This window comes from Streptomyces sp. NPDC040410 (assembly GCF_055595715.1).
Genome location: NZ_JBVIVK010000015.1, coordinates 17,134 through 127,980 on the forward strand (window position 1 = coordinate 17,134; position 110,847 = coordinate 127,980).

The window sequence follows — 110,847 nt, forward strand, 5'->3', positions numbered from 1 at the left end:
CGGACCGCAGTGGAACAGGGCCCCACGCCGGAGCCTCCGGACCATACGACGCCGCGGAGTCCGGACCGCACCGAAGCGACCCCCAGCCGTACCGGGGTGAAGCGCTGCCGTACCGCAGCGAAGCCGGACCGGACCGCAGTGGAACAGGGCCCCACGCCGGAGCCTCCGGACCATACGACGCCGCGGAGTCCGGACCGCACCGAAGCGACCCCCAGCCGTACCGGGGTGAGGCCGGCCCGTACACGCCCGGGGCGCCGTACCGGCCGCCGAATCCGGCCACGAATCCCTATCTGCGGGTGCCGGACGAGCTGCGCGAACCGGAGGACGCCCGGCCGGACGGCGCGGGGGGTGCCCGGCCGGGGGGCGAGGGGTCGCGGTCGCACGGTGCCGCGCCGCCTCCCGATGGCACCTCGCCGGCCGGCGAGGTGCGGCGACCCGGCGGTTCGCCGCCGCCCCCCGACGTGTACGGCGCGCCCACGGTGGCCCGGCCGATAGGGCCGCCTCCTCGCTCGCCGCAGGAGCCTCCCCGTTCGCGGCCCGGAAACCGGCGGTCGCCCTCGTCCGACGAGGGGCCTCCGCCACCGCCGCCCCCTCCTCCGGCGCCGCCGCGGAGGCCGAAGGGGCCACGGTGATCCACTCGGGGGCGTACATGCGCGGAAGACCCCGCCCGCGGCCCGCCCCATGACCTGTCGGTAAGGATCCGGACACCGCCCGGACACCCGGTGTTCCGTGTCCGTCAGGCGGACCGCAGGAGCGGCGGCACTGCGTGCCGGATACGGTGGGTACACCATGAGCGCTTCGCAGACCTCCGACATCCCCACTCTGCTGGTCAAGATCTTCGGCAAGGACAGGCCGGGCATCACAGCCGGTCTCTTCGACACCCTCGCCGCCTACTCTGTCGACGTCGTCGACATCGAGCAGGTCGTCACCCGTGGCCGCATGGTGCTGTGCGCGCTCGTGACCGAGCCGCCCGCCGGGCTCGAGGGGGATCTGCGGTCGACCGTCCACAGCTGGGCGGAGTCGATGAAGATGCAGGCGGAGATCATCTCCGGCCTGGGCGACAACCGGCCGCGGGGTCTCGGCCGCTCCCTGGTCACCGTGCTGGGCCACCCGCTCACCGCGGAGGCGACTGCCGCGATCGCCGCCAGGATCACCAAGGCCGGCGGCAACATCGACCGTATCTTCCGCCTCGCCAAGTACCCCGTGACGGCGGTCGAGTTCGCGGTGTCCGGCGTGGAGACCGAGCCGCTGCGCACCGCCCTGGTGACCGACGCGGCGGCACTCGGGGTCGACGTGGCGGTCGTCGCGGCGGGTCTGCACCGGCGCGCGCAGCGTCTGGTCGTCATGGACGTGGACTCCACGCTCATCCAGGACGAGGTGATCGAGCTCTTCGCCGCTCACGCAGGCTGCGAGGACGAGGTCGCCCAGGTGACGGCGGCCGCGATGCGCGGGGAGCTGGACTTCGAGCAGTCGCTGCACGCGCGCGTGGCGCTGCTGGAGGGACTGGACGTCTCGGTGGTGGACAAGGTGCGCAGCGAGGTGCGGCTGACGCCGGGCGCGCGCACGCTCATCCGTACGCTCAAGCGCCTCGGCTTCCAAGTGGGCGTCGTCTCGGGCGGTTTCACCCAGGTCACGGACGATCTGAAGGAGCGGCTCGGACTGGACTTCGCCCAGGCCAACACGCTGGAGATCGTCAACGGGAAGCTGACGGGCAAGGTCACGGGCGAGATCGTGGACCGGGCGGGCAAGGCGCGGCTGCTGCGCCGGTTCGCCGCCGAGGCGGGTGTGCCGCTGTCCCAGACGGTGGCGATCGGCGACGGCGCCAACGACCTGGACATGCTCAACGCGGCCGGCCTCGGGGTCGCCTTCAACGCCAAGCCGGTGGTGCGGGAGGCGGCGCACACCGCGGTGAACGTGCCCTTCCTGGACACGGTCCTGTATTTGCTGGGCGTCACCCGCGAAGAGGTCGAGGCGGCGGACGCACACGAGGAGGACTGAGCCTCACGGCGCACCGCGAGGGGCCCGCACCGTGGCGGTGCGGGCCCCTCGCGGTCCGCGGGGTTCGGGTCGGTCGGACTCAGTCGGACGGCGCCCAGTAGTCGGTCAGCGTGGTGACGCCCGGTTCCAGGCTCTTCCAGGAGCCGTCGAAGGTCAGGACGACGAAGGCCGCCGCCGGGAAGCCGCGGCGGCTCATCCGCTCGCGGGCGTCGCCGTCGGCCGAGCCGGCGAGGATGTCGGCGAGGCCCTGGACGCCCGGGTTGTGGCCGATCAGGATGACGTTCTGCGCGTCGTCGGGAGTTTCGTTGAGCAACGCGATCAGCTCGCCGGGCGAGGCCTCGTAGATCCGCTCCTCGTAGACGGTTTTCGGCCGGTGCGGGAACTCGTGGACGGCGAGCTTCCAGGTCTCACGGGTCCGGGTCGCGGTGGAGCACAGGGCCAGATCGAAGGGGATGCCGGTGTCGGCCAGCTTGCGCCCGGCGACTGCGGCGTCCTTGCGGCCCCGCTCAGCGAGCGGCCGCTCGTGGTCGGTCACCTGTGGCCAGTCGGCTTTCGCATGCCGGAAGAGGACAATCCTGCGGGGTTCTGCGACGCTCATGGAACCCAGCTTCGCATGAAACACGCCATGCGGCGCAGGGAGTTGACGGCCGCCTCACCGGGTGTTTTCAGTGGCCTTTCAGCTGGTGCAGCCGCTCGAACAGCTGGGTGATCGCGGGGCCACAGGCCGCCGCGTGCGCGTCCGTCGGGTTCAGCACCAGGACCAGGAGCACGACGAAGGCGAGAACGGGCAGGGCCAGGGCCCACCAGGGCAGCCGGATGTCGACGCCGCCCGTGGTCGCCGGGCGGGGCCGGGTGCGCGTAGGAGCCGGCATACGTGCCTCCGCAGGTCTTCGAACGGTGCATGGTCCGCGCCCTGCGGCCACATCTCGAAGCTACGGACATCGCGGACTCCAACCCATCCGGAGATCCACCCACTTGACCCTGACACTCACCCCCTAGGGGGTGGGGGGCTAACCCCACCATGGGCCCGCGGTCACGGCGACGCGATCGACGCGATGACGGCGATGATCACGAAGATGGCGAGGAACGCGCCGAAGACGAGCAGCATCTTCTTCTGGCCGTTCTGCGGGTTCGGGTCGAGCACGGGCATACGGCAAGTGTCGCATCCGCGGGCCCCGGCGGCTCGCCCGGGGTGACATCAGCGGACCGTCTCGTCCTCCACCGTACGGTTGCGTCCCGCAAGGACACCGACGGCCATCTGCGGGATCATCAGGCCGGTCATGAGCGCGATCGGCAGGCCCCAGCCGCCGCCGTGCTGGTAGAGCACGCCCACCAGGAACGGGCCCGGGACGGAGATCAGGTAGCCGGTGCTCTGCGCGAAGGCCGACAACCGGACGACGCCCGCGCCGGTCCTGGCCCGCATCCCGACCATGGTGAGGGCGAGCGGGAAGGAACAGTTGGAGATGCCGAGCAGCAGGGCCCAGGCCCAGGCGCCGCCGGCCGGCGCGACGTACAGGCCGGCGTACCCGGCGAGGCCGCAGACGCCGAGCGCCAGCACGATCGGGCCCTGGTGGGGCAGCCGCGAGGCGACGCGCGGGATGACGAAGGCCAGGGGCACGCCCATCACCATCGTGGCCGCGAGCAGCAGCCCGGCCGTGCCGGCGGCGACGCCGGCGTCCCTGAAGATCTGGGCCATCCAGCCCATGGTGATGTAGGCGGCGGTGGCCTGGAGACCGAAGTAGAGGGCGAGCGCCCAGGCGGTACGGCTCCGGGTGATCCGTACCGCGGGCTGCTCCTGGCGCGCGGGTGCCCGCCGCGCGGCCGACTGCTCGGCGGGCGCCGTGCCCCGGTCGCGTACGAACGGAATCCACGGCAGTACGGCCGCTGCCGCCAGGCCCGCCCACACGGCGAGTCCGTACTGCCAACTGCCGCCCAGCGCCCCTGCCATGGGTACGGTCACCGCGGCGGCGGACGCGGTGCCGAGGGCGAGCGACATCGAGTACAGGCCGGTCATGGAGCCGACCCGGTCGGGGAACCACTGCTTGACGATGGCCGGCATCAGCACGTTGCTGACCGCGATGCCCATGAGCGCGAGGGCGGTGGCGGCCAGGAAGCCGGCCGTACCTCCGATGTACGGCCGTGTGATCAGGCCCGCGGTGATGGCGGCCATTCCGGCGCAGACCACGGCGCCCGCCCCGAAGCGGCGGGCCAGCCGCGGGGCCATGACGCCGAAGACGGCGAAACACAGCGGGGGCACGGAGGTGAGGAGCCCGGCCACGCTGCCGCTCATGCCGAGGCCGTCGCGGACCTCTTCGAGGAGGGCGCCGAGGCTGGTGATGGCGGGGCGGAGGTTGACCGCGGAAAGCACGATGGCGACGACGAGCAGCCGCGTCGTCCACGCGTGCGTGGACGCTTCCGGGGACCTGTTCGCCGCCGAGGCGGACTTGGGCGTGGACGTCGTCGTGCCGGTTTCCTCACTGATCATGCCGCCCATCATAGAATCATGGGATGATTGGTTGTCCATCCCCGGGCCGCTCGTTCCGGCCCCGCCCGTGCGAAGGTGTGCCATGCCTCTGAGCCATCCGCGCCGGTCGGCGCTGTCCGAGCAGGTCATCGCGGCACTTCGCCACCAGATCACCTCGGGCGAGTGGCCGGTCGGCTCCCGGATCCCCACGGAGCCCGAGCTGGTCGATCAGCTCGGAGTCGCCCGCAACACGGTCCGCGAGGCCGTCCGCGCCCTCGCACACAACGGTCTGCTGGACATCCGCCAGGGCTCCGGCACCTACGTCGTGGCGACCAGCGAGCTGGCCGGTGTGATGCACCGCCGCTTCGCCGACGCGGACCCGCGGCACATCGCCGAGCTGCGTTCCACCCTGGAGTCGGCCGCCGCGCGGCTGGCCGCCGAGCGGCGCACGGAGAAGGACCTCAAGCAGCTCGACGCGCTGCTCGTACGGCGTGAGGAGGCCTGGGAGTCGGGTGACGCGGAGGCCTTCGTGACGGCGGACGCGACCTTCCACATGGCCGTGGTGGCCGCCTCCCACAACGAGGTGATGACCGCGATGTACGCGGACCTGGGCGAGGCGCTGCGGGACTGGCTGCGCGCGGACGTCGGCGAGGAGCTGACGCCTCAGGCGCGCATGGACCACGGACGGCTCGTCGACGCGATCCGCGATGGTGACGCCGAGGCGGCCGCGGCGGAGGCGGCCGGCTACCCGTTCCTGTGCCGTCCGGGCCGGCTCAGCCCGCCTTCTGGTGGCTGACCCACGCCGAGCCGACGTCCTTCCAGCACCTGCCGGTGAGCCGTACGGTCATCGCGGCCCCGGCGTCGACCGGGTCGCCGTCGGTGTCGAGGTCCCACCAACGGGCGCACTCGATGTGCAGGCGCACGCGATCGGTGTCGACATAGGGGTTGTGGCAGTAGGCCACGACATGGGAGCCGCGGACGGTGGTACGGCACTCCGCTCCGAACAGCGGCTCCGGTCTCCCGTCCGTGACGCGCGCGTGCGGCGCCGCCTCGGACGGCAGGGAGAGCACGAGGGCGACGGCCACGGTCGCTGAGGCCAGGCTGCGGGACAGGCGCACAAGGGAACCTCCTCGGCAGTGCTGGGGAGGGAATCGCGCAGTGAACGCGTTACTTCAGGGTGCGCTGTCGCGGCACGTGTGCGCCCGGCCGGTGAGCCGAACGGGTGATGCCCGCACGGACCGAGGCCCGCACCCGGAGGGGGTGCGGGCCTCGGTGGTCGGCCGGGCCTCGGCGGCGGCGATCAGGCACCGACGGCGTGCAGGCCGCCGTCCACGTGGATGATCTCGCCCGTGGTCTTCGGGAACCAGTCGCTCAGCAGCGCGACGACGCCGCGGCCGGCCGGCTCCGGGTCCTTGAGGTCCCACTCCAGGGGCGCGCGGGAGTCCCACACGGAGGCCAGCTCGGCGAAGCCCGGGATGGACTTGGCGGCCATCGAGCCGATGGGGCCGGCCGAGATGAGGTTGCAGCGGATGTTCTGCTTGCCGAGGTCGCGCGCCATGTAGCGGCTGGTGGCCTCGAGGGCGGCCTTCGCCGGGCCCATCCAGTCGTACTGGGGCCAGGCGTACTGGGCGTCGAAGGTGAGGCCGACGACGGAGCCGCCGTTCTGCATCAGCGGCAGGCAGGCCATGGTCAGCGACTTCAGGGAGTACGCCGAGACGTGCATGGCCGTGGCGACCGACTCGAAGGGCGTGTTGAGGAAGTTGCCGCCGAGCGCGTCCTGCGGCGCGAAGCCGATGGAGTGGACGACGCCGTCGAGGCCGCCGAGCTCCTCGCCGACGATGTCGGCAAGACGCCCGAGGTGCTCGTCGCTGGTCACGTCGAGCTCGATGACCTTGGTGGGCTTCGGGAGCTTCCTGGCGATGCGCTCGGTCAGCGTGGGCCGCGGGAACGCGGTCAGGATGATCTCCGCGCCCTGCTCCTGGGCCAGCTTCGCGGTGTGGAAGGCGATGGAGGACTCCATCAGCACACCGGTGATCAGGACACGCTTGCCCTCGAGAATTCCACTCATGGTGATCAGTGACCCATTCCCAGTCCGCCGTCAACGGGGATGACGGCTCCAGTGATGTACGAGGCGTCGTCCGAAGCGAGGAACCGCACGGCCGCGGCCACCTCCTCCGGCTGCGCATAGCGGCCGAGCGGGACCTGCGACACGATGGTCGCGCGCTGCTCGTCGGTGAGCACTTTGGTCATGTCGGTGTCGACGAAGCCGGGCGCGACGACGTTGAAGGTGATGTTGCGGGAGCCCAGCTCACGGGCGAGCGAGCGGGCGAAGCCGACGAGGGCGGCCTTGGAGGCGGCGTAGTTCGCCTGGCCGGGACCGCCGTACAGTCCGACGACCGACGAGATGAGGACGACCCGGCCCTTCTTGGCGCGCAGCATGCCGCGGTTGGCGCGCTTGACGACGCGGAAGGTGCCGGTGAGGTTGGTGTCGACGACCGAGGTGAAGTCCTCCTCGGACATACGCATCAGGAGCTGGTCCTTGGTGATGCCGGCGTTGGCGATCAGGACCTCGACCGGACCGTGCTGGGCCTCGATCTCCTTGTAGGCCTGCTCCACCTGCTCGGTGTCGGTGATGTCGCACTTGACGGCCAGGAAACCGGCGGGCGGCTCACCCGAGCGGTATGTGATCGCGACCTTGTCGCCGGCGTCGGCGAATGCGCGGGCGATGGCGAGGCCGATGCCCCGGTTGCCTCCGGTGACGAGAACCGAGCGGCTCAACGGATCACCCTTTCGATAGCGGTCTGAGTCACCCGCCCGAACACCTGGATGACAGGCGGCTTCCTCGAAAACCTATCGGTCCGGAAGCGCCGACGGACAATCGGGCACCGACAGTGGCCAGGGAGACTCACTGTCGGGTCCCTACAGAATGTCGCGCACGTCGGTAGGAAAGTTGTGGTCCGTAGGGCGGATGGGGGACATGATCTGAAGAACCACAGACCACAGCGACCAACGTCACCCCCACAGAAAGAGACGCAGGTGCCTCATACCATCGACGAAGCCTTCACGGCACTTCCTCTACGCGCCCTGGCCGACGCCGCGCTGGCACGCGCGCGTGCCCTGGGCGCGGAGCACGCGGACTTCCGGTTCGAGCGGGTGCGCAGTGCGTCCTGGCGGCTCAGGGACGCCAAGCTCGCCGGCTCGTCGGACACCACCGACCTCGGGTACGCGGTCCGGGTCGTGCACGGCGGTACCTGGGGCTTCGCGTCCGGGGTGGATCTGAGCCTCGACGCCGCGGCCAAGGTCGCCTCGCAGGCGGTGGCGATGGCGAAGCTGTCCGCCCAGGTGATCAGGGCGGCCGGGTCGGATGAGCGCGTCGAGCTGGCCGACGAGCCCGTGCACAGCGACCGGACCTGGATCTCGTCGTACGAGATCGATCCGTTCTCCGTGCCCGACGAGGAGAAGTCGGTGCTGCTCGCGGAGTGGAGCGCGCGGTTGCTGGCGGCGAACGGGGTCAACCACGTCGACGCCTCGCTGCTCACCGTGCACGAGAACAAGTTCTACGCCGACACCGCGGGGACCGTGACCACCCAGCAGCGGGTGCGACTGCATCCGCAGCTGACCGCCGTGTCGGTCGACGAGTCGAGCGGCGAGTTCGACTCCATGCGGACCGTCGCGCCGCCTGCCGGACGGGGCTGGGAGTACCTCACGGGCACCGGCTGGGACTGGGAGTCCGAGCTCGCGCAGATCCCGGAGCTGCTGGCCGAGAAGATGCGGGCGCCGAGCGTCCAGGCGGGCCTGTACGACCTCGTCGTCGACCCCTCCAACCTGTGGCTGACCATCCACGAGTCCATCGGCCACGCCACCGAGCTGGACCGCGCGCTCGGCTACGAGGCGGCCTACGCCGGCACCTCCTTCGCCACGTTCGACCAGATCGGCAGGCTGCGGTACGGCTCCGAGCTGATGAACGTCACCGGCGACCGCACCGCCGAGCACGGCCTGGCGACCATCGGCTACGACGACGAGGGCGTCGAGGGCCAGTCCTGGGACCTGGTGAAGGACGGCACACTCGTCGGCTACCAGCTGGACCGGCGGATCGCGAGGCTGACCGGGTTCGAGCGCTCCAACGGGTGCGCGTTCGCCGACTCCCCCGCGCACGTGCCCGTACAGCGCATGGCCAACGTGTCGTTGCGGCCGGATCCGGCCGGGATGTCGACCGAGGACCTGATCGGGAGCGTGGACCGCGGCATCTATGTCGTCGGGGACCGGTCGTGGTCGATCGACATGCAGCGCTACAACTTCCAGTTTACGGGTCAGAGGGCATACATGATCCGGAACGGCCGCCTTGCTGGGCAAGTCCGGGACTTTGCATACCAGGGGGTCACCCCTCAGTTCTGGGGCTCCATGGAGGGCGTCGGAGGCCCCCAGACTTACGTGCTAGGAGGGGCCTTCAACTGCGGAAAGGCTCAACCGGGGCAGGTCGCTGCCGTGTCTCACGGGTGCCCCTCCGCACTGTTTCGGAGTGTGAACATCCTGAACACCTCGAACGAGTCCGGCCGTACCTGAGGGGTCGGCCGAACCGGCCCGAAGTCTGCACCAGGTCCGCACGTCGCCACAGCGAACCTCCTACGCCACGTCGTCCCAGTCCTCGATGTCGTCCTCCGCGGGCGTCAGCGAGGGCGGGACGATCAGGCCCTTGAAGGGCTCCAGCTTGAGCCCCAGGCGGTTGTGCATGGTGCGGGCGCCCCGGTCCATGGCCCGGCGGACCAGGTGGCCGTAGACCAGTTCCGTCGTCCTGGTGGTTCGGTGCCCGACCCATGCCGCGACCTCGAAGAGTGGGATCTGAGCGTGGATGGCCTCGGAGACGAAGAAGTGCCGGAAGCTCTTCGGGGTGTACTGCGGGGTGCCGGCCAGCTTCGCCGCCGCCTTGAACTGGTCCAGGAACCAGTCGTACGACGGGTGGCGGTCGTTCAGCCTGGGCGATTCGAAGAACCAGCCCCGATCCCCCCATGTCTCGAAGGTGTCGATGTGATCGTTGAAGATCTCGTTGATTGATTCGGGCACCGGCGTCTTCCGCGCCTGCTCGAAGGCGCGATGCTTCGTACCCCTCTTCACACCACGCCGATAGCCGGAGATTTCCTGGCACCCGTAGGCGGATACCTGGTGATCCACAGCGAGGACGCTGCGCTCCCAGTCCATGGACTCGTCCGACAGCGCCAAGGACTCTCCCGGGCGCATCCCGCAGCCCGCCATGGCCCAGAATCCGGCACGGATGAGCTTCGGGGCTTCCGCGATGATCCCCAGCACCTCTTCCATGGTCGGGATGTCGTCGTCGGTCACCGGCGTGATCTGCTGCCCTGAGCGCCTACGAGGGTTCGCCTTCTTGCACGGATTTCGGCCGATGATCTCGGCGGCTACCGCGTAGTTGAAAACAGACGACAGGACGTTCTTACGTCCGTTGATTCCGTTTTCCTTGTATCCGCGCTCCTTCTGGTCCGCCTCCCATTCCTGGATGATCGTCGGCGTGATGCTGCCGATGGGCTTGTTCCCGAAGAACGGCCCGTAATGGTTGTCGTAGACGCTTTGATAGTTCCTCTTCGAGGACTCTTCGAGCGTTCCCGCCTCGACCCATTCACGCCAGACCTGTTGGAAGGTTCGCTGTCCCGCCTTGGGGTTGATGTACGTCCCCAGGTCCTTGTCCCGCTCGACCTTGACCGCGAAGGCTTCCGCGTCTTCGAGCTTCTTGAACGACACCTGCCGCGGCTTGCCCGCCCTGCCGCCCGGTTCCCGGTACGACACCCGGTACGGCTTGTGCGGGCACGTCGGTTTCTTGCGCCGGGGGCACGAACAGTCTTCCTTCTTGATGGTCGCCACTCTTGTTGAACCTCAGCATGTTGATTGGTTAGTGACAGATCATCAGGCTAGCTGTGCCGCATCCGCGCCTCAACCCAGTTGTGAAGATCTCTCGTTCGGAACCGGACATGCTTGCCGACCTTCAGGTACGGGATGCCCCAGCGCCGGTAGGAGTCCATGAGGACCCGCTTCGTCACGCCGAGTTGCGTCGCGGCCTCGTCCGGCGTCATGAGCAGGTTGCTGCCACCCCTCACAGCGCCCACCCCCGCGCCTCGTCTTCCGCGGCTTCACGGGCAAGCTGACGGCTCATGACCAGGTCTTCGGCGATTCCGGCGGCGAGTCTGGCAGCGCCGGGGGTGTAGCCGGAACCGACGTAGCGCCAGCTCGACTCAGTGATCAAGGTCGGGTCGTCGGTCGGCTCTGTGTCGCTGCGACGGTACGCGGCTCGTTCATCACGCAACGCCGCGTACGTCGTCGAGTAGCGGCGGGTCTTGGTGAGGACGTGACCGCGGTATCCGAGGCTGTGAGCCCATGACCGCAGCCTGAGGTGTTCCAGATCGGGCAGACCGCCCAAGCGCCAGCAAGTGGCCATCAGAGCCCGTACGTGGGGCGCGACGACCGCGGCAGCGATGTCGTCCGGACCTGATACGCGGTAGTCCAGTCCGGCGCCGGTTTCGGCGGTGCCCTTGGAGACGTACTTGGCCACGTAGGCGGCGACAGCTTCATCGGTCGGCCCCTCACCGCCCTCGAAGGCCCGGATCGGCCGCGCGTCCAGCTGCTTCCCCCAGACGAGGAGCGCGTCCCCGTAGGCGCACGATTCCGCGGCCCGTACGTTCGCCGACGCGGCAGCCGTGCGTACGGCTTCGGTCAGCAGCTCGGTCGTGGCCCAGCGCGGGGGTGGTGTGCCGGGGCCGGCAGGACCGTCGAGGCGGACCACGGCATGGAAGTGGATGGCGGCCCGCTTCTGGTACTCGGCCACCTTCGCGAAGGACACCACCAGGTGGTCACGGAGACATGAGCGCGGTATCCCTGCGGCGGAGGCCAGGTGACGCCGTGCGGCGGTGGTGAACCGATCCCACAGTCTCCCTGCGTGCGCGTGCCACAGCACATGGCCCACGTAGTCGTAGCAGTCCGCGCACAGCGGGCGACCCAGCGCGGGGTCATCCTCGGTGTGGACCAGGCCGCAGCCGACGGGACGCCCGTGCTCGCATACGCCGCCGTCCCTGCGCGGTCGACACCGCTTGCCATCGCGGGAGCGGTGGACGGACCCGAACGAGGGGGCCGTCAGGGTGACGAACAGGCGAGGCTGGTCCCGAACACTTTCGGGGACGTTCTTGCCGCCGGACAGGCCCGCGCGGATCAGTTGATAGGTGTCGCCCGCGTGCAGGTAGGCGCACGGCGCGCAGACCGAGGCGCGGCGGTTGCGACAGCGGACGGCCAGCCGCTCGCCCGGTTCTCCGGCCGTCGAGTAGGACGAGATCACCTCACCCGTCAGGGCGTCGGAGGTAATGATGGAGCCGGACAGGTGGACCGGATGGGCACAACCCCCGATGGCTTTGATCTGCCCCAGCAAGCGCGGAAACAGGGGATCGTGCGCAAGGCGGATGACGTCCCGATCGGCATCGGACAACAGCCGCAGACGCTTCTCACGCTCCAGCTCAGCGGAGCGGAAAGTCGGTGAAGTCACCTCATGTGAGGCGTTGAGCACAGGGCACCTCCAGAACAGACGGACAGGGAGGAGCGCGAGCCAGGGCGCAGGTGTGAGTCATGTGTGATGTCCTTTGAAAGCGAGATGATGGAGTGTCAGATTCAAGGAACACGTCGAGGCAGCGTGGATGAGAGCGAAGACAGAGAAGGCAGAAGAAGAGTGTGATGTCTGCTGAAGAAGTCTGTGTCTATGTCTGTTTTTGAGAATCACCGAGGAAGGCTCGTCGCTCGAACCCGAACGATCGCACGGGCTCTCGCAGATGCGCGAGTGAATTACCGTCACTGACACCGCAGTTGAAGCGGAAGTGCGGGGCGTGTCGGAATCTGTCTTCACTTCCTCCAGGCGGCCCGCCTTCGGCGGACCGCGCGCGCTGGCGGCCGGGGCCGCCGCCGCTCCCTGTCTCCGCCACCGCTGCGGCGACCCCGCCACTCAGCGCGCAGTACCGAAACATGCAGTCAGCAGAAACACCCGCCACATCCATGCCCTGCGCCGGGCGGCTTGCGCTCCCCTGCCCGGCGTGCGGCCTTCGGCCGGTCCGGTCCGGGGTGCCGCCGCCCAGCGCGCAGCAGACGAGCCGAGACATCAGCCGCATCTTCACTGTTACTGCCAGGCGTGTTCACCCTCATGGCCCGCGAACAGGCCGCACACGACGTTGTCCAGCCGCTCCGCCTCCCCGAAGCGGCGCGCCATGCACGGATCGCGCACGTCCACGCCCGATCGCCACCCACCCAGGTCATGCGCCCAGAGGGGTCCTGAGCCTCCACGATCCCTGCCGCATGATCCTGCCCTTCGTGCGCCCCCAGCTCGCACCGCAGCACGAGTGCGGGATCAACATCCAGTTGCACCCCCGCCACCCGGCATGCCTCAGTCTGCATCTCTGGAGGGGGCGCGAACTGATCTTCGCAGTGCTTCATGCACACCTCACTCGTCACCGAACGAACAGGCCGCTACGCGGCGCACACCCTCTTGGGCTGGGGCCGACGGCCTACGAGGCTTTAGACAGCCACCATGGGGCGAGCCTCTAAGAACAGGGGTCCGATCGAGCTATTGCGGGCAGGTCCCAAGGACTGCCCGATCCGCTGGCGAGCGTAAGGCCCCCTGTTCACTCGCCCCATGGCAGCTCCCGTCCAAAGCCTCTACGGCCGGCGGCGTGCCACACCGCGCCGCTACCGGGCGGATCAGGTGTCTCGCCATGTACGCCATGCGCGGGTGATGATCTCGCGGAAGGTGTGATGCGACGGGTTTTTGCCGCAATGCTCCAGCACCCAGCTCTGCGGTTCTGCGAAGTCCTCACTGGCGTCCGAGGACTGGCCGCACACCGTGCACGTCATCGCGTACGTGATCGGCTCCGCGTCCGGCTCACGGTCCGGCGCGAGTGTCCACTTCTCGTGACGAATCACCGAACGCACGCTCACGGCCGCACCGCCCGCGCATTGGCCGCCCTGACGCCCGCCCTGAGCCGCTCCTCGGGGCTGGCTGGACGGATCCGATCCGGGTCCGCCTCCCACTCACGGCCACCGCCGACCGGACGCAGCATGGCGTAGGGGCCCGCTCTGTCCTGGTATTCGCCGACCTTGGACGTCCGAGGGTCGTACATCAGGTCTCCACGCTCAGGGACGGTCGTCTCTGATGCTCTGCCTTGAGTCACCATGGCAATGACGCTACGTAGCCACGGGAGCACACCTCAATGGCACTTTGGCGAGGGGTCGGCCGGAAGTGCCACACCGAGTCACATGGGCATCCCGATCGCATCGGCGAGCTCCCTCATCTCAGACGTGAGTGTCCGCCGACGTGCGACGACCCGGCCGAAGATGTCCCGCGCGTACCGCTGATTCGGCAGCCACTGAGGCACGTCCGCGCGAATACCCTGCAAGATCTCGACAGTCCGCGCGTAGTCGCGCGAGCGGGCATGCGCCTCTGCCACGTCGAGGAGGTGGCGGTTGCGATTGTTGGAGGTGGGCCGCATGCCCCCCGTTGGGATGCGCGCCGAGAGCTTGAGAACCAGGTCCGGCTTGTCGACGATCATGGCATTCTCAGCGCGCTTCAAGGCCACTGTGACCGGGCCGAACGCCTGCAAGAAGTCGTTGCGCGGGGCGTACTCGCGCCCCATCGCGACCGCCGCCGAGTTCGCGTAGCGCAAGGTCTCCTCAGCCTCACCAGGCCGGTTGTCCCGGATCGCCGCCGCGGACGACCGCAGCAGCAGCCAGCCCCACGCGCTCAGCTCAGCCGGAGTCGCGCGCGAGATACGCGGCTCTACCTCATCCGCCCAGCGCGCCGCCAGTTCCCGCGCCTCAGCCAGCCGGCCACGCCGCAGCAGCAGCCAGCACTGTGTGCTCACCGTCGCCGCTGCCTCAAGCCGGTCCGAGGACTCCTCCAGGGAGCGAGAAAGGGCGATGTCGGCAGCCTCGAACTGCCGAGTCTGAGTGAGCAGCCACCCTGTCAGCTGCGAGAGCCGGACCCGCACGGCCGTGCCCTCAGCCCCGGACTCCGCTACGAGATCAGCGTCCCGCAGCAGAGGCGGAAGGATCATGCTCAGCTCCGCGAAACGATCACTGGAGAAGAGGGGAAGAGACGCTTGCAGGGCTTCCCGCACCCCGTCCACCGTCGGTTCCTCGGCGGGGCCGTCCTGCCGGACCGGAGCGACGAGGGCCCGCCTGACGGCCTCCCAACGATCATCGGCCCCCGGAGCCGCCGCCCGCTCGTCCTCATGATCCGCGATGAGGTTCGTCGTCGGCGCCCTCAGGGCCTGAGCCAGTCGGCGCGCGGTCTCCAAGCGCGTATCCGCCCGCTCCCCCTGCTCCAGCTTCCGGATCAGGGACAGAGACACACCTGACTCACTCGCCAGCTGAAGCTGTGTCATACCGCGCCGCTTGCGTACTTCCTTGAGCCGCTCGCCAATGTCGGCATTCATGATTCGAGCGTACGGCGACTGAACGCAGTTCGTAGTGCCTCTGTCTCGCTGCTTCACAGCGACATCAGGCGTCGCAGCAGTGGATCAGCCTCACGTCCTAGCTGCGTTGAGGGCGCAGCCTTCCATGAGCGCGTCTAGCCAAACATCCCGTCGACGCACCGGCCAACTGCCGCGCCCAGCTCAGGAAAAGCTCAGATCAATCATGTGGTTCCGGTGCCGGTCAACGGGCCCCCCGTGACATACTTCGTACGCGCTCCGCCTCCTCCGGAAGCTTCACTGAAAAATCGTCAGTGAGGCTCCTGGAGGAGCGAGGAGGAGTGAGTGAGTGGTCAAAGCGATGTGAAGCCTCGCAAGGCAAAGTGGACCAACGCCGAAAGGTGGCAGGTCTATCTAGCCGCAGCAGGGTTGATCGTGGCGATCATCGCCACTGTGGGGCAGTTCGCACGCTAGCAACCCCACGCACGAGACGGTCACGACCAGGGCTACAACACGCAAAGCCCGGTCGGCAGGTAGGCGACCGGGCTCGTGAACTGCGCTAAAGGGCTCGATTCGGGGTGCCACCCGAGGCGGGCCCTTCGGTCTTGCACGCGTGCAAGTCAGCTTGCTTCCGTGCAAGACAAAGCTACCGCACTTCCATCACTCCGGAGCCGGTTCCAACGGACAACTTCCACATAGCTTCGGAGTGACTGCGCTCCTCGAACGACCTGGCCAGACGGGAACGACGGACCCAAGGATGGCGGCAACTGACCCGCCCGCGCACATGCTCTCTGGGTACCCTCTGCATTGATCCACAGCCTGGCATCCTGAGCATGGTTCGATCATCCCCCTGGGGGTCTCCCAGAGGTCGACACCAAGTCATCACCAGACCCCGAACAGTCCGGTTTCAACCCGTATGAACAGGGATTGAGGGCAGACCTTGAATAGCCGCCTGACCTGCACAAACGCCGTTCAGAGACGTATGCCCCCTGACCCTGCGGTGAACTTCCAGTTCACCGGCCAGCGCTTCTTCAGGATCGAGAACGGGCGGATCGCCGGGCAGCTGCGGGATGTCGCCTACCAGGCGACGACCACCGACTTCTGGGGCTCCATGGCCGCGGTGGGCGGCCCGCAGACCTACGTCCTGGGCGGCGCCTTCAACTGCGGCAAGGCCCAGCCGGGCCAGGTCGCGGCGGTCTCGCACGGCTGCCCGTCGGCTCTCTTCAAGGGCGTCAACATTCTGAACACCACGCAGGAGGCCGGTCGATGAGCGCGGGTACGAACAGGGCACACAAGCCGTACGAGGTCGTCGAGCGCGCCCTTGAGCTGTCCCGGGCCGACGGCTGCGTCGTGATCGCCGACGAGCACTCGACGGCCAACCTGCGCTGGGCGGGCAACGCGCTGACCACCAACGGCGTCACGCGCGGGCGCACGATCACCGTCGTCGCGACCGTCGACGGCAAAGAGGGCACGGCCTCCGGTGTCGTCTCCCGCTCGGCCGTGACCGCGGACGAGCTGGAGCCCCTCGTCCGGGCCGCCGAGGCCGCGGCGCGCGCCGCCGGGCCCGCCGAGGACGCCCAGCCGCTGGTCACGGGCGTGCCGGAGGCACCCGACTTCACGGACGCGCCCGCGGAGACCACCTCCGCCGTGTTCGCCGACTTCGCTCCGGCCCTCGGTGAGGCGTTCGCACGCGCGCGTGCGGGCGGCCGGGAGCTGTACGGCTTCGCCAACCACGAGCTGGTGTCCAGCTACCTCGGTACGTCGACCGGGCTGCGGCTGCGCCATGACCAGCCCAACGGGACGCTGGAGCTGAACGCGAAGTCGCCGGACCGTACACGTTCGGCGTGGGCGGGGCGGTCGACGCGGGACTTCAAGGACGTCGACCCGGCGGCGCTCGACGCGGAGCTGGCCGTGCGGCTGGGCTGGGCCGAGCGGCGCATCGAACTGCCCGCGGGGCGCTACGAGACGCTGCTGCCGCCGACCGCCGTCGCGGACCTGCTGATCTACCAGATGTGGTCGGCGTCGGGCCGTGACGCGGCCGAGGGCCGCACGGTCTTCTCCAAGCCCGGCGGCGGCACGCGCATCGGCGAGAAGCTCACCGAACTGCCGCTGACACTGCGCAGCGACCCGAACGAGCCGGGCCTTGAGTCCGCCCCCTTCGTGCTCGCCCACTCCTCCGGGGGCGACCAGTCGGTGTTCGACAACGGGCTGCCGCTCTCGGCGACCGACTGGTTGCGCGACGGTGAGCTGGCGCATCTGATGACCAGCCGGCACAGCGCGGGTCTGACCGGACTTCCGGTGGCTCCCGCGATCGACAACCTGATCCTGAGCGGGGGCGAGGACCGTTCTCTGGACGAGATGGTCGCGAACACCGAACGCGGGCTGCTGCTGACCTGCCTCTGGTACATCCGCGAGGTGGATCCGGCGACACTGCTGCTCACCGGCCTGACCCGGGACGGCGTCTACCTCGTCGAGAACGGTGAGGTGAGCGGCGAGGTGAACAACTTCCGGTTCAACGAGTCGCCGGTGGACCTGCTCGGCCGGGCGACGGAGGCGGGCCGGACCGAGAAGACGCTGCCGCGGGAGTGGAGTGACTGGTTCACCAGGACCGCGATGCCGGCGCTGCGGGTCCCCGATTTCAATATGAGCTCTGTCAGCCAGGGCGTATAACCTCGTAGCCGGTGGTCACTCGACTGCCCGAAGATCATCCAAGGAGATACGAGAACCGTGACGGACATCGTCGACGAGCTGAAGTGGCGCGGCCTGTGGGCCCTGTCCACTGACGAGGACGCTTTGCGCAAGGCGCTCGCGGACGGTCCCGTCACGTTCTATTGCGGCTTCGACCCGACGGCGGCCAGTCTGCACGTCGGTCACCTGGTGCAGGTCCTCACCATGCGCCGCCTCCAGCAGGCGGGCCTGCGTCCGCTGGCCCTGGTGGGCGGGGCGACCGGCCAGATCGGCGACCCGCGCCCCACGGCGGAGCGCACGCTGAACGACCCGGAGACGGTCGCGAACTGGGTGACCCGGCTGCGCGCGCAGATCGAGCCGTTCCTGTCCTTCGAGGGCGAGAACGCCGCGGTGATGGTCAACAACCTGGACTGGACGGCCGGCCTGTCGGCCATCGAGTTCCTCCGGGACATCGGCAAGCACTTCCGCGTCAACAAGATGCTGACGAAGGACTCGGTCGCCCGGCGCCTGCAGTCCGACCAGGGCATCAGCTACACGGAGTTCAGCTACCAGCTGCTCCAGGGCATGGACTTCCTGGAGCTGTACCGGAGGCACGGCTGCACGCTCCAGCAGGGCGGCAGCGACCAGTGGGGCAACCTCACGGCGGGCCTGGACCTGATCCACAAGCTGGAGCCGCATGCCAACGTGCACGCCCTGGCGACGCCGCTGATGACCAAGGCGGACGGCACCAAGTTCGGCAAGACCGAGGGCGGCGCGGTCTGGCTCGACCCGGAGATGACGACGCCGTACGCGTTCTACCAGTTCTGGCTGAACGTGGACGACCGTGACATCTCGACATACATGCGCATCCTGTCCTTCAGGTCCCGTGGAGAGCTCGAAGAGCTGGAGAAGCAGACCGAGGAGCGCCCGCAGGCCCGGGCCGCTCAGCGTGCGCTGGCCGAGGAGCTGACGACGCTGGTGCACGGCGCCGACCAGACGGCCGCCGTGATCGCGGCGTCCAAGGCGCTCTTCGGCCAGGGCGAGCTGGCGGAGCTCGACGAGAGGACACTGGCGGCGGCCCTCTCCGAGGTGCCGCACGTCCAGGTCGCCGAGCTTCCCCCGGTGGTCGACCTGTTCGCCGAGGTCGGCCTCGTGGCCAGCAAGTCGGCCGCGCGCCGCACGGTCAAGGAGGGCGGCGCCTACGTGAACAACGCGAAGGTCCCCGCCGAGGACGCGGTCCCCGCCAGGGAGGACCTGCTGCACGGGCGCTGGTTGGTACTGCGCCGGGGCAAGAAGAACCTGGCGGCGGTCGAGGTCACGTCCGCCTAGAGGCCGGGTCGTCACACACTCGTCGTCCGGTGAGCACGGCGAAGGGGGCGGACTCCCGTGCGGTGGTCCGCCCCCTTCGCCGGGCGTTGCTCAGGCCCGGCGCTGCATCTTTCTGTTGCCCCACATCGCCATGTACAGGGCGTCGCCCGCCGCGACGATGACGATCGCGGCGATGAGCTGGAAGATGTGCCGGCTCCAGTCGATGCCGGCGGTCTCCTCGACGCCGAACCCCCGGGCCATCGCGTTGCCGGCGATGGCGCCCAGCATGCCGAAGATGGTCACCAGCCAGAGCGGGCTGTGCTGCTTGCCGGGAATGATCGCCTTCGCGATCAGACCCAGCACGAATCCCACGATGATCGCCCAGAACCAGCCCATGGCTGCCTCCTCATACGGCTCGACGTGAGCACTACGCCCAGTCTCGGCCCGTCCGCCGTACGGCGCATGTCGGAGTACGGCAGCCCGGCACACGGCTCTGCACAGCATGGCGCAGGCCGTTCGGCCGGGCGGGATGCGCCCCGGTCTCGTAGGCGGCGCAGGCGCGGCGTAACGTGGGACCTGTCCGGGCCCGGTTCCCCTGCCGGGGCGGTGCGGGTACGGGCCGGGGAGAGTCCGATGCGGGCGGATGGTGGAATGTGATGCGGAAGCAGCATGGCGGCGGCCACGTCCAGGTGTTCCGGATCACCGGTGCCCGGGCGGGGCTCCAGGAAGACGTGCGCGGGCGCCAGCGCCGGTATGTCATCTCGATGTCGATCCGTACGGCGTCGGTGATCCTCGCGGCCACCCTCTGGAACGTCGAACGGCACGTCGCGATGGTGGCGTTGGTGCTCGGACTGGTTCTCCCCTATATCGCCGTGGTGATCGCGAACGCGGGGCGGGAGAACGCGCCGTCCCTCCCGTCGACGTTCGTCGCCGCTCCGATGCGGCCGATGATCACACCGCCGTCGTCGGAGGACAGTGCCGCTGAACCCTTCCCGGAAGACGCGGCGGCCGATCCCGCGGCGGGTGCGCGGAACGATCCGCGCGAGCGGACGTGACGTTGTCTGATCCCCTGCGGGTTGCCGCAAACGGAAGTCGTCTTCGCGCCAAGCTCGAGAAAAGCATCAGATCAATCATGTTGTTCCGGTGCCGGGCGACGGGTGACCCATGACATACTTCGTAGGCGCTCCGCATCCCCCGTCGGAGCGACGGACCGACGCCGGGCAGCTCCCCCCGTGGCTGCTCGGCGTCGCCTTGTTTGCGCAACTGTGAGACGAACCTGTGAGTGACGAGACCCCGATCTGTTCCGCCAAGGGCTGCCGTGCCGACGCCGTGTGGGTCCTCGCGTGGAACAACCCGAAGATTCATACGCCGGAGCGCCGCAAGACATGGCTCGCGTGCGAGGAACACCGGGAGCACTTGTCGCAGTTCCTCGGTGTGAGGGGGTTCTTGAAGGATGTCGTCCTGCTGAGCGAGTGGGAGTCCCCGGGGACTTCCTAACCGCCGATGGCCGACATCGGCCGGTCCGGCTGGACGAACGACGGGTCGTCCAGGCCTGCGCCCGCCTTCTTGCCCCACATCGCCAGGCGCCAGATGCGGGCGATCTCCTCGTCGGGGGCGCCGGAGCGCAGGGCGGCGCGCAGGTCGGTCTCCTCGGTGGCGAACAGGCATGTGCGTATCTGGCCGTCGGCCGTGAGGCGGGTGCGGTCGCAGGCCGAGCAGAACGGGCGGGTGACGGAGGCGATGACGCCGACGCGGTGCGGGCCGCCGTCGACGATCCAGCGTTCGGCGGGAGCCGAGCCGCGCTCCTCGGAGCCCTCGGGCGTCAGCTCGAAGCGGGTGCGCAGGGAGGCCAGGATGTCGCCGGCGGTGATCATGCCGTCGCGCTTCCAGCCGTGCTGGGCGTCCAGCGGCATCTGCTCGATGAAGCGCAGTTCGTAGTCGTGCTCGACCGCCCAGGACAGCAGGTCCGGAGCCTCGTCGCCGTTCAGCCCGGGCATCAGGACCGTGTTGACCTTGACCGGGGTCAGACCCGCGTCGCGGGCGGCGTGCAGCCCCTCGATGACGTCCTTGTGGCGGTCTCGGCGGGTGAGGGCCTTGAAGACGTCGGGGCGCAGCGTGTCCAGCGAGACGTTGACCCGGTCCAGGCCCGCCGCCTTCAGGGCCGCCGCCGTGCGCTTGAGGCCGATGCCGTTCGTGGTGAGGGACATCTGGGGGCGTGGAGCCAAGCCGGCGACCCGCTCGACGATGCCTACCAGGCCGGGGCGCAGCAGGGGCTCACCGCCCGTGAAGCGGACCTCCTTGATGCCGAGAGAGGTGACGGCGATGTCGATCAGCCGGACGATCTCGTCGTCCGTGAGCAGGTCGGGCTTCGCCAGCCACTGCAGGCCTTCCTCGGGCATGCAGTAGGTACAGCGCAGGTTGCACCGGTCGGTCAGCGAGACCCTCAGGTCGGTGGCCACCCGGCCGTAGGTGTCGATGAGCACGTGGGCCCCCTCCCTCGTAGCGGATCGCATTTCTCTTCCGTCACCTGCGAGCCTACGTGACAGCACCGACGACGACAGGGCCCCATCCCACGACGTAGGACGCGGCCGCGTTGTAGATCTCTACGACGCGGCCTCGTCCGAGGCGGCTCAGTGGGCGCCGGTGCCGGTCAGGGACCGTACCTCAAGCTCCGCGTACTTGCCGGTGTCCGGCTCCTCCTTGGACAGCAGGGTGCCGATGACGCCCAGCAGGAAGCCGACCGGGATCGAGACGATGCCCGGGTTCTCCAGCGGGAACCAGTGGAAGTCGACGTCCGGGAACATCGACGTGGGCTTGCCCGAGACCACCGGCGAGAACAGCACCAGGCCGACCGCCGTGACCAGGCCGCCGTAGATGGACCACAGGGCGCCGCTGGTGGTGAACCGCTTCCAGAAGAGGCTGTAGAGGATGGTCGGCAGGTTGGCGGAGGCGGCGACCGCGAACGCGAGGGCCACCAGGCCCGCGACGTTCAGGTCGCGGGCGAGGGCGCCCAGCAGGATGGAGACGGCGCCGATACCGACGGTCGCCCAGCGTGCCGCGCCCACTTCCTGCTTCTCGGTCGCCTGCCCCCGCTTGATGACGTTCGCGTAGATGTCGTGGGCGAACGAGGAGGACGAGGCCAGGGTCAGGCCGGCGACGACGGCGAGGATCGTGGCGAAGGCGACCGCCGAGATGGTGGCGAGCAGGATGGCGCCCCAGTCGGAGTCGGCCCCGCCCAGATGGAGCGCCAGCAGGGGTGCCGCTGTGTTGCCCGCCTTGTTGGAGGCGATGATCTCGGCCGGCTTGATGAGCGCGGCGGCGCCGAAGCCGAGTGCGAGTGTCATCAGGTAGAAGGCGCCGATGAGGCCGATGGCCCAGATGACCGACTTACGGGCGGCCTTGGCAGTGGGCACCGTGTAGAAGCGGATCAGGATGTGCGGCAGGCCGGCGGTGCCGAGGACCAGGGCGATGCCCAGCGAGATGAAGTCCAGCTTGGTGGTGCCGGTGGCGCCGTACTTCAGTCCCGGCTCCAGGAAGGCGGCGCCCTTGGCGCTGTTGTCGGCGGCCGAGCCGAGCAGGCCGGAGACGTTGAAGTCGAACTTCAGCAGGACCAGGAAGGTGAGCAGCAGGGCGCCGGCGATCAGCAGCACGGCCTTGACCATCTGCACCCAGGTGGTGCCCTTCATGCCGCCGATGGTGACGTACACGATCATCAGGACACCGACCAGCGCCACGATGCCGATCTTGCCGCCGTCGCTGGTGATGCCGAGCAGCAGCGAGACCAGGACGCCCGCGCCCGCCATCTGCGCCAGCAGGTAGAAGATCGACACGACGATGGTGGACGTGCCGGCCGCCGTACGGACGGGACGCTGGCGCATCCGGTACGCGAGCACGTCGCCCATGGTGTAGCGGCCGGAGTTTCGCAGCGGCTCCGCGACCAGGAGCAGGGCGACCAGCCAGGCGACCAGGAAGCCGATGGAGTAGAGGAAGCCGTCGTAGCCGAAGAGGGCGATGGCGCCCGCGATGCCGAGGAAGGACGCGGCGGACATGTAGTCGCCGGAGACGGCCAGGCCGTTCTGGAAGCCGGTGAACTGGCGGCCGCCCGCGTAGAAGTCGGCGGCGTCCTTGGTCTGCCGGCCGGCCCAGACGGTGATGACGAGGGTCGCGACGACGAACACCGAGAACAGGGTGATGATCAGACCGCGGTGCTCGCCGGCCGCGCCACCCGCCGCCAATGTGATCGCGGAGCTCATGCGCCGCCCTCCATCCGGGACTTGATGGCTTCGGCCTTGGGGTCGAGCTTCGTGGCGGCGTGCCGCGCGTACCACCAGGCGATGAGGAACGTGGTGAGGAACTGGGCGAGGCCGAAGGCCAGAGCCACGTTGATGTTGCCGAACAGCCTGGTGCCCATGAAGTCGCCCGCGTAGTTCGACAGCAGCACGTACAGCAGGTACCAGGCGATGAAGGCGACGGTCAGCGGAAAGGCGAACGAGCGGTAGGAGCGGCGCAGTTCAGCGAAGTCCGCGCTCTCCTGCACCTCGGCGAACTCCTCGGTCGAGGGTAGGTGGTGCTGCTCTTTCGAGGGGGGTGGTGCGTCGGTGGCCACGGAGTCTCCTCGCGTTGCGGGTGCTGGACGTCGATGAAAGGCGGCGAGTGTCCTCGCGCTCCCTGTTCAACGTCACGGCGGCGCGTTGGGACCGGTTCAACTCGCCTGGCTTCTTTCCGAAGTCACCTCGGGCAGGTCATTGCTGGCCAGCGACTTCGGGAGATAGCTTCGGCCTGCACAACCCGTCATGTACCTGCCCGAGCACCACCGCCGCCTCGGGCGGTTTTCGTTTCCGGATGATGTGGAGATCCCATGGCTCATCTGCGTTCCAGACGCCGCCTCGCCCTCGCCGTGCCGGTCGTGCTGTCGCTCACGGCCTCGCTCGGCTTCCTGCCGGCGGCGGCGTCGGCCGCCCCGCGCGTGGAGAGCGCTGTGCAGGCCGCGGACGCGCCCAGCCTCGCGTATGTCGTCAACACGAGGCTGGACCACCACACGATCGAGTCGGTGAAGAAGGCGGTTGTCGCGGCCGGCGGCACGATCGTGGTGACGTACGAGAAGATCGGTGTGATCGTCGTCCACTCGGCGAACCCGGACTTCGGCGAGCAGATACGCGCGGTGCGCGGGGTCCAGTCGGCGGGTGCCACGCGCACCGCTCCGCTGACCGCCGCCGGTACGACCGACGAGGGCTCGGCGCAGATCCTGTCGAAGGAGCAGGCCGAGAAGGTCGCGAGCGCCTCCGCCGCCGCGGGAGAGAGCGAGCCCCTCGAGGCCGACCAGTGGGACCTGCGGGCGATAGGCGCCGACAAGGCGGCGCAGATCAACCCGGGCAGCGGCAAGGTGACCGTCGCCGTGATCGACACCGGCGTCGACGACACCCACCCGGATCTCACCGCGAACTTCTCCGCCGCGCAGTCCGCGAACTGCGTCGGCGGCGTCCCGGACACCAGCGCTGGCGCCTGGCGTCCGTACACCGCGGAGGACTACCACGGCACCCATGTGGCCGGTGAGATCGCCGCGGCCCGCAACGGCATAGGCGTCGCGGGCGTGGCCCCTGGCGTGAAGGTCTCCGGCATCAAGGTGAGCGACCCGGACAACGGGCTGTTCTACCCCGAGAGCGTGGTCTGCGCCTTCGTGTTCGCCGCCGACCACGGCGTCGAGATCACGAACAACAGCTACTACGTCGACCCGTGGCTGTACAACTGCATGGACGACCCCGACCAGAAGGCGATCGTCGACGCGGTCAACCGGGCCCAGCTGTACGCCCGGCACAAGGGCACTCTGAACCTGGCGTCGGCGGGCAACTCCAACCACGACCTGGACTCCGACGCGATCGTCGACGCCAGCAGCCCCGACGACGGCACGCCGTACGAGCGGACGATCGACCCGCACGAGTGCTTCGACGTGCCGACGCAGCTGCCGGGCGTCGTCACGGTCAGCGCGACGGGCGTGAACAACCTCAAGTCGTACTACTCCTCGTACGGCAAGGGTGTCGTCGACGTGGCGGCGCCGGGCGGCGACCGGCTCTACCAGATCCCGGACACGCCGTCGAAGAACGGCCGCATCCTGTCCACCATGCCGAACGGCGAGTACGGCTTCCTGCAGGGCACGTCGATGGCCTCCCCGCACGCCGCGGGCGTCGCCGCGCTGCTGAAGTCGACGCACCGGTGGGCGACCCCGGCCCAGCTGGAGCTGCTGCTCAAGGCCCAGGCGGACAACCCGGGTTGCCCGGAGTCGTACGACCAGAACGGCGACGGCACACAGGACGCGGTGTGCGAGGGGGGCAAGCGCGTCAACGGGTTCTACGGGTTCGGCATCGTCAACGCGCTGGACGCGGTGACCGAGTAGGCCCACATATTGATTCAGTCAATACTGCATAGTGCAGTCATGACTGATATCGGGTTCGCGTGGTCCTCGTTGGGCGGCGATGCCGCCCTGCTCGCGCGGGTGTCGACCGTGGTGCGGGAGGGCGCTCTCCAAGGGCGCCTTCCCGTACGGGAGTTGGCGCGGGCATGCGTGGGCGCGTGCGCGCTGGCCGCGGCCGAGCTGGGGGCGCGGCGGGCCGGGCTCGCCGAGGTGCCCCGGGTACGCGTGGACGACGGGGCGGTGGCCACGGCGTTCGTCAGCGAGCGGCATCTACTGGTCGACGGGCGGGCGCCGGTCACCTTCGCGCCGCTGTCCCGGTTCTGGCGGACGGCGGACGGATGGGTGCGTACACACGCCAACTATCCGCATCACCGAACGGGGTTGCTGTCCGCGCTGGGACTGACGGAGGACCACGCGGACTCGGTAGAGCCGGTACTCGCCGAGCGGACGTCGCTGGAGGCCGAGGAGGCCGTGTACACGGCCGGGGGTCTCGCCGTCGCGCTGCGGACGCCCGACGAGTGGGCCGCGCACGAGCAGGCCGTCGCGGTGGCCGGTCGGCCACTGGTCGAGCGACGGCGGCTGGACCGCGCCCACGCGCGCGTACTCACGCCCGTGCAGAGTGCCCCGCTGCTGCCGGCGGCCGGACTACGGGTCCTGGACCTGACCCGGGTCATCGCGGGCCCCGTCGCCACCCGTACGCTCGCCCTGCTGGGCGCGGACGTGCTGCGGTTGGACACCTGGGATCTGCCCGAACTCCCCGACCAGCACGCCGACACGGGATTCGGGAAACGGTCGGCGACGCTGGATCTGATGGCCGACCGGCACGCCTTCGAGGAACTGCTCGCGGCGGCGGACGTGGTCGTCACCGGCTACCGGCCGGGCGCCCTCGACCGGTTCGGGCTCTCGCCACAGGCGCTGGCCGAGCGGCGGCCCGGCGTGGTCGTCGCGCAGTTGTCGGCCTGGGGCGCCTACGGGCCCTGGGGCGAGCGGCGCGGATTCGACAGCCTGGTGCAGGCGGCCACCGGTGTCGCCGCGACGGAGGGATCGTTGGAGCGGCCCGGCGCGCTGCCCGCGCAGGCCCTCGACCATGGGACGGGATACCTGCTGGCGGCGGCGGTGCTGCGGGCGTTGACCGAGCAGTCGTACGAGGGTGGCAGCCGGCTCGTCCGGCTGGCGCTGGCGCGGACGGCGCAGTGGCTGATGAACGGGACCGGTGCCGGGTCCGGGACGGGTGAGGCGGAGAACGCCACGTACGACGGTCCCGCCTCCTGGCTGTCCGAGTCGGACAGTGCGCTCGGCCGGCTGCGGTACGCCCTGCCGCCGGTCTCCTTCGAAGGCGGTCCGGTCGACTGGACGCGGCCGCCGGTGCCGTGGGGGACGGACACCGCCCGGTGGGTCTGAATCACCGCACGTGGACGGAGCGATGGTCACCACTCAGGGCGTGGTCGGGCGAACCTCGCCGTACGCCGTCGTCGGCGCCCGTCGCCCGCCGAGGGTGCCCCGGGTCGGGAGCCGCCGCGCGGCGATGGACGTGAGCATGATCCAGAAGCCGGGGGTCGGCAGCTGCGGCCGGTCCGCGACGCCGGTCGCGATGAGGTTGTCGGACAGCCGCAAGAGCGGGCCGCCGGCCCCGGCGACGAGGCCTGCACGGGTGGCGGCGGCGTGGACCACGGCCGTGACGCGCGTGGCGGGCGCCCAGGCATCGGGGGCCGGCCCGCGCGCGCGGTGTGTCGGCGTCGAAGTCATGACCGAGTGCACCAGTGCGCGTCGGCCAAGGTTCGCCCGTCAAGGAGCGGTGTCGGGTGCGTGCTCTCGGCGTGCCGGCCGGAAGTCCTCGTACTAGGACGTACTCGGGCTTTCGGCCGGTGCGGCGAGTGGGGGCACCTCCCACGCCCTTGAGGCAGTGGGGAGGGTGCCGGGCGTCGCGACGGGGCGAACCTTGGCCGACGCGGCGCTAGACGCCCGCCGCCCCGAGCAGCGTCCCGGCCGCGTAGGTGATCCCCATGGCCAGCGCGCCGCCCGCGACGTTGCGCAGCACCGCCCGGCGCGGGTCCGCCGCTCCCAGCCGTGCGCTGGTCCAGCCCGTGATGACGAGCGCGGCGAGGACGGAGACCACGGTGACGACCAGCCGCCATTCGGCCGGCGGCAGCACGACGGCCAGCAGGGGCAAAAGGGCTCCGACCGTGAACGCCAGGAAGCTCGCCCACGCCGCGTGCCACGGGTCGGCGAGCTCGTCGGGGTCGATACCGAGCTCCACGCGCGCGTGCGCTCTGAGCGCGTCGCGTTCCGTCAGCTGGACCGCGGCCTCCCTGGCCACGCCCCGGGACAGTCCCCGTTCCGCCAGCAGCTCGGTCAGCTCCTCCAGCTCGGCCTCCGGCTGCTCGCGCAACTCCCGCTTCTCCAGGGCCAGGGCGGCCTTCTCCGAGTCGCGCTGGGTGGAGACGGACACGTACTCCCCCGCGGCCATCGACATGGACCCCGCGAGCAGTCCGGCCAGGCCGGCCGTCAGCAGGGAGGAGCGGTCGTGCGTCGCGCCCGCCACGCCGACGACCAGACCAGCGGTGGACACGATGCCGTCGTTCGCCCCGAGGACCGCAGCCCGCAGCCAGTTGAGGCGCGTGCCGAGCCCGCCGCCGTGAGCCTCGCTGTGCACTGGTTCCGTCACACCCGGAGGATCGCACCCCGGGCACCACCGGACCGGGACCGACGCCCCGTACCGGCGCCCCGCACGGCCGCCTCCCGCGCGTCACCGGACCCGCGGTGACGCTCCCCGCACGAACACCGGACTCGTAGCGTCCGCCGGCGGTTCCCCGAGGAGCTCGGCCAGTTCGGCCACCGTCGGGCCGAACATCGCCGCGACCTCGTCCCGGGGCCCGCCCGCGTACGCGTACCGCAGACCCTCACGGAACGTCGCCGGTGACCCGCTCCGGTCCGCGCACCCGCTCCTTGCGCGGTCAGTACACAAGCACCGGATCGCAGTCGAAGCCCGAACCGTCCACCGTGGGAAGGAACTTGAAGGAGAAGTCGGTCTTCCGGCCCCGGCGGCGGGCTCCGGCAGAGGCAGTTCGTGTCGACGGCGCCGTGCGCCTCCACGACGGCGATGCCGTGCCGGGCCGGCAAGGCAGAGGCCGGCCCGTGGGCTTGAGCGGCGGCGGAAAGACCGCGGCGACCGCGTACGGGGCACCCTTCGTGAGGCCGTCACCTGGCGGGCGGGCAGCACGGTCGCACCGGGCGCGCAAAGGCCCACAGCCGCGCGCACGGACATTCGGAACACTCGAACAGGCGGGCGCCGCAGGGCACCTGAGGGAGAGGACTGTCAGTCGCAGCCCGTATCCTCAGGGACCATGCTCGAAGACCTCACGACGGCGGCGTCCTCCGCAACAGCGTGGCCGGCCGCGTATCCCAGGGGATACGCGGTCGTTGACGTGGAGACCACCGGCCTGGCCCGCGACGACCGGATAATCTCCGCGGCCGTCTACCGGCTGGACGCGCGCGGTGAGGTCGAGGACCACTGGTACACGCTCGTCAACCCGGAGCGGGATCCGGGCCCGGTGTGGATCCACGGCCTGACGAGCGAGGCACTCGAAGGCGCCCCCCTCTTCCCGGACATCGCCGAGGAGTTCGCGGCCCGGCTCGCGAACCGGGTGCTCGTCGCGCACAACGCCGTCTTCGACTGGCAGATGATCGCGCGGGAGTACGCGCGCGCCCGGCGCGAGGCACCGGTGCGGCAGCGGCTGTGCACCATCGCGCTCTCCAAGGAGCTGGGTCTGCCCCTGCCCAACCACAAGCTGGAGTCGCTGGCGGCGCACTTCGGCGTGGTACAGCGGCAGGCGCACCACGCGCTCGACGACGCGCGTGTGCTGGCGGAGGCGTTCCGGCCGAGCCTGCGGGCCGCGGCCGCGGGCGGCGTACGGCTGCCGCTGCACGAGTGCCGGCCGCTGACCGAGTGGAGGGACCGGGCCGCCACGCCCCGGATCGGGCAGCAGTCGGGCGGCTACGACGGTTATCGGCCGGGCAGTTGGCGCCCCTCCCGTAAAAGGCCCGCATGCCCCCATCCCAATCCAGGGCGTTACGAAGAGGGCAAGCCGCTCAAGCAGGGCATGCGGGTCGCCTTCTCCGGGGACACCTCGGTCGAGCGGGAGCTGCTGGAGGACCGTGCGGCCGAGGCCGGGCTCCATGTCGCGACGAGCCTGTCCCGGCTGACCAGCCTGCTCGTGACCAACGACCCCGACTCGGGCACGTCGAAGGTGGTCAAGGCGCGGCAGTTCGGGACGCCCGTCGTGGACGAGGCGGCGTTCGGGCAGCTGCTCAGGGATGTGGAACCGGCGTCGGAACTGTGACCTCGCGGCGGTGACCGTACGGACGGGTGATTGCCGTGCGACTCGCCCGGCGGCGTCTCGCCCGCGCGGCGCGGACGGCTCACCCTGTGGCCCATGGCGACCTGCGAAGTATGTGGCAACAACTACGGAATGACCTTCGAGGTGCACGCGCAGGGCGCGGTGCACGTCTTCGACTGCTTCTCCTGTGCGATCCACCGCATGGCACCCCTCTGCGAGCACTGTCGTGTGCAGATCATCGGTCAGGGCGTCGAGGTCGAGGGCCACTGGTACTGCGGCGCACACTGCGCCCGCTCGGAAGGCAAGGTGGGGATTGTCGACAAGGTGTGAGCCGTCCCCGGAAGGCACCCTTCCGGTACCCCACTGAACACACCCCACGACCGAGTTGTACGGTCGTGGGGTGTACCGCTTCCTGTTGTCCCGGCAGTGGGTGATCCTCACGCTGGTCGCCCTCGTCCTGATCCCCACGATGGTCAGGCTGGGCTTCTGGCAGATGCATCGCTACGACGAGCGCACCGCCCGGAACCAGCTGGTCTCCGACGCGCTCGACGCCGAGCCGGTACCCGTGGAGAAGCTGACCTCGCCCGGACACACCGTCACCCGGGACGAGCGGTACCGCAGCGTGACCGCGAAGGGCACCTTCGACACCGAGCGGGAAGTCGTCGTCAGGCGCCGCGTCAACGCCGACGAAACGGTCGGCGTCCACGTCCTCACCCCGCTGGTCCTGACGGACGGCAAGGTGCTGCTGGTCGACCGCGGCTGGATCCCCTCGGCCCCGTCGCAGTCCGCCTTCCCGGAGATCCCGGCACCGCCCCGCGGCCAGATCACCGTCACGGGGCGGCTGATGCCCGACGAGACAACCGCGGCGAGCGGCATCAAGGACCTGTCGGGGCTGCCGGACCGGCAGATCATGCTGATCAGCAGCGAGCAGGAGGCGCGGCGCCTCGGCGCCGAGGTGCTCGGCGGCTACATCACGCAGACTGCGCCCGAGCCGAAGGGCAGCACTCCTGAGCTGGTCGGCGAGCCCGGTGACGAGCCGGCCGCGCTGAATTACGCGTACGCCATCCAGTGGTGGCTGTTCTCCGCGGGCGTCCCGGTCGGCTGGGTGGTCCTGGTCCGGCGGGAGGCCCGGGACAGGAACGCCGCGGCCGCCGAGAGGGGAACGCCGGACACGCAACCGGCGTCCGTGTAGCGGACGCCCGGGCGCGCCGGGCGGTTCAGCGGCCACTCCAGTAGCGGAAGGTGCGTTCCGGCTGGGGCAGGAGGTCCCAGGGGTGGGGGGTCATGTGGCGCCCTATGCGCTTGAGGACCCGCCTGACGTCGTCCGGCCGGTACGCCTGGACCAGGGCGAAGGCGAGGACGTTGAGGTCGATCAGCGACTCGGCGTGCGAGGTGGCACCGGCGTCGAACCACTTGTTCAGGGCGATGTCGATCTCCTCCGCGACCTGCGGTTCGTTCCAGTCGCGGCCCGCACCGAAGGCCGACTGCCGCAGCCGGTGGGCGACTACTTCCACGCGGGCCGCCACGGGCAGCAGTGCGACCGGGGATCCGTACGGTGCCCGGGCGGCGCTCAGCCGTGCGAAGTCCAGCATGTCGGCGACGCTTCCGTGTCCGCGCGGGGACAGGTACCGCAGCAGGTCGTGGTAGGCCGTCCGGTGCCACGGGGCACGGTTGACGGCCTCGGTCCAGACGGGAACGGCGTCGTGAACGGGGACGGCGAAGGAGCGCATCAGGGCCAGCAGAGCCAGCCAAGGCGTCGGGTCCCCGGGGCAGGCGTCGGCTGCGCGCAGGCACGACTGCTCGGCCGACCGGGCGGCGTCCCGCCCCCCGTCCGCGGCCCTGGTGACCTGCATGAAGGCGCGCAGGGTCAGGGCGTCCCCGTCGCCGGGCCGGTCGGCGGCCCATCGTTCGCAGACCACGGCGGGCAGGCTCCGCGCCAGTACGGAGATCCGGTGCGTCCGGCGGTCCCAGTCGTGCCCCGTCGCGCGCAGCAGTTCGGCGACCGGCTCCCAGGCGGGGTGCGAGGAGCCCGCGCCGAGACCGTGGAGCTGCTGTTCGGGGCGTAGTTCGGTCAGGGTCTGGTGGAGGGCCTGATCGTCGAGTGCGGGGCGGACCAGCAGGGCGGGGCGACGTCTGAACATCTCGGTCCCGGTCGAATAGGCAAAAAAAGGGGTGTACGGGGCGGGCGTGCCGTCAGGGCTGAAGGCATGCCCGCCCCGTGTTCAGGGCGCTGTGGTGGGGGAGGTCAGCAGCAGCGGCCCGGGGACTCGCACTCGCTCTGCATGGTGCGCATCCGGTCGTACTCGGCGCGGGTGGGCACCGGGGCATCCGGGTGGTTGCGACGGTGCCGCTCGCAGTAGCGGTCGTACTCCGTCTCGCCGGTCAGTTCCCGCGCGTACCAGATCACGCTGTCCAGTACCTTCTTCACGGCGCTCATGAGTCCGCCCCGACCAGCGCGTCGTCGTTGCTGCGCTGCTGCGGCACGTCGATGCGGGACTCGACGTACGGTGCCTCGGACGTCGGCAGCGGTTCGGCGGCCCTAACGGCGCGGACGCACACCACCGCGCAGTTGACCAGGACGATGAGGACCAGCAGCAGGAAGACCGCCATGATCACGCCGTCGACGGTGTTGTTGAGGACGATGGTGTGCATGTCGTCCATGTTGGTGGCGCCGGGCAGGAGTTTGCCGGCGTCGATGGCGTCGGCGTAGGCGTCACGCTGGGCGAAGAAGCCGATCTTCGGGTTGTCGGAGAAGATCTTCTGCCAGCCGGCGGTGAAGGTGACGGCCGTGTCCCAGACGAGCGGGATGCCGGTGACCCAGGCCCAGCGCAGTTTGCCGGCCTTGATGAGCATGGTCGTGGTGACGGCCAGGGCGACCGCGGCCAGCAGCTGGTTGGCGATGCCGAACAGCGGGAACAGCTGCTTGATGCCGCCCAGCGGGTCGGTGACGCCGGCGTAGAGGAAGTAGCCCCAGGCGCCGACGACCAGGGCGCTGGTGATCCAGATGCCCGGCTTCCAGGTGACCCGGCCGATCGGCTTCCACACGTTGCCGAGCATGTCCTGCAGCATGAAGCGGCCCACCCGGGTGCCGGCGTCCACCGTGGTGAGGATGAACAGCGCCTCGAACATGATGGCGAAGTGGTACCAGAACGCCTTGAGGCCGCTGCCGAACACGCTGGAGAAGATCTCCGACATGCCCACCGCCAGCGTGGGCGCGCCGCCGGAGCGGCCGACCAGCGTCTGTTCCTCGACGGCCTTGGCGGCCGCGGCCAGCTGGTCCGGGGTGATGGTGAAGCCGAGGTTCTTCACCGCTTCGGCGGCGGTGTCCGCGGTCGGGCCGAGCAGTGCGGCCGGGGCGTTCATGGCGTAGAACAGGCCGGGTTCCAGGACGCAGGCGGCGATCAGGGCCATGACGGCGACGAAGGACTCGGTGAGCATGGAGCCGTAGCCGATCAGCCGGACCTGGGACTCCTTCTGGATCAGCTTCGGGGTGGTGCCGGAGGAGACCAGGGCGTGGAAGCCGGACAGGGCGCCGCAGGCGATGGTGATGAACAGGAAGGGGAACAGCGACCCGGCGAACACCGGCCCGGCACCGGTGTGGGCGAACTCGGTGACGTCGGGGGCCTTCAGGGTGGGGGCGGCGATCACGACGCCGATGGCCATCAGGGCGATGGTGCCGACCTTCATGAAGGTCGACAGGTAGTCGCGGGGGGCCAGCAGCATCCACACCGGCAGCACGGAGGCGACGAAGCCGTAGCCGACCAGGCAGAAGACCAGGGTCTCCGGGCTCCAGATGAAGAACTCGGCGAGTGAGGAGTTCTGGATCCAGCCGCCGCCGACGATGGCGAGCAGCAGCAGCGCGACGCCGATGACGCTGGTCTCCACGACCCGGCCGGGCCGCAGGTAGCGCAGGTAGAAGCCCATGAAGAGGGCGATGGGGATGGTCATGGTGACCGAGAAGGTGCCCCAGGCGGACTCCGCGAGCGCGTTGACGACGACCATCGCCAGCACCGCGAGCAGGATGATCATGATGGCCAGGACGCCGATCAGCGCGGCGGCACCGCCCACCTTGCCGATCTCGTCCCGGGCCATCTGCCCCAGGCTCTTGCCGTCCCGGCGCATGGAGAGGAACAGCACGATCATGTCCTGCACCGCACCACCGAAGATCACACCGGCGATGATCCACACGGTGCCCGGCAGGTAACCCATCTGGGCCGCCAGGACCGGGCCCACCAGCGGACCGGCGCCGGCGATGGCCGCGAAGTGGTGGCCGAACAGCACCCGCTTGTCCGTCGGGTGGTAGTCGACACCGTCCTCCAGCCGCTCGGCCGGGGTGGCGCGGGTGTCGTCCACCTCAAGGACCCGGCGGGCGATGAAGCGGGAGTAGAAGCGGTAGCCGATGGCGTACGAGCCGAGCGCGGCCATCACCAGCCAGACGGCGGAGATCTCCTCCCCGCGGGCCAGCGCGAGGACTCCCCAGCCGACCGCGCCGACCAGCGAGACGGCGGTCCAGATCACAATAGACCGCATTCGTGATTTTTCCGGCGCAGTGCGGCCGGATTCGGGCAGGGCTGATGTGGGCATGGCGGCTCCTCACCTCAACGGGTGCGTAAACAAGAAGGACGAAGGAAGTGCGGATCAGCGATGTCGGTCCGTCAGTGCATACGCGGCGAGCAGGCAGAGGCCGCATCCCGGCACCCAGGCGAGCTGGTACCAGTAGAAGAACGGCGTCCCGGCGAGCCGCGGGCTCGCACCGGCGAAGAAGGGGACCCACAGCAGGCCTGCGGCGGGCGCGAGGAGCAGTACGGCGATCGCGATGCGCCGTAGCCGGTGATGACCGTTCCGTGCCATGACCTGTGCTCCTCTCCCGCTCGCTGTCGGTCTGTGCAAGAGTTGCCCATCTGCCGAGACCGGTTGACAGCGAATTTCAGAAAGATTTTCCGCCTGTTTCCTGTCATCCGAATCGGCCGTCCGCGCAACCATCTCCTGAGGGCACAGGCACACCAAGGACGGTGACCCATGGCCGACGGCGCCATGACCGCGACGTTTCTCGCCGTGATCGGCGGAGCGTCGCTGCTCGCCGTCACCGCGCGGCGGGTGCACCCGCACGACAGGTTGCCCTCGCTGGAGGGCTGGGCGCTCGCCGACCGCAGCCTCGGCCCGGTGTGGACCTGGCTGCTTCTCGGCGGCACGATCTTCACCGCCTACACCTTCACCGCCGTACCCGGGCTCGCCTACGGCAACGGCGCCGCCGCCTTCTTCGCGGTGCCGTACACAGTCATCGTCTGCCCGCTCGCCTTCGTCCTGCTGAGCCGCCTGTGGACCGTGGCCCACCGGCACGGCTACGTCACCGTCGCCGACTTCGTGCGGGGCCGGTACGGGTCGGCGCCGCTGGCCCTGGTGGTCGCGCTGACAGGGATCCTGGCGACCATGCCGTATCTGGCGCTGCAGCTGCTCGGCATACGCGCCGTGCTGACGGCCGGGGGCGTGTACCCGCGGGGAGCAGCCGGGGACCTGGTGATGGTGGGTCTGTTCGCTGGGCTCGCGGTGGCCACGTACCGGCACGGGCTGCGCGCGCCCACCGTCATCTCCGCGCTGAAGGCGGTGGCGGTCTTCGTCTCCCTCACCGCCGTGTGCTGGATGGTCCTGGAGCGGCTCGGCGGGCCCGGTGCCGTGTTCGAGGGCGCGGCCCGGCGGCTCGGCGGCACGGACGTGGCCCACTCCCCCTTGCTCCTGTCCCCTCAGCAGCAGCCCGCGTACGCGACGCTCGCCCTCGGCTCCGCGCTGGCCCTGCTGATGTACCCGCATGTGCTCACCGCCGGTTTCGCCGCCGACGGCCCCCGCACCCTGCGCAAGGTGTGCGTGGCGCTGCCCGCGTGGACGGGACTCCTCGCACTCTTCGGCTTCCTCGGCATCGCGGCTCTCGCGGCGGGCGTGCAGGCGCCCCGGGGCGGCGCGGAGTCCGCGGTGCCGATGCTGGTCGACCGGCTGATGCCGGGGCCGCTGGCCGGACTGGTGTTCGGCGCGATCACCGTGGGGGCGCTCGTCCCGGCGGCCGTGATGTCGATCGCGGCCGCCACCAGCTTCGTACGCAATGTGTACGTCGAGTACGTCCATCCCACGGCCACGCCCAAGCGGCAGGTGCGCATCGCCAAGGCCGTGTCGCTCACCGCCAAGGTGGGCGCGGTGGCGTTCGTGTTCGGCCTGCGCGACCAGGACGCCGTCAACCTCCAGCTCCTGGGCGGGGTCTGGATCCTGCAGATCTTCCCGGCGGTGGCCCTCGGGCTGTTCACCGGGCGGCTCCATCCCCGGGCACTGCTCGCCGGGTGGGGCGTGGGCATGGTGGCCGGGACCTTCATGGTCGTGCGCGAGGGGTTCTCCTCCGTCGTACCGCTGGGCTTCGGGCCGGAGATCTACGCGGGGCTTGCGGCCCTGCTGCTCAATCTGACCGTCGCAGTGGCCGGGACCGCTGCCCTCGAACGTCTCGGCGTCGCGCGCGGCGCCGACCTGACCGACCTGCCGTCGCGCCTGACCGTGAGGTGGCGCCCGGAGACGGGAGCGAACAACCCGTGAGACGCAGACACACCACGCCCGTACACGAGCCGTCCGTCGGGCAGCCGGCCGAGCCGCTCTCGCCCGCGCCGGCCGACCCGGCCGACCTGGAACGCGAGGCCGGTCTCGCCCAGCTCTTCGAGCTGCACTACTCCTCGATGCTGCGCCTCGCCGTCCTGCTCGGCGCGGACGACCCGGAGAACGTGGTGGCCGAGGCCTACTACCAGATCTACCGCAAGTGGCGGCGCCTGCGGGACGTCGAGGCGGCGGCGGCCTATCTGCGCTCCACCGTGTGCAATCTGACCCGGATGCGGATACGCCACCTCCAGGTCGCCCGCAAGCACGTGGAGACCCCGCCGGACGAGTCCGTCGCCTCCGCCGAGAGCACGGCGCTGCTGCGCGACGACCAGCGGGTGCTGATCGACGCGCTCCAGCAACTGCCGCCGCGCCAGCGCGAGGCGCTCGTGCTGCGGCACTGGCTCGGCCTGAAGGAGAGCGAGATAGCTGCCGCGATGGGCATTTCCAGCGGTTCGGTGAAGACACACACGTCACGCGGCACCACCGCGCTGACCCAGGCGATGGAGGCCCGGCGATGAACAACACCAGTCCGGACCGCACGGAGCGGGAGCTGCGCGAGGCCCTGCAGGCGCTGGCCGGCGGGGTGCAGGCCGCTCCCGACGCCTATCGCACCGCACGTGGCGAGTGGCTGCGCCGCGAACGCCGGCGGCGGCTCGTCCTCGCGGTGCTGATCGCCGTCGTCTTCGCCGTGGCCACTCTGATCGGCCTGTGGGTCCTCAACCAGGCCCCGTCCGACCCGAGCGTGATCTTCTCCGGCGCCGACGTCCGGCTCGGGCACGCGTCACTCTCCCGGCCCCACCCCTGATTGTCCCGCCGCCCCGCCGGGAACCCGCACCCCGTGCACCCCCGCATCGAGGACTACGCCGTCGTCGGCGACGAACAGACCGCGGCCCTGGTCGGCAACGACGGTTCCGTCGACTGGCTCTGCCTGCCCCGCTTCGACTCGGCCGCCTGCTTCGCCAGACTGCTCGGCGACGAGGAGAACGGCCACTGGCGCATCGCACCCAAGGCCGCCAAGGGCCCCTGCACGCGCCGCGCCTACCGCCCGGGCACGCTCGTGCTCGACACCGAGTGGGAGACCGACGAGGGCACGGTGCGCGTCACCGACCTGATGCCGCAGCGCGACCGCGCCCCCGACCTCGTACGCATCGTCGAAGGCATCAGCGGCCGGGTCACCATGCGCGGCACGCTGCGGCTGCGCTTCGACTACGGCTCGGTCGTGCCGTGGATGCGCCGCGCCGACGGCCATCGGATCGCCGTCGCGGGTCCGGACTCCGTGTGGCTGCGCAGCGAACCCGCGGTGCACACCTGGGGCGAGAACTTCGGCACGCACTCGGAGTTCACCGTCGAGGAGGGCGAGAAGGTCGCGTTCGTCCTCACCTGGCACCCCTCGCACGAGCCCCGCCCCCCGCTCGTCGACCCGCACGACGCGCTGCGCGCCAGCGTCGCGGACTGGCAGGCGTGGTCGGACCGCTGCCGTTACCGGGGCCCGCACCGGGACGTCGTCGTACGCTCTCTGATCACCCTCAAGGCCCTCACCTACGCGCCGACCGGCGGCATCGTGGCCGCCCTCACCACCTCGCTGCCCGAGGAGTTGGGCGGTGTACGCAACTGGGACTATCGCTACTGCTGGCTGCGCGACTCCACCCTCACCCTGAACGCCCTGCTCGCGGTCGGCTACCACGAGGAGGCCGGGGCCTGGCGCGACTGGCTGCTGCGCGCGGTCGCGGGCGACCCGGCGGACCTGCAGATCATGTACGGCCTGGCCGGCGAGCGGCGGCTGCCCGAGTTCGAGCTGCCGTGGCTCGCCGGTTACGCCGGCTCGGCGCCCGTACGGATCGGCAACGAGGCCGTGAACCAGCTCCAGCTGGACGTGTACGGCGAGGTCATGGACTCGCTGTGGCTGGCCCGGAGTTCGGGCCTGTCCGTCAAACCGCACATGTGGGCCATGCAGTGCGCCCTGATGGACTTCCTGCGGACGGCATGGCAGCAGCCGGACGAGGGGCTGTGGGAGGTGCGCGGCGGCCGGCGCCCCTTCGTCCACTCGAAGGTGATGGTGTGGGTGGCCGCCGACCGGGCCGTGCGCACCCTGGAAAAGCACCCCGAGCTGCCCGGCGACCTGGACGGCTGGCGCGCGGTGCGCGACGACGTGCACCGCGAGGTGTGCGAGAAGGGCTACGACCCCGAGCGGAACACCTTCACGCAGTACTACGGCTCGCGCGAGCTCGACGCCTCCCTGCTCCTGATCCCGCGCGTCGGCTTCCTGCCGCCCGACGACCCCCGCGTGATCGGCACCATCGACGCCATCCGCGACGAGCTGGGCCACGGCGGCTTCGTACGCCGCTACAGCACCGAGGAGACCGCCGTCGACGGGCTGCCGGGCGGCGAGGGCACCTTCCTGGTGTGCTCGTTCTGGTTGGCGGACGCCTTGCACATGACGGGCCGTACGAAGGAGGCCCGGCAGCTGTTCGAACGCGTGGCGGGCCTCGCCAACGACGTGGGCCTGCTGTCCGAGGAGTACGACCCGGTGGCCGGCCGGCTGCTGGGCAACTTTCCGCAGGCGTTCAGCCACATCGGCCTGGTGAACACGGCCCTCGCCCTGTTCGGGGGCGAAGAGGCAGGATAGGGGCCATGGATCTTGGACTGAAGGACCGGGTGTACGTCGTCACCGGGGCCACCCGCGGACTGGGCAACGCCGCCGCGCGCGAGCTCGTGGCCGACGGGGCGAAGGTGGTCGTCACGGGGCGGGACGAGAAGCGCGTCGCCGACGCGGCGGCCGAGCTGGGCGCGAACGCGGTCGGGCTGGCCGTGGACAACGGCGACCCCGACGCGCCCGCACGGCTGATCGCGGCCGCGCGCGAGCGGTGCGGCGGCTTCGACGGCATCCTCGTCAGCGTCGGCGGGCCGCCGCCGGGGTTTGTCGCCGACAACACGGACGAGCAGTGGCAGGCGGCGTTCGAGTCGGTGTTCCTGGGGGCGGTGCGGCTCGCTCGCGCGGCGGCTGCCGAGTTGGAGGCGGGCGGGGTCATCGGGTTCGTGCTGTCAGGGTCGGTGCACGAACCGATTCCGGGGCTGACCATTTCCAACGGACTGCGGCCCGGCCTGGCCGGGTTCGCCAAGTCGCTCTCGGACGAGTTGGGGCCGCGGGGCATTCGTGTGGTGGGGCTGCTGCCTTCACGCATCGACACGGACCGCGTGCGCGAGCTGGACGGGTTGTCTGCCGATCCTGAGGCCACGCGTGCCGCCAACGAGTCGCGCATTCCGCTGCGCCGGTACGGGACGCCGGAGGAGTTCGGGCGGACGGCCGCGTTCTTGCTGTCTCCGGCGGCTTCCTATCTGACGGGGATCATGCTGCCTGTGGACGGCGGGATGCGGCACGGGTTCTGAGCTGAGCTCGGCTGCGGGGCGTGGGGGTCGCTCGCGCCACGCGGCGCAGCCGCACATCGACACAGCCCCGCGCCCCTGGGTTCGCCGCCCCTGGGTGGGTGTCAACTCACCCTTTCCGCGCCGTGCTTGACACCCTTCAGGCGCACCTCAGCAGGCAGTGTGGCCAGGCCCGCCGAATCGCGGGCGTGTGCCAGCGCCCCGGTCGTGAGATCGTGCAGGGCCTCCCCCGGATCCACGTGGGGTTCCAGCAGGAGTCGTACGCGGGTCACCGGGGCGTCGCGGCGGCCGGTCAGCAGGACGTGGGCACGGGCGACGCCGTCCGGGTTTCCGGCGTCCGCTGCGAGTACGCCCTCCAGCGCCCGCCCCCGCAGCAGCGCACCGGCACCGTCGCCGGTGTCGACGAGCACCTCGGTGAGCCGGCGGCGGCGCAGGACCGCGGTCAGCCACCACAGGGCGAGCAGCACCAGGACGGCGAGCACGGCGATGACGGTCGGCCACCACCAGGTGTCGTCCCGCCAGCGGGTCCGCTCGGCCTCGCTGAGCAGCACGTCGTGCGGCCCGTCGTGGATCCACCAGGTGGGGGGATCCACCCCCAGTCCGACGGCGAGCACGGAGCCTCCGAGGACGACGAGCAGCAGGCCGACGAGCCCGAGCAGTACACGGTTGACGGTCCTGAGCACCGTACTCACCCCTTCTTGCCGGACCGCGCCACGTGCACCGACAGGGCGAACGGCCGGGCCAGCCCGAGTCCCCTGATCGCGTCGGTCAGCACGGCGTTCAAGTCGGCATGCACCTCGTCCAGTTCGCGGAAGTGCGAGACCGCGCGGACCCGGGCCTTCTTCCGCCTTGTGCGCACCCGTACCGACTGCACGCCCGCGACCTCCATGGCCCGGTCGCGCAACACCATGGCGGCCGCGTTCCGGTGCAGTCCGGCGCGTACGTCCGCGTGGACCCGCCGCATCGGCAGCACCGGCCGCAGGCCGGGCGTGGCGGCCAGCACGATCAGCCACAGGCCCGCGGCCGCCGCGACGCCCGCGCCGACGAGCACCCAGATGTCGTCGAGGGGCCGCTCGGCGAGCTGCCGGGCCAGCTCACGGCGCCAGCGCATCGCGGGCCGGCCGGCACGCACGGCGGCGATGTCGTAGAGGAAGGCGCCCGCGACGACGAGGATCAGCAGCGCAACGATGCCCGCCGGGACGCGGCGCGCGGACCAGAAGCGGCGGGTGCGGCCGGGCTCGCTCTCCGTGTCGTCGAGCGGAGGCGGTGGCTCGTACTCTCCCGCCGTGCCGGACGTCTTCTCGAGGACCGGCAGTCGCCGAGTGGTGCCCTCGGAGTTCTGGGGCTCGCTCATCGCGTCCTCCCCTGTGCAGCGCCGTGCGCCGGAACCAGGTACAGCCGCTCCACCTGGACGGTGACCTCCGGCACCTTTATGCCCACCAAGGCACCTACCCGCTCTGTGACATGACGACGCACCCGCCGGCACCGGGCGCCGATCTCGCCGGGGTAGCCGAGTTCGAGATGGACGCGGATCCGGGCGGTGTCGTGGTGCACGACGACGGCGGCGTGCGGGGGCGCGGCCTGCTCGGGCAGCGCGCCCAGCGCCTCCCGTGCCGCCTGCGCGGCGATCTTCGCGACGACCCGGTCCGCGATCCGGGTCGCGCCGCGCTCGCCGGGCGGGACGACCGTCAGAGGTCCGCGGAGCCCACCGGCCCCCTCGCTCACAGGCGTCCCCGCCTCCGGCTGTCACGGGGACGGAAGAAGTCGCCCAGCTCCAGGTCCCCCTCCAGGAACCGGCCGACGATGAAACCGACGGCGCCCAGGGCCGCCACCAGCACGAAGGCCCCGAACCCGCCGAAATACCCGGCGAAGCCCAGTGCCATGCCGGCGATCATGCCGACCACGGCCATGCTCATGGTGCGCTCCTCCGCTCGTCAGACCATCGGCTTCCCGGCCGCCGGCGCGTCACTGGATCCGGGGCTCCGGTTCCTCTTCTTCTTCCTCCGGCAGCTTCACGTCACTCACCGCGATGTTGACCTCGACGACCTCGAGGCCGGTCATCCGTTCCACCGCCGCGACGACGTTCTCGCGCACGGCCCGGGCCACGTCGGAGATCGACACGCCGTAGTCGACCACGATCTCCAGGTCGAGCGCGGTCTGCACCTCGCCGACCTCGGCCTTCACTCCCCGCGCCACGGATTTCGACCCGCCGGGGACGCGGTCCCGCACGGCCCCGAAGGTCCGCGACAGCCCACTGCCCATGGCGTGCACGCCGAGCACGTCCCGGGCCGCCATTCCCGCGATCTTCTCCACGACACCGTCGGCGATGGTGGTCCGCCCACGGGTGGCCGGGTCGCCGCCACCGCGTCCGGGGGCCTTATGCGTCTGCACCGGCTCCGGTTCGCCCTCTGGGGTCCTCGTCCGGTTCTGGTCCGTCATGTCGGTCACCGCCGCACGTCCCTTCCGGTGGTCGTCCTGAGACCACGGTAAGCGGGGTTACGCGATTGCGCGCCGGGGATGGGGCAGGCTGGAGGAATGACGGCGGACCAGTGGACGACGGCGGTACGGCATCAGCTGGGGCTGGGCAGGATCCTGCCCCTGGGCGGCCCCCGCGACGGCGCGTGGATCTCAGAGGCCGCGGCCGGCGCGGCGCTCCGGCGCGCGGCGGACGGCCTGCGCGGCGTACGGGTGACCGCGCTCCGGATCGGGCTCGCCGATCCGGAGGACACGCATGAACCCGCCGTACCGCCCCCGCCGAGCGCCCTGCCGCCCGGTCAGCTCCGGGTGACGGCGGAGTTCGCGGCGACCGCGTCGGAGCCCTTGCCGGCGGCGGCGGCGCGTCTGCGCACGGCTCTGGCGGACGCGGCGACGGGGCGGCTCGGCCTGGCGGTGACGGAGGTGGACCTGCGGGTGACGGCCCTGCTGGACGAGGAACCGGAGCACGCCGCCGCACAGCAGCCGGAGCCGGCCGCGCCGGCCGGGGACTCCGAGGCTGCGAGGGCGGCGCTGACGGTCCCGGGTGTGGCCCGGGTGACACACACCCACGTCGAGGAGCAGCGGGAGGAGGCCGCGCTGCCGCGCCGCCACGTCCGGCTGGAACTGGCGGTGGGCGCGGACCACCGGGCCCTGGACGTGGCCCGGGAGGTCCGCGCGAGGGTGGGAGAGGCTCTGCCGGACCACCCGACGGTGGCGGTGCTGGTGACAGCGGTCAGCTGACCTCGGGGCTCATTCGCCGACGCCGGCCAGGTCCCGCAGCCGCCGGGCCTGCGCGGCACGCTCCGCGGTGCGCTGCTCCTCGTACGACCGGCCCTGGACCCCGCTCAGCAGGGCCTTGGTCTCGATCACGGCATCCCGGGGTGCCGCCAGCACCGCTGCCGCCAGATCCCGTACCGCGCCGTCCAGTTGGTCCGGCGGGACAGCCAGGTTCGCGAGCCCCGTGCTCACGGCCTCCTCGGCCGTCACGAATCGCCCGGTCGCGCAGATCTCCAGCGCCCGGGCGTATCCGACGAGCCCCACCAGCGGATGTGTACCGGTCAGGTCGGGTACGAGTCCGAGGCTGGTCTCGCGCATGGCGAACTGCACGTCGTCCGCGACGACGCGCAGGTCACAGGCGAGGGCCAGCTGGAAGCCCGCCCCGATGGCGTGCCCCTGCACCGCGGCGAGGGACACGATGTCGCTCCGCCGCCACCAGGTGAAACCCTCCTGGTATTCGGCGATGGTCGCGTCCAGCTCGGCGTCACTGCCGCGCGCGAGGTCGATGAACGACGGCTCGCCGTCAAAACCCTCGGGCGTGAACGCCTGCCGGTCGAGTCCGGCGGAGAAGGACTTGCCCTCGGCGCGCAGCACAACGACACGCACGGTGCCCGGCAGCAGCCGGCCGGCCTCCGCCAACGCCCGCCACAGAGCGGGGTTTTGGGCGTTGCGCTTGGCCGGGTTGGTCAGCGTCACCGTGGCGATCGCGTCGTCGACGGTGAGCCGTACGCCGTCCTTGTCGAGTACCGGACCGAGGTCCTGGTCGGGCGAAGCCATGCGGAGCCTCCGATGAGTGCGGTCGTTCTTCCGTGCCGCAGGACGGTTCAACCGCCGCACGGCGCAGCTAAGTGACTGCACAGTAACCACCCGGCCAATCAGCCGACCGACCGGGTGGCCACCATCGAAAGCCGATGGGCCGTCCGGGTCAGGACGATGCGGCCTTCTTGCCCCGGGTCGCTCCGCCACGCCCACGAAGCGTGACGCCCGACTCGCTGAGCATCCGGTGCACGAAGCCATACGAGCGGCCGGTCTCCTCGGCCAGCGCCCGGATGCTCGCACCGGAGTCGTACTTCTTCTTCAGGTCTGCCGCGAGCTTGTCGCGCGCGGCGCCGGTCACCCGGCTGCCCTTCTTCAGAGTCTCGGCCACCCGTGCCTCCTCATGGGAAGTGCGCTCTGGTCCCCTCATGATCACCCCTCCGGGGCTTCATGGCCACCCATTCGGCAAGGTCCGTGAGACAAGGTTTTGACGACAGGAGCGGGCCCACACAAGCGGAACCTGTGATTCCACCCGGAGACGTCCGTACGGCCGAACGGGTTCTTTTGTGAAGTGCCAGGTCAGGGACGCGCGACGGCCGAGCCCCGGTCGACGAAGGACTCGGCCGCGAAGTGGATGTAGGACACACCCCGGTACGAGGAGATCTCACACAGATGATGGATCACAGATCGGCCGAATGATCCATAGGCAGTGGATCACGCCGTGGATCATCCATTCGATCAAGCGGAACTGACGGTTCCCGCCCCGGAGCTCGTCCGTGCTCAGGCCAGGGCCACGAGGTCCGCGTAGTCGGCGCCCCAGAGGTCCTCGACGCCGTCCGGCAGCAGGATGATCCGCTCCGGCTGCAGCGCCTCGACCGCACCCTCGTCGTGGGTGACCAGGACGACCGCGCCCTTGTAGGTGCGCAGCGCGCCGAGGATCTCCTCGCGGCTGGCCGGGTCGAGGTTGTTGGTCGGCTCGTCCAGGAGCAGGACGTTCGCGGAGGAGACCACCAGGGTCGCGAGCGCGAGGCGGGTCTTCTCGCCGCCGGAGAGGACGCCGGCCGGCTTGTCGACGTCGTCGCCGGAGAAGAGGAAGGATCCGAGTACCTTGCGGACCTCGACCAGGTCCATGTCGGGCGCGGCCGAGCGCATGTTCTCCAGGACCGTGCGGTCGGGGTCGAGGGTTTCGTGCTCCTGCGCGTAGTAACCGAGCTTCAGGCCGTGGCCCGGGACGACCTGGCCGGTGTCGGGACTCTCCGCCCCGCCCAGCAGACGCAGCAGGGTGGTCTTGCCGGCGCCGTTGAGGCCCAGGATGACCACGCGGGAGCCCTTGTCGATGGCGAGGTCGACGTCGGTGAAGATCTCCAGGGATCCGTACGACTTCGACAGGCCTTCCGCCATCAGCGGGGTCTTGCCGCAGGGCGCGGGCTCCGGGAAGCGGAGCTTGGCGACCTTGTCGGACTGGCGGACGTCCTCGAGGCCCGACAGCAGGCGCTCGGCGCGGCGGGCCATGTTCTGCGCGGCGACCGTCTTGGTGGCCTTGGCGCGCATCTTGTCGGCCTGAGCGTTGAGCGCCGCCGCCTTCTTCTCGGCGTTCTGCCGCTCGCGCCTGCGGCGCTTCTCGTCGGCCTCGCGCTGCTGCTGGTAGAGCTTCCAGCCCATGTTGTAGACGTCGATCACGGAGCGGTTGGCGTCCAGGTAGAACACCTTGTTGACGACCGTCTCGACCAGGTCGACGTCGTGGGAGATCACGATGAAGCCGCCGCGGTAGGTCTTGAGGTAGTCGCGCAGCCAGATGATCGAGTCGGCGTCGAGGTGGTTGGTCGGCTCGTCGAGCAGCAGCGTGTCCGCGTCGGAGAACAGGATGCGGGCCAGCTCGACCCTGCGGCGCTGACCGCCGGACAGCGTGTGCAGGGGCTGGCCGAGCACCCGGTCGGGCAGGTTGAGGGCGGCGGCGATGGTGGCGGCCTCCGCCTCGGCGGCGTACCCGCCCTTGGTGAGGAACTCGGTCTCCTGGCGCTCGTACTGCCTGAGGGCCTTCTCCCGGGTGGCGCCCTGGCCGTTCGCGATGCGCTGCTCGTTGTCGCGCATCTTGCGGATCAGGGTGTCCAGGCCGCGCGCGGACAGGATGCGATCGCGGGCGAGGACGTCGAGGTCGCCGGTGCGAGGGTCCTGCGGGAGGTATCCGACCTCGCCGGAGCGGCTGACGTTGCCTGCGGCGGGGATGCCCTCGCCGGCGAGGACCTTGGTCAGGGTGGTCTTGCCCGCTCCGTTGCGGCCGACCAGGCCGATGCGGTCTCCCTTGGCGACACGGAAGGTGGCGGACTCGATGAGGACTCGGGCGCCGGCGCGCAGCTCGATACCGGAGGCGGAGATCACGGACAGACTCCAGGGCGGATGTGGGTGGCGGGATGGGCGGCTGAGGACGTTCCCGCCGTCTAATGCGCGAGGAGAATGGCCATGGGCCAAGTCTAACGGGGCTGGGCAACCACTTTTTCAGCGTCCGGTGTCCCGAGTCAGCGGTGTGCAGTGATCCGTCCCCGGTCGTCGACCGCGATGACCTGGGACGTCCAGGCCGCTTCCCCTTCAGCCCGTGCGCAGGGCTGGGCCAGGAGCAGCGCGCGGCCGTGACGTACGGCACGCGCCTGGTCGAAGGCGCAGCCCTCGCGCGCGGGCACCACCCAGCGCAGGTCGCCGTCGGTGATGCGGTACGCGGTGACGCGGGGCGGGGTGACGACAGCGAGGACGCCACGGCCGAGGGGCCGCAGGACACCGGTACCGCGCTGGGCCGGAAGCCAGTCGGCGGCCGCCGGCAGGGCGCGGTGCCAGCGCACGGAGCGCCCGTCGGTGTCGGTGACGAGCCCGTCGTCCCAGAGGGCGATCGCATCCCCCTGCACGAGGAGCACGGTGAGCGGGTGCCTGCCCTCGCGGGCGTGGTGCCAGCGGAGTTCGCCGGTGCGGCGGTCGTAGGCCCCGACGCCTGCCCTGCCGGTGCGCAGTTCCGGCGTGTGCCGCGGGCCGGCGTTCTGCACGTGGGAGGGCACGGTGAGACGGTCGCCGTAGGGTGCGGGGCGCGTCTGGTGGGCCGCTGCGAGGAGAAGGGCCCCGAGCAGGGCGGCCAGGACCGTCACAAGGAGGCGGAGTGCGCGGGGGGACGGGGTCCTCGCGGTCTCCGGGACGGCTTTCGTCGCCGTCGCGTCCTGCGGAGCGACCACCGTGACCTCCTTCGCAGCGCACTTCCCACAGAATCGGCGCAGAGCCTAGTCATGCGCGGGGCGGGCGGCGGGACGTGCCGTCGTGACACGGCGGGCGGGCGGAGGCAGGTCCCCTGTCCGGCCCTGTTCCGCTCTCCTTCGGACCCCGTTCCGCTCCCGTTCGGCCCCGCTCGGCCTCGGTTCGAACCCTTCCCGCTTCCCGTGCCGGCGTTGTCAGTGGCCGGTGCAAGACTGGGCAACAGCGGGAATTTCCTGATTTCCAGCGGCGGTTACGACGCGTTGACACGACAGGGAGTGATGGGCATGGCAGGCACGGGCGGCGGGCGTCCGAGTATCTACCCGACGCTGCTGTACACGGACGCGAAGGCGGCGATCCAGCAGCTCACGGAGGCTTTCGGGTTCACGGAACTCTCGGTGTACGAGAGCGAGGACGGCGCGGTGCTGCACGCCGAACTGGTGCAGGGCAACGGCGCCGTGATGGTCGGCTCCAAGGGCCGCGGCGGCGTCTTCGACACCGCGATGAAGGACGCGGGCCCGGCCGGGGTGTACGTCGTCGTGGACGACGTCGACACCCACCACCGGCGGGCCGTGGACCACGGCGCGGAGATCCTGATGCCTCCGACGGACCAGGACTACGGCTCCCGGGACTACATGGCCCGGGACGCCGAGGGCAACATCTGGAGTTTCGGCACGTACGCCCCGGAAATAGGGGCCTGACGCCGGGGCCTTCGCTCAACTTCCCCCGGTGTGCACCTGGAAGGCCGCCCGGCGCACCGCCTTGGCCAGCGCCGGGTCGGGGTGCGCCGCGGCCAGCGCCACCAGGACCTGCACGGTGCGGGGGTGTCCGACGGCCCGCACCTCGTCGAGCAGCGCCGGGACGGTCGGCTGCACCGCCGACTCAAGGTGCCGTACGAGCAGCGGTGCCTCACCGTGGTCGGCGACGGCGGCGGCGGTGTCGACCCACAGCCACGTGGCCTCTTCCCGGGTGAGGGCCTCGTGCGCGTCCTCGGGATCGGCGCCGTCGTGCTCGGCCAGCCACAGCAGGGCGTAGGGCCGCAGCGTCGGCTCCTCGGCCACGGCGCGGACGTCGGGCTCGGCGGGGGCGCCGACGACGCGCAGCGCCTCGAAGGCGAGGCCGCGCAGGAGAGCGTCCTCGCCGCGGGCGGCGTCGAGCAGTTCGGTGACGGCGCTGCCGACGGTGCGGGCGGCGAGCCAGGCGCGGTATTCGGCGCGGGCCGCGTTGGGGCGCAGCCGGGCACAGCCGCGGAGCATGTCCTCGGCCGCCTGCTCGATGTTCCCGGCGGGGCTCTGCGCGGCGACGCAGATCTGCTCCAGTTTGACCCAGACCGCCCAGCTGCCCAGCGGAGTGAGCGTGGCCTGTCCGTCGCCGTAGGTGAGGGCGCCGACGCAGGCGAGGGCGCGCAGGGCCCAGTCCAGGAGCGGTGAGAGCGGGGCGTCGGCGGGCTCCGGCAGGTCCTGGCTCTGTTCGGGCTGGGGGCCGTAGGGGATCTCGCAGCGCTCGGTGCGCAGCTCGGTGACCCGCTGTTCCAGGAGATCCAGGAGCTGCTCGACGGGGACGGGTCCCGCGGACAGCTGGAGGAAGGAGAGCACCTGAGGCATGGCCGAGACGACCTCGGCGACGGTGGCCGGCTGGTGGTCGGCGGGTTCCGGGCAGGCGAGTGACCAGGCGTCGAAGAGGGCGACCCAGCCGCGCAGTACGGCGCTGTCGTCGCGGTCCCAGGCCCGCAGCCGCCAGCCGGGGCGGGCGCTGTCGCCGTGCACCTCGACGAGACCGGCCAGGCGCGCCGTGTCCCAGTCGGCGCGGACCTGAGCCGGGGTCAGGCCCAGGTCGGCGGCGGCCCGTTCGGCGGTCGCGTCGGAGAGGGTCCCTTTGCCGTCGGGGTTCGCGCCGTCCCGGCCGGGGCGGAGCGCGGCGTCGGCCCAGTGGGCGACGCGGGCCGCGGCGGCCAGACCGGAGCGCGCCATTCTGGCCAGCTCCGCCGGGGCCGGCGTGCCCTCCGGCGGGCGGGGTGCGGGGCGGCGCGAGCGCCGCTGGTTCATCGCTCTGGGGGCGGCGGCCAGGGGTCGCGGGCGGACGAGTCGAAGCCTGGAGTCGCGCGGGATACGGGACGTCACGGGTGCAGTCTTCCGGTTGACGGTCCGAAAACCCAAACGGAATGTCACGGCGGGCGACGGGGATGGCCAATGCCGGGCCCTCGCGGACGGCTCGGGGCCGAGAACAGGCCAGTCGTACGGAGTTAAACGGAATGGTCGCGACCGGAGCAGGCCGCATGGCGCGCTCCGGGCCCGCGCGGGAAGCGGACGGTCACATCAGCGGTGTGAGGAAGCGGCGCAGCGCCTCTTCGTAGCCCTTGGGATCGGCGTTCCACATGGCCCCGTGGGGAGCCTGACGGACCGTGTGGAGGGCGATCAGGTTGGGGCGGGAGCGGGCGAGACGGCGCGAGAACTCCCAGGGGGCCACCGTGTCGTCCGGGCCGTGGAAGATCAGGGCCGGCGCCTCCAGCCGGTCGGGGTCGGGTGCGATGCGGTGGGCGTGCAGTCCGGTGCGGCCCTGCGCGGCGCGCACGGCCAGCGGCAGCAGGACGCCCGGTGTGCGGCGGGCCGCGGCGAGGGCGCGCAGCGTCGCCTCCCAGCTGAGTACCGGGGAGTCCAGGACGAGTCCCGAGATGCGGTCGCGCAGCCCCGAGCGCGCGGCGGCGCGCAGGGCCATGGTGGCGCCGGTGGACCAGCCGTGCAGGACGACCTGCTCGGCGCCGTAGCGCACGGCGTAGCGGATCGCGGCGTCCACGTCGCGCCATTCGGTCTCACCGAGGTGGTTCAGGCGGTCCGGCGGGCGGGGCGCGCCGAGGTCACCGCGGTAGGCGAGGTCGAGCACCGGGAAGCGGTGGCGGTGCAGGAAGCCCATGACGTTCATGGGGTGTTCGCGGGTGGTGCCGAGGCCGTGCACCGTGATCACCCAGGTGTCCCGCACACCGGGCACGAACCAGGCGGGCAACGAGCCGAGTTCGCCGGGAATGTCGACGTCGGTGTGGTCGAGGCCGAGGGCGGCGCCCGGGTTGCCGATGTGCACGTTCGGGGTGAGCCACGCCTTGTCGCCGGGTTCCAGTACGCCGTGGGTGACGCGTTCCAGGCGGCGTACGACGGTGTCGGCGGGGTGCGGCACGGCCTCCTGGACGGCGCCGACCACCGCGTGCATGCCGTCGCCGGTCAGGCCGTACGTGCCGGGACGCAGTGAGGCCAGGGACCGGGTGAGGGTGATCTGGCCGGCGGCGGTGCCGTGCACGGTGAGGCGGGGTTCGGTGGGCAGCGGGCGGCCCGGCGCCGCCTTGAGCGCGGCGTCGCTGGCGAACCGCCCGGCGGCGACGCTTGCCGCGCCGGCCGCGAGGGCCACGGTGACGGCCGCGGCCGTCGCTTTGACTGTGCGCACGAGTCCAGTGTCCTGGCCGACCCGGCCCGCGGCCAGCGGGAGGACGGCTCGGGGTGACGTCTCGCGCGAACCCGGAACTCGGGGTGACGTCTTGCCGGGACTCGCCGTCAGCCCCGCTGCCCGTATCCGCGCAGCCGCTCCCCCGCCTCCGCCAGCTGCTCTTCGGACAGCAGCGTCGGGCTCAGGCCCGGTACCGAGGAGGCCGCGAGCCACAGGCGGCACATCCACTCCAGCTGGGCCGTGCGGTCGTAGGCCTGGTCCAGGGTGGCGCCGTAGGTGATCGTGCCGTGGTTGCGCAGCAGGCAGCCGGAGCGGTCGGCGAGGGCGTGGAGCATGTTCTCGGCCAACTCGTCGGTGCCGTACGTGGCATACGGGGCAACCCGGACGGGGCCGCCGAGCGCGCCGGTCAGGTAGTGGATCGCCGGGAGCTCGGAGACGAGCGTCGAGACGGCCGTGGCGTGCACGGCGTGGGTGTGGACGACGGCGCGGGCGTCGGTCGTGGCGTACACGGCGAGGTGCATGGGCAGCTCGCTCGTCGGGACGAGCACGCCGAGCTCCTGGCGGCCGTCGAGGCCGACGCCGGTCACGTCGTCCGGAGTGAGCCGGTCGTACGGGACGCCCGACGGCGTGACCAGCACGGTGTCCCCGACGCGCACCGAGACGTTGCCGGAGGTGCCGACGACCAGCCCGTCGGACACCGTGCGGCGGGCGGTCGCGACAAGTGCCCCCCAGGCGCGCGTCTCCTCGGGTCGTACCCGCCTCCGTCGTTGCCCGGTCATGCGGCGATCCTTCCAGGCGATGCGTCAACCCGCCGCCGGGAGGGGGCACTTTAGGGCGGAAGTCGGACGTCCGGAAGCCCACATATCGGCATACATCCCGTTCTTGTGGTGGTTGGCTGGAGATCGACGATCTTTCAGTGATCTTCCAGTACCCTCTGGGAGATTTTTCGTGCATGCCGCCATTCCGGGGGGATACATGGCCCGTAACCGCAAACCGTCCCGCCGCCACGCCCGCGCGATCGCGCTGTCCGTGGCGGCGCTCACCGTCGGGGGGAGCGCACTCGCCGGTTTACCGGCCTCGGCGGCGAGTTCACCCAAGGGGCACGACGTCTCTTCGCATCAGAAGAACGTCGACTGGCAGCGCGCGAAGGCCAGGGGAGCCAGGTTCGTCTACGTCAAGGCGACCGAGTCCACGACCTACCGCAACCCGTACTTCGGCCGGCAGTACGACGGCGCGCGCGGCGCGGGCATCATCCGCGGGGCGTACCACTTCGCGCTGCCGGACAAGTCGTCGGGCGCGGCGCAGGCGGCCTACTTCGTGCGCAACGGGGGTGCCTGGAGCGGGGACGGCTGGACGCTGCCGCCCGCGCTCGACATCGAATACAACCCGTACGACAAGAAGCACAAGTGCTACGGCCTGACCCAGGCGAGGATGGCCGGCTGGATCGAGTCGTTCAGCGACGAGGTGAAGCGGCTCACCGGACGCCGTCCTGTGATCTACACCACAGCCCACTGGTGGAACACGTGCACCGGCGGCAGCCGCGCCTTCGCCTCGGATCACGCACTGTGGATCGCCCGTCACAACGCGGCCGACGCTGGGACGTTGCCCGCCGGCTGGTCCTTCTGGACGCTCTGGCAGTACGACAACAGCGGCAGCCTGCCGGGTGATCAAAATCTCTTCAACGGGTCCGCGTCCCAGCTGCGGAAGTTCGCCAGAGGTTCATAGCCGTGCGGTGTCGGGGCTGCGCGGTTCGGCGGAACAGCAACCGCCTCTTTCAGACACCGTGCAGCCCGACTCAGTTCATCTTCCGTTCACCCAGGTTGCCTACGGTCAACCAACCAATGACCTCGAACGATTGCCTGGGTAAATGGAAAACTTCTCGCTGATCCTCGCGATTGTGGTGGTAACCGCACTTGCGTTCGATTTCACGAACGGTTTTCATGACACCGCCAACGCGATGGCCACCACCATCTCGACCGGTGCACTCAAGCCCAAGGTCGCGGTGGCCATGTCCGCCGCGCTCAACCTTGTAGGCGCCTTCCTCTCCGTGGAGGTCGCCAACACGATCTCCAAGGGTCTCGTCGACGAGACCGGCATACGTCCCGAGGTCATATTCGCCGCCCTGGTGGGCGCGATCCTCTGGAACCTGCTGACCTGGCTCGTGGGACTCCCCTCCAGTTCCTCGCACGCCCTCATGGGCGGCCTGATCGGCGCCACCATCGCCTCGGCGGGCATGGGCGCCGTCCACGGTGACGTCCTGGTCACCAAGGTGCTGATCCCGGCGATCGCCGCCCCGATCGTCGCCGGCCTCGCCGCGATGCTCGCCACACGGCTGTCGTACACGCTCGGCAAGAAGGCCGACGGCAAGGCCGCCGAGAAGGGCTACCGCGCCGGCCAGATCGCCTCCGCCGGTCTGGTCTCCCTGGCGCACGGCACCAACGACGCGCAGAAGACGATGGGCATCATCACCCTCGCCCTGGTCGCCGGCGGCGCCGTCGCCCCCGACTCCGACCCGCCCACCTGGGTCATCCTCTCCGCCGGCGTCGCCATCGCGCTCGGCACCTACCTCGGCGGCTGGCGCATCATCCGCACCATGGGCAAGGGCCTGACCGACCTCCAGCCGCAGCAGGGCTTCGCCGCCCAGACCAGCGCGGCCACGGTCATCCTGGCCTCCTCCCACCTCGGCTTCTCCCTCTCCACCACGCACTCCGTCTCCGGTTCGGTGATGGGTGCGGGCCTCGGCCGCAAGGGCGGGGTGGTCCGCTGGTCGACGGCGACCCGGATGTTCGTCGCCTGGGGCCTCACGCTCCCGGCCGCCGCGCTGGTCGGCGCCGTCGCCGAGTACGTGACCGGTCTCGGCGACTGGGGTACGGCACTCGTCGCGGTCTTCCTCGTCGCCTCCAGCGCCGCCATCTGGAAGATCTCCCGCCGCGAGGTCATCGACCACAGCAACGTCAACGACCACGAGGAGCCGGCCGGTGTGGTGACCACGGCGATCGCCGCGGTGGCCGTGCCCCCGGCGGGCACCGTCGCCGAGGACCTGTCGGCCACGATCCCGGCCCCCGCGGGCGAGACCGCCCCCTCGACCGCCACCACCGTCTGAGCCCCGCTCACCCGGTTACGAAGGAATCAGCAGCATGAAAATCGACTGGGCAGCTCTCGGCTCCGTCTTCGGGGTCAGCCTCGTGGTCACCGTGGCCCTCGTGGGCCTGTTCACCCTCGGCATCGCCGGCCTCTCCCGCCGCGAGCGGGCGGCCGAGCAGGGCGGCTCCGCCGCCCTCGCGGTGACCGGCGCGTACGCGTGCTTCGCGGCGTGCGCGGCCGCGGTGGCGTACGGAATCTCACTGATCGTCGCCTGAGCGGCGGCACCGGCAGCACCTGGGGTGCGGGACGGATCTCCGTCCCGCGCCCCAGGTATTTGTGGTGCCTGTGACCCCTCGTGTGTGGGCCTGAGCACACTCTCCCTTCGCAGGTCAGCAGCAAGTTGACGGCCCTTCCGGGCCCGTGGTGGACTGCCGGGGCCATGTACGGCGGCAAGAGAGGAAGCCGGTGCGAATCCGGCGCGGTCCCGCCACTGTCACCGGGGTAGGAACTCCCGGGAGCCAGGAACTCTCACCGCCGGTCTCGTCGAACCAGGGCGTGGACACCCTGAGTGAGGACATATCGCCATGCGCGGCTGCCGTTCGAGCCTGAGTACGTGGGCCCTGCCCGACCCCGCGGTCGGCTGAGCTGATGCGTGCCGATCGCGTCTTCGCGTACGGCGCCGCCGCCGGCCTCCTCGGTGACCTGCTCCTCGGCGATCCTCGCCGCGGGCATCCGGTCGCCGCGTTCGGACGGGCCGCGGGTGCCGTGGAACGGGTGTTGTGGCGTGACCACCGGGGGCACGGCGCGCTGCACACCGCCGTGTGCGTGGGCGGTGCCGTCTCCCTCGCCGCCGTCGCCGCCTCGGCCGTACGCCCCTCCCGTGCCGCCTCCGTGGCGCTCACCGCCGCCGCCACCTGGGCCGTGGTGGGCGGGACCACCCTGGGGCGCGAGGCGCGGGCCGTCGGCCGTGCCCTCGAAGCGGGGGACGTCGAGGGCGCCCGTGCCCGGCTGCCGCATCTGTGCGGGCGGGATCCGCAGGCTCTCGACGCCGACGGGATCGCCCGGGCCGTCGTCGAATCCGTCGCCGAGAACACTTCGGACGCGGTCGTGGGGGCGCTGGCGTGGGGTGCGGTGGGCGGTGTGCCCGGGCTCGTCGGGTTCCGCGCCGTCAACACCCTGGACGCCATGGTCGGACACAGGTCGCCCAAGTACCGCCGGTACGGGTGGGCTTCCGCGCGGCTCGACGACCTGGCCGGGTGGCCGGGGGCGCGGCTTACCGCCGTGCTGGCCGCGGTGGCGGGTTCCGATCCCCGGGGGGCGGTGCGGGCTTGGCGTGCCGATGCGGCGAAGCACCCGAGCCCCAACGCGGGGCCTGTGGAGGCGTCGTTCGCGGGGGCGCTCGGGGTGCGGCTGGGGGGCACGTTGTCGTACGGGGGGCGCATTGAGCATCGGCCTGTGCTGAACGGGGAGGGGCGTGCTGTGCAAGTGGCCGACATCGAGAGGGCTGTTCGGTTGTCGCGGAGGGTGGGCTGGCTGGCGCTGGGCGTCAGTGCGGCTGGTGCGCTGCTGCGGGGGCGGGTCGCAGGGCGCCCTGCGCCGCAGGCCGTGCCCGCCCTCCCGCACTCTCGGCTTCACCCGAGCGGGGGGACCCCCGGCGCCCCGCGGAACGACGGCCCTCAGCGGTCGCAGCGGCCGGGGCGTGCCTCATGAAAGGGGGGCTGCTCGTAGCGGGTACGACCTCCGATGCCGGGAAGAGTGTCGTCACCGCCGGGATCTGTCGTTGGCTGGTCCGGCAGGGCGTCAAGGTCGCGCCCTTCAAGGCGCAGAACATGTCCCTCAACTCGTTCGTGACCCGGGAGGGCGCCGAGATCGGGCGGGCGCAGGCCATGCAGGCGCAGGCGTGCCGCGTCGAGGCGACCGCGCTGATGAATCCCGTGCTGCTCAAGCCCGGCGGCGAGCAGAGCAGTCAGGTGGTGCTCCTGGGCAAGCCCGTGGGCGAACTGAGCGCGCGCGGGTTCTTCGGGGGATCCGGGGGGTCGTCCCCCGGGAAGAGGCTGCACGGGGGGCGGCAGCAGAAGCTCCTCGGGACCGTGCTGGACTGTCTCGCCGAGTTGCGGGGCACGTATGACGCGGTGATCTGTGAGGGGGCCGGCAGTCCCGCGGAGATCAATCTGCGGCGGACCGACATCGTGAACATGGGCATCGCGCGCAATGCGCGGCTGCCCGTGCTCGTCGTCGGCGACATCGACCGCGGGGGCGTCTTCGCCTCCTTCTTCGGGACCGTCGCCCTGCTGTCGCCCGAGGACCAGGAGCTGGTCGCCGGGTTCCTCGTCAACAAGTTCCGGGGGGATGTCTCGCTGCTGGAGCCGGGGCTGGAGATGCTGCGGGGGCTCACCGGGCGGCGGACGTACGGGGTGCTGCCGTTCCGGCACGGGCTCGGGATCGACGAGGAGGACGGGCTGAGGGTCTCCCTGCGCGGGACCGTGCGGGAGTCGAACGTGGCCCCGCCCGTCGGCGAGGACGTACTGAGGGTCGCCGTGTGCGCGATCCCGCTCATGTCCAACTTCACCGACGTGGACGCCCTCGCCGCCGAACCGGGTGTCGTCGTGCGGTTCGTGGACCGGCCCGAGGAACTCGCCGACGCCGACCTCGTCGTGATTCCGGGCACCCGCGGGACCGTACGGGCCCTGGAGTGGCTGCGGGAACGGGGACTTGCGGACGCCCTCGTCCGCAGGGCCGCGGAGGGGCGCCCGGTCCTCGGCGTCTGCGGTGGCTTCCAGGTGCTCGGCGAGCACATCGAGGACGAGGTCGAGAGCCGGCGCGGGCACGTGGAGGGGCTCGGAGTCCTTCCCGTCCGCGTGCGGTTCGCCCGCGAGAAGACCCTCACCCGGCCGTCCGGCGAGGCTCTCGGCGAGCACGTCGAGGGATACGAGATCCATCACGGGGTCGCCGACGTCACAGGGGGCGACTCCTTCCTCGACGGCTGCCGGGTCGGCCAGACCTGGGGCACGCACTGGCACGGCTCGCTGGAGTCGGACGGTTTCCGGCGTGCCTTCCTGCGCGAGGTGGCGGCCGCCGCGGGCCGCCGCTTCGTGCCGGCCGCCGACACGTCGTTCGCCGCGCTGCGCGAGGAGCAGCTCGACCGGCTCGGCGACCTGATCGAACAGCACGCGGACACGGACGCGCTCTGGCGGCTCATCGAGTCGGGCGCGCCGCAAGGACTGCCTTTCATTCCACCGGGAGCGCCCGCATGAGCACAGTGTTGTTGTTGTCGACCGCCGACACGGATCTGCTGGCGGCGCGTGCCTCCGGCGCCTCGTACCGGATCGGCAACCCGACCCGGGTCGACGTCACCCAGGAGCTTCCGGGACTCCTCGACGGCGCCGGCATCGCCGTGGTACGGCTGCTCGGCGGCAAGCGTGCCTGGGAGGACGGACTCGCCGCGCTCAAGGCGTCCGGCGTTCCGACCGTGCTGCTCGGCGGGGAGGCCGTGCCCGACGCGGAGCTGATGGCCGAGTCGTCCGTGCCCGCGGGCGTCGTGGCCGAGGCGCTGCGGTATCTCGTCGAGGGCGGGCCGGCCAATCTGACCGAGCTGGCGCGGTTCCTGTCCGACACCGTGCTGCTGACCGGTGAGGGGTTCGTCGAGCCGCAGAAGATGCCCGAGTTCGGGGTGCACGGCGGGCGTCCCCGTGTCGAGGGCCGTCCGACGGTCGGCGTGCTCTTCTACCGGGCCCATGAACTCAGCGGCAACACCGCTTTCGTGGACACCCTGTGCGACGCGATCGAGGCACACGGCGCCAACGCCCTGCCGGTGTACTGCGGTTCGCTGCGCGGTGCCGACGCCGGGCTGTACGAGATCCTGGGCGGCGCCGACGCCCTCGTCGCCACCGTCCTCGCCGCCGGCGGCACGCACGCCTCGCAGGCCTCGGCGGGCGGCGACGAGGAGGCCTGGGACATCGGGGCGCTCGCCGACCTCGACGTCCCGGTGCTGCAGGGGCTGTGCCTCACCTCGTCGCAGGCCGCCTGGGACGAGTCCGACGCCGCCCTCTCCCCCATGGACGCGGCGATGCAGGTCGCCATCCCCGAGTTCGACGGGCGCCTCGTCACGGTCCCGTTCTCCTTCAAGGAGCAGGGCCCGGACGACGTGCCCGTGTACGCCGCCGACCCGGAGCGGGCCGCGCGGGTCGCCGGGATCGCCGTACGGCACGCACGGTTGAGGCACAAGCCGAACGCCGAGAAGAAGCTCGCGCTCGTCTTCACCGCCTATCCGACCAAGCACTCGCGCGTCGGCAACGCGGTCGGGCTCGACACGCCCGCCTCGGCGGTACGCGTGCTCGACGCGCTGCGGGACGCCGGATACGGCCTCACCGAATACCCCGCGGGCGGTGACGAGCTGATCCACCGGCTCATCAACGCCGGAGGTCACGACGTCGAGTGGCTGACGGAGGAGCAGCTGGCCGCCGCGCCCGCGCGCGTGCCGCTCGCCGACTACCGGGCGTGGTTCGACAAGCTCGACCCCGGGCTGCGGGACGGCATGCTGGAGGCGTGGGGAGAGCCGCCGGGCAACCTGTACGTCGACGGGGACGACATCGTGCTCGCCTCCCTGCAGTTCGGGAACGTCGTGGTCATGATCCAGCCGCCGCGCGGCTTCGGCGAGAACCCGATCGCGATCTACCACGACCCCGACATGCCGCCGTCGCACCACTACCTGGCGGCCTACCGGTGGCTGGAGAACTCTTTCGGCGCCGACGCCATCGTGCACATGGGCAAGCACGGCACGATGGAGTGGCTGCCGGGCAAGGGGCTGGGGCTCTCCAAGAGCTGCGCGCCGGACGCCGTGCTCGGCGACCTGCCCCTCGTCTACCCCTTCATCGTCAACGACCCCGGCGAGGGCACGCAGGCCAAGCGCCGCGGCCACGCCACGGTCGTCGACCACCTGGTGCCGCCGATGGCGCGCGCCGACACGTACGGCGACCTCGCCAAGCTGGAGCAGCTGCTCGACGAGTACGCGCTCGTCTCCGACCTGGACCCGGCCAAGGCCCCGGCCGTGCGCGCGCAGATCTGGACGCTGGTCAAGGCGGCCGAGCTGCACCACGACCTGCATGTCGCCGAGCAGCCGGACGGCGACGAGTTCGACGAGTTCGTCATGCACATCGACGGCTATCTGTGCGAGATCAAGGACGTTCAGATCCGGGACGGGCTGCACGTTCTGGGCGGCGGGCCGGTCGGCGAGCCGCGCGTCAACCTCGTGCTCGCCGTGCTGCGCGCCTCGCAGGTGTGGGGCGGGCAGGCGAACGCGCTGCCGGGGCTCAGGGCTTCGCTCGCGCAGCACTTCGGTCTGATCGAGAAGGAACTGCTCGCCGAGCCGGGCGCCCCGGTGAAGGTGCCGGTGGAGCTGACGGACCTGGTGGACGGGCCGTCGCGCAGCGCCGCCGACGCCGTCGACCTGCTGGAGCAGCTGTGCCGGCGGATCGCGGAGGGCATGGAGTCCCGGGCGTGGGACGTCGCTGCGGTGCCGGCTCTGGTGCGTGACACTCTCGGAACCGAACTCCCCGACGCCGTCGCCGTGGTGGAGTTCGCCTGCACCGAGGTGGTGCCTCGTCTGGAGAAGACCACCGACGAGATCGGCCACATCCTCAAGGCCCTCGACGGCGGTTACGTCCCGGCCGGTCCGTCCGGCTCCCCCACCCGTGGTCTCGTCAACGTCCTGCCGACCGGCCGCAACTTCTACTCGGTCGACCCCAAGGCCATTCCGTCCCGGCTGAGCTGGGAGGTCGGGCAGTCGCTCGCCGACTCGCTGGTGCAGCGGTATCTCCAGGACACCGGCGAGTACCCGAAGTCCGTCGGCCTGACGGTGTGGGGCACGTCCGCGATGCGTACGCAGGGCGACGACATCGCCGAGATCCTGGCGCTGCTGGGCTGCCGTCCGGTCTGGGACGACGCCTCGCGCCGGGTGACCGGCTTCGAGGTCGTGCCCCCGGCCGAACTCGGGCGTCCCCGCATCGATGTGACCGTCCGCATCTCCGGCTTCTTCCGGGACGCGTTCCCGCACGTCGTCGGCCTGATCGACGACGCGGTGCGCGCGGTGGCCGAGCTGGACGAGCCCGCCGACCAGAACTACGTCCGCGCGCACGCCGACGCGGACACCGCCGAACACGGCGACCGGCGGCGGGCCACGGCCCGTGTCTTCGGCTCCAAGCCGGGTGCGTACGGCGCCGGTCTGCTGCCGCTGATCGACGCCCGCAACTGGCGCTCGGACGCCGACCTCGCCGAGGTGTACGCGGTCTGGGGCGGCTACGCCTACGGGCGCGGGCTCGACGGGCGGGCGGCGCGCGGGGACATGGAGACGGCGTTCAGGCGCATCGCCGTGGCGGCGAAGAACGTCGACACGCGCGAGCACGACCTGGTCGACGCCGACGACTACTTCCAGTACCACGGCGGCATGGTCGCCATGGTGCGGCATCTGACGGGGTCCTCCCCCGAGGCGTACGTCGGCGACTCCGCCGTACCGGACCAGGTGAAGACCCGCACGCTCGGCGAGGAGACCCACCGCGTCTTCCGTGCCCGCGTGGTCAACCCGCGCTGGATGGCGGCCATGCGCCGGCACGGCTACAAGGGCGCCTTCGAGATGGCGGCGACCGTCGACTACCTCTTCGGGTACGACGCCACCGCCGGGGTCGTCGACGACTGGATGTACGAGAAGCTCAGCGCGGAGTACGTCTTCGACGCGGAGAACCGGGACTTCATGAAGAAGTCCAACCCCTGGGCGCTGCGCGGCATCACGGAACGGCTCCTGGAGGCGGCCGACCGCGGGCTGTGGGCCGAGCCGGACGCGGACACGCTGGAGCGGCTGCGGGCCACCTACCTGGAGCTGGAAGGCGACTTGGAGGGCGACCAGAAGTGAGTACCCCCTTTCCGTTCACGGCCGTCGTCGGCCAGGACGACCTGCGGCTCGCGCTGCTGCTGAACGCCGTCTCCCCGGCGGTCGGCGGTGTGCTGGTGCGCGGCGAGAAGGGCACCGCCAAGTCCACGGCGGTGCGCGCCCTTTCGGCGCTGATGCCGGAGGTGGACGTCGTCGCCGGGTGCCGCTTCTCGTGCGACCCCGGTTCCCCCGACCCCGCCTGCCCGGACGGGCCGCACGAGCCGGGGGCCTTCGGGTCCCGGCCGGCCCGTATGGTCGAACTGCCCGTCGGCGCCTCCGAGGACCGGCTCGTCGGCGCCCTCGACATCGAGCGGGCGCTCGCCGAGGGCGTGAAGGCCTTCGAGCCCGGCCTGCTGGCCGACGCGCACCGCGGGATCCTGTACGTCGACGAGGTCAACCTGCTCCACGACCACCTCGTCGACCTGCTCCTCGACGCGGCCGCGATGGGTGCGTCGTACGTGGAGCGCGAGGGTGTCTCGGTACGGCACGCGGCCCGCTTCCTGCTCGTCGGCACCATGAACCCCGAAGAGGGCGAGCTGCGGCCGCAGTTGCTGGACCGGTTCGGGCTCACCGTCGAGGTCGCGGCCTCCCGGGAGCCCGAGCAGCGGGTGGAGGTCGTACGGCGGCGGCTCGCCTACGACGACGATCCCGCGGGGTTCGCGGCGCGCTGGGCCGACGAGGAGGCCGCCGTACGGGCGCGGATCGGGGCGGCGCGGAAGCTGCTGCCGTCGGTGCGGCTGGGCGACGGGGCGCTCAGGCAGATCGCGGCGACCTGCGCCGCGTTCGAGGTGGACGGCATGCGGGCCGACATCGTGATGGCCCGGACGGCCACCGCGCTGGCCGCGTGGGCCGGGCGGACCGACGTACTCGCCGAGGACGTACGGCAGGCGGCGCTGCTCGCGCTGCCGCACCGACGCCGCCGGAACCCCTTCGACGCGCCGGGCCTCGACGAGGAGAAGCTCGACGAGACGCTGGAGCAGTTCGGGGAGCCGGAGGACGACGGCCCGGATCCCGACGGTCCGGGCGGTCCGGGCGGGGACGGAGGGGGTGGCGGGCAGCCGGACCCGCCCAACTCCGACGGGCCGCAGGACGGTGACACGGGGGCGCGCCCCGAGGCCGGAGAGGGCGGCGAGCCGCAGCCCTCGGGCGCGGGTTCGGGTGAGCAGTCCGCCGTGCGGGCCTCGGAGCCCTTCCGCACCAAGGTGCTGAGCGTGCCCGGCCTGGGCGAGGGTGCCGCCGGGCGGCGCTCGCGGGCACGGACCGAGCACGGACGGACGACCGGCGCCCGGCGGCCCCGAGGGGCGCTCACCAAGCTGCACCTGGCGGCGACCGTGCGGGCGGCGGCTCCCTACCAGCGGGCGCGGGGCCGGTCCGGACCGGGCCTGGTCGTGCGCCGGGACGATCTGCGGCAGGCCACGCGGGAGGGACGAGAGGGCAACCTCGTGCTGTTCGTGGTGGACGCCTCCGGGTCGATGGCGGCACGGCAGCGGATGAGCGCCGTCAAGGGCGCCGTTCTGTCGCTGCTCCTCGACGCGTACCAGCGGCGGGACAAGGTCGGGCTGGTGACCTTCCGGGGGTCGGCGGCCGAGGTCGCGCTGCCGCCGACCTCCTCGGTCGACGCGGCGGCGGCACGGCTGGAGACGCTGCCCACGGGCGGCCGTACGCCGCTGGCCGCCGGGTTGCTGCGGGCACATGACGTGCTGCGCGTGGAACGGCTGCGGGATCCCGCGCGGCGGGCGCTGGTCGTGATTGTGACCGACGGCCGGGCCACCGGCGGCCCCGAGCCGGTCGCGCTGGCCGGGCGGGCGGCGCGGCTGTTCGCGGCCGAAGGAGTGGCCTCGGTGGTCGTCGACTGCGAGTCGGGACCCGTGCGGCTGGGGCTGGCCGGGCAGCTGGCGGGTGAGCTGGGCGGTGCGGCGGTGACGCTGGACGAGCTGCGGGCCGACTCGATCGCCGGGCTGGTCAGGGAAGTTCAGGGCGACAGGAGGGCCGCGTAATGCCTCAGGGGCAGCCGAGTGTGGTGCCGGACGACGGACTGACGACCCGTCAGCGTCGTAACCGGCCTCTCGTGGTCGTGCACACCGGGATCGGGAAGGGCAAGTCCACCGCCGCGTTCGGGCTCGCGCTGCGGGCCTGGAACCAGGGGTGGCCGATCGGGGTGTTCCAGTTCGTCAAGTCGGCCAAGTGGAAGGTCGGCGAGGAGCGGGCGCTGCGCGTGCTGGGGGACTCCGGTGAGGGCGGGTCCGTCGCCTGGCACAAGATGGGCGAGGGCTGGTCCTGGGTGCAGCGGGACGCGCAGATGGACAACGAGGAGAAGGCCCGCGAGGGCTGGGAGCAGGTCAAGCGTGACCTGGCCGCCGAGACGTACCAGCTGTACGTCCTCGACGAGTTCGCGTACCCGATGCACTGGGGCTGGGTCGACACGGACGAGGTCGTCGACGTGCTGCGGAACCGGCCGGGGAGCCAGCATGTCGTGATCACCGGGCGCAACGCGCCGGGGAAGCTCGTGGACTTCGCCGACCTCGTGACGGACATGTCCAAGGTCAAGCACCCCATGGACGTCGGGCAGAAGGGCCAGAGGGGCATCGAGTGGTGATGTCCCTGTCCTCCGTCCCCCGGCTGGTCATCGCCGCGCCCTCCTCGGGCAGCGGCAAGACCACCGTCGCCACGGGGCTGATGGCCGCGCTCGCCGCGCGGGGGCTCTCCGTGTCCCCGCACAAGGTCGGGCCCGACTACATCGACCCCGGGTATCACGCGCTCGCCACCGGGCGTGCGGGACGGAACCTCGACGCGTACCTGTGCGGGCCGGAGCTGGTCGCTCCGCTGTTCCTGCACGGGGCGGGCGGCTGCGACATCGCCGTCGTCGAGGGTGTGATGGGGATGTACGACGGGGCCGCGGGAGAGGGTGAACTGGCGTCCACCGCCCATGTGGCGAAGCTGCTCCGGGCGCCGGTCGTCCTCGTCGTGGACGCGTCGTCGCAGTCGCGGTCCGTTGCGGCCCTGGTGCACGGGTTCGCGTCCTGGGATCCCGAGGTGCGGGTCGGGGGCGTGATCCTGAACAAGGTCGCGTCCGATCGGCACGAGGAGTTGTTGCGGGAGGCGCTGGAATCCGCCGGCGTGCCTGTTCTGGGGGTGCTTCGGCGGGCGGTTCAGGTCGACACCCCGTCGCGGCACCTGGGGCTGGTACCGGTCGCCGAGCGGCGGGCAGAAGCCGTGGACGCGGTCGGGGCGATGGCCGCGCAGGTCGGGGCGGGGTGTGATCTGGAAGCGCTGCTCGGTCTTGCGCGGAGTGCGGGTGCGTTGTCCTGTGCGGCTTGGGACGCGGCTGAGGTCCTCGCTTCCTCGCCCCCTCCGCCCCTTCCCGTCCCGTCCCTCGGGGCTGCCGCCCCCAGACCCCCGCTGCGGCCCGAAGGGCCTCGTCCTCAAACGCCGGACAGGCTGAGAATCGCCGTTGCCGGTGGCCCCGCCTTCACCTTCTCCTACGCCGAGCACATCGAGCTCCTCACCGCCGCCGGGGCCGAGGTCGTCGTTTTCGACCCGCTTCGTGACGAGCGACTGCCCGACGACACGCGCGGATTGGTCATCGGCGGCGGATTCCCCGAGGTGTACGCCTCCGGCCTGTCCGCCAACGAACCCCTGCGCAAAGCCGTTGCCGCCTTCGCGGAGAACGGCGCTCCCGTCGCCGCCGAGTGCGCCGGGCTGCTCTACCTCTGCCGGGAGCTCGACGGGCAGCCCATGTGCGGTGTGCTCGACGCCTCCGCGCGCATGGACGAACGGCTCACCCTCGGCTACCGGGACGCCGTGGCCGTGAGTGACAGCGTTCTCGCGGAGGCCGGGACGCGGATGCGGGGGCACGAGTTCCACCGCACGGTCGTGGAGCCCGGTTCCGGGGCGGCTCCCGCCTGGGGTGTGCGCGCCCCTCGGCGGCGGGTCGAAGGCTTTGTACAACAAGGTGTGCACGCCAGTTATCTGCACACGCACTGGGCGTCCGAGCCCGGTGTCGCCCGTCGGTTCGTGGAGAGGTGCCGGACGTCATGAGCAGCAGGCTGATCGGAGTCGGGGTGGGGCCCGGTGACCCCGAGCTGGTGACCGTCAAGGGCGTCAACGCGCTGCGGGCCGCCGACGTGGTCGTCGTACCCGTCATGGCGGCGTCCGACGGAACGGATGTGGGCGAGCCCGGCCGTGCCGAGGCGACGGTGTTGCACTACGTGCCCGAGGAGAAGGTCGTACGGGTCGTGTTCGCGCTCAACGAGCGCAGCGACCGGGCGCGGCGGGAGGCCGCGTGGGACGCGGCCGGCGGGCGGGTCGCGCGGTTGCTCACGGACCACGGCTCCGTCGCCTTCGCGACCATCGGCGACCCCAACGTGTACTCGACGTTCACCTATCTCGCGCAGACCATCGCCGAACTGGTGCCGGGGACCGTCGTCGAGACCGTGCCCGGGATCACCGCCATGCAGGATCTCGCGGCGCGGTCGGGCGCCGTGCTGACGGAGGGGACCGAGCCGCTCACGCTGGTGCCGGTGACGGCGGGGGCCGCGGTGCTCAAGGACGCGCTCAACGGGCCCGGCACCGTCGTCGCCTACAAGTTCGGGCGGCAGGCCCAGGAGGTCGCCGAGGCACTGCGGGAGACCGGGCGGCTCGACGACGCCGTCTGGGGGTCGGCGCTCGGCCTCGCCGAGGAGTCCATCCGGCGGGCCGCCGAGCTCGACGGCGCTCCCCTGCCCTACCTGTCGACGCTGATCGCGCCCGCGCGGCGCGACGGCGGGCGGGGCGGCAAGCTGTGACGCCGCCCGGGTCATCCGGACACGCCCACCACCAGCCAGATGAACGCCGCGCCCGCCACCGTGCACAGCACGGTCGAGCGGGCGGGGTGCTCGTGGTGGGCCTCGGGGAGGATCTCGGCGGCGGCGAGGTAGAGCAGCGCGCCGCCGAACAGGCCGAGATAGCCGCCGAGCAGCTGCTCCGGGACGGCGAGGAACGCGGTCGAGGCCGCGCCCACGACCGGGGCCGCCGCGTCCGCGAACAGCATGACGATCGCCCGGCGGCGGGCGTTCCCGTACAGGCTCGTGATCGTGTACGTGTTGAAGCCGTCCGCGAAGTCGTGGGCGATGACGGCGAGTGCGACCGCAGCGCCCATGCCGCCGCCCACCTGGAAGGCCGCGCCGATCGCCACGCCGTCCATCGCGCTGTGGCCGACCATCGCGGCCGCCGCGGTCAGGCCCACCTCGGGCGCTCGGCCGTTCCTCTCCTCGGCGCCGTGCGCCGCCTGACGGTGGGCCAGCAGGCGTTCCACCAGATGGGCCAGCAGGAATCCGGCCACGAACAACAGCAGGGCCGCCGGTACCCCGAAGACCTCGGTGCCGGCCGCCTCCAGCGCCTCCGGCAGCAGGTCCAGGCCGACCACGCCCAGCATCAGGCCGCCGGCCAGGCCCAGGACCAGATGACGGCGGTCGGTCACCCGCTGTGCCGTCCAGCCGCCGGCCAGCGTCATCAGGAACGCGCCGAGCGCGACGAACACCGCCATGTGCCCTTGCTATCCGATCGCCCCCGGTTCACGCACGTCCGGCGTCATCATCCGCAACACCCGTAAGACCTTTGTCAGAGAGGACCGATTCCCATGGCCGATGCCCCCACCGGCAAGGTGACCTTCGTCGGTGCCGGCCCCGGCGCCGCCGATCTGCTGACGTTCCGTGCCGCGCGCGCCATCGCCGAGGCCGACGTCGTGATCTGGGCCGCCAGCCTGGTACAGGCGGAGGTCCTCCAGCACGCGCGCGAGGGCGCCGAGATCCTGGACTCGGCGACCATGTCCCTGGAGGACGTCGTCGCCGTCTACCGGCGCGCCCGCCAGGAGGGCCTGCGCGTGGCCCGTATCCACTCCGGCGACCCCGCCCTGTGGGGCGGTACCCAGGAGCAGCTCGACCGGTGCGCGGAGATCGGCATCGACACCGAGGTCGTCCCCGGCGTCTCCGCCTTCTCCGCCGTCGCGGCTCTCGCCCGGCGCGAGCTGACCATCCCCGAGGTGGCGCAGTCCGTCGTCCTGACCCGGCTCGGCGGTGGCAAGACGCCCATGCCGCCCGGTGAGGAGGTACGCGAGTTCGCCCGGCACGGCACGACCATGGCGGTCTTCCTGTCGGCGGCCCGCAGCGGGCAGCTGGTGCGGGAGCTGCTGGAGGGCGGCTACCCGACCGACACCCCGGTCGTCGTCGCCTACCAGGCGACCTGGCCGGAGGAGCTGGTCGTGCGGTGCACGATCGCCACGCTGGAGGAGACGGTCAAGGAGCACAAGCTCTGGAAGCACACGCTGTTCCTGGTCGGCCCCGCCCTCGACGCGCACGGCACCCGCTCGCACCTCTACCACCCCGGCCACTTCCACGGCTTCCGCAAGGCCGACCCGGAGGCCCGCAAGGCCCTGCGCGCACGGGGTGCGAGCACATGATCACGGTCGTCGGCACGGGGACGGGCGCGCCGCCCGGCGAGGACGTGCTCGCCCGGGCCGAGCTCGTCGTGGGAGGCCGGCGGCACCTGGACGCCGTACGGCTGCCCGAGACCGCCGAGCGGATCGTGCTCGGGCCGCTGGCACCCGCCCTCGACGCCATGGAGGAGTACGTCGCGAAGGAGCGGCGCGTCGTCGTGCTGGCGTCCGGGGATCCCGGGTTCTTCGGGATCGTACGGGCGCTGGCCGAACGGTTCGGGACTTTTCGGCTCGATGTCCGGCCCGGGGTCTCCTCCGTCGCCACCGCCTTCGCGCGGCTCGGGCTGACCTGGGACGACGCGGTCGTCGTCAGTGCCCATGGTCGGGAGATGCGCACGGCGGTGAACGTCTGCCGGGCGCATCCCAAGGCCGCCGTCCTGACCGGGCCCGGAGCCGGGCCCGCCGAGCTGGGTGCCGCCCTCGCCCGTACCGCCCCCGGGCGGATCCTGGTCGTAGCGTCCGCGCTGGGCGACCCCGGGCGCGAGCGCGTTGAGCGGGTCTCCCCCGCCGAGGCCGCGGCCCGTGACTGGGGCACGGCGGTGAGCGTCGTGCTGTGCCTGGACGAGACACGGGCCCTCGGCCCCGTACGGACGCTCGCGGGACCGGCCTCGCGGCCCGCCCGATGGGCCCTGGACGAGGGTGACTTCGCCCACCGCGACTCGATGATCACCAAGTTCGAGGTGCGGGCACTGGCCCTGGCCCGGCTCGGGCCGCACCCCGGCGACCTGGTCTGGGACGTCGGCTCCGGCTCGGGTTCCGTGGCCGTGGAGTGCGCGCGTCTCGGCGCCGCCGTCAGCGCGGTCGAGAAGGCCGCGGACGGAGTGGAGCGCATCCGCGCCAACGCCGGTGCCCACGGTGTCGAGGTGCACGTGGTGCACGGCACGGCACCGGACGCGCTGGCCGGACTCGACGACCCCGACGCGGTGTTCGTCGGGGGCGGCGGACGCGAGCTGCCCGACATCGTCACCGCGTGCGCGCGGCGGGCCCGGCGTGCGGTGGTCGTCGCCATGGCCGCGCTGGACCGCGTCCCGGCGGCCCGCTCCGCGCTCATGGACGCCGGATTCGCCTGCGACGGGGTGCTGTTGCAGTCCTCCCGGCTGGCGCCGCTGCCGGGTGATGTGACCCGGCTCGCGGCGACCAATCCCGTTTTCCTGCTGTGGGGCGTCAGGCCTCAAGCCCGTACTGAAGGAGTTGCCCTGTGATCGGCCTCATTTCCGCCACCGCGGCGGGAGCCGCTGCGCGGGACCGGCTGGCCGCGGCGTGGCCGGACCGCACGCGTGTGTACGACGGGCCCGTCGGGGACGCCGTACGGGCCGCGTTCGCGGAGTGCGAGCAGCTCGTGTGTTTCCTGGCCACGGGAGCGGTGGTGCGGCTGGTCGCGCCCCTGCTGGGCGACAAGGCGACGGACCCCGGTGTGGTGTGCGTCGACGAGGGCGGGCGGTTCGCCGTGTCGCTGGTGGGCGGGCATGGCGGCGGGGCCAATGAACTCGCCCGTGCGGTCGGGGAGCTGCTGGGTGCGGAGCCGGTGGTGACCACGGCGACGGACGCGGTGGGAATGCCGGGCCTCGACACGCTGGGGTTCCCGGTGGAGGGGAACGTCGCCGCGGTGTCGCGGGCCCTGCTCGACGGCGAGCCGGTGGCGCTGAAGGCGGAGGTCGCCTGGCCCCTGCCGGCGCTCCGGGCCGGCGCGGAAGGGAGATGTGCGATCCGGCTGACGGACCGCCTCGTCGAGCCCGCCGAACACGAGGTCCTGCTCCGGCCGCCCTCGCTCGCCGTGGGCGTGGGCGCCTCGAAGGGCGCCCCGGCCGAGGAGGTGCTCGACCTGATCGAGAGCTCGTTGCGTGAAGCCGGCCTCTCCCCCAAGTCGCTCGCCGAGCTCGCGACCGTACAGGCCAAGGCGGAGGAACCGGGGATCGTCGAAGCGGCCGCGCGCCTCGGCGTCCCCCTCGTCACCTACTCCGCCGAGGAGTTGGCGCAGGTCGACGTCCCCAACCCCTCCGACGCACCGCTCGCCGCCGTGGGCACCCCCTCGGTCGCCGAGGCCGCCGCACTCGTACGTGGAGGTGAACTGCTCGTCCCCAAGCGGAAGTCGGCCGCGCGTCCCGCGATGGCGACCTGTGCGGTCGTACGGCGTCCGGCGCGCGGGCGGCTCGCGGTGGTCGGGCTCGGGCCCGGCGCCCGCGACCTGCTGACGCCCCGCGCGAAGGCGGAGCTGCGGCGCGCCTCCGTGCTCGTCGGGCTCGACCAGTACGTCGACCAGATCCGCGACCTGCTGCGGCCCGGCACCCGGATCCTGGAGTCGGGACTCGGCGCCGAGGAGGAGCGGGCCCGGACCGCGGTCGCCGAGGCCAGGAAGGGGCACGCCGTCGCCCTGATCGGCAGCGGGGACGCGGGCGTGTACGCCATGGCCTCCCCGGCGCTGGCCGAGGCCTCCGACGACATCGACGTGATCGGGGTACCGGGCGTCACCGCCGCCCTCGCGGCCGCCGCGATCCTCGGTGCGCCGCTCGGCCACGACCACGTGTCGATCAGCCTGTCCGACCTGCACACGCCGTGGGAGGTCATCGAGCGGCGGGTGCGGGCCGCGGCGGAGGCGGACATCGTCGTGACGTTCTACAACCCGCGCAGCCGGGGCCGGGACTGGCAGCTGCCGAAGGCGCTCGCGATCCTCGCGGAGCACCGGGAGCCGGCCACCCCGGTCGGGGTCGTACGCAACGCGTCGCGGCCGGACGAGGCCGGCCGGCTGACGACACTGGCCGCCCTCGACCCGGCGACGGTCGACATGATGACGGTCGTGACCGTGGGCAACACGGCGACCCGGGACATCGCGGGGCGCATGGTCACGCCCCGTGGCTACCGCTGGCAGGAGACTGCATCGATGAGCGGCTCCGCCACGGGGCAGGAGGAGGCCGAGTGAACCGCGTGGTCCACCCCATCGAGCAGGAGTCCTTCCGGCGGCTGCGCGCCCGCCTGGACACCTCGCACTTCCCGCCGCTGACCCGTGCGGTCGTGGAGCGGGTCATCCACTCCGCCGCCGACCTCGACTACGCGGCCGATCTCGTCCTGGACGAGGCCGAGTTGGAGAAGGCGCATGCCGCGCTGCACGCCGGGGCGCCCGTCGTCGTCGACGTGGAGATGGTCGCGGCGGGCATCACCCGGCGGGACACGGTCTGCCGGCTCAAGGACGCCAGGTCCGGGCCGGGGCTGACCCGTTCGGCCCATGCGATCCGGCTCGCGTACGAGGAGGTCGGCCCCGGCGCCCTCTGGGTGATCGGCTGCGCCCCCACCGCGCTGGAGGAACTCCTCACGCTGGACGCCGATCCGGCGCTCGTCGTCGGCCTGCCGGTCGGCTTCGTCGGGGCGGCCGAGTCCAAGGCCGCGCTGCGGGAGAGCGGACTGCCCGCCGTGAGCAACGTGTCCGAGAAGGGCGGTTCGGCGGTCGCCGCCGCCGCGCTCAACGCCCTGCTGTACCACCCCACTTCGCATTCCGAGGAGCAATCGTGACCACCCCGCCGCCCGCCCTGCTCATCGCCGGCCACGGCACCCGGGACGACGCCGGGGCCGAGGCGTTCCGCGACTTCGTACGGGAGCTGGGGCGCCGCCACCCCGAACTGCCCGTCGCGGGCGGCTTCATCGAGCTGTCCCCGCCGCCGCTCGGCGAAGCGGTGACCGAGCTCGTGGAGCGGGGCGTACGACGCTTCGCGGCCGTGCCGCTGATGCTGGTGTCCGCCGGGCACGCCAAGGGGGACATCCCGGCGGCGCTGTCCCGCGAGAAGGAGCGCCACCCCGGCATCTCGTACACGTACGGGCGTCCGCTGGGCCCGCACCCCTCGCTGCTGGCGGTCCTGGAGCGGCGGCTGGACGAGGCGCTCGGCGGGACGGTCCGTACGCCCGCCGACCGGGCAGACGTGACCGTGCTGCTGGTGGGGCGCGGGTCGACCGATCCCGACGCCAACGCCGAGGTGCACAAGGCGGCCCGGCTGCTGTGGGAGGGACGCGGTTACGCGGGCGTGGAGACGGCGTTCGTGTCGCTGGCGGCACCGGACGTGCCGAGCGGCCTGGACCGGTGCGTGAAGCTGGGCGCGCGGCGGATCGTCGTCCTGCCGTACTTCCTGTTCACGGGCATCCTTCCGGACCGGGTCCGGCAGCAGACGGAGGGCTGGGCGGAGGCGCACCCGGAGGTCGAGGTGCGGTCCGCGGACGTCATCGGTCCGGAGCCGGAGCTGCTCGACCTGGTGATGGAGCGGTACCGGGAGGCGGTCGCGGGCGACCTGCGGATGAACTGCGACTCGTGCGTGTACCGCATCGCCCTGCCCGGCTTCGAGGACAAGGTGGGGCTGCCGCAGCAGCCGCACTTCCACCCCGACGACGACGGTCACCACCACCACGGACACCACCACCACGGCGGGCACGCACACTCCCATGCGCACTGAAGGACAAGACCTGCGGCACCACGGAGACTCCGAGGTGCGTGACGACGGCTCGGCACTGGTCGACCTGGCCGTGAACGTCCGCGCGGACACGCCTCCGGCCTGGCTGCGCGAGCGGATCGCCGGGTCGCTGGGCGGACTGGCCGCCTATCCGGACGGGCGCCGCGCGCGAGCGGCGGTGGCGGCGCGGCACGGGCTGCCGGCGGAGCGCTTGCTGCTGACGGCAGGCGCCGCCGAGGCGTTCGTGCTGCTCGCGCGGGCGCTGGAGGTCCGCCGGCCGTTGGTGGTGCACCCGCAGTTCACGGAGCCGGAGGCGGCGCTGCGGGACGCGGGCCACACGGTCGGCCGGGTGCTGCTGCGCGAGGAGGACGGCTTCCGGCTGGACCCGGCGGCCGTCCCGGAGGACGCGGACCTGGTGGTGATCGGCAACCCGACGAACCCCACGTCCGTACTGCACCCGGCCGACGCCGTGGCCAGGCTCGCCCGCCCCGGGCGGACGCTGGTGGTCGACGAGGCGTTCATGGACGCGGTGCCGGGCGAGCGGGAGGCGCTGGCCGGGCGGACGGACGTGCCCGGCCTCGTCGTCCTGCGCAGCCTGACGAAGACGTGGGGGCTGGCGGGGCTGCGGATCGGCTATGTGCTGGCGGCGCCGGAGACCATCGCGGACCTGGAGCGGGCCCAGCCGCTGTGGCCGGTGTCCACGCCGGCGCTCACGGCGGCCGAGGCGTGTGTGGGGCCGCAGGCGCTGGCGGAGGCCGCGCACGCCGCCCACCGCATTGGCGCGGACCGGGCCCATCTCGTCGCGGGCCTCGCCGAGTTCGCCTCGGACGGGCTGCGGGTCGTGGAGCCCGCCGAGGGTCCCTTCGTCCTCGTCCGGCTGCCCCGGGCCGCCGCCGTACGCCGGCACCTGCGCGACCTCGGGTTCGCGGTCCGGCGCGGGGACACCTTTCCGGGGCTGGACGAGGAGTGGCTGCGGCTGGCGGTGCGGGACCGGGCGACGGTGAACGGGTTCCTGCGGGCGCTGGGCCGTGCGCTGGAGCTGGCGCACCGCTGAAGGGCGCCACCCCTTCGAGCCCGCCCGGGGGCGCCGCCCCCCCGGCCCCGGCCTTTGGCCACCCACCACCCGACTCGGTTGGATGAACAGGTGACCCCCTCCCCTGCGGGGGAGTCTCCTGGCCGACGGCTAGCCCACGATCCGTCCGTTCAGCACCACCCGCCGAGGTGCCGCCAGGACCCGCACATCGGCTCGCGGGTTCCCTTCGTACACCACGAGGTCCGCCGGTGCCCCCTCCTCCAGGCCGGGGCGGCCGAGCCAGCGTCGTGCTCCCCAGGTCGTCGCCGACAGCGCCTCGACGGGCGGGATGCCGGCGGTGACCAGTTCCGCCACCTCGCCCGCCACCAGGCCGTGCGCGAGCGAGCCACCGGCGTCAGTGCCGACGTAGACCGGGATGCCGGCGTCGTACGCGGAGCGCACCGTGTCGTAGCGGGTTTCGTGGAGCCGTCGCATATGGGCGGACCAGCGCGGGTACCGGAGCTCGCCGCCGTCGGCGAGCCTCGGGAAGGTCGCGATGTTGACCAGAGTGGGGACGATGGCCACCCCCCGCGCGGCGAACAGGGGGATCAGGTCCTCGGTGAGGCCCGTCGCGTGTTCGATGCAGTCGATGCCGGCCTCGACCAGGTCGCGCAGCGACTCCTCGGCGAAGCAGTGCGCGGTCACCCGTGCGCCCAGGCGGTGTGCCTCGGCGATCGCCGCCCCGACCGCGTCACGGGGCCAGCAGGCGGACAGGTCGCCCAGGTCCCTGTCGATCCAGTCGCCGACCAGCTTCACCCAGCCGTCGCCTCGCCGGGCCTCCTGGGCGACGAACGCGACGAGGTCGTCCGGCTCGATCTCGTGCGCGTAGCCCCGCATGTAGCGTCGGGTGCGGGCGATGTGGCGGCCGGCCCGGATGATCTTCGGGAGGTCCTCGCGGTCGTCGATCCAGCGGGTGTCGGAGGGCGAGCCCGCGTCGCGGATGAGGAGGGTGCCGGCGTCGCGGTCGGTCAGGGCCTGCTTTTCCGCCTCGTCCTCGTCGACCGGGCCGTGCGGACCGAGGCCGACATGGCAGTGGGCGTCGACCAGGCCGGGCAGCGCCCAGCCCTCCACGGTGCGGATGTCGCGGGCGGCGTGGGGGCGGTCGTAGGAGATCCGGCCGTCGACCACCCACAGCTCGTCGCGGACCTGGTCCTCGCCCGGGCCCACCAGGACCCGGCCCTTCACATGCAGCACCGCGTGATCGCTCATGTACCGCACCCTAGTCAACCTGGTGGCCGGCCTTGCCCACCTGGTCCGACGTCTCCTCCTCCACCTCCGCCATCGCGGGGTCGAGGAGGCGGGTGCCGGAGCCCGACGGGCCGATGACGCACACGGCCTCGCCCTGGCCGATCTCCAGGTCGATGCCGCACAGCACCTGGTTGTCGCCGAACGACTTGTGCAGGTCGCGGACTTGGATCTCTGCGGTCCGCTCAAGTGGCCTCCCAGGCCTTGGCCCCCATACGGCCCCGGGCCTGCCCGATACCCTCCGCCCGAAGCCGGGCCGGCGCTCGGTACCGGCCTGCCCCACGGCGCCGCACGCGGCACTGGCCGAGAAGGGGCCGGCCGTCGACCTCAAGGCGGCTCGCCGCCGAATTCAGAATTAATTCCGGAATTCACTCCGGAATAGTCACCCGTATTCTTCTGCCCGCTTCCCTTCGACCTAAACGCAAAGATTTTGCGAACACCAACCGGCTTAATTCGGGCAGATCTCGTGGGAGTTACATGGTTGTGACGCGTTACACATCGCGACCGATTAATCCCTTATCTACCGGACAAAGCACCAGTTTTGGCCCCGCTTTCGCGCGATCACCCGCGCCCGCCTGATAACACAGCGCCCGGCCACACGTAACCCCGTCCAACGATGCAATTTCGTTTTTCCCTCGGTAAATTCAATCCGCATGACTGCCGCACAAGCAGACCTGCAAATCGACCGCCCGGCGGTGGCCGACGGAGCCGCGCTGTGGCGGATAGCCAGGGACTCGAAGACCCTCGACCTGAACTCGTCGTACAGCTATCTGCTCTGGTGTCGCGACTTCGCCGCCACGTCGGCCGTCGCGCGTGACGAGCACGGCGAGCCGGTCGGTTTCGTCACCGGTTACGTACGGCCGGACCGCCCCCGGACCCTGCTCGTCTGGCAGGTGGCGGTGGACACCGCGTACCGCGGGCGAGGTCTCGCCGCCGCGCTGCTCGACGGCCTGGCCGTGCGGACCGCCGCCGAGCGCGGGCTCACCGCCGTGGAGACCACCATCACGCCCGGCAACACCGCCTCCGAGCGGCTGTTCACGTCGTTCGCCGAGCGCCACGGCGCCCGGGTGGAGCGCGAGGTGCTGTTCGACACGGGCCTGTTTCCCGACGGGCCGCACGACCCCGAGGTGCTGTACCGCATCGGCCCCTTTTCTCTCACTCCCTCCGCCTGACCACTCCCTCCGCACCCCCCCCACGCAACGAGGAGCAATTCGTCGTGACCATCACCCAGCCCGACCTCAGCGTCTTCGAGACCCTGGAGTCCGAGGTGCGCAGCTACTGCCGCGGCTGGCCCACCGTCTTCGACCGTGCGCAGGGCAGCCGTATGTACGACGAGGACGGCCACGAGTACCTGGACTTCTTCGCGGGCGCGGGCTCGCTCAACTACGGGCACAACAACCCCGTCCTCAAACGCGCGTTGATCGACTACCTGGAGCGGGACGGCGTCACGCACGGGCTCGACATGTCGACCACCGCCAAGCGCGGCTTCCTGGAGTCCTTCCAGAACCTGGTGCTGCGGCCGCGCGACCTGCCGTACAAGGTCATGTTCCCGGGGCCGACGGGCACCAACGCCGTCGAGTCCGCGCTGAAGCTGGCGCGGAAGGTGAAGGGGCGCGAGGCGATCGTGTCGTTCACCAACGCCTTCCACGGGATGTCGCTGGGTTCGCTCGCCGTGACCGGCAACGCCTTCAAACGGGCCGGCGCGGGCATCCCGCTGGTGCACGGGACCCCGATGCCGTTCGACAACTACTTCGACGGCAAGGTCCCCGACTTCCTCTGGTTCGAGCGCCTGCTCGAGGACCAGGGTTCCGGGCTGAACAAGCCCGCCGCGGTGATCGTGGAGACCGTGCAGGGCGAGGGCGGCATCAACGTCGCGCGCCCGGAGTGGCTGCGCGCGCTCGCCGGCCTGTGCGAGCGCCAGGACATGCTGCTGATCGTCGACGACATCCAGATGGGGTGCGGGCGCACCGGGGCCTTCTTCTCCTTCGAGGAGGCGGGAATCGTGCCGGACATCGTCACCGTGTCCAAGTCGATCAGCGGGTACGGGCTGCCCATGTCGCTGTGCCTGTTCAAGCCGGAGCTGGACATCTGGGAGCCGGGCGAGCACAACGGCACCTTCCGCGGCAACAACCCCGCGTTCGTCACGGCCGCCGCGGCCCTGGAGACGTACTGGGCCGACGGGTCGGCGATGGAGAAGCAGACCCGGACCCGGGGCGAGCAGGCCGAGCAGGCGCTGATCGCCATCACCGAGGAGAACCTCGCCGACGTCAAGGAGTACCGCGGCCGGGGTCTGGTGTGGGGCCTGGAGTTCCACGAGAAGGGCCGGGCCGAGCGGGTCGCGCGGCGCGCCTTCGAGCTGGGGCTGCTCATCGAGACGTCGGGCCCGGAGAGCGAGGTCGTCAAGCTGCTGCCCGCCCTCACCATCACGCCCGACGAGCTGGACGAGGGCCTGCGCGTCCTCGCCCGTGCCGTCCGGGAAACCGTCTAGCAAGGAGGAAGTGCACCACTGTGATCGTCCGTTCGTTCAAGGACATCGAAGGCACCGACCGGCATGTGAGGGCCGCGTCCGGCACCTGGGAGAGCAAACGCATCGTGCTCGCCAAGGAACGGGTCGGCTTCTCACTCCACGAGACGATCCTGTACGCGGGCACGGAGACGTCCATGTGGTACGCGAACCACATCGAGGCCGTCGTGTGCGTCGAGGGCGAGGCCGAACTCACCGACGACGAGACCGGGCAGAAGTACACGATCACGCCCGGGACCATGTACCTCCTCGACGGGCACGAGCGCCACACGATGCGGATCAAGAGCGACTTCCGCTGCATCTGCGTCTTCAACCCGCCCGTGACCGGACGGGAGGACCACGACGAGAACGGCGTCTACCCTGCCCCAGAGCCGGATGCCTGGGGGGACCCCCAGCCCACCGAACCCGAGGAGGTGTGACATCACCATGACCACCACCGTCACCGATCTCTATCCCAGCCGCGGCGCCACCGAGGTGTCCGTCCCCCGTAAGGACCCGGTCCTCTGGGGCGCCCCCGACACGCCCGGCCCCATCGCGGCCGCCGACCTGCAGGCGTACGAGCGCGACGGCTTCCTCGCCGTCGAACAGCTCATCACGGACGACGAAGTCTCCGTCTACGCACAGGAGTTGGAGCGGCTCGTCACCGATCCGGCGGTGCGCGCGGACGAGCGGTCGATCATCGAGCCGAAGTCCAAGGAGATCCGCTCCGTCTTCGAAGTGCACCGGATCAGCGAGGTGTTCGCGAACCTCGTGCGCGACGAGCGGGTCGTCGGGCGGGCCCGGCAGATCCTCGGCTCGGACGTGTACGTCCACCAGTCGCGGATCAACGTCAAGCCGGGCTTCGGGGCCAGCGGCTTCTACTGGCACTCGGACTTCGAGACCTGGCATGCCGAGGACGGTCTGCCGAACATGCGGACCGTGTCGGTCTCGATCGCGCTGACCGAGAACCACGACACCAACGGCGGACTCATGATCATGCCCGGGTCGCACCGCTCGTTCCTCGGATGTGCGGGTGCCACGCCGAGGGACAACTACAAGCGGTCGCTGCAGATGCAGGACGCGGGCACGCCGTCGGACGAGGCGCTGACGTCGATGGCGACCGAGTACGGCATCAAGCTGTTCACGGGGAAGGCCGGTTCGGCCACCTGGTTCGACTGCAACTGCATGCACGGCTCCGGGGACAACATCACGCCGTTCCCGCGCAGCAACGTGTTCATCGTGTTCAACAGCGTGGAGAACGAGGCCGTCGAGCCGTTCGCGGCGCCCGTGCGCCGGCCCGCGTTCATCGGAGCGCGGGACTTCACTCCGGTGAAGTGATCTCACGGCCGGGCGGCGTCACAGCCACGCCGGTGACGCCGCCCGCTGCAGTACGTCCCGTACCCGATGCGCTCTGATCATGCGCCGGCCGCGGGGCCGAGGGCCATGCCGGGGAAGCGGACCGCCGGGCGGACCAGCCGCTCCAGGGTTCAGGACGACAGGACGTCCAGCAGCCGGTCGACGTCCTCGGGCGTGTTGTACAGGTGGAAGGCGGCGCGCAGGTTGCCCGCCCGGTCGGAGACCTCGACTCCGGCCCTGCTCAGCTCGGGCTGCCGGTGGCCGAGACCGGGCACGGAGACGATCGGCGAGCCGGGCGACGGGATCGGTTCGTGGCCGAGACCGTGCAGGCCGGTACGGAAGCGGTCGGCCAGGGCGAGGTCGTGCTCGCGTACGGCGTCCACGCCGAGTTCCTCCAACAGGGCGAGGGAGCGGCGGGCGCCGGCGTACGAGAACAGGGCGGGGCTCTCGTCGAATCGCCGTGCGGAGTGGGCGAGTTCCTCGACCGGCCCGTAGCAGGCGTCCCAGGGGCGCTCCCCCGCCACCCAGCCCGCGAACACGGGGGTGAGTCCGCCGAGGTCCTCCGGAACGGCCAGGAAGGTCACGCCGCGCGGGCAGAACAGCCACTTGAAGGCGACGGAGGCGACGTAGTCGTACGCGTCCGCGTCGAGGTCCAGCCAGCCCGTGGCCTGCGACGCGTCGACGTACGTGCGCACCCCGTACTCTCGGGCGGCCGCACGGATCGCGGGCAGGTCGGCGATCCGGCCGTCGGCGGACTGGGCGGCACTGACCGCGACGAGCGCCGTGCCGGGACGTACCGACTCGGCGACCCGCTCCAGGGGCACGCTGCGCACCTTGAGGTCGCGGCGGACGTGGAAGGGGTTCACCACCGAGCTGAAGTCGCCCTCCGCGGTGAGCACTTCGGCTCCCTCCGGCAGGGAGGAGGCGATCAGCCCGCTGAAGACGGCGACCGAGGCCCCCGCCGCCACCCGGCCGACGGGCACCTTGGTCAGGCGCGCGAAGGAGGCCCGGCTCGCCTCCACGTCCGCGAACATGTCCGTGGGCCTCCCGACGGCCGCCGCCTCCACGGCTGTCCGCATGGCTTCGACGGTGCGGGCTGGCAGCAGGCCGCTGCTCGCGGTGTTCAGATAGGTGTTCTTCGGGGCGAACTCGGCACGGACGCGGGTCTCGAAGGTCTCCATGGGTCCACTGTGGGGCCCGCCGGTCTCCCCGTCCATTGCTGAATTTTTCGCGATGTCGCTAAGAAACTCTTATAGATCGCCGCTGACCTGCGCGTTTCAGTGCCGCGGCACCGCGCACCCATCGGGACCGCAGGCCTCGGCGTCCCCGGCGGCCCCGTCCTCGATCAGCGTCAGCGGCGGACGCTCGCCCCACGCCCGGGTCAGCGCCTGGGCGAAGACTTCGGCGGGCTGGGCGCCGGAGACGCCGTACTTGCGGTCGAGAACGAAGAACGGCACACCGTTGGCGCCGAGTTCAGCGGCCTCGCGCTCGTCTGCGCGGACCTCGTCGGCGTAGGCGGCCGGGTCGGCGAGCGTCTCGCGGGCCGCCTCGGCGTTCAGCCCGGCCTCGACGGCAAGCTCCACGAGCCGCTCCCCGCCCTCGGAGAAGACCGACCGCTCCTCGGCGAAGTTCGCCCGGTAGAAGATCTGGATCAGCTCGTCCTGCCGGCCCTGCTCCTTGGCGAAGTGCAGCAGCCGGTGCATATCGAAGGTGTTGCCGTGGTCGCGGCCGCTCGTGCGGTACTCCAGGCCCTCGGCGGCGGCCTGCGCGCCCAGGTTCTCCTCGCCGGCCTGAGCCTGCGCCTCGCTCATGCCGTACTTCTTGGTCAGCATCTTGATCACCGGCTGGACGTCACCCTTGGCGCGGCCCGGGTCCAGCTCGAAGGAACGGTGCACCACCTCGACCCCGGCACGGTGCGGGAAGGCCTCCAGGGCCTTCTCGAAGCGGGCCTTGCCCACGTAGCACCAGGGACAGGCGATGTCCGACCAGATCTCGACGCGCATGCTCTCGGCTCTCTCCAGCTCGTACGGGTACGGAGACGCTCTCCACCGGGTACGTGAACGTTCAAGCAGCTGGGTTCATTCCCCCCTGAGGTTCACTCCCCGGCACGGAGAAGCGCAGGTACAGGTGGTGATCCCCGTCGGCGGGCGGGTTCGCCGGGTCCGGGAACCAGCCCCGGCGGGCGTAGAAGGCCTGGGCCCGTTGGTTGCCGGCGTGCACGTCGAGCACGGCCCTCCGCCGGCCGTCGGCCTGCCACTGCTCGACGCAGGCCGCGTGCAGGGCCGTACCGACGCCGGAGCACCAGTGGCCGGGGTCGACGTGGAACTGGAACAGTTTGACCGTTTCGGCGGTGGCGGCTTCCGGGGTGCGGAAGGAGGCGATGCCCACCACGCGCGCGTCGCGCACCGCGCACAGCACCTGTCCGTCGGGACGCTCGATGACCTCGCACCACCTGGCCGGCCAGTCGGTGCCGTCGTCGGGAAGGCCGTCCGGGTAGTACGTGGACCGGGCGCGCACGTGCAGTTCGGCGACCGTCGCGGCTTCGGCTGGCAGGGCGGTCCTGATCACCAGGGACTCCACGGTCCGATGCGCTCTGATCATGCAGCGGAGGACGTGCCCGCGACCGCCCCGGTTCCCCGGTGCGGGGGTTCAGCTTCCGTCCCGCAGGTCCTTCGGCCAGTTCGGGCGGAACTCTATGTGGTCGTACGTCACGACACAGCCCTCCCCCATCGGCGACTGCGTCATGAAGCCGACCAGGGCCGCGCCGCTCTCCTTCGCGTCCCCCAGGGTGAAGAGACGGACGAAGGTCCAGCGCTCCCCGTCGCGGGAGGCGTGGAAGGCGAAGGCGCGGCCGGTGCGGCTGATCCGCAGCCAGACGGAACTGCCGTCCACGGTGAAGGAGTTGGCGTCGTCGGAGTGCACCCGGGTGACCACCGTGCAGACGGTGGGCACCTCCGGGGAGTACTCCAGGCAGAGCTTGGCCCAGGCCCGCTGGCCGACATGGACGTAGAGCAGCCCGGCGTCGAAGGCCGCGGCGAACCCGACCGTGACCCGCGCGATCAGCTGGAAGTCCCCCTCGGGGGCGCCCAGAAGACGCGGCGCGTCGGAGGCGGGGTCCAGCCCTTCGTCGGTGGGCGGCACGAAGCGGTCCTGGCGGGGCCCGGCCCACCCGGTGAGAATCCCGTCCTCGTAGGACCAGTTGCCGTCGGGTCCATAGGTACGGAGGGGGAAAGGAAGTTCGGGAAGTTCGACGTCCATTGCCCAATCGTCTCAGGCCCAGTGGAGAAACTCAGGGGCGCGGGGCTGTATCGCCAAGCGGCTCCGCCGCGTGGGCGCGAGCAACCCACCACGACCCGCAGCCCACAATCCACCGCGCCCCCTACGGCGCCACCCGCGGGACGCTACCGCTCCAAACGCCCGTTGAACCGACGAGGCAGCCCGAGCGGGTTCTCATCCCGAAGCTCAGCAGGCAGCAACGCCTCGGGCGCGTTCTGATAGGCAACCGGCCGCAGCCACCGCTCGATCGCCGTACCGCCCACAGAAGTCGACGTAGACGTGGTGGCCGGATACGGCCCACCGTGATGCTGGGCCGGAGCCACAGCCACGCCCGTCGGCCAGCCGTTCACCAGCACCCGCCCGGCAAGCGGAGTCAGCTCGGCCAGGATCTCCGCACCGCGGCCCTCACCCGCCGCCTCCTCGGCCGACAGCTGAACCGTCGCGGTCAGGTTCCCGGGCAGCCGCGAGAGGACAGCCCGCACCTCCTCCTCGTCCTCGTAGCGGGCCACGACGGTGACCGGCCCGAAGCACTCCTCCAGCAGCAGGTCGTGCACGCCCTCGGCGGCCAGCCGACTCGCCGCCACGGTGAGGAAGCCCGGGCTCACCGTGTGCTCGCTTCCCGCACCCGGCGTGACAGGGGTCTCCACCTCGGGGAGTTCCGCACGCTCGGCCACCCCGGCGATGAAGTCGTCCCGCATACGGTGGTCGAGGAGGACTCCCGCATCCGTGTCGCTCACCGCGTCCGTCAGGGACTTCACCAGGCGGTCGCCCGCCTCGCCGGTGGGCGCGAGAACCAGGCCCGGCTTCACGCAGAACTGGCCGACGCCCTGCGTCATGGAGCCCGCGAGCCCGGAGCCGATCGTCTCGGCGCGCTCGGCGGCGGCGGCCTCCGTGACGACCACGGGGTTGAGGGAGCCGAGCTCGCCGTGGAAGGGGATCGGGGCCGGGCGGGCCGCCGCCGCGTCGAACAGGGCCCGTCCGCCCCGTACCGAACCGGTGAAGCCCGCGGCGGCGACGAGCGGGTGCTTGATGAGCTCGATGCCCGCCTCGAAGCCGTGCACAAGACCCACGACGCCCCCGGGGATGCCGTGCTCGGCGGCCGCGCGGCGCAGGACGGCCGCGACCAGCTCGGACAGGGCCGGGTGGTCGGGATGGGCCTTGACGACGACGGGGCAGCCGGCCCCGAGCGCGCTCGCGGTGTCGCCGCCGGCGACGGAGAAGGCGAAGGGGAAGTTGGAGGCCGAGTAGACGCCGACGACGCCGAGCGGGACCTTGTAGCGGCGCAGGTCCGGGATCGGCGGGGTCGCGGTGTCGTCGGGGTGGTTGATGACGACGTCGAGGAAGGCGCCCTCCTCGACGATGTCCGCGAAGGCCCGCAGCTGGTAGCAGGTGCGGGCGAGTTCGCCGGTCAGCCGGACGGGGCCGAGCGCGGTCTCCGCGTCGGCGGCCTCGACGAGCTGGTCCCTGGCGGCCTCGACGCGGCCGGCGGCGGTGCGCAGGAAGGCGGAGCGGACGGCGCGGTCGGCGAGTGCGCCGCACGCGTCGTGCGCGGCGCGGACGGCGGTGTCCACCTCCTGGGCCGTGGCCTCCACCGCAACCTGTTCTCGCTGCCTCCCGGTTCGGGGGTCGACACTCCAGACTGGTGCTGCTGCCACCGCGGGTCCCTTCCACATCGAATGCCGCATGCAACGCCGCAGTATCCAGGTCATCCATTAGGGCTGTTCGATATACTGAACGCTGTCTCTCATGGTGAATATGCTGTCGGAGACTATTTCCCGTCGAACGAAGGGGTCAAGGGCGATGCCGGCAGTCGAGACGGGGGGCGGGGCGCAGGTCAAGTCCGCTGTGCGGACGGTTGAACTGCTCGAGTACTTCGCCGGACGCCCGGGTATGCACTCCCTGGCGGCGGTCCAGGAGGCCGTCGGATATCCCAAGTCCAGCCTCTACATGCTGCTGCGCACGCTCGTGGAACTGGGCTGGGTGGAGACGGACGCGACGGGCACGCGGTACGGCATCGGCGTACGGGCGCTGCTCGTCGGCACCTCGTACATCGACGGCGACGAGGTGGTCGCGGCGGCCCGGCCGACGCTGGACCGGCTGTCCGACGACACCACGGAGACGATCCACCTGGCGCGGCTCGACGGCACGAACGTCGTCTACCTGGCCACCCGCCAGTCCCAGCACTATCTGCGCCCGTTCACGCGGGTCGGCCGCCGCCTCCCCGCGCACTCGACGGCGCTCGGCAAGGCGCTGCTGAGCACGTACACCGACGAGCAGGTCCGCAGGATGCTGCCCGAGACCCTCCCCGCCCTCACCGAGAACACCATCACGGACCGGGAGAAGCTGATCGAGGAACTGCGCCAGGTGCGGGAGCAGGGCTTCGCCGTCGACCATGAGGAGAACACGCTGGGCCTGCGCTGCTTCGGCGTCGCGATCCCCTACCGCACCCCGGCCCGCGACGCGATCAGCTGTTCGGTCCCGGTTGCGCGGCTGACACCCGCCCACGAACAGATGGTGAAGGACGCTCTGTTCGACGCCCGCGACCGGCTGACGCTCGCCACCCGTAGGCTCTGAGGCATGAATGTCGTACTCCGCGAGGTCCACGACAGCGATCTGCCGGTCTTCTTCCGGCAGATGAACGATCCGGAGGCGCTCCGGGTGGCGGCCTTCACCCCCGAGGACCCGGCCGACCGGGACGCCTTCGACGCCCTCTGGAAACGGATCCGGTCGTCGGACGACATCGCGCTGACGATCCTGGCCGACGGTGACGTGGTCGGGAGCGCGGCGGTGTACGGGGAGCCGGGTGAGCGCGAGGTGACGTACTGGGTGGACCGCGCCTACTGGGGCCGGGGCATCGCCACCGCCGCGTTGCGCGGACTGCTGGCCGAGGTCCCCGAACGCCCGCTGTACGCCCGGGCGGCAGCGGACAACGAGGCGTCCCGCCGCGTCCTGGAGAAGTGCGGTTTCCGGCTGTCCGCGCAGGCCAGGGGGTATGCGAACGCGCGGGGCGAGGAAATAGCCGAGGTCGTGCTCACGCTGGAGGGCTGAGGGCTTACCCCCGGGCGGTGATCGCCGCGTACGAGGCGGGCCTCAACCTACGGGAGGACGGTTCGGCAGCTGAGAGCCTGTGTGACACAGGCTCTGACCGGCCGGGGACAGCCCCACGAGAGGCTGTCCCCCGACCTCACTTCACGCCGAGGATCTGCTCGATCGCGAAGTATGGTCCTAGTGCCGCACTAGCTGACGAAGTACGTCGGATTGGGCAGCTTGTACGTCCGGTCGGCGTAGCCGCCATCGAGGTCGGAGTACTGGTCTCCGAAGTTGGCGATCACTTCGTAGCCCAGGTCCTCGATGTGCTTGCGGGTGCCGGACTTGTACTGCACGGTCGTGCAGTTCCAGGTACCGGGCGTGGCGCAGTCGCTCAGGTACGACGGCGGGTTGGCCTTGTCCTTGAGGAACATGTGGTCGGCGTCGAGGTTCACATCGGCACCGATCTTCTTCAGGTTCTCGACGGCGGCGGAGCGCTGCGCCTCGCTCAGACCCGAGTTGTAGAAGACCTCGACGCCCTTGGACTCGGCGTACTGCACGAGCTGGGGGCTGCCGAAGACGGCCGGGCGGTCGGCCCTGTTCACGTAGTCGGCCCATGTGGCCGAGTTGTACGTGTAGTTGGTCTTCTTCTCGTAGTCGAGGCTGAGCAGCAGCGTGTCGTCGATGTCGAAGACGGCCGCGGGCTGCTCGCCCCGGTGGTGCGCCTTGCGCGCCGCCCGGTCGATGTACTTCCTGGCGGCGCGGTCGATGCGCGCGAGGTCCTTGGCGTACGGGCTGTCCAAAGACGCCTGGTACACGCCGTCGCTGTCGAGAGTGGTGCCGTAGTAGGTGTCGATGTCCTTGACCAGGAGCCCGATGTTGTAGGGCTCGTGGGTGGAGTTGGCCGTGGACTGGCCGGCCGTGGCGGCGCCGGCGCCGTAGAGGGCTCCGCCGGCGACGGCGCAGGCGGCGACGAGGGCCGCGACGCGAAGTGGCTTATGCATGACAAGTTTCTACGCGCGTCACCCTGGTGAGCGCGAGACCCGTTGCCCGATCTTTACCTTCTCGGCCGGGCAACGTGGTTCGAGTACGTCGTTCAGGCGTGGGTCCAAGGTCGCCCCGGAAGCCGAGGTCGGGGGTTACCGCCTCCGGCCCGGATCCCGTCCGCTCAGCCCCACCGCCCGGTCCAGCAGCGGGGCGTCCGCCGGGACGGGCACCACGGGGCCGAAGATGCCTCCGCCGCGGTCCGGGTCCTCGGCTGCCGCGAGGAGGAAGTCGTACGACGCCCGCAGCGCGGCGGGGTCGGGGGTGTACGGCTGGTATGTGGCGCGGGCCAGGTCCCAGCCGTGGATGACGAGCTCGTCGGCCGCGACGGCGCCCGCGACCGAGCCCGGCAGGTCCACGCCGCCGGCGCGGGTCATGCCGGTCCACGCGGCCGGGTCGCGGAAGGCGTCGGCGAGTTCGTCGAGTACCTTGGGCAGCTGCTCGCGCCAGCCGGGCCCGATGTCCGGCACGGTGGCGTCGGGGATGGTGTCCGTCGTGACACCCAGGTCCTTGCGGCCGGCGTCACGGAAGGCAACGGCCAGTCCGCACAGGTGGCCCAGCATGTTGCGCACCGCGTAGCCCGGGCAGGGCGTGCCGTCCGCGAGCTGCTCGTCGGTCACGCCCTCCGCGAGGCGCGCCACGATCCGGGCCTGCGGTCCCAGGTCGAGTGCCGTGTGGTCGGTCATGTCCTGCTCCTCCGGGGTGCGGGGCCTTTATGGGGCAGACCGGCCGCACTCCGGAAACTCATCGCACACCGTGGGCGCCGAAGAGCCGGCCGTGCCCTGTGTGCCGATCGCCCCGGTCCGGTCGAGCCGGTCGACCGCCGGCCGCGGCCCGCCGTCCTCGGCCCGGCGCCGCCGGTCCCGCCGGCACATCGGCATCAAGGGAGCAGAGTGCGCAGGCCCGCGCCACACTGGACCGTGAGGTGACCGATCTTTGGCTTGTCCACGAATGTGAATACCGTTCATGTGGCTGCCGACTCCAAGGAGACCCGAGGATGCCCGCTCCCCGCACCGTTCTGCTCACCGGCGCCGCCGGCGGGCTCGGCACCCTGATGCGGAACCTGCTCCCGGCCTTCGGCTACGAGCTGCGTCTCCTCGACGTACGGCCGATCGAGGGCGATCCGGACGCCGTCACCGTCGATCTCGCCGCCAAGGCAGCCGTGCGGGAGGCCGTCCGGGGTGTCGACGCGATCATCCATCTCGCGGGCATCTCCCTCGAAGCTCCCTTCGAGAAGATCCTCAAGGCGAACATCGAGGGGACGTACAACCTGTACGAGGCCGCCCGCGAGGAGCGGGTCGGCCGCATCGTCTTCGCCTCCTCCAACCACGCGGTGGGCTTCACCCCGCGCCCCCAGGGCGACGACCCGCTGATCCCCGTCGGCACCCCGCGCCGCCCGGACTCCTTCTACGGCCTGTCCAAGTCCTTCGGCGAGGACCTCGCGCAGTTCTACTGGGACAAGCACGGCCTGGAGACCGTCTCCGTGCGCATCGGCTCCTGCTTCCCGCAGCCGACCAGCGTGCGCATGCTGTCGATCTGGCTGAGCCCCGCCGACGGCGCCCGCCTCTTCCACGCGGCCCTGACCGCGGAGAACGTCGGCCACACCGTCGTCTACGGCTCCTCTGCCAACACGCGCCTGTGGTGGGACCTCGGCACCGCGCGGGCGCTCGGCTACGAGCCGCAGGACGACTCGGAGGAGTTCGCCGAGAAGCTCATCGCCGAGCAGGGTGAGCTGGACCCACGGAACGCGGCCCACGCCTGCCTCGGCGGACACTACGTGAGTGACCCGCCGATCTGGCCGAACTGAGACCGACGTGAGAGCGCTTCCGGGTCAGACGGGCACCGAACGGGCCCGCCTGCCCCCGTATTCGGGCACGCTCTCTGCCCGATCTCACGTCCGGCCCAGGTCCGCGACGGGCGGGCGGCCGGTGAAACGGGCACGGACGGGCGCCACCGGGCAGGCAACAAGCCTGGTCAGCGCAGCAAACCCACTGTAAAACTGCCCACAAGGCCCGATCAGGGTCCGAACGGGCAGGACCAGAGCAGTGAGAGGCAGGTGTCGGCCATGAGCGCGGAAGAACGTCAGCGTGAAATCGTCAGGGCCGCCCGCCGCACGGGTTCCGTCGACGTCGCCGCGCTCGCCGCCGAGCTGGGCGTGGCCAGGGAGACCGTACGGCGGGATCTGCGCGCCCTGGAGGACCACGGCCTGGTGCGCCGCACCCACGGCGGCGCGTATCCCGTGGAGAGCGCCGGCTTCGAGACCACGCTCGCGTTTCGCGCCACCAGCCACGTCCCCGAGAAACGCCGGATCGCCACCGCCGCGGCCGATCTGCTCGGGGACGCCGAGACGGTCTTCATCGACGAGGGGTTCACGCCTCAGCTCATCGCCGAGGCCCTCCCCACGGACCGGCCGCTGACCGTGGTCACCGCCTCCCTCGCCACCGCGGGCGCGCTCGCCGGGGCCGGCAACACCACCGTGCTGCTGCTCGGCGGCCGGGTGCGCCCCGGCACGCTCGCCACCGTCGACCACTGGACGACGAAGATGCTCGCCGGATTCGTCATCGACCTGGCGTACATCGGAGCGAACGGCATCTCCCGCGACCACGGCCTCACCACCCCCGACCCGGCGGTCTGCGAGGTGAAGGCCCAGGCGATGCGCGCCTCCCGGCGCGCGGTCTTCGCGGGCGTGCACACCAAGTTCGGTGCGGTCAGCTTCTGCCGGTTCGCCGCGGTCGGCCAGCTGGAGTCGATCGTCACGAGCACACTGCTTCCCTCGTCCGAAGCCCACCGCTACTCCTTGCGGGGGCCTCAGGTCATCCGCGTCTGACCCCACCCCGATTCCCCGTCCGACGCATCCGTCCAGACAACCAACTCACCCTCCCTAGGAGCACTGCCAGGCTCCCTCCGCCCGATATCTCACAATATCTCCCGATACGTTCAGGAGTACCCATGCGAACCCAGAGCCGACGGAAGCCCCGCAACCTGCTGGCGGTGGCTGCCGTAGGAACGCTGATCACCCCGCTGCTCGCCGCGTGTTCGGGGGCAGGAGGCTCCGGCAGTTCCGGCGGCGACTCCATCAACGTCGTCATGGTGAACAACCCGCAGATGGTGGAGCTGCAGAAGCTCACCGCCGCCAACTTCACCAAGGCCACCGGGATCAAGGTGAACTTCACCGTGCTCCCCGAGAACGAGGTCCGCGACAAGATCAGCCAGGACTTCACCAACCAGGCCGGCCAGTACGACGTCGCGACCCTGAGCAACTACGAGATCCCGATCTACGCCAAGAACGGCTGGCTCCACGATCTCGACTCGTACGTCAAGAATGACAGGACCTTCGACCAGGACGACATCCTGCCGTCCATGACGAAGGCCCTCACCGCGGCCGACGGCAAGCTCTACGGAGAGCCCTTCTACGGCGAGTCCTCGTTCCTGATGTACCGCAAGGACGTCCTCCAGGCGAAGGGCCTCACCATGCCCGAGAAGCCCACCTGGCAGCAGGTGGCGGACCTCGCCGCCAAGGTGGACGGCGCCGAGTCCGGCATGAAGGGCATCTGCCTGCGCGGTCTGCCGGGCTGGGGCGAGGTGATCGCTCCGCTGACCACCGTCGTCAACACCTTCGGCGGCACCTGGTTCGACAAGGACTGGAAGGCACGGCTGGACTCGGCGGAGTTCAGGAAGGCGACACAGTTCTACGTCGACCTGGTACGCGAACACGGCGAGTCGGGCGCCGCCCAGTCCGGCTACGCGGAATGCCTCAACAACATGACGCAGGGCAAGACCGCCATGTGGTACGACGCGACGGCCGGCGCCGGCTCACTGGAGGCCGCAGACTCCCCGGTCAAGGGCAAGATCGGCTACGTACCGGCACCGGTCGAGAAGACGAAGAGCTCCGGCTGGCTCTACACCTGGGCCTGGGGCGTCCAGAAGGCGTCCAAGAACGCGGAGAACGCCTGGAAGTTCATCTCCTGGGCGTCCGGCAAGGACTACGAGAAGCTCGTCGGCAAGAGCATCGGCTGGGCCAACGTCCCGGCCGGCAAACGGACTTCCACCTACGACATCCCGGAGTACCGCAAGGAGGCCGCTGCCTTCGCGGACGTGACCCGGCAGGCCATCGCGTCGGCGCAGCCGGACAACCCGGGTGTGCAGGAACGCCCCGCGCCCGGCATCCAGTTCGTCGGCATCCCCGAGTTCACCGACCTGGGGACCAGGGTCTCACAGGAGATCAGCTCGGCCATCGCCGGAAAGCAGTCCGTCGACAGCGCCCTGCAGAAGTCCCAGGCGCTCGCCGAGAAGGTCGCCGAGAAATACGAGGGATGATGCGCGCCACCACCGCCAGGGTCGCCACGGCGCACAAGCCGCCGCTAACCGCCCGGCCGTCGAACCGTATGCGTGCCTGGGCCACCCGTGCGCCGCTGCTGCCCGCCCTGGTCTTCATGATCGCCGTGACGCAGCTGCCGTTCGTGGCCACCCTGGTGTACTCGTTCTTCGACTGGAACGCCCTGTATCCGAACGACCGTCATCTCACCGGATTCAGCAACTACGCCGACGTCCTCACCACGCCCGACCTGCGCAGGTCGGTATGGACGACCATCCTGCTCACCACCACCGTGGTGCTGGTCAGCCTGTTCCTCGGCCTGCTGCTCGCGCTGCTCCTGGACCGCCGGTTCCCGGGTCGCGGAGCCGTACGCACCATGCTCATCGCACCGTTCCTGCTGGTCCCCGTCGCGGCCGCCCTGCTGTGGAAGCACGTGCTCTACAACCCCGAGTACGGCCTCTTCAACGGTGTACTGCACTGGGCCGGCGGCGACGGCGCACCGCAGCCCGACTGGATCTCGAACACCCCCCTCCTCGCGGTCGAGGCCTCGCTGGTCTGGCAGTGGACCCCGTTCATGATGCTGATCCTGCTCGCCGGGCTGCAGAGCCGCGACCCCGAGCTGGTCGAGGCGGCCCGCGTGGACGGCGCCAGCGACTGGCAGGTGTTCGTCCACATCACCCTGCCGCATCTGCGCCGCTATCTGGAGCTGGGCGTACTGCTGGGGTCGATCTACATCGTGCAGAACTTCGACGCCGTGTTCACGATCACCTCCGGCGGCCTCGACACGGCCAACCTGCCCTACACGATCTACCAGACCTTCTACCAGGCGCACGAGTACGGCCTTGCCTCGGCCGCCGGCGTCCTCGTCGTCATCGGCTCACTCGTCCTCGCGACCTTCGCCCTGCGCGTCGTGTCGTCGCTCTTCCGGGAGGAGGTGTCCCGCGCATGACCACGACCACGACCGTGACGGGCGCCGCGTCGGCACACACGCCCGCACGCCGCACCCGCAAGGCGGCCGCTCTGGGTCTGATCGCCTGGCTGGCGGGCATCCTGTTCGTCCTGCCCATCCTCTGGATGGTCCTGACCTCCTTCCACTCCGAGGCGGACGCGGCCACGAACCCTCCGTCGCTGGCGGCCTCGCTGACCCTCGACAGCTACCGCGAGTTCTTCGGCGTGGACGGCGGCGCGAGCCCGTGGCCCTCGCTGATCAACTCGGCCACGGCCGCGATCGCCTCGACGCTGTTCGTCCTGCTGCTGGCGCTGCCCGCGGCCTACGCACTGTCGATCCGCCCGGTGAGGAAATGGACGGACGTCCTGTTCTTCTTCCTGTCGACGAAGATGCTGCCGGTGGTGGCGGGCCTGCTGCCGGTCTACCTCTTCGCCAAGAACGTCGGCATGCTCGACAACATCTGGGCACTGGTCATCCTCTACACCGCCATGAACCTGCCGATCGCCGTGTGGATGCTGCAGTCCTTCCTCTCCGAGGTTCCGGTCGCGATCATCGAGGCCGCGCAGATCGACGGCGCGAGGGTGCCGACGATCCTCGCGCGCGTGGTGGCCCCGATCGCACTGCCCGGGATCGCCGCGACAGCCCTGATCTGCTTCATCTTCAGCTGGAACGAACTGCTCTTCGCCCGGGTCCTCACCGGCGTCGTGGCCGAGACCGCCCCCGTCTTCCTGACCGGCTTCATCACCAGCCAGGGCCTTTTCCTGGCGAAGGTGTGCGCCGCGTCGCTCGTCATCTCCCTGCCGGTGCTCGCCGCGGGGTTCGCCGCCCAGGACAAGCTGGTTCAGGGCCTGTCACTGGGAGCTGTCAAATGAAGGCCGCCGTCATCGAGTCCGTGGGCCGCGCCGTCGTCACCGAGGTCCCGGACCCGACGCCGGGACCCCGCGAAGTGGTCGTCGAGGTCGCGGCGTGCGGGCTGTGCGGTACGGATCTGCACATCCTCCAGGGCGAGTTCGCGCCGAAGCTGCCGATCGTGCCGGGGCACGAGTTCGCGGGCGAGGTGGTGACGGTGGGCACGCGGGTCTCCGAGGTTTCGGCCGGCGACCAGGTGGCCGTGGACCCCTCCCTGTACTGCCACGAGTGCCGTTTCTGCCGGGACGGCCACAACAACATGTGCGAGCGCTGGGCCGCGATCGGTGTCACGACGGCGGGCGGTGCGGCCCGGTACGCGATCGCCCCGGTGGCCAACTGCGTGAAGCTGCCGGAGCACATACGCACTCAGGACGCGGCCCTGGTGGAACCGCTGTCATGCGCGGTCCGGGGCTACGACGTCCTCAACTCCCGCCTGGGCGCCCACGTCCTGATCTACGGCTCCGGAACGATGGGCCTGATGATGCTGGAGCTGGCGAAGAGGACGGGCGCGGCGAGCGTGGACGTGGTCGACGTGAACCCGGCCCGCCTGGAGACGGCACGCACGCTCGGTGTCTCGGCCTCGGCCGTCGACGCGGACGAGCTGGACCGGCCCCAGGGCTGGGACGTCGTCGTCGACGCGACGGGCAACGCGGCGGCGATCCAGGACGGCCTGGACCGCGTGGCGAAGGCGGGCACGTTCCTGCAGTTCGGCGTCGCCGACCACGCGACCCGCGTGACCATCGACCCGTACCGCATCTACAACCAGGAGATCACGATCACCGGTTCGATGGCGGTCCTCCACAGTTTCGAGCGCGCGGCGGAGCTGTTCGCGAACGGGGTGCTGGACCCCGACGTGTTCATCAGCGACCGCATTCCGCTGGAGCGGTACCCGCAGGCACTGGAGCAGTTCGCGGCGGGGGTGGGCCGGAAGATCGTGGTGGTGCCGTGAGCCGGCCCCTTTGGCGTGTGCTGATCATCAGCCCCTCCGGCGTTCGAGGAGCGGGGGTCCAGGAACGGCACCGTACGCATCTCCCACCACGGCCGCCCCGTGCCCCCCCTCCACGGCCCCACGGCCCCCGGGCCACCCGGTTCCTCGCCGACGCCGAGACGTCCGACCCGCGGCTCGTCATGGCCCGCTGGACCGGAAACCACAAACGCGGCAACGAACGCACCGCCCGCAACCACCCCGGCGACAGACGCTGAGCCCCGACCGGGCCCGACCGAGCCCGACCGAGCCCGACCGAGTGATCCAACCCGATTGGCCGCCAGGTAAGGGAACGGTAAAACGGCCTCGCTCGTTCAATGGGGCATGACAGCTATGACCCCCGGCTCGAACATCCCTCTGTCCGCCGCCCGCGTGACGGTGGACGTCGCCGCCCCGGTGCGGCTCGACGTATCGGGCCTGCTGCTCACCGGCGACGGCAAGGTGCGCTCCGACGACGACTTCATCTTCTACAACCAGCCGGCCGGCCCCGGTGTGACCTACCGCTCGGGCGGCGGCGCGGCCCCCGACGCGATCACCGTCGACACCGCCGCCGTCCCCCCGGGCATCGAGAAGATCGTCGTCACGGCCAGCCCGGACGCCGCGGGCCAGACCTTCCAGGGCGTCGAGCCGACGGCCACGATCCGCAACGCGGACGACAACAGCGTCCTGGCCACGTTCACGCCCCCGCAGCTCGGCACCGAAACGGCGCTGGTGGTCGTGGAGATCTATCTTCGGGGCGGCTCCTGGAAGGCCCGCGCGGTCGGCCAGGGATACGCCAACGGCCTCGCCGGCATCGCCACCGACTTCGGCGTCACCGTGGAGGAGCCGGCCCCGGCCCCCGTAGCTCCGCCGCAGCCCGCCGTCCAGACCCCGCCGGCCCCGTCGATTGACGCGCGTGTCGCCGCGCCCCCGGCACCCGCCGCACCCCCGGCGCCGCCCGCCGCCCCGGCCCCCGGCGGCGGGAAGATCAACCTCGACAAGGGCCGGGTCAGCCTCCAGAAGAACCAGACCGTCTCCCTCGTCAAGGGCGGCCGCCCCCTGCTCTCCCAGGTCAAGATGGGTCTCGGCTGGGAACCGGCGTACCGCGGCAAGGACATCGACCTGGACGCCTCGGTCATCGCCTACGGCCCCCAGCGCAACCACATCGACAGCTGCTACTTCGGCAAGCTGTCGATCGTGAACGGCGCGATCAAGCACTCCGGCGACAACCTCACCGGCGAGGGCGGCGGTGACGACGAGGTGATCACCGTCGACCTCGGCAGGCTCCCGCAGGAGGTCACGGGCCTGGTGTTCACGGTCAACTCCTTCTCCGGCCAGAAGTTCACCGAGGTGGCCAAGGCCTACTGCCGCCTGCTGGACGCCGCGACCGGCGAGGAGCTGGTCCGCTTCGACCTCACCAACGCCGAGGCGCAGACGGGCGTGATGATGGCGAAGCTGATCCGCCAGTTCTCGGGCGAGTGGGACATGACGGCCATGGGCGACTTCGTCAAGGCCCGCACGGTCAGGAACATGGTCAAGCCGGCGGCCCAAGCGCTGTGACCCCGCGGTACGCCCTCCAGGGCGCCCCCTGGGGGCGCCCTGCGGTCGGCGGGGCACCGAGGTACGGGCCACACCCGAGACCGTCTCAGGCGGTCCACGGCCAGTCGGCGTCCCGAGCCGCCTCGAGCAGGGGAACCATCCGGAAGGCGGCATCCGAAAGCCCGCCGAACGTGTGCCTGTTCCCCTTGCCGGACGGGCCGTGGCCCGCCCGGTACCCGGCGAGGTTCCAGGTGTAGACCGGCACGTTCACCGGAACCTGCTCGGTCGGGTCGCCCTGGTGGTGGTACGCGTACTGCTCGTCGGTGACGATCAGCACCCGGTCGTGCCTCTTGTAGTGCCGGCGTACGGCCTCGGTGGTGTCGGTGCCGCCCAGGTCGTTGAAGCGGTCCAGGATCTTGAGCACCGACTCGCCCTTGCGGAACTTCACACGATTGCTCGACGTCCCGAACTCGACGAGATCCGCGTTCTCGGCCCGCAGCGCGAGCGCCGTGCCGAAGACCGCCGCCGCGTCGGCCCGGTTGAGCTCCGACCGGTCGGACAGCCGCGAGTAGAACATCGAGCCCGAGCGGTCGACGAGCACCAGGGTACGGCCTGGCAGCGCGGGCACGTTGGCCAGTGAGTGGCCGAGCGCCTGCTCCAGCGGGTACGCCCAGCGCAGCGAGGGCGCGTGCCGGTACGCGGCGAGGTACCGGAAGGGGAACTGGCGCGAGCGCGCGACCTCCGCCGGGTCGCTGATCCGCGCGGCCACCCGGGCCGCGACCTCGTCGGACACACCGGCCTGGTCGAAGTTCCGCAGGTTCCGCACGAGCGCCATGGCACCCATCGACGGAATCACGGCCTCCCAGGCCTCCTTGTCCATCGGCCCCTGCAGCCAGCCCGCCAGCGCCTCCCAGGTGATGCCCGCGGCCGCGAGCCGCTCGGCGCCGTCCGGTGCCGTGACGACCGCCCGCCGCTGCTCGACGGGCAGCGCCATCAGCTCGCGGTGCGCGGTGAGGACGCGGTTCGAGGCGGGCGGCACGGCGGTGTCCGGGTTGTGCCGGCGGTCGAGGGCGTACTGGAACAGCTCGCCCTGCCACGGCTTGTCCGGGTCCGGCGCCGCGTGCACCAGGTTGAGGATGTCGCCGAAGCGGTAGCCCTTGGTCGCCGTGTCGTACTTCAGCAGCGACTTGGCGCTGTAGAGGCGTCGTACGGCGTCGGCGATGCCGCGCTTGACCGGCTTGGGGACGGCGCGGCCGTACGTGGCCGTCCAGTACGCGAGCAGTTCGCCGGGCTCGTCGGGCCGCTGGAGCACGGAGGCCACGACCTGCCGGTTCGACGGGCCGTCGGTGACGCCCGCGTCGAGCCGTGCCTTCACGTACTCGGCGGCGCCCACAATCGAGGCCGTACGGAGGTTGCCCCCGCCGCGCAGCCAGCCGAGCAGGCCGGCCGTCCAGGCCGGGTCGGTCACGGCGAGTTCGCGGACGAGCCGGGCGAACCGGTTGTCACGGTCCTCGGCGTTCTCGTAGAAGGTGTCCGCGAGAAAGTGGGATACCGCCAGCAGGAAGAGCTCCGAGCGCGTGTCCCGCTCGTGACCGCGGCCGCCCTCGTACGTACGAAGCACCCGCCCCGTGGACGTCACCCGCGAGGTCGGCTGCGCCTTGGCGGCCTTTGCGTTGAATCGCGTCATGCTGAATTCCCCCGAATTCGTTTTTCCGTTTCGGAGGGAGGCGCAGAAAAGGAGGGTGCCCGAGATCATGAGTCGGCGACGGACTTAGCCAGATGCTCTGCCGATTGAGCTACACCGACCCGAAGTCGATGACGGGACTCGAACCCGCAACCGTCCGATCCAATGAAGTAACCGTTGCCTGCGCACCGGGCACCCACCATGAGCTGCGCCTCCCGAGATCAAGTCGGCGGCGGCGTGGATTCCTTGGAAGAGAAGTAGCCGCTGCCATCGCACCGGGAGGTGCGTGACGTCGTGATCCCACTGTAGGAGGCGCAACTCGGAGGGGCGACCGAATTTGACTACCCGCGCTTCTGGCGCTTCCAGGGGCCGGTGATGGCCAGCATGATGCCCGGGTCCTGGATGTTGGCGAACAGCGTCCTGCCGTCGGGCGAGAAGGTCACACCGGTGAACTCGCTGTACTCGGGCTCCTCTTCGGTGCCGATGTTCAGCTCGTTGCGGGCGATCGGGTAGGTGCGGCCGCTGTCGGTGGCGCCGAACAGATGCTGGACGCCCTCGCCGTCCTCGGCGATGACGAGGCCGCCGTACGGGGAGACGGTGATGTTGTCGGGGCCGTCGAAGGCGCCATCCGCCGACGGATCAGCCGGGGCGGGGTTGACGCCGAGCAGGACCTTGAGGGTCAGGGTGCGGCGCTTGGGGTCGTAGAACCAGACCTGGCCGTCGTGCTGGACGGGGCTCTCCGCGCGGGCGTACGAGGAGACGATGTAAGTGCCTCCGTCGGCCCACCACATGCCCTCGAGCTTGCGGGCGCGGGTGACCTGGCCGTCGGTGAACTGCTTGCGGACGGGCGTGGTCTTCGCATCGCGGTCGGGGACGTCGACCCAGTCGACGCCGTACACCGTGCCGGTCTTCGTGGCGCGGGACAGGTCGTCGACGAACTGGCCGCCGGAGTCGAAGCACTTGAAGGCCTGCAGGACGCCCGCGTCGTCGGCGAGGGTGCGCAGCTTGCCGCGGCCGTGCTCGAAGCCCTCGGGCGGGCTCCAGCGGAAGAGGAGGCCGTTGGGGCTCGCGGCGTCCTCGGTGAGGTAGGCGTGGCCGCGCCTGGGGTCGACGACGACGGCCTCGTGGTCGTAACGGCCGAAGAACTTCAGGGGCTTGGGGTTCTTGTTGGCACGCCGGTCGCGGGGGTCGACCTCGAAGACGTAGCCGTGGTCCTTGGTCATTCCGTTGACGCCGGCCTTGTCGGAGTTCTCCTCGCAGGTGAGCCAGGTGCCCCAAGCGGTGCGGCCGCCCGCGCAGTTGGTGGAGGTGCCTGCGATACCCACCCATTCGGCGATCTGTCCGTCGGGGCACACCTCGACGACCGTGCAGCCGCCGGCCGCGGCGGGGTCGTAGACGAGGCCCTCGGTGAGCGGCACCGGGTGCTTCCAGCCGGCGCGCGGGCCCCTGAGCTCGTGGTTGTTGACGAGGAGGGTGGTGCCGCGCGGGCCGTCGAAGGCCGCGGTGCCGTCGTGGTTGGACGGGGTGATCTCGCCGGACTCCAGCTTGGTCCTGCCGCTGTAGGTGATGATCCGGTACTTGAACCCGGCGGGCAGCGCGAGGATGCCCTCCGGGTCGGGGATCAGCGGTCCGTAACCGACACCGCCGTGGGCTGCCGCCGCCTCCTCCCCCAGGCTCTCGGTGTCCGTGGACGCGAGGGCGTTGGGAGCGGTGGCGAGGGCGCCGACGCTGCCCGCCAGCGCGACACCGGCGCCGGTGATCGCGGATTTTCTGGCGAAGTCCCTGCGGGTGAGCGACATGGTGTCTCCTGTGACGGTGGGTGTGCCGTGGAGGGTGGCGGTCCTCGGGTCGGCGACACCGTCCCGCCCACGCCTGAACAGGAGTTGAACACCGGGCGACCTCACCGGGCTCTCTTCCGTGAACCCGTATGCACTCCCCCAGCCGCAACAAGAGCCTCCCGGTTCGCGCCATTTACGGGGGAACTGGTCGGAGGATCTTCGTAAAGGAGGTCATGGGCGGCAGAACGTCCCTCATCCCATGATTGGGGCACCTTGACCGCGGGTGTTCTCGACAAAAGACACCTCCACGGGCGGCCGCATCGGTGAGACGATCGGTCTCGACGCCAGGAATCCGAGCGGCCCGGGCGGCTGCGCCGCCACGATCACCATCGTCGGCGAGTTCCGGAACCCGGCGGCCTACCGGGGCACTTACGGCTTCAACGAAGCGACGTCGTCGTTCAAGCACACGACGGTCCACCACTGCTGACAGACAACCGGCCCGCGACCCACGCGCAGCGTGCCGTGGGTCGCGGCATCGTTCAACTCCCGTGCTGTGAACGCGCCTTGAACGCGGCCTTCCGCGCTTCCTTCGCAACCTTCTTGTCCGGATGCAGCCGCCCCATCGCCTCCAGCACATCCGCCGTGGCCGGATGCTCGACCCGCCAGGCCGCCGCGAAGAAGCTGCTGTGCTGCTGGGCGAGTCCCCCGACGAGAGCCCGCAGCTCCTCCGAGTTCCCTTCGGCAGCCAGCTGCGCGGCAACCGTGTCGATGGTCAGCCAGAACACCATCTCCTCGGACGGCGCCGGTACGTCCGGAGCGCCCCGTTCGCTCAGCCAGACCCGTGCGAGCCCGCCCAGTTCGGCGTCGTCGAGCACCTCCCGCAGTGCGGGCTCGGCCTCGGCGCCGACCAGGGTCAGCGCCTGCTGGCAGTGCAGCCGCCGCAGCGGCGCACCGGCATCCGCCCCGCGCGCGGCGGCCAGCAACTCCCGTGCCGCGGCGAGGGGTTCGCGGAGGGCGAGCCACTGCTCGGTCTCGGCCTGTGCGGCCGTCGGCGGGAACTGGGCGGTCCCGTCGAGCAGCGCGTCGGCGCCCTTGTCCGAGAGGTCCCCGACGGCGGGCGCCCCGAACCCGGCCTCCAGCAGCCGCGCCCGCAGCCCGTACTGTCCGAGCGGGGTGAGCCGCACCATGCCGTAGCGGGAGACGTCGGTGTCGTCGAGCGGCGCCGCGGGCTCTTCCTCCACGTCGGCCATCAGCGCCTCGTCGACCGGCTGGTACTCGACGAGCCCGACCGGTTCCAGGAGCCGGAACTGGTCGTCGAGGCGCATCATCGCATCGGACACCTGCTCCAGCACGTCGTTGGTGGGCTCTCCCATGCCGCCGGGCACGATCATCGAGGCGGCCAGGGCGGGCAGCGGCACGGGTCCGCCGCCCGGGCCGTCCTCGCCGACGGTGAGCAGGTACAGGTTGCCGAGCACCCCGTCGAGGAACTCGGCCTCCGCCTCCGGGTCCCAGCCCAGGGAGGAGAAGTCGATCTCGCCGCCCGCGTCCACGGCGTCGACCAGGTCGTCGAGGTCGGGCACGCTCGCGTCGGCCAGCACCGCCTCCAGCGCCGTCAGCCACACGCCGAGCACGTCCTGCGGCGAACCGCCGGTGAGCAGCGCCAGCTCCTCGCCCGCCGTGACGGTGCCCTCCTCCTCGTCGACGACCTCGACGAGCCCGGCGTCCAGGGCGATGCGCCAGGCCTCACTGGCGAGGGCCGCCGCGTCGTCCCCGCTCAGCCCGAGGGCCTCGGCCGCCGCGGGCAGCTGCTCGTCGACGAGCCCGCCCCCGGTGTCCACCCGGGTGTCCGGGCCGGCCCAGCGGGCCAGCCGGACGGCCCGGGCGAGCAGCGGCGTGGACAGGGCGTCCCGCGCCAGCTCCGCTTCGGGGTGCAGCCGCACCGGCGGCAAGGGGGAGCTGTCTGACATCGGGTGTTTCTCCTAGGCGCCTTGGAACGGGAAGCCGCTTACGGCTCAACCGCTCAGCCTAGACGGATTTCCACCCATGCCGCCCGGTTCATCTCCCCGTCAGGCGCCGTACATGGCCGAAACCTTGACAACTGGCCTGACCAGGCACGAGATTGACGCGCGTAGAAATCCGGCGGACATCTGTTCACTGTATTTTCTACGCGCGTCGCCACCCCCACAGGTCGCGGCCCCACGGTTCCACGCACCACCCTCGTCCCGGCGCCCAACGCACGTCCCCGGAGGGATCCCGTTGCCGAGCAAGTCTTCCGCGCGTCTCGCCGCGCTCACCGTCGCCGCTGTGTGCTCCGCGGCGTCCGTCGTCGTCCTCACCTCGCCCGCGCACGCGGACTCCGTTCGCGTCCATGACGTCCAGGGCAGCACCCGGATGTCCCCGTACGCCGGTCAGAAGGTCACGGACGTGGCCGGAATCGTCACCGGCGTGCGCACCTACGGTTCGTCCAAGGGCTTCTGGATCCAGGATCCGACGCCGGACGACAACCCGGCCACCAGCGAGGGCGTCTTCGTCTTCACCAGCTCCACCCCGAAGGTCGCGGTGAGCGACTCGGTCCTCGTCACCGGCACGGTCTCGGAGTACGTGCCGGGCGGCACGTCGTCCGGAAACCAGTCCCTGACCGAGATCACCAAGCCGACGGTCACCGTCGTCTCGAGCGGCAACGCCGTCCCGGCCGCCACGGCGGTCGACGCCAACTCGGTCCCTGCCGCCTACGCCCCGGCCGGTGACCCGGCCGCGAGCAACTCGATCAACGGCCTCACCCTGGAGCCCGCGAACTACGCCCTGGACCGCTACGAGTCCCTGGAGGGCATGAACGTCCGGGTCGCCGACGCCCGTGTGGTCGGCGCCACCGACCCGTACACGGAGCTGTGGGTCACGGTGAAGCCGCGGGAGAACGCGGACCGGCGCGGCGGCACGGTGTACGGCTCGTACGACTCCCAGAACACGGGCCGGCTGCAGATCCAGTCGCTGGGCTCGACCGCCGACTTCCCGAAAGCGAACGTCGGCGACGCCCTCACCGGCACGACCGCCGGACCGCTGGACTACAACCAGTTCGGCGGCTACACCCTGGTCGCCAACCAGCTCGGCACGCTCGAGAGCGCCGGGCTGGAGCGCGAGACAACGCGGAAGCAGCACCGCGGCGAGCTCGCGGTCGCGACGTACAACGTCGAGAACCTCGATCCGTCCGACGCCACGTTCGAGGAGCACGCCTCCGCGATCGTGAACAATCTGAAGTCGCCCGACATCGTGTCCCTGGAGGAGATCCAGGACAACAACGGCGCGACGAACGACGGCACGGTGGCCGCCGACCGGACCGTGCGGAAGCTGGTAGACGCGGTCGTCGCGGCCGGCGGGCCGGCGTACGACTGGCGCTCGATCGACCCGGTCGACGACTCCGACGGCGGCGAGCCGGGCGGCAACATCCGCCAGGTCTTCCTGTTCAACCCGGAGCGGGTCTCCTTCACCGACCGCGCGGGCGGCGACGCCACGACCGCCGTCGGTGTCACGAAGGTGGGCGGCAAGGCGCGGCTGACCGCCTCCCCGGGCCGGATCGACCCGACGAACGCCTCCTGGAACTCCAGCCGAAAGCCGCTGGCGGGCGAGTTCGTCTTCCGCGGCCGCACGGTCTTCGTGATCGCCAACCACTTCAACTCGAAGGGCGGCGACCAGGGTCTGACCTCGCAGTACCAGCCGCCGGCACGCAGCTCGGAGACCCAGCGCCACCTCCAGGCGAGCGCGGTGAACGCCTTCGTCAAGGACATCCACGACGCCCAGAAGAACGCGGACGTCATCGCGCTCGGCGACATCAACGACTTCGAGTTCTCGGACACCGCCAAGATCCTGGAGGGTGACGGCGAGCTCTGGTCGGCGATCAAGTCGCTGCCGAGGAGCGAGCGTTACACCTACGACTACCAGGGCAATAGCCAGGTCCTGGACCAGATCCTGGTGAGCCCCTCGATCCGGCGCGGCTGCGACTTCGAGTACGACAGCGTGCACATCAACTCGGAGTTCGACGACCAGATCAGCGACCACGACCCGCAGGTCCTGCGGTTCCACCCGTAGCGGTGCCGCTCAGGGCCGGCTGAACACTCCGTTCAGCCAGCCCTGCCAGGCGGTTTCGTTCGCCTCGGCGTCGGCGTCGGGGGCGAAGTCGTGGACGCTCATGCCGACCATGTGACCCCAGTGGTTGCGGCCGAAGAAGCGGATGAGGGCGCTGTCGGTGCGCAGCCCGATGAAGTACGGGTTGCGGAAGTCGACCACGGCGTCCAGGAGCCCGCCCTCGGGCCCGCGAGCCCGCGCGCGCTCCCCCGCGGCGGTGTCGTCGGTGAGCCCGAGGGCCTTCCCGACGGCGGCGAGGGCATCCGGGGACTTGGACGCCTCGGGCCCGTCGAAGGTGGCGAAGGCGGCCGTGCGGCCGTCGAAGTGGGTCAGGTACTCGCGCAGGGTGTGCAGATAGAAGTCGGTGTGCTTGGCGGCGCCGTCGTACTGGTTGTCCCAGTCGTCGACGAAGATGCCGCTGTGCACGTACCGCACCCAGGCGCGCCGGCCGCCGTCGCGCGGCTCGACGGTGTAGTCGAGCTGGTTGAGCGTCTGCTCGGAGATTCCCTCGACGTTCTCCACGCGGTTGGTGTAGTGGTGCGGCGGGTCCCAGGCGGTGACCGTGGACCCGAACGGCCCCTTGCCGCCCTCGCGCGGCTCAGGCGGCTCCATCGGCCACAGCCAGCCGCCGGTTCCGGAGGTGAAGGCGTCCCACACCTGCTGCGGAGTGGCGTCGACCTCGAACTCGCGGGCGATCTCGAATTCCTTGGACATGATTGCTCCTGAGTACTACTGGTCCAGTTCGGGGGCGGGCCGGTCCTCGGCCGCGGGCTTGACCGTGGGATGGACGGCGACGACGATCCGGTGGTCCCGGCCGCCCTCGGCGTCCGGGGCGTCGTACTTGCGGATCAGCGCGCCGACCCCCGCCGTCAGCTCATGGATGAACGCGGCCCGGTCGGCGGCCGAGGCGAAGCGCACCTCGCCGTCGAGCGCGTAGGTGGCGAGCCGCTTGCGGGCCTTCGTCGCGCCGGTGATCAGCGAGCCGACGTCCCGCACGAGCCGGGCGCCGAGCGCCAGCAGCCAGCGCGCGGAGAGCTGGTCGCGGAAGCGGTCAGGGTCCGGCTGCACGGAGGCGAGCGCGAGCGGCGAGATGACGTACGACGCCGCGGTCGCGCGCATCAGCCGTTCGGTGACGTTGCCCTTGCGGCGCTCACCGGCCAGCTCGACCAATCCGTGTCTCTCCAGCGCCTTGAGGTGGTAGTTCACCTTCTGCCGGGGCAGTCCGACCTTGCCTGCGAGCATGGCGGCCGACGCGGGTCCGGCGGCCAGCTCGGCGAGCAGCCGCGCCCGTATGGGGTCCAGGGAGACGGCGGCGGCCTCGGGGTCCTCGATCACGGTCACGTCCAGCATGCGTCCACCCTCTCACCGAAAACTTTCTTTGTCCAGACGAGTGAAGTTTTCGGTGAGCGCGAAGAAGAAAGGCCGCATCCCGCCCACGGCACGATGCGGCCTGAGCCCTCCCGGTCACTTCTGGGGGTACCGCCACACCACCACGACGGCCAAGGCCACCGCCGCGCCGACGACAAGCACCGGCAGCGGATGCCGCACCGCTGCCAGGACGAGGGGCCGGGCGGGCTGGGGCACGCCGTGCTCCACCCTGTGCTCCAGGTCGTGACCGGCCCGCGTCGTCCTGTCACGGACGGTGTGACCGGTCCCGATCGCCCTGTCGTGGACCTTGTGCCCGGCCTCCGTAGCCCTGTCGTGGACCTTGTGCCCGGCCTCCGTAGCCCTGTCGTGGACCTTGTGCCCGGCCTCCGTAGCCCGGTCATGGACCTTCTGACCGGCCTGCGCGGCAGTGCTGCGCAGCTGCACGGTCATCGCGCCCGCCTTGTCCCTGAGGTCGGCCGCCCTTGCCCGCGTACGGCTCTTCACATCCACCTTGCCTGCCAACTCCTCCACGGTGTCGCCGAGTTGACTGCGGGTCTGCTCGATCTGCCGCCGCAGCTCCTCGGGCCCCTTCGCACCCCTGCCCTGTGGTGCCGTCCCGTCCGTCATCGGTGCGCCCTTTCCCTGATCTCCTCGACGTCGGCCCTGACGCTGCCGAGGGTCTCCTCGGGCGTGGGCGGTGCGGCGCGCCGCAGCTGAGCGCGGCCGGTCGCGGCCAGCACGGCCGCGAGCGCGAACAGCACAGCCGTCACGATGAGTGCCGCAGCCCAGACGGGCAGCGTCAGCGAGAGCGCGGCAGTGGCCGTGCCGGCCAGGGCGAGCAGGCCGGCGTAGGCAAGGGCGCCCGCGGCGCCGAGCAGGCCGCCGCCACGACCGGCGCGCCGCCCCTTCTGGGCGAGCTCCGCCTTGGCCAGGGCCACCTCCTGCCGTACGAGGCGGGAGAGCTGCTCGGTGGCCTGTCCGACAAGCTCGCCCGCGGAGTGGTGCTGGTCGCGCACCGGCTTGGGTGCCATGGTCCCGGTCACGGTGTCCGCCTCCTCTCGGTCCGGAACCTCCGGGTACCCGGACCTGCCCCCGTTACCCCTGTCCTGCGGCGCCGTGGCCGCGCTCGCCGAACCGTGCCAGCTGAGTCTGGAACCAGTCGAGCCGGGCCTGCAACAGGGCAGCCTCCGCGACGAGTTCGGGCACCCCCAGGCCCTCGGGCGCACCGAGACCGGCCCCCCGCTCCGCCGTGCCGCTCCCGGCGATCACCCGCAGGCCGTCCCCGGCCAGCCGGGCGAAGGCGGCGAGCGACACGGAGGTACGCCCGCGCACGCACCCCGCGCAGGACGGGGCCAGGGCGAGCCACCCCGGCCTGCCCCAGCCGGCGTCGGCGAGCGCCGCCGCGACCGCGCCGCACGCGCACGGTCCCACGGTCGCGGTCCGTACCCGCTGACGGGCGTGGCGGAAGCCGCGCTCGAAGCGGATGTAACGGCCGAGCACGGAGACCTGGAGCAGGACGGCCGCCCGGTGTTCGGCCGTGCACAGCAGCGCCTCGGCAGCCGCGCGGTCGTGCACGCAGTGGAAGCCGCAGTCGCAGCGGCGGTGCGGTGGACGGTGCCGCAGGCCGTAGACACAGGACGCGTCGGCCACGACACCGTACGGCAGCGCGCCGCCGAGCGACACACCGGTGAACCCGGCCCGGGTGCCGTCCTGGGACAGCACCGGGTGGGCGATCTTGTATCCGGTCGGCGGCTCCGTCGGGCGTTCCTCGGGGAGCCGCAGTTTCATCGGGCGGCCGGGACCTCTTCGGGCGCGGGCGCCGCCGGCTCGTGGATCTCTTCGGGGACACGGAGCTCTTCCTCGTGGAGCTCCGGCCGTTCCTCCGCGACTCCGGTGGCGAGTGCCTTGCCGAGCTTCATGACGCCTCCCATGACCAGGGGTCGATGACCGTCCTGGCCATGGTGGCCCATGAAGGGCCGAATTGGACATAGGGCCTGACCCGCTCCACGACCGACACATCAGCATCACTTAGCAATACGTTGTAGAAAAATTAAGTGGAGCTTCACTGTGGCGCTGCCGAGACTACTCCCATGACGACACCCGGCGCCTCAGCCCGCCCCTTCGGCCGCACCCTGTGCGCGATGATCACGCCCTTCACCGAGACGGGCGGACTGGACCTCGACGGCGCGCAGCGGCTCGCCGACCGGCTGGTGTCCGAGGGCTGCGACGGCCTCGTGCTCTCCGGCACGACGGGCGAGTCGCCGACCACGACGGACGCCGAGAAGTCCGCGCTCGTCACGGCGGTCCGGGAGGCCGTGGGCGAGCGGGCCTCGGTCGTGGCGGGGGTGGGCACCTTCGACACCCGGCACACCGTCGAGCTCGCCCTGGCGGCCGAAAAGGCGGGCGCGGACGGCCTGTTGGTGGTCAGCCCCTACTACAGCAGGCCGCCACAGGACGCGCTGGAGGCCCATTTCCGGGAGGTTGCGGACGCGGCCGGGCTGCCGCTGATGCTGTACGACATCCCGGGCCGCACCGGCACCCGTATCGAGCCCGACACGATGATCCGGCTCGCCGGGCACCCCCGGATCGTGGCGGTCAAGGACTGCTCCTACGACTTCCTCGGTACCCAGAAGGTGCTCGCCCGCACGAAGTTGGCGTACTACGCGGGCTGCGACGAGCACAACCTCGCTCTGTACGCGGTGGGCGCGGCCGGGTACATCAGCACGGTCGCCAACGTCGTGCCGGCGCAACTCCGCGCGGTCATAGACGCGTTCGAGGCGGGCGACACCCCCGTGTCCGCCCGCCTCCAGCAACGCGCCACGCCGCTCATCGAGTTGATGATGGCGTCCGGTCTGCCCGGCACCGTCACCGCCAAGGCCCTCCTGAACGATCTGGGCCTGCCTGCGGGGCCGGTCCGCCCGCCGCTGCGGCCCGCCGGCCGTGAGGCGGTCGACGTGCTGATCGCGGCGTACGAAGCACTCGTGACGGTCTGATCAGCGCCCGTGGCCTCCGTCTGATCAGCACTCGTGACGGCCAGCCCGATCAGCGTTCGTGAGGGCCGGCGCGATCAGCGTTCGTGAGGGCCGGCCCGATCAGCACTCGTACGGCCGGCCCGATCAGCACTCGGCGAAGACGGGCTCCCAGCGACCGGCGTCGCCGTCGTGGGCCCTGGCGGAAGCCACTGAGCAGTACCTCCTTGTCACTGCCGATGGTGATCAGCACCAGACGCTGGTGGAACCCAGGAGGAGGTCTTCCACTTCTTGCCCGGGGAGCTGCCCGCGACGAGCTTGGAAATGGCCCCCAGCCTGGGATCGTTGTCGAGCTTCACCTCCGCACAGGGACCCCCTCCCCGAGGCCACGTCGATGACGTAGAGACCGGTGCGGCTCGTCTGCATCTTGGGTGCCCAGTCGTCGGAGTCCACGACCTTGAACAGCTGGTCGGGATTCGAGCCGTAGGTCGTCGCGACCAGCTTGCCGCCGTCGCGCTCCCTTGTGACACGCGCGCCCGCCCGCCGCTATGCCTGTCCGCCGGGAATTCCCCGAAAAATCCGCCCGCCCCGCACCCCCGCCGCCGTACGGTGGCCGCGTGAGCCGCCCACTGCTGTTCCTCGACGTCGACGGCCCCCTCAACCCGTACGCGGCGAAGCCGGAACGGCGCCCCGCGGGCTATACGACGATCAGGGTGGCCGTGTCGCCGGGCCGGCCGCTGCGAGTGTGGCTCAACCCCTCGCACGGGCCTGCGCTCCTCACCCTCGACTACGACCTGTGCTGGGCGACCACATGGATGGACGCGGCCAACCGCTGGATCGCCCCCGTCGTCGGCCTGCCCGAGCTGCCGTACGTCGACTTCGGCAAGGGCCTGTTCGCCCAGCGGCCGGACGGGGTGCACTGGAAGACGGAGGCGATCGTGGCGTATGCCGAGGGCCGCCCCTTCGCCTGGGTGGACGACGAACAGAGCCCGGCGGACGAGGCGTACGTGGCCGGCCACCACCCTGGGCCCGCACTGCTTCACCACGTCAGCCCGCGGACCGGCCTGCGCACGGCCGACTTCACCGCGCTCGCGGAGTTCGCGGCGGCCGCGCAGGCATGACGGTCCGGACGGCGGGCATCGAGGCAGGACGCCCGCACGTCAGACGAGGCAGCGGGCGAGCAGCCACCGCGCCTGGTGAGCGGACAGGGTCAGCTCGTCCTCGTCGCCGGCGTCGATGACCAGCACCACTTCGTGGGTCGGCCAGCGAGCGGCCAGGTCCCGCAAGGTCACAGGCCGGTAGCAGGGCACCTTGGGAAAGGCTCTGAGCAGCCGCTCCTCCGAGGTGAAGACCATGACCGCGGGGGCGTCACACACGCTTTCGACCACCGGCAGCACAAGCCGCACGAGTTCGCTGCGGTCACGCGAGTAACGGATCCCGCCGATCGCCGGAATGAGCACGTCGCAGCCCGCCAAGGCCTCCAACGCCCGGAGATCGGGCGCGCCGGCCAGGTCCCGCAGAGCCTCGCGAGCCACGGATTCGAAGACCTCTGCCGGGATTTCAGTCATAGCGCCGCACCTTTGCTGCACGAGCCGTCCCCCCGACACCACTGACCGGCTATCCGCGATCGGCCCGGTCATGCGGTGAGCGGACACACAAACGCCCTCCCGGCCCGCCTCGGGGCCGTGGAGGGCGCTCGATCGTCAGGCCGCCACCAACGGTGATCAGTTGTGGCTGTTCTGATTGTGGTGCAGGTCAGGGGGTCAGCTTGCCCCGTGGGCCGTATCGGGGCCGTCATCGGCGCTGTCCGGGTTCCGGAAGACCCGGTCGACGGCGGCCCGGGTGCGGGCCTCGCTCTTCGGCATCAGGTGGGTGTACGTGCGGAGCGTGAAGCTGGGGTCGTGGTGGCCGAGGTACTCGCTGAGGGCCTTGATGCTCTCCCCCGCGTCCGGGAGCACGCAGGCATAGAAGTGGCGGAGGGCGTGCATGCCGTTCTCGCGGCCGAGGGGTATGCCGGCCGAAGTGAGAGCCGGACGCCACGCCGACCGGTTGAAGCGGAACCGGTGCAGCCACTGGCGTCGGGCGTTGACGAACAGCAGCGAGGCCGTGACGGGCGGGCCGTCCGGGGTCTTCCAGGGCAGGGTGACCTCTACCGGCTCGTGCTTCGTGATCTGCGCCGCCAGCGCGAAGGAGACCGTCTCCGGCAGCGGTACGTAACGTTCCTTGCCGCCCTTGGGTGGGCCGAAGACCGCCTGCACGCCTCGGATGAGCTTGACCTGCCGAGCGACATGGACCGTGCCGCCGAGGAAGGCGGCCTCCATCAGGCCGAAGATCGCGCCCTGACGGAGGCCGCAGCCTGCACCCAGCGACATCATCTCCTGGTAGGCATCGGGCAGCGCCTCGTGCATGCCCATGACCCGCTCGACGGACCACGGCTTGACCTTGCGCCCGTCGAGGGAGGGCGCCCGGACCGAGCGGGCCCGGCATGGATTCTCGGCGATGATCCGGTCTTCCACGGCAGCCGTGAACACGGCCGAGACGTTGGCGAAGATGGACCGCCGGTATGAGGCCGCGCGTCCTGTCGCATCCAGCTGTCGCATCCACGCGCGCAGGTGCGAGGGCCGGAACGCCGCCATGGGGTGATCACCGAGGTACGGAAGGGCGTGGACCCGCAGCCGGATCTCCACGCCCTCGCGGGTCACCGGGTCGATGGTGAGCGCCGCCATCCATTCCCCGGTAGGTGTCGCCCGCGTACATCCAGGCACAAGACGGGCAGCGGGAGGCCCGGCGGTTGCCGCAGGCGACGCGGAGCGTCCGCCCGGCTCGTGCTCGGTGGTGTAGTGGTGCAGAGTCTCGCCGGTCGTCTTGTCCTTGTGGAGGACCCAGCCGCTCAGGTGGATGGGGTCCGCGCAGCCGCCGGTGCGGGGGATCTGGTCCTGCCAGCGGTCGAAGCCCGGAGACCCGGCCACCCGGAGGAGGTCCCCCAGAGTGGTCGGGTCCAGGCCCGCGAAGGTCGCGGGGTTGGTCATGCGCGGCCCCCCGCGAGCTGGACGACGGGGGCGGGCATGGTGCCCGTGTCAGTGGTCCTTCTTGTGCCTGCCTCCGATTTGGTACGGCCGCATCATCTCGTTGTCCTCGTGCTCGACGATGTGGCAGTGCCAGACGAAGCGACCAGGGTGGTCGAACGTTGCCTTCACCCGGGTGATTTCTCCCGGATAAGCGATCACGGTGTCTTTGAAGCCACGCTCCCAGCTCTCCGGCGGAACGGGTGGCCCATTGAACGGTTGCCGGTTCACCACCTCGAACGCCACCTCGTGGATGTGGATCGGGTGGGCGTCTGCAGTGAAGTTGTACAGCTCCCATGTTTCGGTCGCGTTCAGCCTCGGGTTCTCCGTGACCGGGTCGGCCCAGCCGAGCAACACCGGATTGCCGGCGGCGTCGACCGTGCCGAGCAAGGTCTCGACCGGTGTGTCAGGCGGCACTGGGGGGACGCTGGTTGAGGTCACCTCATTGAGGGAGAGCCGGCGGGTGACGCTCGCCGAGCCGAGTGGCCTGATCTTGGGCAACTTGAGCTTGTCCGGCGGGACGCTCTTGTCCTTGCTCACCAGCGGGCCGACCACGAATTTCATCACCTGCCCGGTAGTGTCCGGATCCGCCGCGTCGAAGGGAACGCCCCGGCCGCCGAAGGGCGCGTCCGGTCCTTCGTTGATGAGGTACAGCTCGGTGCCTTCCGGAATCCCGGTGAAGTCGACGATGACGTCGGCCCGCTCCGCGTTGGCCAACAGCAGCTGCTCCAGCTGCACCGGTGCGGGCAGGAACCCGCCCTCGTTGCCGATCTGCCAGAACGGTACAGCCGACTGGGCCGGCCGGGCGGTCGGATTGTCCGCGATCTTCAGGATCAGGAACCGGGCATTGCATCCGTTGAGGAAGCGCAGCCTGTAGCGGCGCGGCTCGACCTCGAGCTTCGGCCATGTCCGACCGTTGACCACCATGGTGTTGGCGAAGAATTCGGGGTTCCAGTAGGGCGATACATCGGTGGTGGGAATGTACGGCCCCGGGAACCCGTCGAAGAATTCCCGGCTCGTGGGGTAGAACAGCGAGCCGTCTGAGTTGAACGAGCGGTCCTGGATGGCCAGGGGGATCTCGTGGTACCGCGTGCCCGGTGGATCGCCGAAGGCGGGCGCCGGCCCGGGCAGAACCCCCTTGGGCAGATCACACTCGCCGCCGCGCAGCAGATAGAACCCGGCTGGCCCGGCGTACACGTTGAGCCGGGTCATACCCAGGGTGTGATCGTGGAACCAGATGGTCGCCGCCCGCTGGCGGTTGGCGTACTGGAAGGTCGCGGTACCCGGCTCCCACGTCAGGCCGTGCTCATCGGCGAACTCCTCCCGGAACTCGTTGTAGAACGAGCCCACGGTGGCGAATCCAGGAGGGATGTTGTTCGCGCGTGGCAGGTACCACGCTTCGGCGTAGCCGTCGCTCTCCTCGGTGGAATGCCCACCGTGCAGGTGAGTGACGATCGGCACGGGTCCATCATACGGAGGCGGCGTCTCGGTGAACGTCGGCCGGGAATCGCGCCCGGTATCGCCGCCGGGCGGGTTCGCCCAGTGCAGGGTGGGGTCGACCGTCAGCAGGTGCGGGAGGAAACGGCCCTGGTCGTCGACGAGATCGTTCACCCAGGTGACCCGGACAGGCTGATCGACCCTGGCCTCGATGGTGAACGACGGGTAGTTGAAGGTGTTGTTGTCCCCGAGTGAGCCGTATCCCCATACGGTGGTGGACGGCAGAGTGGGCGGCAATACCTGCTGGCTGAACTGCCGGACGCCGATGACGTATGTGTCGATGTCGTGACGCTGCGAGTGGCGAGCCATCGGCATCACCGGCGGGATCACCAGGTCGGTGACGTATTTCGGGATGGTTGTGGGGTCCAGGGTGGGGACTGGGAATTTGCCTGCAGATCCGGCCCTAGGGGCCACCACGGTCCCATTCGGAAGTGCCACCGCCCCATTAAGGCTTGGAAGGACCAGGGCCGTCCCGCCAACGGCCCCGGCTACGAGCACGCCTCTTCGTGCAAGCATTTCTCTCGCCTTCTGCGGCCCGCGGGCGTCGATCATTTCCTCACGGATGTTATGTCGCGCACACAATGGGTAGCGGGACTTGTCTGGCGTGTCGTCAGATTGTCGGGTCTGAGCGGCGTGCGGTGCTTCTAGCCGTGCCAGGGTGACTGTGATCACGCTGGTGAAAGGCCAATGCTTCGCGAGGCGAAGAGTGCGGCGGCTGGCTGGTGGTGACCACTTGGGCGCCGGCGGGGAACAGCCGCAGGCGGAGCTGGCGGGGGTTTCCCACAGGCGCGGCTCCGCGCAACGACTCCAGGCACACCTCTGAGTCACGCCACCGGCTTCACCGGTCGCTCCGTACGGCCCGGACACGGCTCAACTCTCAATGATCGCCCGCAGGAGCGAAGCCGCCGCCGGATCAACGGCTGGCCAAGTGTGCCACCACGGCAGTG

General features: G+C 70.9%; 108 protein-coding genes, 4 pseudogenes and 1 riboswitch. Of the genes and pseudogenes, 53 read left to right on the plus strand and 59 right to left on the minus strand.

Going from position 1 to position 110,847, the window contains the following annotated elements:
- The first annotated feature begins 789 nt into the window (after positions 1–789).
- On the plus strand, positions 790–1,998 hold the full coding sequence (serB, locus tag ACZ562_RS26900) for a phosphoserine phosphatase SerB (RefSeq protein WP_471183976.1): 1,209 nt from the start codon (positions 790–792) through the stop codon (positions 1,996–1,998).
- Between the two features lie 79 nt (positions 1,999–2,077).
- On the opposite strand, the gene ACZ562_RS26905 is transcribed toward serB, so the two are convergent.
- From ACZ562_RS26905 to ACZ562_RS26920, 4 genes are all read right to left on the minus strand, one after another.
- Positions 2,078–2,596 (minus strand): SixA phosphatase family protein, encoded by a 519-nt coding sequence (locus ACZ562_RS26905; RefSeq protein ID WP_471183978.1) that lies wholly within the window; start codon positions 2,594–2,596, stop codon positions 2,078–2,080.
- Between the two features lie 67 nt (positions 2,597–2,663).
- Entirely contained in the window at positions 2,664–2,870 is a 207-nt protein-coding gene (locus tag ACZ562_RS26910; RefSeq protein ID WP_471183980.1) for a hypothetical protein, read from the minus strand.
- A 161-nt stretch (positions 2,871–3,031) separates the two neighbouring features.
- Complete coding sequence (locus tag ACZ562_RS26915) at positions 3,032–3,148, minus strand: SGM_5486 family transporter-associated protein (RefSeq protein WP_266829118.1); 117 nt, start codon at positions 3,146–3,148, stop codon at positions 3,032–3,034.
- Between the two features lie 48 nt (positions 3,149–3,196).
- Positions 3,197–4,495 (minus strand): CynX/NimT family MFS transporter, encoded by a 1,299-nt coding sequence (locus tag ACZ562_RS26920; protein WP_471183983.1) that lies wholly within the window; start codon positions 4,493–4,495, stop codon positions 3,197–3,199.
- Between the two features lie 70 nt (positions 4,496–4,565).
- Here ACZ562_RS26920 and ACZ562_RS26925 point away from each other — a divergent pair, with 70 nt between their 5' ends.
- A complete protein-coding gene (locus ACZ562_RS26925) occupies positions 4,566–5,258 on the plus strand; it encodes a FadR/GntR family transcriptional regulator (protein ID WP_471183986.1) in 693 nt (230 codons plus the stop codon).
- Here the strand turns inward: ACZ562_RS26925 and ACZ562_RS26930 are convergent.
- The 3 genes from ACZ562_RS26930 to fabG all read right to left on the minus strand — a co-directional run bounded on the left by ACZ562_RS26930 (position 5,236) and on the right by fabG (position 7,240).
- A complete protein-coding gene (locus ACZ562_RS26930) occupies positions 5,236–5,580 on the minus strand; it encodes a hypothetical protein (RefSeq protein ID WP_471183989.1) in 345 nt (114 codons plus the stop codon). The genes ACZ562_RS26925 and ACZ562_RS26930 overlap by 23 nt on opposite strands.
- Positions 5,581–5,762: 182 nt before the next feature.
- The gene (fabI, locus tag ACZ562_RS26935; RefSeq protein ID WP_471183991.1) at positions 5,763–6,530 is read right to left on the minus strand and encodes an enoyl-ACP reductase FabI; all 768 of its coding nucleotides are present in this window, start codon (positions 6,528–6,530) and stop codon (positions 5,763–5,765) included.
- 5 nt (positions 6,531–6,535) lie between these two features.
- The gene (gene fabG, locus ACZ562_RS26940) at positions 6,536–7,240 is read right to left on the minus strand and encodes a 3-oxoacyl-[acyl-carrier-protein] reductase (RefSeq protein WP_471183994.1); all 705 of its coding nucleotides are present in this window, start codon (positions 7,238–7,240) and stop codon (positions 6,536–6,538) included.
- Positions 7,241–7,498: 258 nt separating this feature from the next.
- Between fabG and ACZ562_RS26945 the strand changes: the two genes are divergently transcribed.
- A complete protein-coding gene (locus ACZ562_RS26945) occupies positions 7,499–9,025 on the plus strand; it encodes a TldD/PmbA family protein (protein ID WP_471183996.1) in 1,527 nt (508 codons plus the stop codon).
- A 60-nt stretch (positions 9,026–9,085) separates the two neighbouring features.
- Here ACZ562_RS26945 and ACZ562_RS26950 read toward each other — a convergent pair whose 3' ends face one another.
- The 6 genes from ACZ562_RS26950 to ACZ562_RS26975 form a co-directional block, all read right to left on the minus strand.
- Complete coding sequence (locus tag ACZ562_RS26950; protein WP_189716124.1) at positions 9,086–10,333, minus strand: tyrosine-type recombinase/integrase; 1,248 nt, start codon at positions 10,331–10,333, stop codon at positions 9,086–9,088.
- Between the two features lie 47 nt (positions 10,334–10,380).
- Complete coding sequence (locus ACZ562_RS26955) at positions 10,381–10,566, minus strand: helix-turn-helix domain-containing protein (RefSeq protein WP_471183999.1); 186 nt, start codon at positions 10,564–10,566, stop codon at positions 10,381–10,383.
- Positions 10,563–11,951, minus strand: coding sequence for a replication initiator (locus ACZ562_RS26960; protein ID WP_471184395.1), 1,389 nt, complete (start codon positions 11,949–11,951; stop codon positions 10,563–10,565). The genes ACZ562_RS26955 and ACZ562_RS26960 overlap by 4 nt, the downstream gene beginning before the upstream one ends.
- Before the next feature lie 1,247 nt (positions 11,952–13,198).
- A complete protein-coding gene (locus ACZ562_RS26965; protein WP_471184002.1) occupies positions 13,199–13,420 on the minus strand; it encodes a DUF7848 domain-containing protein in 222 nt (73 codons plus the stop codon).
- An 11-nt stretch (positions 13,421–13,431) separates the two neighbouring features.
- Positions 13,432–13,617 (minus strand): hypothetical protein, encoded by a 186-nt coding sequence (locus ACZ562_RS26970; RefSeq protein WP_229870783.1) that lies wholly within the window; start codon positions 13,615–13,617, stop codon positions 13,432–13,434.
- 132 nt (positions 13,618–13,749) lie between these two features.
- Positions 13,750–14,931 carry a helix-turn-helix domain-containing protein gene (locus ACZ562_RS26975; protein WP_471184397.1) on the minus strand — a complete coding sequence of 394 codons (1,182 nt, stop codon included), beginning with the start codon at positions 14,929–14,931 and terminating at the stop codon, positions 13,750–13,752.
- A 979-nt stretch (positions 14,932–15,910) separates the two neighbouring features.
- Here ACZ562_RS26975 and ACZ562_RS26980 point away from each other — a divergent pair.
- From ACZ562_RS26980 to tyrS, 3 genes and pseudogenes are all read left to right on the plus strand, one after another.
- A pseudogene (locus ACZ562_RS26980) lies at positions 15,911–16,177 on the plus strand (metallopeptidase TldD-related protein); the annotation flags it as partial.
- Entirely contained in the window at positions 16,174–17,577 is a 1,404-nt protein-coding gene (locus tag ACZ562_RS26985; protein WP_471184005.1) for a metallopeptidase TldD-related protein, read from the plus strand. The pseudogene ACZ562_RS26980 and the gene ACZ562_RS26985, both read left to right, overlap by 4 nt.
- Positions 17,578–17,634: 57 nt before the next feature.
- Positions 17,635–18,903 (plus strand): tyrosine--tRNA ligase, encoded by a 1,269-nt coding sequence (tyrS, locus tag ACZ562_RS26990; RefSeq protein ID WP_471184007.1) that lies wholly within the window; start codon positions 17,635–17,637, stop codon positions 18,901–18,903.
- Positions 18,904–18,993: 90 nt separating this feature from the next.
- Here the strand turns inward: tyrS and ACZ562_RS26995 are convergent, their stop codons facing one another.
- Positions 18,994–19,278 (minus strand): GlsB/YeaQ/YmgE family stress response membrane protein, encoded by a 285-nt coding sequence (locus tag ACZ562_RS26995; protein WP_471184009.1) that lies wholly within the window; start codon positions 19,276–19,278, stop codon positions 18,994–18,996.
- A gap of 260 nt (positions 19,279–19,538) precedes the next feature.
- Here ACZ562_RS26995 and ACZ562_RS27000 point away from each other — a divergent pair, with 260 nt between their 5' ends.
- Positions 19,539–19,937, plus strand: coding sequence for a DUF3099 domain-containing protein (locus tag ACZ562_RS27000; protein ID WP_471184012.1), 399 nt, complete (start codon positions 19,539–19,541; stop codon positions 19,935–19,937).
- Positions 19,938–20,160: 223 nt separating this feature from the next.
- Entirely contained in the window at positions 20,161–20,379 is a 219-nt protein-coding gene (locus ACZ562_RS27005; RefSeq protein WP_471184014.1) for a hypothetical protein, read from the plus strand.
- On the opposite strand, the gene moaA is transcribed toward ACZ562_RS27005, so the two are convergent.
- The 3 genes from moaA to ACZ562_RS27020 form a co-directional block, all read right to left on the minus strand.
- Positions 20,376–21,365: a GTP 3',8-cyclase MoaA gene (gene moaA / locus ACZ562_RS27010; protein WP_471184016.1), complete on the minus strand. Its 990-nt coding sequence runs from the start codon at positions 21,363–21,365 to the stop codon at positions 20,376–20,378. The genes ACZ562_RS27005 and moaA overlap by 4 nt on opposite strands.
- Positions 21,366–21,512: 147 nt before the next feature.
- A complete protein-coding gene (locus ACZ562_RS27015; protein ID WP_471184019.1) occupies positions 21,513–23,135 on the minus strand; it encodes a solute symporter family protein in 1,623 nt (540 codons plus the stop codon).
- Positions 23,132–23,488, minus strand: coding sequence for a DUF485 domain-containing protein (locus ACZ562_RS27020; protein ID WP_471184022.1), 357 nt, complete (start codon positions 23,486–23,488; stop codon positions 23,132–23,134). Before ACZ562_RS27020 ends, ACZ562_RS27015 begins: the two co-directional genes overlap by 4 nt.
- 252 nt (positions 23,489–23,740) lie before the next feature.
- Here ACZ562_RS27020 and ACZ562_RS27025 point away from each other — a divergent pair, with 252 nt between their 5' ends.
- Together ACZ562_RS27025 and ACZ562_RS27030 are read left to right on the plus strand one after the other, a co-directional pair.
- Entirely contained in the window at positions 23,741–25,273 is a 1,533-nt protein-coding gene (locus ACZ562_RS27025) for a S8 family peptidase (RefSeq protein WP_471184025.1), read from the plus strand.
- 39 nt (positions 25,274–25,312) lie between these two features.
- The gene (locus ACZ562_RS27030) at positions 25,313–26,692 is read left to right on the plus strand and encodes a CoA transferase (RefSeq protein WP_471184028.1); all 1,380 of its coding nucleotides are present in this window, start codon (positions 25,313–25,315) and stop codon (positions 26,690–26,692) included.
- 33 nt (positions 26,693–26,725) lie between these two features.
- Here ACZ562_RS27030 and ACZ562_RS27035 read toward each other — a convergent pair whose 3' ends face one another.
- The 3 genes and pseudogenes from ACZ562_RS27035 to ACZ562_RS27045 all read right to left on the minus strand — a co-directional run.
- Entirely contained in the window at positions 26,726–27,037 is a 312-nt protein-coding gene (locus ACZ562_RS27035; RefSeq protein ID WP_471184030.1) for a hypothetical protein, read from the minus strand.
- Between the two features lie 208 nt (positions 27,038–27,245).
- Entirely contained in the window at positions 27,246–27,956 is a 711-nt protein-coding gene (locus ACZ562_RS27040) for a VIT1/CCC1 transporter family protein (protein ID WP_471184033.1), read from the minus strand.
- Between the two features lie 292 nt (positions 27,957–28,248).
- Positions 28,249–28,405 (minus strand): annotated as a pseudogene (locus ACZ562_RS27045) (acetoacetate decarboxylase family protein); the annotation flags it as partial.
- 230 nt (positions 28,406–28,635) lie between these two features.
- Here ACZ562_RS27045 and ACZ562_RS27050 point away from each other — a divergent pair.
- From ACZ562_RS27050 to ACZ562_RS27060, 3 genes are all read left to right on the plus strand, one after another.
- A complete protein-coding gene (locus ACZ562_RS27050; protein WP_471184035.1) occupies positions 28,636–29,631 on the plus strand; it encodes a DEDDh family exonuclease in 996 nt (331 codons plus the stop codon).
- Between the two features lie 93 nt (positions 29,632–29,724).
- Positions 29,725–29,958, plus strand: a complete 234-nt coding sequence (locus ACZ562_RS27055; RefSeq protein WP_471184037.1) for a hypothetical protein — start codon at positions 29,725–29,727, stop codon at positions 29,956–29,958.
- A 70-nt stretch (positions 29,959–30,028) separates the two neighbouring features.
- The gene (locus ACZ562_RS27060) at positions 30,029–30,820 is read left to right on the plus strand and encodes an SURF1 family cytochrome oxidase biogenesis protein (protein WP_471184039.1); all 792 of its coding nucleotides are present in this window, start codon (positions 30,029–30,031) and stop codon (positions 30,818–30,820) included.
- Positions 30,821–30,845: 25 nt separating this feature from the next.
- On the opposite strand, the gene ACZ562_RS27065 is transcribed toward ACZ562_RS27060, so the two are convergent.
- From ACZ562_RS27065 to ACZ562_RS27080, 4 genes are all read right to left on the minus strand, one after another.
- Positions 30,846–31,769 carry a hypothetical protein gene (locus ACZ562_RS27065; protein ID WP_471184041.1) on the minus strand — a complete coding sequence of 308 codons (924 nt, stop codon included), beginning with the start codon at positions 31,767–31,769 and terminating at the stop codon, positions 30,846–30,848.
- A gap of 104 nt (positions 31,770–31,873) precedes the next feature.
- Entirely contained in the window at positions 31,874–32,065 is a 192-nt protein-coding gene (locus tag ACZ562_RS27070; protein WP_471184044.1) for a YbdD/YjiX family protein, read from the minus strand.
- The gene (locus ACZ562_RS27075) at positions 32,062–34,212 is read right to left on the minus strand and encodes a carbon starvation CstA family protein (protein WP_471184046.1); all 2,151 of its coding nucleotides are present in this window, start codon (positions 34,210–34,212) and stop codon (positions 32,062–32,064) included. The genes ACZ562_RS27070 and ACZ562_RS27075 overlap by 4 nt, the downstream gene beginning before the upstream one ends.
- Positions 34,213–34,266: 54 nt before the next feature.
- Positions 34,267–34,479 carry a DUF3311 domain-containing protein gene (locus ACZ562_RS27080; protein WP_471184049.1) on the minus strand — a complete coding sequence of 71 codons (213 nt, stop codon included), beginning with the start codon at positions 34,477–34,479 and terminating at the stop codon, positions 34,267–34,269.
- 168 nt (positions 34,480–34,647) lie between these two features.
- On the opposite strand from ACZ562_RS27080, the gene ACZ562_RS27085 reads away from it, so the two are divergent.
- Genes ACZ562_RS27085 through ACZ562_RS27105 form a run of 5 tightly spaced genes read left to right on the plus strand, consistent with a single transcriptional unit; the run spans position 34,648 to position 39,645 of the window.
- Positions 34,648–36,201 (plus strand): sodium:solute symporter family protein, encoded by a 1,554-nt coding sequence (locus ACZ562_RS27085; protein ID WP_471184051.1) that lies wholly within the window; start codon positions 34,648–34,650, stop codon positions 36,199–36,201.
- On the plus strand, positions 36,198–36,776 hold the full coding sequence (locus ACZ562_RS27090; RefSeq protein ID WP_471184054.1) for a SigE family RNA polymerase sigma factor: 579 nt from the start codon (positions 36,198–36,200) through the stop codon (positions 36,774–36,776). The genes ACZ562_RS27085 and ACZ562_RS27090 overlap by 4 nt, the downstream gene beginning before the upstream one ends.
- Positions 36,773–37,063, plus strand: coding sequence for a hypothetical protein (locus tag ACZ562_RS27095; protein WP_471184056.1), 291 nt, complete (start codon positions 36,773–36,775; stop codon positions 37,061–37,063). Before ACZ562_RS27090 ends, ACZ562_RS27095 begins: the two co-directional genes overlap by 4 nt.
- 33 nt (positions 37,064–37,096) lie before the next feature.
- Positions 37,097–38,884, plus strand: a complete 1,788-nt coding sequence (locus tag ACZ562_RS27100) for a glycoside hydrolase family 15 protein (protein WP_471184059.1) — start codon at positions 37,097–37,099, stop codon at positions 38,882–38,884.
- 5 nt (positions 38,885–38,889) lie between these two features.
- Positions 38,890–39,645 (plus strand): SDR family oxidoreductase, encoded by a 756-nt coding sequence (locus ACZ562_RS27105; RefSeq protein WP_471184062.1) that lies wholly within the window; start codon positions 38,890–38,892, stop codon positions 39,643–39,645.
- A gap of 101 nt (positions 39,646–39,746) precedes the next feature.
- On the opposite strand, the gene amaP is transcribed toward ACZ562_RS27105, so the two are convergent.
- Genes amaP through ACZ562_RS27130 form a run of 5 tightly spaced genes read right to left on the minus strand, consistent with a single transcriptional unit; the run spans position 39,747 to position 42,090 of the window.
- On the minus strand, positions 39,747–40,334 hold the full coding sequence (gene amaP, locus ACZ562_RS27110; protein ID WP_471184065.1) for an alkaline shock response membrane anchor protein AmaP: 588 nt from the start codon (positions 40,332–40,334) through the stop codon (positions 39,747–39,749).
- Positions 40,331–40,996: a DUF6286 domain-containing protein gene (locus tag ACZ562_RS27115; protein WP_471184067.1), complete on the minus strand. Its 666-nt coding sequence runs from the start codon at positions 40,994–40,996 to the stop codon at positions 40,331–40,333. Before ACZ562_RS27115 ends, amaP begins: the two co-directional genes overlap by 4 nt.
- Positions 40,993–41,367: an Asp23/Gls24 family envelope stress response protein gene (locus tag ACZ562_RS27120; RefSeq protein WP_471184070.1), complete on the minus strand. Its 375-nt coding sequence runs from the start codon at positions 41,365–41,367 to the stop codon at positions 40,993–40,995. The genes ACZ562_RS27115 and ACZ562_RS27120 overlap by 4 nt, the downstream gene beginning before the upstream one ends.
- Positions 41,364–41,558 carry a hypothetical protein gene (locus ACZ562_RS27125; protein ID WP_471184072.1) on the minus strand — a complete coding sequence of 65 codons (195 nt, stop codon included), beginning with the start codon at positions 41,556–41,558 and terminating at the stop codon, positions 41,364–41,366. The genes ACZ562_RS27120 and ACZ562_RS27125 overlap by 4 nt, the downstream gene beginning before the upstream one ends.
- A 49-nt stretch (positions 41,559–41,607) precedes the next feature.
- Positions 41,608–42,090, minus strand: a complete 483-nt coding sequence (locus ACZ562_RS27130; protein WP_471184075.1) for an Asp23/Gls24 family envelope stress response protein — start codon at positions 42,088–42,090, stop codon at positions 41,608–41,610.
- An 87-nt stretch (positions 42,091–42,177) separates the two neighbouring features.
- Between ACZ562_RS27130 and ACZ562_RS27135 the strand changes: the two genes are divergently transcribed.
- Positions 42,178–42,858 carry a nucleopolyhedrovirus P10 family protein gene (locus ACZ562_RS27135; protein WP_471184078.1) on the plus strand — a complete coding sequence of 227 codons (681 nt, stop codon included), beginning with the start codon at positions 42,178–42,180 and terminating at the stop codon, positions 42,856–42,858.
- Positions 42,859–42,867: 9 nt separating this feature from the next.
- Here ACZ562_RS27135 and ACZ562_RS27140 read toward each other — a convergent pair whose 3' ends face one another.
- The 4 genes from ACZ562_RS27140 to ACZ562_RS27155 form a co-directional block, all read right to left on the minus strand.
- Complete coding sequence (locus ACZ562_RS27140) at positions 42,868–43,671, minus strand: enoyl-CoA hydratase/isomerase family protein (protein WP_471184080.1); 804 nt, start codon at positions 43,669–43,671, stop codon at positions 42,868–42,870.
- A gap of 148 nt (positions 43,672–43,819) precedes the next feature.
- Complete coding sequence (locus ACZ562_RS27145; RefSeq protein ID WP_004002281.1) at positions 43,820–44,041, minus strand: helix-turn-helix domain-containing protein; 222 nt, start codon at positions 44,039–44,041, stop codon at positions 43,820–43,822.
- A gap of 389 nt (positions 44,042–44,430) precedes the next feature.
- A complete protein-coding gene (gene abc-f / locus ACZ562_RS27150; RefSeq protein ID WP_471184083.1) occupies positions 44,431–46,029 on the minus strand; it encodes a ribosomal protection-like ABC-F family protein in 1,599 nt (532 codons plus the stop codon).
- Between the two features lie 137 nt (positions 46,030–46,166).
- Positions 46,167–46,865 carry a hypothetical protein gene (locus ACZ562_RS27155; RefSeq protein WP_471184086.1) on the minus strand — a complete coding sequence of 233 codons (699 nt, stop codon included), beginning with the start codon at positions 46,863–46,865 and terminating at the stop codon, positions 46,167–46,169.
- A 303-nt stretch (positions 46,866–47,168) separates the two neighbouring features.
- Between ACZ562_RS27155 and ACZ562_RS27160 the strand changes: the two genes are divergently transcribed.
- The gene (locus tag ACZ562_RS27160) at positions 47,169–47,582 is read left to right on the plus strand and encodes a VOC family protein (RefSeq protein ID WP_471184088.1); all 414 of its coding nucleotides are present in this window, start codon (positions 47,169–47,171) and stop codon (positions 47,580–47,582) included.
- 15 nt (positions 47,583–47,597) lie between these two features.
- On the opposite strand, the gene ACZ562_RS27165 is transcribed toward ACZ562_RS27160, so the two are convergent.
- The 3 genes from ACZ562_RS27165 to ACZ562_RS27175 form a co-directional block, all read right to left on the minus strand.
- Positions 47,598–49,001 (minus strand): hypothetical protein, encoded by a 1,404-nt coding sequence (locus ACZ562_RS27165; protein ID WP_471184091.1) that lies wholly within the window; start codon positions 48,999–49,001, stop codon positions 47,598–47,600.
- A gap of 190 nt (positions 49,002–49,191) precedes the next feature.
- Positions 49,192–50,313 (minus strand): alpha/beta hydrolase, encoded by a 1,122-nt coding sequence (locus tag ACZ562_RS27170; RefSeq protein ID WP_471184093.1) that lies wholly within the window; start codon positions 50,311–50,313, stop codon positions 49,192–49,194.
- A gap of 107 nt (positions 50,314–50,420) precedes the next feature.
- Positions 50,421–51,092: a class II aldolase/adducin family protein gene (locus ACZ562_RS27175; RefSeq protein ID WP_471184095.1), complete on the minus strand. Its 672-nt coding sequence runs from the start codon at positions 51,090–51,092 to the stop codon at positions 50,421–50,423.
- A gap of 196 nt (positions 51,093–51,288) precedes the next feature.
- Between ACZ562_RS27175 and ACZ562_RS27180 the strand changes: the two genes are divergently transcribed.
- The 10 genes from ACZ562_RS27180 to cobI all read left to right on the plus strand — a co-directional run bounded on the left by ACZ562_RS27180 (position 51,289) and on the right by cobI (position 65,103).
- Positions 51,289–52,038: a lysozyme gene (locus ACZ562_RS27180; RefSeq protein WP_471184098.1), complete on the plus strand. Its 750-nt coding sequence runs from the start codon at positions 51,289–51,291 to the stop codon at positions 52,036–52,038.
- 142 nt (positions 52,039–52,180) lie between these two features.
- Positions 52,181–53,416 carry an inorganic phosphate transporter gene (locus ACZ562_RS27185; RefSeq protein WP_471184100.1) on the plus strand — a complete coding sequence of 412 codons (1,236 nt, stop codon included), beginning with the start codon at positions 52,181–52,183 and terminating at the stop codon, positions 53,414–53,416.
- A 34-nt stretch (positions 53,417–53,450) separates the two neighbouring features.
- Positions 53,451–53,672 carry a hypothetical protein gene (locus ACZ562_RS27190; RefSeq protein WP_471184102.1) on the plus strand — a complete coding sequence of 74 codons (222 nt, stop codon included), beginning with the start codon at positions 53,451–53,453 and terminating at the stop codon, positions 53,670–53,672.
- 132 nt (positions 53,673–53,804) lie between these two features.
- Positions 53,805–53,944, plus strand: a riboswitch (cobalamin riboswitch).
- A 101-nt stretch (positions 53,945–54,045) separates the two neighbouring features.
- The gene (locus tag ACZ562_RS27195; protein WP_471184104.1) at positions 54,046–55,107 is read left to right on the plus strand and encodes a cobalamin biosynthesis protein; all 1,062 of its coding nucleotides are present in this window, start codon (positions 54,046–54,048) and stop codon (positions 55,105–55,107) included.
- Complete coding sequence (locus tag ACZ562_RS27200; protein ID WP_471184106.1) at positions 55,104–56,651, plus strand: cobyric acid synthase; 1,548 nt, start codon at positions 55,104–55,106, stop codon at positions 56,649–56,651. Before ACZ562_RS27195 ends, ACZ562_RS27200 begins: the two co-directional genes overlap by 4 nt.
- Positions 56,648–60,301, plus strand: a complete 3,654-nt coding sequence (gene cobN / locus ACZ562_RS27205) for a cobaltochelatase subunit CobN (RefSeq protein WP_471184109.1) — start codon at positions 56,648–56,650, stop codon at positions 60,299–60,301. The genes ACZ562_RS27200 and cobN overlap by 4 nt, the downstream gene beginning before the upstream one ends.
- Positions 60,298–62,316: a putative cobaltochelatase gene (locus tag ACZ562_RS27210; protein WP_471184112.1), complete on the plus strand. Its 2,019-nt coding sequence runs from the start codon at positions 60,298–60,300 to the stop codon at positions 62,314–62,316. Before cobN ends, ACZ562_RS27210 begins: the two co-directional genes overlap by 4 nt.
- Entirely contained in the window at positions 62,316–62,915 is a 600-nt protein-coding gene (gene cobO, locus ACZ562_RS27215; protein WP_471184114.1) for a cob(I)yrinic acid a,c-diamide adenosyltransferase, read from the plus strand. The genes ACZ562_RS27210 and cobO overlap by 1 nt, the downstream gene beginning before the upstream one ends.
- Positions 62,915–64,357 (plus strand): cobyrinate a,c-diamide synthase, encoded by a 1,443-nt coding sequence (locus tag ACZ562_RS27220; protein WP_471184116.1) that lies wholly within the window; start codon positions 62,915–62,917, stop codon positions 64,355–64,357. The genes cobO and ACZ562_RS27220 overlap by 1 nt, the downstream gene beginning before the upstream one ends.
- Positions 64,354–65,103 (plus strand): precorrin-2 C(20)-methyltransferase, encoded by a 750-nt coding sequence (gene cobI, locus ACZ562_RS27225; RefSeq protein WP_471184119.1) that lies wholly within the window; start codon positions 64,354–64,356, stop codon positions 65,101–65,103. Before ACZ562_RS27220 ends, cobI begins: the two co-directional genes overlap by 4 nt.
- A gap of 11 nt (positions 65,104–65,114) precedes the next feature.
- Here the strand turns inward: cobI and ACZ562_RS27230 are convergent, their stop codons facing one another.
- Positions 65,115–65,843: a ZIP family metal transporter gene (locus tag ACZ562_RS27230; protein WP_471184121.1), complete on the minus strand. Its 729-nt coding sequence runs from the start codon at positions 65,841–65,843 to the stop codon at positions 65,115–65,117.
- A gap of 93 nt (positions 65,844–65,936) precedes the next feature.
- Here ACZ562_RS27230 and cobM point away from each other — a divergent pair, with 93 nt between their 5' ends.
- From cobM to cobC, 6 genes are read left to right on the plus strand one after another with little or no spacing between them, the layout of a single operon-like run.
- A complete protein-coding gene (gene cobM / locus ACZ562_RS27235; RefSeq protein ID WP_471184124.1) occupies positions 65,937–66,755 on the plus strand; it encodes a precorrin-4 C(11)-methyltransferase in 819 nt (272 codons plus the stop codon).
- Entirely contained in the window at positions 66,752–67,993 is a 1,242-nt protein-coding gene (cbiE, locus tag ACZ562_RS27240) for a precorrin-6y C5,15-methyltransferase (decarboxylating) subunit CbiE (RefSeq protein ID WP_471184126.1), read from the plus strand. The genes cobM and cbiE overlap by 4 nt, the downstream gene beginning before the upstream one ends.
- The gene (gene cobJ, locus ACZ562_RS27245; RefSeq protein ID WP_471184128.1) at positions 67,990–69,708 is read left to right on the plus strand and encodes a precorrin-3B C(17)-methyltransferase; all 1,719 of its coding nucleotides are present in this window, start codon (positions 67,990–67,992) and stop codon (positions 69,706–69,708) included. The genes cbiE and cobJ overlap by 4 nt, the downstream gene beginning before the upstream one ends.
- The gene (locus ACZ562_RS27250; RefSeq protein WP_471184131.1) at positions 69,705–70,295 is read left to right on the plus strand and encodes a precorrin-8X methylmutase; all 591 of its coding nucleotides are present in this window, start codon (positions 69,705–69,707) and stop codon (positions 70,293–70,295) included. The genes cobJ and ACZ562_RS27250 overlap by 4 nt, the downstream gene beginning before the upstream one ends.
- Positions 70,292–71,224: a sirohydrochlorin chelatase gene (locus tag ACZ562_RS27255; protein WP_471184133.1), complete on the plus strand. Its 933-nt coding sequence runs from the start codon at positions 70,292–70,294 to the stop codon at positions 71,222–71,224. The genes ACZ562_RS27250 and ACZ562_RS27255 overlap by 4 nt, the downstream gene beginning before the upstream one ends.
- Entirely contained in the window at positions 71,214–72,275 is a 1,062-nt protein-coding gene (gene cobC, locus ACZ562_RS27260) for an Rv2231c family pyridoxal phosphate-dependent protein CobC (RefSeq protein WP_471184135.1), read from the plus strand. Before ACZ562_RS27255 ends, cobC begins: the two co-directional genes overlap by 11 nt.
- Positions 72,276–72,404: 129 nt before the next feature.
- Here cobC and ACZ562_RS27265 read toward each other — a convergent pair whose 3' ends face one another.
- Together ACZ562_RS27265 and ACZ562_RS27270 are read right to left on the minus strand one after the other, a co-directional pair.
- Positions 72,405–73,502, minus strand: coding sequence for an amidohydrolase family protein (locus ACZ562_RS27265; protein WP_471184138.1), 1,098 nt, complete (start codon positions 73,500–73,502; stop codon positions 72,405–72,407).
- A gap of 16 nt (positions 73,503–73,518) precedes the next feature.
- Positions 73,519–73,710 (minus strand): annotated as a pseudogene (locus tag ACZ562_RS27270) (amino acid ABC transporter ATP-binding protein); the annotation flags it as partial.
- Between the two features lie 481 nt (positions 73,711–74,191).
- Between ACZ562_RS27270 and ectA the strand changes: the two are divergent.
- Genes ectA through thpD form a run of 4 tightly spaced genes read left to right on the plus strand, consistent with a single transcriptional unit; the run spans position 74,192 to position 77,379 of the window.
- Positions 74,192–74,710 carry a diaminobutyrate acetyltransferase gene (ectA, locus tag ACZ562_RS27275; RefSeq protein ID WP_471184140.1) on the plus strand — a complete coding sequence of 173 codons (519 nt, stop codon included), beginning with the start codon at positions 74,192–74,194 and terminating at the stop codon, positions 74,708–74,710.
- A 44-nt stretch (positions 74,711–74,754) separates the two neighbouring features.
- The gene (gene ectB, locus ACZ562_RS27280; RefSeq protein ID WP_471184143.1) at positions 74,755–76,026 is read left to right on the plus strand and encodes a diaminobutyrate--2-oxoglutarate transaminase; all 1,272 of its coding nucleotides are present in this window, start codon (positions 74,755–74,757) and stop codon (positions 76,024–76,026) included.
- Positions 76,027–76,046: 20 nt separating this feature from the next.
- On the plus strand, positions 76,047–76,481 hold the full coding sequence (locus ACZ562_RS27285) for an ectoine synthase (RefSeq protein ID WP_471184145.1): 435 nt from the start codon (positions 76,047–76,049) through the stop codon (positions 76,479–76,481).
- Positions 76,482–76,488: 7 nt separating this feature from the next.
- On the plus strand, positions 76,489–77,379 hold the full coding sequence (gene thpD / locus ACZ562_RS27290) for an ectoine hydroxylase (protein WP_471184147.1): 891 nt from the start codon (positions 76,489–76,491) through the stop codon (positions 77,377–77,379).
- Between the two features lie 149 nt (positions 77,380–77,528).
- Here thpD and ACZ562_RS27295 read toward each other — a convergent pair whose 3' ends face one another.
- From ACZ562_RS27295 to ACZ562_RS27315, 5 genes are all read right to left on the minus strand, one after another.
- Entirely contained in the window at positions 77,529–78,614 is a 1,086-nt protein-coding gene (locus tag ACZ562_RS27295; protein WP_471184150.1) for an aminotransferase class V-fold PLP-dependent enzyme, read from the minus strand.
- A gap of 60 nt (positions 78,615–78,674) precedes the next feature.
- Positions 78,675–79,400 carry a DsbA family oxidoreductase gene (locus ACZ562_RS27300; protein WP_471184152.1) on the minus strand — a complete coding sequence of 242 codons (726 nt, stop codon included), beginning with the start codon at positions 79,398–79,400 and terminating at the stop codon, positions 78,675–78,677.
- Positions 79,401–79,461: 61 nt separating this feature from the next.
- The gene (locus ACZ562_RS27305; RefSeq protein ID WP_471184154.1) at positions 79,462–79,998 is read right to left on the minus strand and encodes a GNAT family N-acetyltransferase; all 537 of its coding nucleotides are present in this window, start codon (positions 79,996–79,998) and stop codon (positions 79,462–79,464) included.
- Positions 79,999–80,046: 48 nt separating this feature from the next.
- Entirely contained in the window at positions 80,047–80,655 is a 609-nt protein-coding gene (locus ACZ562_RS27310; RefSeq protein ID WP_471184157.1) for a DUF1349 domain-containing protein, read from the minus strand.
- A gap of 143 nt (positions 80,656–80,798) precedes the next feature.
- The gene (locus tag ACZ562_RS27315; RefSeq protein WP_471184159.1) at positions 80,799–82,328 is read right to left on the minus strand and encodes an aldehyde dehydrogenase (NADP(+)); all 1,530 of its coding nucleotides are present in this window, start codon (positions 82,326–82,328) and stop codon (positions 80,799–80,801) included.
- A 145-nt stretch (positions 82,329–82,473) separates the two neighbouring features.
- On the opposite strand from ACZ562_RS27315, the gene ACZ562_RS27320 reads away from it, so the two are divergent.
- Entirely contained in the window at positions 82,474–83,247 is a 774-nt protein-coding gene (locus ACZ562_RS27320) for an IclR family transcriptional regulator (RefSeq protein WP_471184161.1), read from the plus strand.
- A gap of 3 nt (positions 83,248–83,250) precedes the next feature.
- The gene (locus tag ACZ562_RS27325; protein WP_471184164.1) at positions 83,251–83,721 is read left to right on the plus strand and encodes a GNAT family N-acetyltransferase; all 471 of its coding nucleotides are present in this window, start codon (positions 83,251–83,253) and stop codon (positions 83,719–83,721) included.
- 188 nt (positions 83,722–83,909) lie between these two features.
- On the opposite strand, the gene ACZ562_RS27330 is transcribed toward ACZ562_RS27325, so the two are convergent.
- Together ACZ562_RS27330 and ACZ562_RS27335 are read right to left on the minus strand one after the other, a co-directional pair.
- On the minus strand, positions 83,910–84,704 hold the full coding sequence (locus ACZ562_RS27330) for an HAD family acid phosphatase (protein WP_471184166.1): 795 nt from the start codon (positions 84,702–84,704) through the stop codon (positions 83,910–83,912).
- A 135-nt stretch (positions 84,705–84,839) separates the two neighbouring features.
- Complete coding sequence (locus ACZ562_RS27335; RefSeq protein ID WP_471184168.1) at positions 84,840–85,430, minus strand: TIGR03086 family metal-binding protein; 591 nt, start codon at positions 85,428–85,430, stop codon at positions 84,840–84,842.
- A 311-nt stretch (positions 85,431–85,741) separates the two neighbouring features.
- Between ACZ562_RS27335 and ACZ562_RS27340 the strand changes: the two genes are divergently transcribed.
- From ACZ562_RS27340 to ACZ562_RS27370, 7 genes are all read left to right on the plus strand, one after another.
- The gene (locus ACZ562_RS27340; RefSeq protein WP_471184171.1) at positions 85,742–86,551 is read left to right on the plus strand and encodes an NAD-dependent epimerase/dehydratase family protein; all 810 of its coding nucleotides are present in this window, start codon (positions 85,742–85,744) and stop codon (positions 86,549–86,551) included.
- A gap of 249 nt (positions 86,552–86,800) precedes the next feature.
- Positions 86,801–87,571, plus strand: a complete 771-nt coding sequence (locus ACZ562_RS27345) for a DeoR/GlpR family DNA-binding transcription regulator (RefSeq protein WP_471184173.1) — start codon at positions 86,801–86,803, stop codon at positions 87,569–87,571.
- Between the two features lie 122 nt (positions 87,572–87,693).
- The gene (locus ACZ562_RS27350) at positions 87,694–89,061 is read left to right on the plus strand and encodes an ABC transporter substrate-binding protein (RefSeq protein ID WP_471184175.1); all 1,368 of its coding nucleotides are present in this window, start codon (positions 87,694–87,696) and stop codon (positions 89,059–89,061) included.
- Positions 89,058–90,008 (plus strand): carbohydrate ABC transporter permease, encoded by a 951-nt coding sequence (locus ACZ562_RS27355; protein ID WP_471184178.1) that lies wholly within the window; start codon positions 89,058–89,060, stop codon positions 90,006–90,008. The genes ACZ562_RS27350 and ACZ562_RS27355 overlap by 4 nt, the downstream gene beginning before the upstream one ends.
- Positions 90,005–90,880 (plus strand): carbohydrate ABC transporter permease, encoded by an 876-nt coding sequence (locus ACZ562_RS27360; RefSeq protein WP_471184180.1) that lies wholly within the window; start codon positions 90,005–90,007, stop codon positions 90,878–90,880. Before ACZ562_RS27355 ends, ACZ562_RS27360 begins: the two co-directional genes overlap by 4 nt.
- Positions 90,877–91,866, plus strand: coding sequence for a zinc-dependent alcohol dehydrogenase family protein (locus ACZ562_RS27365; protein ID WP_471184182.1), 990 nt, complete (start codon positions 90,877–90,879; stop codon positions 91,864–91,866). Before ACZ562_RS27360 ends, ACZ562_RS27365 begins: the two co-directional genes overlap by 4 nt.
- Positions 91,867–92,235: 369 nt before the next feature.
- Positions 92,236–93,441, plus strand: a complete 1,206-nt coding sequence (locus ACZ562_RS27370; protein ID WP_471184399.1) for a TerD family protein — start codon at positions 92,236–92,238, stop codon at positions 93,439–93,441.
- Positions 93,442–93,526: 85 nt separating this feature from the next.
- Here the strand turns inward: ACZ562_RS27370 and ACZ562_RS27375 are convergent, their stop codons facing one another.
- Positions 93,527–95,107 (minus strand): TROVE domain-containing protein, encoded by a 1,581-nt coding sequence (locus ACZ562_RS27375; protein WP_471184185.1) that lies wholly within the window; start codon positions 95,105–95,107, stop codon positions 93,527–93,529.
- A gap of 338 nt (positions 95,108–95,445) precedes the next feature.
- On the minus strand, positions 95,446–96,903 hold the full coding sequence (locus ACZ562_RS27380; protein WP_471184187.1) for an alkaline phosphatase PhoX: 1,458 nt from the start codon (positions 96,901–96,903) through the stop codon (positions 95,446–95,448).
- A gap of 262 nt (positions 96,904–97,165) precedes the next feature.
- Here ACZ562_RS27380 and ACZ562_RS27385 point away from each other — a divergent pair, with 262 nt between their 5' ends.
- The gene (locus ACZ562_RS27385) at positions 97,166–97,369 is read left to right on the plus strand and encodes a hypothetical protein (protein WP_471184190.1); all 204 of its coding nucleotides are present in this window, start codon (positions 97,166–97,168) and stop codon (positions 97,367–97,369) included.
- A gap of 52 nt (positions 97,370–97,421) precedes the next feature.
- Here ACZ562_RS27385 and ACZ562_RS27390 read toward each other — a convergent pair whose 3' ends face one another.
- The gene (locus ACZ562_RS27390; RefSeq protein ID WP_471184192.1) at positions 97,422–98,849 is read right to left on the minus strand and encodes a hypothetical protein; all 1,428 of its coding nucleotides are present in this window, start codon (positions 98,847–98,849) and stop codon (positions 97,422–97,424) included.
- A 289-nt stretch (positions 98,850–99,138) separates the two neighbouring features.
- Between ACZ562_RS27390 and ACZ562_RS27395 the strand changes: the two genes are divergently transcribed.
- On the plus strand, positions 99,139–100,965 hold the full coding sequence (locus ACZ562_RS27395) for an endonuclease/exonuclease/phosphatase family protein (RefSeq protein WP_471184194.1): 1,827 nt from the start codon (positions 99,139–99,141) through the stop codon (positions 100,963–100,965).
- 9 nt (positions 100,966–100,974) lie between these two features.
- On the opposite strand, the gene ACZ562_RS27400 is transcribed toward ACZ562_RS27395, so the two are convergent.
- From ACZ562_RS27400 to ACZ562_RS27425, 6 genes are all read right to left on the minus strand, one after another.
- Positions 100,975–101,715 carry an SRPBCC family protein gene (locus ACZ562_RS27400; RefSeq protein WP_471184197.1) on the minus strand — a complete coding sequence of 247 codons (741 nt, stop codon included), beginning with the start codon at positions 101,713–101,715 and terminating at the stop codon, positions 100,975–100,977.
- Positions 101,716–101,730: 15 nt separating this feature from the next.
- Positions 101,731–102,351: an ArsR/SmtB family transcription factor gene (locus tag ACZ562_RS27405; RefSeq protein WP_471184199.1), complete on the minus strand. Its 621-nt coding sequence runs from the start codon at positions 102,349–102,351 to the stop codon at positions 101,731–101,733.
- A 114-nt stretch (positions 102,352–102,465) separates the two neighbouring features.
- A complete protein-coding gene (locus ACZ562_RS27410; protein WP_471184201.1) occupies positions 102,466–102,996 on the minus strand; it encodes a DUF3618 domain-containing protein in 531 nt (176 codons plus the stop codon).
- Positions 102,993–103,412: a phage holin family protein gene (locus ACZ562_RS27415; RefSeq protein WP_471184204.1), complete on the minus strand. Its 420-nt coding sequence runs from the start codon at positions 103,410–103,412 to the stop codon at positions 102,993–102,995. Before ACZ562_RS27415 ends, ACZ562_RS27410 begins: the two co-directional genes overlap by 4 nt.
- Before the next feature lie 52 nt (positions 103,413–103,464).
- Positions 103,465–104,157 carry a hypothetical protein gene (locus ACZ562_RS27420; RefSeq protein ID WP_471184206.1) on the minus strand — a complete coding sequence of 231 codons (693 nt, stop codon included), beginning with the start codon at positions 104,155–104,157 and terminating at the stop codon, positions 103,465–103,467.
- Positions 104,154–104,288: a hypothetical protein gene (locus ACZ562_RS27425; protein WP_471184208.1), complete on the minus strand. Its 135-nt coding sequence runs from the start codon at positions 104,286–104,288 to the stop codon at positions 104,154–104,156. Before ACZ562_RS27425 ends, ACZ562_RS27420 begins: the two co-directional genes overlap by 4 nt.
- 171 nt (positions 104,289–104,459) lie before the next feature.
- On the opposite strand from ACZ562_RS27425, the gene dapA reads away from it, so the two are divergent.
- Together dapA and ACZ562_RS27435 are read left to right on the plus strand one after the other, a co-directional pair.
- Positions 104,460–105,362: a 4-hydroxy-tetrahydrodipicolinate synthase gene (gene dapA / locus ACZ562_RS27430; RefSeq protein ID WP_471184211.1), complete on the plus strand. Its 903-nt coding sequence runs from the start codon at positions 104,460–104,462 to the stop codon at positions 105,360–105,362.
- A gap of 593 nt (positions 105,363–105,955) precedes the next feature.
- Positions 105,956–106,459 (plus strand): hypothetical protein, encoded by a 504-nt coding sequence (locus ACZ562_RS27435; protein ID WP_471184214.1) that lies wholly within the window; start codon positions 105,956–105,958, stop codon positions 106,457–106,459.
- A gap of 39 nt (positions 106,460–106,498) precedes the next feature.
- Here ACZ562_RS27435 and ACZ562_RS27440 read toward each other — a convergent pair whose 3' ends face one another.
- From ACZ562_RS27440 to ACZ562_RS27455, 4 genes and pseudogenes are all read right to left on the minus strand, one after another.
- Positions 106,499–106,906, minus strand: a complete 408-nt coding sequence (locus tag ACZ562_RS27440; protein ID WP_471184217.1) for an SseB family protein — start codon at positions 106,904–106,906, stop codon at positions 106,499–106,501.
- A 195-nt stretch (positions 106,907–107,101) separates the two neighbouring features.
- Positions 107,102–108,064 carry a tyrosine-type recombinase/integrase gene (locus ACZ562_RS27445; protein ID WP_471184220.1) on the minus strand — a complete coding sequence of 321 codons (963 nt, stop codon included), beginning with the start codon at positions 108,062–108,064 and terminating at the stop codon, positions 107,102–107,104.
- A pseudogene (locus tag ACZ562_RS27450) lies at positions 107,982–108,367 on the minus strand (replication initiator). Before ACZ562_RS27450 ends, ACZ562_RS27445 begins: the two are co-directional and overlap by 83 nt.
- A gap of 48 nt (positions 108,368–108,415) precedes the next feature.
- Complete coding sequence (locus ACZ562_RS27455) at positions 108,416–110,452, minus strand: multicopper oxidase family protein (protein ID WP_471184222.1); 2,037 nt, start codon at positions 110,450–110,452, stop codon at positions 108,416–108,418.
- Positions 110,453–110,847: the final 395 nt, after the last annotated feature.

Excerpts from the sequence above, each read along its gene's own strand:
- serB (WP_471183976.1), top strand. The coding sequence starts at position 790 with ATGAGCGCTTCGCAGACCTCCGACATCCCCACTCTGCTGGTCAAGATC.
- ACZ562_RS26905 (WP_471183978.1), bottom strand. The coding sequence starts at position 2,596 with ATGAGCGTCGCAGAACCCCGCAGGATTGTCCTCTTCCGGCATGCGAAA.
- ACZ562_RS26910 (WP_471183980.1), bottom strand. The coding sequence starts at position 2,870 with ATGCCGGCTCCTACGCGCACCCGGCCCCGCCCGGCGACCACGGGCGGC.
- ACZ562_RS26915 (WP_266829118.1), bottom strand. The coding sequence starts at position 3,148 with ATGCCCGTGCTCGACCCGAACCCGCAGAACGGCCAGAAGAAGATGCTG.
- ACZ562_RS26920 (WP_471183983.1), bottom strand. The coding sequence starts at position 4,495 with ATGATGGGCGGCATGATCAGTGAGGAAACCGGCACGACGACGTCCACG.
- ACZ562_RS26925 (WP_471183986.1), top strand. The coding sequence starts at position 4,566 with ATGCCTCTGAGCCATCCGCGCCGGTCGGCGCTGTCCGAGCAGGTCATC.
- fabI (WP_471183991.1), bottom strand. The coding sequence starts at position 6,530 with ATGAGTGGAATTCTCGAGGGCAAGCGTGTCCTGATCACCGGTGTGCTG.
- ACZ562_RS26970 (WP_229870783.1), bottom strand. The coding sequence starts at position 13,617 with ATGTACGACCCTCGGACGTCCAAGGTCGGCGAATACCAGGACAGAGCG.
- ACZ562_RS26975 (WP_471184397.1), bottom strand. The coding sequence starts at position 14,931 with ATGAATGCCGACATTGGCGAGCGGCTCAAGGAAGTACGCAAGCGGCGC.
- ACZ562_RS26985 (WP_471184005.1), top strand. The coding sequence starts at position 16,174 with ATGAGCGCGGGTACGAACAGGGCACACAAGCCGTACGAGGTCGTCGAG.
- ACZ562_RS26995 (WP_471184009.1), bottom strand. The coding sequence starts at position 19,278 with ATGGGCTGGTTCTGGGCGATCATCGTGGGATTCGTGCTGGGTCTGATC.
- ACZ562_RS27000 (WP_471184012.1), top strand. The coding sequence starts at position 19,539 with ATGCGGAAGCAGCATGGCGGCGGCCACGTCCAGGTGTTCCGGATCACC.
- ACZ562_RS27015 (WP_471184019.1), bottom strand. The coding sequence starts at position 23,135 with ATGAGCTCCGCGATCACATTGGCGGCGGGTGGCGCGGCCGGCGAGCAC.
- ACZ562_RS27025 (WP_471184025.1), top strand. The coding sequence starts at position 23,741 with ATGGCTCATCTGCGTTCCAGACGCCGCCTCGCCCTCGCCGTGCCGGTC.
- ACZ562_RS27030 (WP_471184028.1), top strand. The coding sequence starts at position 25,313 with ATGACTGATATCGGGTTCGCGTGGTCCTCGTTGGGCGGCGATGCCGCC.
- ACZ562_RS27035 (WP_471184030.1), bottom strand. The coding sequence starts at position 27,037 with ATGACTTCGACGCCGACACACCGCGCGCGCGGGCCGGCCCCCGATGCC.
- ACZ562_RS27050 (WP_471184035.1), top strand. The coding sequence starts at position 28,636 with ATGCTCGAAGACCTCACGACGGCGGCGTCCTCCGCAACAGCGTGGCCG.
- ACZ562_RS27055 (WP_471184037.1), top strand. The coding sequence starts at position 29,725 with ATGGCGACCTGCGAAGTATGTGGCAACAACTACGGAATGACCTTCGAG.
- ACZ562_RS27065 (WP_471184041.1), bottom strand. The coding sequence starts at position 31,769 with ATGTTCAGACGTCGCCCCGCCCTGCTGGTCCGCCCCGCACTCGACGAT.
- ACZ562_RS27070 (WP_471184044.1), bottom strand. The coding sequence starts at position 32,065 with ATGAGCGCCGTGAAGAAGGTACTGGACAGCGTGATCTGGTACGCGCGG.
- ACZ562_RS27075 (WP_471184046.1), bottom strand. The coding sequence starts at position 34,212 with ATGCCCACATCAGCCCTGCCCGAATCCGGCCGCACTGCGCCGGAAAAA.
- ACZ562_RS27080 (WP_471184049.1), bottom strand. The coding sequence starts at position 34,479 with ATGGCACGGAACGGTCATCACCGGCTACGGCGCATCGCGATCGCCGTA.
- ACZ562_RS27085 (WP_471184051.1), top strand. The coding sequence starts at position 34,648 with ATGGCCGACGGCGCCATGACCGCGACGTTTCTCGCCGTGATCGGCGGA.
- ACZ562_RS27095 (WP_471184056.1), top strand. The coding sequence starts at position 36,773 with ATGAACAACACCAGTCCGGACCGCACGGAGCGGGAGCTGCGCGAGGCC.
- ACZ562_RS27105 (WP_471184062.1), top strand. The coding sequence starts at position 38,890 with ATGGATCTTGGACTGAAGGACCGGGTGTACGTCGTCACCGGGGCCACC.
- ACZ562_RS27115 (WP_471184067.1), bottom strand. The coding sequence starts at position 40,996 with ATGAGCGAGCCCCAGAACTCCGAGGGCACCACTCGGCGACTGCCGGTC.
- ACZ562_RS27125 (WP_471184072.1), bottom strand. The coding sequence starts at position 41,558 with ATGAGCATGGCCGTGGTCGGCATGATCGCCGGCATGGCACTGGGCTTC.
- ACZ562_RS27135 (WP_471184078.1), top strand. The coding sequence starts at position 42,178 with ATGACGGCGGACCAGTGGACGACGGCGGTACGGCATCAGCTGGGGCTG.
- ACZ562_RS27140 (WP_471184080.1), bottom strand. The coding sequence starts at position 43,671 with ATGGCTTCGCCCGACCAGGACCTCGGTCCGGTACTCGACAAGGACGGC.
- ACZ562_RS27160 (WP_471184088.1), top strand. The coding sequence starts at position 47,169 with ATGGCAGGCACGGGCGGCGGGCGTCCGAGTATCTACCCGACGCTGCTG.
- ACZ562_RS27175 (WP_471184095.1), bottom strand. The coding sequence starts at position 51,092 with ATGACCGGGCAACGACGGAGGCGGGTACGACCCGAGGAGACGCGCGCC.
- ACZ562_RS27180 (WP_471184098.1), top strand. The coding sequence starts at position 51,289 with ATGGCCCGTAACCGCAAACCGTCCCGCCGCCACGCCCGCGCGATCGCG.
- ACZ562_RS27185 (WP_471184100.1), top strand. The coding sequence starts at position 52,181 with ATGGAAAACTTCTCGCTGATCCTCGCGATTGTGGTGGTAACCGCACTT.
- ACZ562_RS27190 (WP_471184102.1), top strand. The coding sequence starts at position 53,451 with ATGAAAATCGACTGGGCAGCTCTCGGCTCCGTCTTCGGGGTCAGCCTC.
- ACZ562_RS27195 (WP_471184104.1), top strand. The coding sequence starts at position 54,046 with ATGCGTGCCGATCGCGTCTTCGCGTACGGCGCCGCCGCCGGCCTCCTC.
- ACZ562_RS27200 (WP_471184106.1), top strand. The coding sequence starts at position 55,104 with ATGAAAGGGGGGCTGCTCGTAGCGGGTACGACCTCCGATGCCGGGAAG.
- cobN (WP_471184109.1), top strand. The coding sequence starts at position 56,648 with ATGAGCACAGTGTTGTTGTTGTCGACCGCCGACACGGATCTGCTGGCG.
- cobO (WP_471184114.1), top strand. The coding sequence starts at position 62,316 with ATGCCTCAGGGGCAGCCGAGTGTGGTGCCGGACGACGGACTGACGACC.
- ACZ562_RS27220 (WP_471184116.1), top strand. The coding sequence starts at position 62,915 with ATGTCCCTGTCCTCCGTCCCCCGGCTGGTCATCGCCGCGCCCTCCTCG.
- cobI (WP_471184119.1), top strand. The coding sequence starts at position 64,354 with ATGAGCAGCAGGCTGATCGGAGTCGGGGTGGGGCCCGGTGACCCCGAG.
- ACZ562_RS27230 (WP_471184121.1), bottom strand. The coding sequence starts at position 65,843 with ATGGCGGTGTTCGTCGCGCTCGGCGCGTTCCTGATGACGCTGGCCGGC.
- cobM (WP_471184124.1), top strand. The coding sequence starts at position 65,937 with ATGGCCGATGCCCCCACCGGCAAGGTGACCTTCGTCGGTGCCGGCCCC.
- cbiE (WP_471184126.1), top strand. The coding sequence starts at position 66,752 with ATGATCACGGTCGTCGGCACGGGGACGGGCGCGCCGCCCGGCGAGGAC.
- cobC (WP_471184135.1), top strand. The coding sequence starts at position 71,214 with ATGCGCACTGAAGGACAAGACCTGCGGCACCACGGAGACTCCGAGGTG.
- ACZ562_RS27265 (WP_471184138.1), bottom strand. The coding sequence starts at position 73,502 with ATGAGCGATCACGCGGTGCTGCATGTGAAGGGCCGGGTCCTGGTGGGC.
- ectA (WP_471184140.1), top strand. The coding sequence starts at position 74,192 with ATGACTGCCGCACAAGCAGACCTGCAAATCGACCGCCCGGCGGTGGCC.
- thpD (WP_471184147.1), top strand. The coding sequence starts at position 76,489 with ATGACCACCACCGTCACCGATCTCTATCCCAGCCGCGGCGCCACCGAG.
- ACZ562_RS27295 (WP_471184150.1), bottom strand. The coding sequence starts at position 78,614 with ATGGACGGGGAGACCGGCGGGCCCCACAGTGGACCCATGGAGACCTTC.
- ACZ562_RS27300 (WP_471184152.1), bottom strand. The coding sequence starts at position 79,400 with ATGCGCGTCGAGATCTGGTCGGACATCGCCTGTCCCTGGTGCTACGTG.
- ACZ562_RS27305 (WP_471184154.1), bottom strand. The coding sequence starts at position 79,998 with ATGATCAGAGCGCATCGGACCGTGGAGTCCCTGGTGATCAGGACCGCC.
- ACZ562_RS27310 (WP_471184157.1), bottom strand. The coding sequence starts at position 80,655 with ATGGACGTCGAACTTCCCGAACTTCCTTTCCCCCTCCGTACCTATGGA.
- ACZ562_RS27320 (WP_471184161.1), top strand. The coding sequence starts at position 82,474 with ATGCCGGCAGTCGAGACGGGGGGCGGGGCGCAGGTCAAGTCCGCTGTG.
- ACZ562_RS27325 (WP_471184164.1), top strand. The coding sequence starts at position 83,251 with ATGAATGTCGTACTCCGCGAGGTCCACGACAGCGATCTGCCGGTCTTC.
- ACZ562_RS27330 (WP_471184166.1), bottom strand. The coding sequence starts at position 84,704 with ATGCATAAGCCACTTCGCGTCGCGGCCCTCGTCGCCGCCTGCGCCGTC.
- ACZ562_RS27335 (WP_471184168.1), bottom strand. The coding sequence starts at position 85,430 with ATGACCGACCACACGGCACTCGACCTGGGACCGCAGGCCCGGATCGTG.
- ACZ562_RS27340 (WP_471184171.1), top strand. The coding sequence starts at position 85,742 with ATGCCCGCTCCCCGCACCGTTCTGCTCACCGGCGCCGCCGGCGGGCTC.
- ACZ562_RS27350 (WP_471184175.1), top strand. The coding sequence starts at position 87,694 with ATGCGAACCCAGAGCCGACGGAAGCCCCGCAACCTGCTGGCGGTGGCT.
- ACZ562_RS27355 (WP_471184178.1), top strand. The coding sequence starts at position 89,058 with ATGATGCGCGCCACCACCGCCAGGGTCGCCACGGCGCACAAGCCGCCG.
- ACZ562_RS27360 (WP_471184180.1), top strand. The coding sequence starts at position 90,005 with ATGACCACGACCACGACCGTGACGGGCGCCGCGTCGGCACACACGCCC.
- ACZ562_RS27365 (WP_471184182.1), top strand. The coding sequence starts at position 90,877 with ATGAAGGCCGCCGTCATCGAGTCCGTGGGCCGCGCCGTCGTCACCGAG.
- ACZ562_RS27370 (WP_471184399.1), top strand. The coding sequence starts at position 92,236 with ATGACCCCCGGCTCGAACATCCCTCTGTCCGCCGCCCGCGTGACGGTG.
- ACZ562_RS27375 (WP_471184185.1), bottom strand. The coding sequence starts at position 95,107 with ATGACGCGATTCAACGCAAAGGCCGCCAAGGCGCAGCCGACCTCGCGG.
- ACZ562_RS27380 (WP_471184187.1), bottom strand. The coding sequence starts at position 96,903 with ATGTCGCTCACCCGCAGGGACTTCGCCAGAAAATCCGCGATCACCGGC.
- ACZ562_RS27390 (WP_471184192.1), bottom strand. The coding sequence starts at position 98,849 with ATGTCAGACAGCTCCCCCTTGCCGCCGGTGCGGCTGCACCCCGAAGCG.
- ACZ562_RS27400 (WP_471184197.1), bottom strand. The coding sequence starts at position 101,715 with ATGTCCAAGGAATTCGAGATCGCCCGCGAGTTCGAGGTCGACGCCACT.
- ACZ562_RS27405 (WP_471184199.1), bottom strand. The coding sequence starts at position 102,351 with ATGCTGGACGTGACCGTGATCGAGGACCCCGAGGCCGCCGCCGTCTCC.
- ACZ562_RS27410 (WP_471184201.1), bottom strand. The coding sequence starts at position 102,996 with ATGACGGACGGGACGGCACCACAGGGCAGGGGTGCGAAGGGGCCCGAG.
- ACZ562_RS27420 (WP_471184206.1), bottom strand. The coding sequence starts at position 104,157 with ATGAAACTGCGGCTCCCCGAGGAACGCCCGACGGAGCCGCCGACCGGA.
- ACZ562_RS27425 (WP_471184208.1), bottom strand. The coding sequence starts at position 104,288 with ATGAAGCTCGGCAAGGCACTCGCCACCGGAGTCGCGGAGGAACGGCCG.
- dapA (WP_471184211.1), top strand. The coding sequence starts at position 104,460 with ATGACGACACCCGGCGCCTCAGCCCGCCCCTTCGGCCGCACCCTGTGC.
- ACZ562_RS27440 (WP_471184217.1), bottom strand. The coding sequence starts at position 106,906 with ATGACTGAAATCCCGGCAGAGGTCTTCGAATCCGTGGCTCGCGAGGCT.
- ACZ562_RS27445 (WP_471184220.1), bottom strand. The coding sequence starts at position 108,064 with ATGGCGGCGCTCACCATCGACCCGGTGACCCGCGAGGGCGTGGAGATC.
- ACZ562_RS27455 (WP_471184222.1), bottom strand. The coding sequence starts at position 110,452 with ATGATCGACGCCCGCGGGCCGCAGAAGGCGAGAGAAATGCTTGCACGA.